Raw genomic sequence first — 113,905 nt, 5'->3', positions numbered from 1 at the left:
ATCACTTTGTCACAATATGACTTTGCCGCACTGATCTTGCACTACTTTCCGGCAACTCGCATGTACCACCCCTGCAAGAAGGATGAACATATCCTCCCCGGCAGTGTGAATGCCGGCTTCGCCGATGACCAGCACATGGCCTCTTATCCCTAGAGCAAAGCGCGTCTAGGTAGAAACGCCGCTTTTCTCTAACTCTTTGTTTTTCGACGCGTCTTTGCGTTTTGCCGATTCCGTCAAAACACAAAACGCTCTAGGTCCGACTATCCTTCATCCGGCGCGCCCTGGACGTGTTTCCGGCGACCATCGGCCAAACGATCCGGAATACCAGCAACACCATCACGATCGCCGCATAGACCAGCGGCTCCGCCAGCCACACCTTCTTGATCATGATGAAGTGCAGCGCACCGAGTGCGACGGCGAGATAAACCAGCTTGTGCAGCTTGGCCCAGGCCTTGCCGCCCATCCTGCGGATCGACCAGTTGTTCGATGTAAGCGCCAGCGGCACGAGGATCGCGAAGGCTGCCATGCCGATGGTGATATAAGGCCTGCGCAGGATGTCGATGAGCACGGCGTGCAGATCGAGGCCGCGATCGAACCAGAGCCACACCCCGAGGTGCAGCATCACATAATAGAATGCGACGAGCCCCAAGGCCCTTCTGTACCGGAGCAGATTGACCCTGAAAATCTGTCGAAGCGGCGTGATGGAGAGCGTGAGAATGAGGAAACGCAGGCCCCAGAGACCGAGGCCCCATTCGAGCTGGGCCACTGGGTCGGCCCCGATCCGATCGGTAAAGGCGAGATAGAACAGCCACGCTGCCGGCAGCATACCGACGACATAGACCATCGACCGGATCAGCGGCTGCCAGGAGATGCGCGTAACCTTGCCGGCCTGGACGGGTGCGCTCATCAGAAGTTCGCCTTCAGGTCCATTCCCGTATACATGGAGGCGACCTGCTCGGCGTAGCCGTTGAACATCAGCGTGGGCTGGCGGCCGGCCAGCAAGCCAGCCCCGATGCGCCGTTCGCTCGCCTGGCTCCAGCGCGGATGGTCGACCTCCGGATTGACGTTGGAATAGAAGCCATACTCGTTGGCGTTCTCCTTGTTCCAGGACGTCGGCGGCTGCTTATCCACAAGGGAGATGCGTACGATCGACTTGATCCCCTTGAAACCGTATTTCCATGGCACCACCAGCCGTATCGGTGCGCCGTTCTGGTTCGGCAACGTCTCGCCATACAGGCCTACGGCGAGGATGGTCAGCGGATTCATCGCTTCGTCCAGCCGAAGGCCTTCGACATAGGGCCACTCCAGCGCCGGAAAATAGGCGGCCTGTCCGGGCATCTCCGAAGGGCGCACGAGCGTCTCGAAGGCGACGTATTTGGCGCCGGACAGGGGCTCGGCCCGCTTGAGTGCGTCGCTGAGCTGAAAGCCCAGCCAGGGAATCACCATGGACCAGGCTTCGACGCAGCGGTGGCGATAGATGCGCTCCTCCAGGCCATGGGGCTTGACGAAATCCTCCAGCGCATAGGTCGCCGGCTTGCTGACGAGGCCGTCGATCTTGATGCTCCAGGGGCTGGTGGTGAGTTTGCCGGCGTAGGCTGCCGGATCGCCCTTGTCCGTGCCGAATTCGTAGAAATTGTTGTAGCCGGTGATGTCTTCGAGGTTCGTCGGCTTATCGATCGTGGAATACTGGCTCTTGGCGCCTGAGAGGGGCGCGGCGTTGGCGACGGCGCCTCCCAGGCCAACCGTGATCGCCCCTCCGGCACTGCCGAGGAGGAAGCTGCGGCGATCCAGATAGGCCTCCCTTGGCGTCACATGCGCTTCAGTGAGGTCGGGAGCGTGGCGGATAAGCATGATGTCCTCTCGCGGCTGGGCCGTGAACCTTCACAACCTTATACGCGCGGCGCACTCGCTCTGTTTCTCACGATCGCGTCAAACTTTGCACGTTCTGCGTGAGGAGCATCGTGATCAGGCACCCTTCAGCGGCTGCACCTCCACTGTGACATGGGACAGGGAAGGAAAGCCAAGAAGCTTGTCGTGATAGTAGCGCGGCTCATGCTGCTTGCGGCTCGATACGGAGAGAATGGCACCGAGATGCCCGGGACCGAGCCTCCAGACATGCAGATCCGAAACCTTGTCGCCGTCGCGCTCGATGGCAGTGCGGATGGCCTCCGCGAGCCGGCTGTCCGGCATCATGTCCATCAAGATGCCGCCGGTATCGCGGATCAGCGTGTAGGACCAGCTGAGGATCACGCCCGCGCCGACGAGGCCCGCCACCGGGTCCATCCAGTTCCAGCCCAGGAAGCGCCCGAACAGAAGGCCGATGATCACCAGCACGGAGACGGCCGCATCGGCAAGCACATGGGCTACCGCAGAGCGCATGTTGTTGTCGCCGTGCGCGCCTGGATGGGCATGCTCGACATAGACGGCACTGCGTTCCTCCTCCCCGATGCGGATATGCACGGTGAAATCATGCGGTTCCGGAATTGCGTCGACCGACTGGAGGTACCCCTCGATGGCCTCCATCTCGAAACGCTGCCTGCCGCCATCGGCACGCTGGGTCTCGATCGTCGCCGTTCGAGGTTCCATCACCCCTCCCCCCTCCGCCTGCAGGCGGAAGCGTGGCGGTACGCCCTCCTCGAAGATGGAGAGCTCGACCATCCCGTTTGCAAGGGCGAGTTGCCTCGTCTCGTCATGATGATGACCATGGCCTTCCTCGTGTCCATGGCCATGATGGTGCCCTCCCCCCAGCAGCCACACGCTGGCGACGTTTACCGCCAGGCCGACGACGGCAATCGCGATCGCCTGCGCGTAGTCGATCGCAACGGGATGCAGCAGCCGCACCGCGGCCTCGTATCCGATGAGAACGGCGATCATGGCTAGGATGATGGCACTGGTATAACCGGCAAGATCGCCGAGTTTGCCGGTCCCGAAGGTGAAACGCCGATCGAAGGCGTGCTTGCGGGCATAGCCGTAGGCGAGCGCCGTCAGCAGCAAGGCTCCGGCGTGAGTAGACATATGCAGGCCGTCAGCCATCAGGGCGATCGAGCCGTAGATCGCCCCGCCGGCGATCTCGACGCCCATCATGACGAGGCAGAGCACGATCACCGCCCAGGTACGGCGTTCATTCCGTTCATGGTCGGCCCCGAGGAAAACATGGCTGTGCCCGTTCGGCGCGCTGACTGGCGATATCATTTGAGATAGCTCCTCACGACGTCGATGAGATGTTCGGCCGCTTCGCGGCTCGCGACCTCGCCCTGTTCGGGAGCGATGATGTGGTCGCGGATGTGATCTTCGATTACCTCGGCCATCATGCCGGCGATGGATCCCCGGACGCCTGCCAGCATGTGCATGACGGGATCACAGCCGAGTTCGCTGTCGAGCGCTCGCTCGATAGCCTCGACCTGCCCCTTTATACGCCGGATGCGTGCCAGGAGCTTGGCCTTTTCCTTGATGGTGTGACTCATGGCGCCTCTCTATAGCATAGGGGGGTAGGGTATCCTCAATATGGACGTCGGGCAAGGCTTCGGGAGCCCTCGCAAGGCAGCCATGTCATACGGTCACGACGTAATGCCGAGTGGCGTCCATCAATGGCCGCCACTCGGCCGCTTTCCTATTGGGGGTTTTCCAGGCTGAAAGTTTCCGACTGCTCGTCATAGGAGAACACCTCGCCGTAACGTCCCCAGGCGATGGCGGCTGCCAGAGTCTCCTCGGCATAGCCCTCGCTCATGTGGTCCTCCAGTTCGTTTCTGAAACGGGCCGCCGGAGCCGCATGGCTGGGGCGTTCGTCAAGCACCCGGCGTACGAGGCCTATCAGGGGCACATAGGTGATGAGGTGTTCGGCAAAGAGCCGCTTTCGAGCATCCGTCTCCAAAGTGGCGAAGCGCTTGCCGGCTTCGGTCAGCACCAGGTCGCCTTCACTCATGGCGGCGAAGCGCAGCAGCTGCAGCGTCTCACCAAGATGAAAGAGCTCGTCGGCTTCGAGCTGCAGGCTTGCTGCGAGATCCGGCAGATCGGCCCGGCCGTCATAGGGCGAGCCCGCGACGGCTTCGAGCAGGCCAGCCATCACGTTGGTGGACACGGGATGCAGGAACATGCCGATGCCTGTACCGGGAATGCCTTCTGCCGCCTGCGCGCGCGGCTCCGCCCGCTGCGTCATGCGGGCGTAGATGTTGTCGACCAATTGCCGGAACATCGGATCGAGCCGATTGCGCGGGTGGGGCAGGTCCACCTTCAATTCCTGCGCCACGCGGCCGGGATTGGAGGAGAATACCAGAATGCGGTCGCACATCAGTACCGCCTCCTCGATGTTGTGGGTGACGATCAGGACCGACTTCATCGGCAGCCGACCTTCCATCCACAGGTCGATCATGTCGGTTCGAAGCGTCTCGGCGGTGAGCACATCGAGAGCCGAGAAGGGTTCGTCCATCAGGAGAAGGTCGGGATGCACCACGAGGGCCCGCGCGAAGCCTACCCGCTGGCGCATGCCACCTGAAAGCTCCTTCGGGAAGGCGTTCTCGAAACCGTCGAGGCCGATGAGGTCGATGGCCGCCAGTGCGCGCTTACGGCGCTCGGCGCGGTCGACATTCTGCGCCTCGAGTCCCAGTTCTACATTCTGCAAGACAGTGAGCCAGGGGAACAGCGCGAAGGACTGGAAGACCATGGCGATGCCGGAGGGCGGCCCTGCGATCGGTTCTCCCCGGCAGGTCGCCTGGCCGGAGGAGGGTTCGATCAGCCCGGCGATGATGCGCAACAGAGTGGACTTGCCGGAACCGGAACGGCCGAGCAGGCCGACGATCTCCCCTTCCCTGATGGTGAGATCGACATTGTCGAGCACCATCACATCGTTGCCGCTGCCCTTCTTGAAGGAGCGCGCGACCTTGCGGATATCGACGAGCGGCGCCGTCGTGATTTCCTGAAGCATGACGATAGTCCTTTCAACGACGCGATGAGATCAGCCGAGACGGAGCCTGCGTTCGCCGAACGTGTAGAGCGGGCGCCAGAGCAGGCGGTTGAACAGGGTGACAAAGATGCACATCACAGCGATGCCGAGCACGACCCGGGGCGTGTCGCCCGCCGTGGTGGCATTGGCGATGTAGGAACCCAGGCCGGTGGCGGTGAGCTGCGTATCGCCCCAGCTCGCCACTTCGGCGACGATGCTGGCATTCCACGAGCCTCCGGACGCCGTGATCGCCCCGGTGACGTAATAGGGAAAGATGCCGGGCAGGATCACCTTCAGCCACCAGCGCCAGCCGCTGATGTGGAAGCTGCGAGCCGCCTCCTTGAGGTCACTGGGAAAGGCGCTCGCGCCGGCGATCACATTGAAGAGGATGTACCACTGCGTTCCCAGGATCATCAGCGGGCTGAGCCAGATATTGGGGCTCAGCCCGAAATGCACGATCAGCACCACGAAGATCGGAAAGGCGATGTTGGCCGGGAAGGCCGCGAGGAACTGCGCCAGCGGCTGGATCTTCTCGGCAAGAGCCGGCCGCAGCCCTATCCAGACCCCGACGGGAACCCAGATCAGCGTGGCGATGGCCATCAGGACGATGACGCGCAGCAAGGTCAGGCAGCCGTCGCCTGCAGCGATGGCGACGTCGCCCCAAGTAAGGCTCTGGGCGAGATAGGCGATGACGACATAGCCGGTGTAGGCGGCAACCAGCACGATCAGGCAGAACCAGGCTGCGTCGATGGTGCGGGAGACCGCCTCGTTGTGCGTGCGCGGAGATCGATTCCGCCGCTCAGGCCAGCGAAGATTCCAGATCAGCCGGGCCACGGCTTCGACGGGCGTAGCGAGCACGCGCGTGACACGGGCGCGCCGGAAAAGGTCGAGCACCCAGGATGTCGGCTCTACCCCGGAGGCCGTGGTTTCGAAGCGGAACTTGTCGGCCCAGGCTACCAGCGGGCGAAAGAGCAATTGATCGTAGAGAATGATCACCACCAGCATCGCGACGACCGCGTAGACCACCGCGGTAATGTCCTGCTGCTTGATCGCCAGCGCGACATAGGAGCCGACGCCCGGCAGTGTCATGGTGGTGTTGCCCACCGTGATCGCCTCCGAGGCCACGACGAAGAACCAGCCCCCCGACATCGACATCATGGCGTTCCACACGAGGCCTGGCATGGCGAAGGGCACGTCGAGCCGCCAGAATCTGTGCCAGCCGTTCAGATGGAAGGAGCGTGTGGCCTCATCCAGGTCCTTCGGCTGGCTTCTGATCGACTGGTACATGCTGAAGGTCATGTTCCAGGCCTGGCTGGTGAAGATGGCGAACACCGAGGCAAGCTCGGCTCCCAGCACGCTGCCCGGAAACAGGTTGAGGAAGAAGGTTACCGTGAAGGTGAGGAAGCCGAGGATCGGCACCGACTGCAGGATGTCGAGTATCGGTATCAGAACCATCTCGGCCCGCCGGCTCTTGGCGGCAAGAGCTGCGTAGACGAAGGTGAAGATCAGCGAGAATACGATCGCCAGAAGCATGCGCAGCATGGTCCTGACCGCGTAGACCGGCAGGTTGGCCGGATCGAGCGAAAGCGGGGTTGCATCGAGCGTCGAAAGCGGCGCTGTGGTAACGCGGGCCCCGTAGGCCATCATCACGATGGCCCCGATGACCAGCAACAGCGCCACGAGGTCCCAGAAGCCGGGAAGCAGGGAACGGCCGACCGCGGGTGGTGCGAATTTCTGCAGGATCATGCCTCAAACTCCAAGCCGGGCGATCGCCTGGGGGAATGAGAGGCTGTAGGTACGTGCCGGTTGCACCGGCGTGTCGAGAAGGCTCTTCATCGCTTGCCATCCTTCACCATTGCGGCGCGGGCAAGCGTGCGGAAGAGCGGCGCTAGGGCGCAGCCAAGCTCCCGTCACGGCGTGCGCCGTGCCTGGTCATGTTCGCGTATGGCTGCTGCAGGCCGGCCTTTGCCGGCGCGCATCTGCCAGAGGTGCTACTGCCCATGGTCCGTTTCATGTGGGTTATGGAGAGGTGCTGCAACGCAACACCGATTACCGCTTTGCTACCCCCGGTGTGGCCTTTTTATGGCAATTGATTGCGGTTGTATTGCTGCCGCCTTGCACGGAAACAAATCGCCGGAGAGGGTGGCAACGAGGCCACACGCCACGGCCGAAAGGATGCGTGATGCTCCCCTGTCCCGACGATCTTCTTCGGCCAGGTCGCGTGTCGGGCGATGCCCTTCAGAGCGCTGGGATATCTCCCCTCGCCCAACCCTCCTTCGTCCCGGCCTTGAAGTCCGCGAAACGGCCTTCCGCGATGGCCGCACGCATGCCCGCCATCAGGTCCTGGTAGTAGGAAAGGTTGATCCAGGTGAGCAGCATCATGCCCAGGATCTCGTTGGCGCGGGTGAGATGATGCAGATAGGCGCGGCTGTAGTCGCGCGCGGCGGGGCATGAAGAAGCCTCGTCGAGCGGGCGATGATCCTGCGCATGACGGGCATTCTTCAGGTTGATCTTTCCAAAACGGGAGTAAGCGAGGCCATGACGCCCCGCCCGCGTCGGCATGACGCAGTCGAACATGTCGATGCCGCGCGACACGCTCTCGATCAGATCGTCCGGCGTCCCGACTCCCATGAGATACCGGGGCCGGTCGGCGGGCAGGCAGGGCGCGACCGTCTCGATCATGGCCAGCATCACCGCTTGCGGCTCGCCGACGGCAAGCCCGCCGACGGCGTAGCCAGGAAAGTCCATCTGCGCCAGCGCATTGGCTGAGGCGATGCGCAGGTCCGGGATATCGCCCCCCTGCACGATCCCGAAGATCGCCTTGCCGGGCTGGGTGCCGAAAGCGCGCTTGGACCGTTCCGCCCAATCGAGCGACAGCCGCATGGCGCGCTCGATGTCGGAGCGCGTCGAAGGCAGGCGCACGCATTCGTCGAGCTGCATGATGATATCTGAATCGAGCAGCGTCTGGATCTCGACGGAACGTTCCGGAGTCAGTCGGTGCGAGGAACCGTCGATGTGGCTCTTGAAGGTCACGCCATCCTTGTCCAGCTTGCGCAGGCCCGACAGCGACATCACCTGAAAGCCACCGGAATCGGTGAGGATCGGTCCCTGCCAGCGCGAGAATTCATGCAGGCCGCCGAGAGCCGCGACCCGTTCGGCGCCCGGCCGGAGCATTAGATGATAGGTGTTGCCGAGAATGATATCGGCGCCGAGTTCCTTCACCTGGTCCACATACATGGCCTTTACGGTACCGGCTGTACCAACCGGCATGAAGGCGGGCGTGCGGACGGACCCACGTCCCAGGTGAAGGGCGCCGGTGCGGGCAGCCCCTTCGGTGGCGTGGATGGAGAATGAAACGGCGGCGGCATCAGTCTGTGTCTTCAGCATGGCGCCCGCCATAGCAGACTGGAATCGCCATAGGAATAGAAACGGTAGCCCTGGGCGATCGCGTAGGCATAGGCCGCCTTTATCACGTCGTAGCCGGCGAAGGCCGAAACCAGCATCATCAGCGTCGAGCGCGGCAGGTGGAAGTTGGTCATCAGGGCATCGGCGGTACGGAAGCGATAGCCGGGCGTTATGAAGATAGACGTCTCGTCGGAGAAGGGAAGGATCGCGCCGTCCCCGTCCGCGGCGCTCTCGAGGAGGCGGAGCGAAGTGGTACCGACCGCGACGATCCGCCCACCGCGTCGGCGCGTCTGGTTGAGGGCTGCGGCGGTGTCGCCCGAGATGACGCCGAATTCAGCATGCATCCTATGTTCGGAAATCTCCTCGCCCTTCACCGGCAGGAAGGTACCGGCACCCACATGCAGCGTGACGAAATGTCGGGTTATCCCGGCCGCATCGAGCGCCTGAAGCAGTTGCGGCGTGAAATGCAGGCCCGCAGTCGGCGCAGCGACCGCACCATCGGACCGGGCATAGACCGTCTGGTAATCCTGCCGGTCTCGCTGGTCCTCGGCACGCTTGGAAGCAATGTAAGGCGGCAACGGAATATGGCCGACGGTCGCAATCGCGATATCGAGGTCCGGGCCCGCCAGGTTGAAGCGGAGCGTCACCTCGCCTCCCTCCCCCTTTTCCTCGACTTCGGCCGAGAGCGCCTCGCCGAACTCTATGGTATCATCCACGGCGAGGCGCTTGCCGGGCCGCGCAAACGCTCTCCAGCGCGCCGGAGCGGTCCGCTGATGCAGCATTGCCTCGATGGCGGCTCCTGTCCCGCCGGGGCGGCGGCGAACACCATCGAGGCGTGCGGGAATGACCCTGGTGTCGTTGAAGACCAGGGCATCGCCCGCCCGCAGCAACCGCGGCAGATCGCGTACGATGTGGTCGGAGAAACGTCCGCCCGCGGCTGGATCGACCATCAGCAGTCGCGCGCTGTCGCGCGGCTCCGCGGGACGCAGCGCGATATTCTCCGACGGCAGATGAAAGTCGAAATCCGATACGCGCATCGGGGCCCCTCAAACGGCATCACCGGCCGAAGCCGGTGATGCGTTGGTTGTTTCCATAGACGAAAGCGTCAGGCGGCGTCGCCGAGGACACGCATGGAGACGATCTTGTCGGGGTTCACCACCGGCTCGCCGCGCTTGATCTTGTCGATGTTCTCCATGCCTTCGACGACCTTGCCCCAGACGGTGTATTGGCGGTCGAGGAAGGTGGCGTTGTCGAACACGATGAAGAACTGCGAGTTGGCGGAATTCGGCATCGAGGACCGGGCCATCGAGCAGATGCCGCGAACATGCGGCTCGTTGTTGAACTCCGCGGGCAGGTTGGGATGCTTGGAGCCGCCCGTGCCGCGGCCGTCGGGGCAGCCGGCCTGTGCCATGAACCCATCGATCACGCGATGGAAAACGATGCCGTCATAGAACTTCTCGCGGGCGAGGAGCTTGATGCGATCGACATGCTGGGGGGCGAGATCGGGACGCAGTTCGATCACCACGCGGCCCTTGGTGGTTTCCATGACGATCGTGTTTTCGGGATCGGCGGCCATAGGCACGCTCCTTTCTGAGTAAGGCAAAATCGAATGATGGGTAGATAGTGTTACTTGCCGGGAGGCGCCAGTTGCATCTTCACGATCTTGTCGGGATTGGTGACCATGCCGTTGTCTGCCTCGTCGCCCTTCTTCAGCTTATCGATGGCTTCCATACCCGAGACCACCTCGCCGACGATCGTATACTGGCCGTCGAGGCTCGACTGGGGCGCATACATGATGAAGAACTGCGAGTTGGCTGAATTCGGATCGGAAGAGCGGGCCATGCCCACGGTGCCGCGAACAAACTTGGCCTTGTTGGTGAATTCCGCCTTGAGATCGGGAAGGTCGGAACCGCCGGTACCCGTACCCGTCGGATCGCCGGTCTGGGCCATGAAGCCGTCGATCACGCGATGAAAGACGATGCCGTTGTAGAATCCGCGCTTCACCAGCGTCTTGATCTGCTCGGCGTGATGCGGGGCGAGGTCCGGCCGCAGCTTGATGACGGCACGGCCATAGGCGGTATCGAGATAGATGGTATTGGAATCGGCTTGCGCAGCCTGCGCGGGCGCGACCGTGAAGAGGCCGATCAATACGGCCAGGGCGGAAAGAAAGCGTATCAAGGAGTTTCTCCCTCGGATATCTGCGGCTCCCCCGGTGGGGAGATGCCGTTACGGGGCCCGTTTGGCAAATCGGGCTTGGAGACGTCGCAAGGCGCCGGCCGGTACGAATCCGGAAACATCGCCGCCCATTGCCGCGATCTGGCGCACAAGCGTGGCGGTGATAGGGCGCACGATCGGCGAGGACGGCAGAAACACGGTTTGCACCGTCGGCGCAAGCGCCGCGTTCATTCCCGCCATCTGCATTTCGTAGTCGAGGTCGGTACCGTCCCGCAGGCCGCGGATCAGCAAGGTGGCCCCGACGCGGCGAGCCGCATCCACTGCAAGATCGTCGAAGGTGACGACTTCCAGGCGGTCCAGCCCGATGACCGGACCGCAGTCCTCGCGGATCATCTCCGCACGGTCCTCAGCCGAGAACAGGGGCGTCTTGCCCGGATGCACCCCGATGGCCACGACAAGGCGATCGGCGATGGCTGCGGCGTGCCGGATCACATCCACATGGCCATTGGTCAGAGGGTCGAAGGAACCGGCGTAGAACGCCGTTCGGGGGCCGTAATTCACTGAGTTCATCACACTCTCGTCTAAAGGCTTAAACCGAACGTATAGGCTCGCAGAAAATCCCATTCTGATACACTTGAAACAACGGTCGGGATTTCTGCCTTCCTGTTTTGTTCGCCGACATGTGGAACCTTTACGCGGGTTGCGCATTTCCTAGCGGAAGAGATTGGGAAACGCATCCGCGAAATCGGAGGCTCCCGGAGCCTGAAACCAGAACTGGACCAGCAGATATGCCCGTCGAACCCCTTCATGGCCGCACCCGACCGATCTCCTCCCACCTTGCCGATGCCGCGGTGTGCGATAACGCACGCCGTGTCACGCTCAAGTTTGGTTAATTAGATCATAAGCAATGTAACGACATTGACCCCCTGAATTTGGAAGGATGCAAGGCAATGACATCCGTTCGCATTCGCCCCGTTCTGGCAATCGGCGCCAGCCTCTTCGCGCTCGCTGCGGCCTCGCTGCTCGACGTAGCCCGCATGCAGCCTCAGCAGATGGCAGCTGCCCGCGGCGACCGGCAGGACATCGCTTCGATCGCCGCCGACTGCACGAAAAATTCGCTGATGGCAGCCTGCGCGAGCGGCTCCCAGGGAGCGATGGACTCTATGCCGCCCGTGACCACGCTGCAGGTCTTCCAGAATTCCGGCAAGACCACGCTCGTCAAGATCAAGGCTCACTGAGATTTTATGATTTTGCCATCGACGTGACCAGCCACCGGGCCGGTACGGCGATAGTATTTCCTCTCCAAGACCCCGGGATTCATGCGCATCGGAAGCATGACCGGAACTCAAAACGCGGCATTCGGTCTGGATGCCGCGTTTTTTTTCGAACGGCGCCTATTCCTCGCCTTCTTCGCTTCCTTCATCGCTGACACGTTCCACCGAGACGACCTTTTCGCCATCGGCCGTGTCGAAGACGATCACCCCCTGCGAGCCGCGTCCGACGATGCGGATGCCGTCCACAGGGCACCGAATGAGTTGGCCGCCATCCGTCACCAGCATGATCTGGTCGGAATGCTCCACCGCATAGGACGAAACGAGCTTGCCGTTGCGCTGGTTGACCGCCATGGCGACGATGCCCTTACCGCCGCGTCCGGTGATGCGATATTCGTAGGACGAACTGCGCTTGCCGTAGCCGTTCTCGGAAATGGTGAGGATGAATTCCTCGCCCGCCGAAAGCTCGGCATAGCGCTCGGTGGAGATCTCGACCGCGCTGTCAGTGGCTTCCTCGGCATCCTCGATGCCGTTGTCGCCATTTTCGATTTCGCCCGCCACGGCGCGCCGCATCTTGAAGTATGCGGCGCGTTCCTCGGGCGATATCTCGCGATGGGCAATGATGTCCATTGCGATCACGGTATCGTCGCCATCGAGCCTGATGCCGCGCACGCCCATGGAGTCGCGCCCCTTGAACACGCGCACGTCCGAGACCGGGAACCGGATGCACTGGCCGAGCGCCGTGGTCAGCAGCACGTCGTCGGCTTCGGTGCAGATGGAAACGTCGCGGATCTGCTCGCCTTCTTCCAGCTTCATCGCGATCTTGCCGGCGCGATTGACCTGGACGAAATCCGAGAGATCGTTGCGGCGCACCGAGCCGGAGGTCGTGGCAAACATGATATGCAGCGTCGCCCACTGGTTCTCGTCTTCGGGCAGGGGCATGATCGAGGTGATGCGTTCGTCGGCCTCGATCGGCAGCAGGTTGATGAACGCCTTGCCTCGCGCCTGCGGCGCCGCGAGCGGGAGCCGCCAGACCTTCTCCTTGTACACACGCCCCTTGGACGAGAAGAAGAGCACGGGCGTATGCGTATTGGCGACGAACAGCGAGGTCACGAAATCCTCGTCCTTCGTCTGCATGCCGGACCGCCCCTTGCCCCCGCGGCGCTGCGCCCGATAGGTCGACAGCGGCACGCGCTTGACGTAGCCGGCATGGGACACCGTCACCACCATGTCCTCGCGCTGGATCAGGTCCTCGTCCTCGAAATCGGCGTCGGAATCGAGGATTTCGGTCAGGCGCGGCGTGGCGTGGGCGGCCTTGATCTCTTCGAGTTCCGTGCGGGCGATCGCCATGATGCGGGCGCGCGAGCGCAGGATATCCAGGTAGTCGCGGATCTGGTCGGCCAGGGTCTGCAACTCCTCGCCGATCTCGTCGCGGCCCAAGGCCGTGAGGCGGGCGAGGCGCAGTTCCAGGATAGCGCGGGCCTGGGCGTCCGAGAGGCGGTAGGTACCGTCCGCGTTCATCGGATGCTTTGGATCGTCGACCAGCAGGATGAGCGGAGCGATGTCGCCAGTCGGCCAGTCGCGGCCCATCAAGGCCTCTCGCGCCGAATTCGGGTCCGGGCTCGTGCGGATGATCCGGATGACTTCGTCGATATTGGCAACGGCAGTGGCGAGACCGCAAAGGATGTGGGCGCGGTCGCGCGCCTTGCCGAGCAGATATTTGGTACGACGGCTGATGACCTCCTCGCGGAAGTCGACGAAGGCCGAGATCATGTCGCGGAGGTTAAGGATCTCCGGCTTGCCGCCGTTCAGCGCCACCATGTTGGCGCCGAAGCTCGTCTGCAGCGAGGTGAAGCGGTAGAGCTGGTTCAGCACCACCTCGCCCACGGCGTCACGCTTCAATTCGATGACCAGTCGCATGCCCTGGCGGTCCGACTCATCGCGAACCTCCGCGATGCCCTCGACCCTCTTCTCGCGCACCAGTTCGGCAATGCGCTCCTGCAGCGTCGCCTTGTTCACCTGGTAGGGAATTGCGGTGACGATGATGGCGTCGCGGTCCTTGCGGATCTCCTCGATCGTGGCGCTAGCGCGCATGATGATCGAGCCGCGGCCGGTGTTATAGGCGGAGCGGATGCCGGAACGCCCGACGATGGTGGCCCCAGTCGGAAAATCCGGCCCGGGAATGAACTCCATCAGGTCGTCCACGGTGACGGCCGGATTGTCGATATAGGCAAGGCACCCGTCGATGACCTCACCGAGATTGTGCGGCGGAATGTTGGTGGCCATGCCGACGGCGATGCCGCCTGCGCCATTGACGAGCAGGTTCGGGAAACGCGCCGGCAGGACCGTAGGCTCTTCCTTGGTGCCGTCGTAGTTCTCCTGGAAGTCGACGGTAGCCTTGTCGATATCGTCGATCATGGCCACGGCGGCCTTCGACATGCGCGACTCGGTGTAACGCATGGCCGCCGGCGGATCGCCGTCGACGGAACCGAAATTGCCCTGGCCGTCCACGAGCATCAGGCGCATCGAGAAAGTCTGCGCCATGCGCACGAGAGCGTCGTAGATCGATTGGTCGCCGTGGGGATGGTACTGACCCATCACCGCGCCGACGATGTTGGCAGACTTGACGTATTTGCGGTCCGGCGTGTGATTGTTCTCATACATCGAATGAACGATGCGCCGGTGCACGGGCTTCAGGCCGTCGCGCACGTCGGGCAGAGCGCGGCTCACGATCACGCTCATGGCGTAATCGAGGTAGCTGCGCTTCATTTCATCGGTGATGGAAGTCGACCGGATGTCGGACGGTTCCCCGTCACCCGGATTCTTGTCGTTTTCGTCAGTCAATGCACGGCCTCAAACCGATTCTGGTGCGTTGTTCTAGCCCATTCCGCGCCGCAACACCACCTTTGCCGCTCTCACGCCAACAGCATTCTTCGATTTATTTTTCAAGGGGTTATTCGAATTTGTCGAGAGTGTGTTCAGAAGCGGGAAGGGCGCGCTCCCGCCGCTCCGTCGATGGGGGAACCGTAGCCGGTGCATCCAAGGCGGGAGTCTCATCGGAAATATGCATTCCGGTACGCCGGCGGTCCGTCATGGCGCGTGACGAGGCCCTGTCATGATGGCTTGATTCCACAGACACCCGTCGCGCAGCCGAAGAAAAACCTGCGATAGTCAACCTGCAACCCTTCGTCCCGCAGCATCTGGGCGAACGCCGAGGCATTGCCGAAATTGGTGCTGTAAGTGCCGATCATCGAGAAGTCCTGGGCGCCCTTCAGCAGCAGCCGCTCGACAAGCGGCAGCACAACCCTGAGATGAAAAAGATAGAGTGGGCGTAGCCACCAGCCTTTGGGATCGGAGGCTTCGATCATGGAGAACGCCCCGCCGGGCTTCAGGCATCGCGCCACGAGGTGTGCAAGCCGGGCGTGCTGTTCTGCATTGAAGGTCTTCAGGCCGAAGGTCGAGATGATGAAATCGGCGCTATCGGCAGGCAGATTGCTTGCCAGCACGTCGTCCTCGACAAAAGCGATCTTGTGTACCCTGTGAACATGCAGGCGCTTCATGGCGCGTCGTGCATGCCCGAGGAGATATCGACCGCGGTGATGGCGGAGACCCCAGGAAAACGCTTCAGGAGGTGAGGCCAGACCTCCCCCGTGCCGGCCATGAGGTCGTAGCCGGTCGGCGCCACCATGCGGAGGGGCGGCAAGGCCTCGACGCATTGCCGCCTCCAGCGTTCGGTAAAGCCCAGGGAGCAGAATGTGCTGAAGGCGATGTATTTCCCGGAACAGCGGTCGAAGACTCCTTTGACGAATGCGGCATCGTAGATGTCTTTATCCGCCTCCGGCTGCTGGGACACGGGAGAGGCCGCCGCGTCCGCTTCACTCACGGCAGCAGAATCGACGAACCAGTCGTCGCCCTGCCTTGGAGTTCCTCATGCGCCTGCCGGGCATCCTTCAAGGCATAGCGCTGATTGACCGGAATCCTGACCTTGCCCGAGGCGACCACGTCGAAGAGGTCGTTTGCCGTGGCCAGCAGGTCGCCGCGCTCGGCCACATAGGTGTTGAGCGTCGGGCGGGTCGCGAAAAGCGAGCCCTTTTGAGCCAGGGTCAGCATCGGAACGGGCTCGACCGGGCCGGAGGCATTGCCGAAGGAGACCCACATGCCGAGCGGGCTGAGGCAATCCAGAGAACCGGGATAGGTGTCCTTGCCGACGCCGTCATAGACCACGGCGCATTTCTTCCCGTCGGTGATCTCCGCCACGCGCTTCACCCAGTCCTCCTTGCGGTAGAGAATGGTGTGATCGGCTCCGTTTGCCCTGGCGAGGTCCGCCTTTTCCTCCGACCCCACCGTCCCGATCACCACGGCACCGAGGGACTTGGCCCACTGACAGAGGATGAGGCCGACACCGCCGGCGGCGGCATGCACCAGCACGGTCTGGCCGGGTCCGACCTTGAACGTCCTGCGCACGAGATATTGCGCCGTCATCCCCTTGAGCATCATGCCAGCGGCCTGCTCGTAGGATATCGCCGCGGGCAGCGGGATCAGGCGGTTTGCCGGATAGGTGCGCTCGACGGCATAGCTGCCGATCGCCCCCGAATAGGCGACCCTGTCCCCGACCTTGACCTCGGACACCCCCTCCCCAACCGCAATCACCTCGCCGGCGCCCTCCGCGCCGAGCGTGAAAGGCATGGTCGGAGCCTTGTAGAGGCCGGCACGGTAGTATGTATCGATATAGTTCACGCCGCTTGCATGATGGCGGATCAGCGCTTCGCCTGGGCCTGCCGCGGCGGTGGGGACGTCTTCATACGTCAGCACTTCAGGGCCGCCGGTTTGGTGAACGCGGATCGCTGCGGGCATGGCACTACCTATCGATAATGGAAATCAGGACGTCTGTGATTGCGACTGGGCCTTGGCCCGGGCGCGCCTCTGCTTGACCAGGACGTTGACGGTTTCCACACCGGCCGCGAACGCCATGGCGAAGTAGATATAGCCGCGCGGAATATGCATGCCGACACCATCGGCGACAAGAGATACGCCAATCAGCATCAAGAATGCGAGAGCCAGCACCTTCGTGGTCGGATGGCGATGGATGAAGCCCCCGATCGGCCCCGACGCCAGGAACATGAAAGCCATGGCCAGGATCACCGCCGCAATCATCACCGGCAGATGCTGGGCCATGCCGATGGCCGTGACGATGGAATCGATCGAAAAGACGATATCGATCAAAGCCACCTGCAGGATGATGCCGGTGAAGGCACCACCTGCCGCGGCCTGCGGGGGGCCGCCGCCATCATGCTCGAATTCATTGTGGATTTCGTGCGTGGCCTTGAACAGCAGGAACAGGCCGCCGGCGATCAGGATGAGATCGCGCCAGGACAGCCCCTTGCCCAAGAGCTCCAGCACGGGTTCGGTCAGCCCGATCAGCCAGCTCAGGCAGAAGAGCAGCACCAGCCTGAACACCAGCGCCATGAGGAGCCCGAGGGAACGCGCGCGGCGCGCCTCCGCCGGCGGCAGCTTGGAGACGAGGACCGAAATGAAGACGATGTTGTCGACACCCAGGATGATTTCCATGGCCGTCAGCGTGACGAGCGCGGCCCAGGCTTGCGGATCACTGAGGAGGTCGATCATGCGTCGGTGCTGTCCGGAAATAGCCGAGAATGAGGAAATAGAGCCCGATGATGCACAGGCCCCAGACCACCCACGGTGCCGGGTCCATGTTCTCCCAGATCGCCGTGATGGCCAGGATCGACCATACCACGAGAAAACTCAGCGTTGGTACTCTTAGCTTCGCTACACGCAGAGGATGTACGAACACGAAGGATGCGAAGGTCAACAGGCCGAGCGCAAGCGTCACGAGGAAGATGATCGCCATCGAAAGCGTGGTGGGTTGCGCGGGGCTCAACAGAAAATAGTAGAAGATGATCAGGTTCCATACCGCCGGAAAGCCCTTGAACCAAGCATCCTCGGTCTTCATCTCGTTATCGGCGAAATACATGGCGCTGCTGAGCAGGATCACCGCCATCGCGATCAGATTGAGCGGATGACCGGCAGATCCCAACATGCCTGAACTGTAGAGGGCGTAGGCCGGAACGATCACATAGGTGAGATAGTCGATGATGAGGTCCAGCGCCGTGCCCGACCAGCGGGGTGCCGCCTCCACCACGTTGATCTTGCGCGCGATCGTGCCGTCGATACCGTCGACGAACAGCGCCAGCGCCAGCCATCCGAACATGGTGCGCCAGTCCTGGTGCGCAGCCGCGATCAACGCCAGGAATCCCCAGAACACGCCGCTGGCGGTAAAGATGTGGACACCGAATGCAAGCCACCGGCGTTCAGGGCTTATCGGTTCACCGGGCGTCTGGGGAGAAGGAGCAGGCAACGCAGATCAGATTCTTTACTGTGGGGCCGTCATCATATCGCCACATAGCGTCGGCGCTAGAACATTTTTGTCCGCTCCCGACTTACACCCATAAAAAGGACATTGCGTAAGGCCGAAAATCGAATGTCCTGCGGGCTATCGGGCCCGCGGATCTGCTTCGGCAAAGGCTGGCTGCCGTGCACTTTCCAGGCCGCACGAGCAAGCTCCCGCCTCTTCGTAACGGGGCATCGTCGGAACGCCCCCACACGCTGGAGCGTTGACACGGTGCCGTCGCGGGACCATCAACTCCGGTGCCTCCTGCCGCTCGGTCAACGGAATTGTCGCGCATGTTCTCCGCCGCCGGCGATATTCTCGGCGCCCCTCTGTGGTTCTGGGCGGTCTTCGCGACTGCCATCGCCGCCGTGCTGATCTTCGATCTCGGTTATCTCAATCGCCGCGTGCGCGTGCTTTCGCTCGGCCAGTCCCTGGCCCTCACGGCGGGCTACAGCCTTCTTTCAGTCCTGTTCGGGCTCGGGGTGTGGGCCTATTTCGGGGCTGACAAGGGCTCCCTCTTCTTCACCGCTTATGTGCTCGAACAGTCGCTGTCGATCGACAACGTCTTCGTGATGTCCGTGATATTCGGCTTCTTCGCCGTGCCGCGGGAATATCAGCACAGGGTGCTTTTCTGGGGCATTGTCGCAGCCATCGTGCTGCGCGCCGTCTTCGTCGGCCTCGGCGCGGCCATCGTCGGCGAATTTGCCTGGCTGCTCTATCTGTTCGGCGTCTTCCTGGTCGTCACGGGCCTGCGCATGCTGCTGAACGGCGAACAGCAGGTGGACCTCGGCCACAACCGTGCGGTGCAATGGCTGATGCATCACCTGCGCATGACGCGCGACTTCGAAAACGAGCGCTTCTTCGTCTATCGCCTTGATCGCCAGAACGGCAGGCTCACCCGGTATGCCACGCCTCTGTTCGCCGCCTTCATGGTGATCAACATCGCCGACATCGTCTTCGCGGTCGACAGCGTGCCGGCCGTGCTGTCGCAGACGCAGGATCCCTTCATCGTCTACACGTCCAACATCTTCGCCATACTGGGCCTGCGTGCGCTCTATTTCGTCATCGACGCCCTGATCGCCAAGTTCCGCTATCTCAAGCCGGCGCTCGCCTTCCTCCTGATCTTCATCGGCTTCGTGATCTTCTACGAGCGGCTGGTGGGTGAGTTCGACAACGTACTTACCATGGTGATCACCTTCGCCGCGTTGGTCATCGCCATTCTCGCCTCGGCCATCATACCGAGGCGGGCATAGGACTGGGTCGCATTCGCCGGGCTGGTTCGGCGTGGATCCCGCCTCGCCTGATGCGTTTCACATTTCGATCGCACCGCGGCGGCGGCGGAGGTGGGAACCGGAATGAAAGTCGCGCGCTTCGATCCGAAGGTGACCCGCGCTTGCACCACCCGGGGCAACATAGCCCTTGCACGGAGAGTGCAATCTGTGTATGGACCCGGCTTCGCTTTGGCCGGAGGCTGAACGGATGGCCGTGCTTGCGCGGCAGGAACTTCCGGGTTCCGTCATCCCGTGTCTTCGCCCTCTGGGACAATCCTCGCCGGCCTGTAGGGTCACGAGGGGCTTCGCGCCGGGCGATATGTTGTAACTTCAAAGGAACAGGCCGAATATGCCGAATTACGAGCATGTCTTCCTGGCCCGCCAGGACGTCACCTCGCAGCAGGTCGACGCGCTGACCGCTCAGTTCAAGAGCGTCATCGAAGCCCATGGCGGCACCGTCAGCAAGACCGAATATTGGGGCGTCAAGTCGCTCCAGTACCGCATCAAGAAGAACCGCAAGGCTCACTTCACGCTGCTCAACATCACCGCTCCGGCCGCTGCGCTGGCAGAGGTGGAGCGCCAGCAGTCGATCTCCGAGGACGTGCTCCGCTTCCTCACCCTCGCTGTCGACGAGTTGGAAGAAGGCCAGTCGGCCATGCTCCGCAAGTCCGACCGCGATGATCGTCGTGACGACGACCGTGGCTTCGGCTTCGGTGGCGGCGGCCGTGGCGGCCCGGGTCGTTTCGGTGGTGGCGGTGGTGGCGGCGATCGTGATCGCGCCCCGCGCCGTGACCGTTTCGAAGGCGCCGCTTCTGAAGAGCAGGGAGAAGAGTAATCATGGCTACCGCACCTGGGCGCCGCCCCTTCTTCCGCCGTCGCAAGACCTGCCCGTTCTCGGGCCCGAATGCGCCGAAGATCGACTACAAGGACGTCAAGCTCCTGCAGCGCTACATTTCCGAGCGCGGCAAGATCGTCCCTTCCCGCATCACGGCCGTCTCGGCCAAGAAGCAGCGTGAGCTGGCCCAGGCCATCAAGCGCGCCCGCTTCCTGGGCCTGCTGCCCTACGTGATCGGCTAAGTACACTTCCGGGCGGGACAGCTAGCTCCCGCCCGTCCTATCAACGACAGTCAGCCGGTTCGCCGGCCATGGCTGGGGCAAATGGATCCCGATCCAAAGCCTCTAACCGCGACAGCGGGACAGCTCGACGATGCAACGCGATATTCTCATTGGCCTTGCTGCCGGTCTGGCAGCCGCCCTCCTCGTCCTCGCCATTCTGAGCGGGTCGATGCTGGGATTCGCGCTTCTCCTTCTCGCACCGCTTCCCGTCACGCTGGCAACGCTGAGCTGGGGCTCTCGCTCCGGACTGGTCGCCGCCGCCACCGCGATAGCAATTCTGGCCGGCCTGGCGGGCATTCGCCTTGGGCTGGCTTTCGGCGTTTCGATGGCGCTCCCCGCCTGGGGGCTGGCCTATCTCGCCCTTGCCGGATTTGCCGCAACGGACAAGGGACAGGGCCGGATCTCGCTCGGCTCGTTGATCGTCGTCGCGGCATTGCTGAGCACCTTCAGCGCGCTCTTCACGATGCTCTCCATGGGTACCTCCTACGAGAACGTCGTCGAATCGACGGAAAAGGCGCTTCAGGAGATGCTGCGTGACGCGCCCGTCCCGGCCGGCACGGACACCACTGCCTTCGTCCACAATTTCAGCCGGTTCATGCTTCCGATGTCGGCAACGCTGACCACGATCATGAGTGCGGGCGGCCTCTGGCTTAGTGGGCGCATCGCGCGGATGTCAGGCCGGCTGCCGCGCCCCTGGCCCGACGTCGCCGCCTTGCGCCTGCCGCACTGGCTGCCGATCCTCTTGGGGGGGCGCGTGCGTCGTGTCGCTGCTGCCTGGGGGGTTCGGCTTCGCCGGCCAGTTGCTGCTGTGCTCCCTGATCGGCGCCTTCATCGTTCAGGGCTTCGCCGTTGCGCATTACGCGACCCGCGGTAACGCCGCGCGCCCCATGATCCTCGGCCTTGTCTATCTGCTCCTCCTTTTCCTGAGCTGGATCGTCCTGGCGCTGGTGGCGCTGCTCGGCCTGATCGACCTCTTCTTCAACATCCGCGGCCTGCCCGGCGGCCGGTCGCAATCCCCGAACACAACGAACTGATATCAAATCTAAGGAGACCAACATGGAAGTCATTCTGCTGGAACGCGTTTCCAAGCTCGGCCAGATGGGCGAGACGGTGAAGGTCAAGGACGGCTACGCCCGTAACTTCCTTCTGCCCAACAACAAGGCCTTGCGCGCCACGAAGGCCAACAAGGAGCGTTTCGAGAAGGAGCGCGTGCAGCTCGAAGCCCGCAATCTGGAGCTGAAGAAGGAAGCCGAAACCGTCGCGACCAAGCTCGACGGCCAGACCTTCACCCTCATCCGCCAGGCTGGTGAAACCGGCCAGCTCTACGGTTCGGTCAGCGCTCGCGACCTCGCCGAAGCGGCAACCGCCGGTGGCTTCACCGTTTCGCGTTCGCAGTTCGTGCTGAACACGCCGATCAAGACCATCGGCCTGCACAAGGTATTCATCCACCTCCATCCGGAAGTTGAAGTCGCGATCAGCGCAAACATCGCCCGCTCGCCTGAAGAAGCCGAGCGCCAGATCCGCGGCGAGGACGTGCTGGCCCAGACCGACGAGGACGAGGTCGCCTACGAGAACCCGGAAGACGTCGAGATCCCCGGCGTTCCCGGCACCGGCGAACAGCCGGAAGTCTGATCCGGTTCACCTTTTCGAAAGTCAAAGCCGGGCGGTCTACCGCCCGGCTTTTATTTTTGCGCGCTGTGGATGGATGTGAATTGGCGCGGTTGCGGCGAGAGGCGGAGTCTTGCGTGATACACTGCCGCCTCATCGAATCACGGTTGTCCGATCGCCATGCCCGCACCTGCCGAAGCCACAGTCCATAAGCTCGAACCCAGCCAAGGCGCGCAGCCATTTCGGCAGGCACCCCACAATGTGGAGGCGGAACAGGCGCTGCTGGGCGCAATTCTCGTCAACAACGAGGCCTTCTACCGTATCTCGGACTTTCTGCTGCCGGAGCATTTCTTCGATCCCTTCCATCGAAAGATCTTCGAGATCACCTCCAGCCTCGTGCGGGCCGGCAAGATGGCGACACCGGTGACGCTGAAGACTTTCGTGGGCTCGGACCAGGATATCGGCGGTGGCCTTACGGTCTCCCAATACCTCGTTCGCCTCGCGACCGAAGCGACGACGGTGATCAACGCCGCCGATTACGGCCAGATCATCTACGACCTCGCGGTGCGCCGATCCCTGATCCAGGTAGGCGAGGAGATGGTCAACACGGCCTATGACGCGCCGGTCGAGATGGCACCGGCAGACCAGATCGAGGAGGCCGAGCGGCGGCTCTTCGCCCTGGCCGAGACCGGGCGCTCCGACGGCGGTTTCTCAAGTTTCGCGGATGCGCTGAAGGATGCCATCGACATGGCGTCCGCCGCGTATCAACGCGACGGGCACCTGTCGGGCCTTGCGACCGGCCTCGATGATCTCGACCGGGTGATGGGTGGCCTCCAGCCGTCCGACCTGATCATCCTCGCAGGCCGTCCAGGCATGGGGAAGACCTCGCTCGCCACCAATATCGCCTACAACATCGCCAAGCACTACAAGGTCGAAGTCCAGCCCGACGGCGCGCGCAAGACCCTCGACGGCGGATCGGTCGGCTTCTTCTCGCTGGAAATGTCGGCAGAGCAGCTCGCCACCCGCGTGGTCGCCGAGCAGGCAAACGTGCCTTCCTACAAGATCCGCCGCGGCGATCTTTCGGAGGAGGAGTTCAGCCGCCTCGTGACGGCCAGCCAGGACATGCAGACGACACCGCTTTACATCGACGACACCGGCGGCATCTCGATCGCACAGCTGGTTGCGCGCGCCCGCCGTCTCAAGCGCCAGCGTGGCCTCGATCTCCTGATCGTGGACTACATTCAGCTCCTGACCGGTTCCGGCAAGAAGGGCAGCGAGAATCGCGTGCAGGAAATCACGGAGATCACCACTGGCCTCAAGGCCCTGGCGAAGGAACTGAACGTGCCCATCATCGGCCTCTCCCAGCTCTCTCGCCAGGTGGAATCACGCGACGACAAGCGTCCTCAGCTCTCCGACCTTCGCGAGTCCGGCTCCATCGAGCAGGACGCCGACGTGGTGATGTTCGTCTTCCGTGAGGAGTACTACGTGAAGAACAAGATGCCGAAGGAAGGCACGGAAGAGTTCTTCAAGTGGCAGGCCGAGATGGAGAGCCTGGCAGGCGTTGCCGAAGTCATCATCGGAAAGCAGCGCCACGGGCCTACCGGCACCGTGAAGGTGCAGTTCGACGCCGATGTCACGCGCTTCGGCAATCTGGCGCGGGCCGACCATCTGCCCATCCAGACGGGAGAATAGCCCGCAGCAGCGGTTCACCCTTCCGTGGAATGGCGGCGGCCACCCCGCCGCTTCGCGGATTGCATGGCGGCGGCGACGCTACCGGGACTTCCGCAGATCGTCGGGGCGCCCTATTGTCGCCTCATGACCGATTCACGCCCCGCTGCCTACGCCCGTCTGACCATCGATACGGATGCGCTCGTCTCAAATTGGCGCCTGTGCGGCCGCCAAAGGCCCCAGGCCGAATGCGGTGGCGTCGTAAAGGCCGACGCCTATGGGCTCGGCATCGAGAATGTCGTGCCGCTATTGAGCCGCGCTGGCTGTCGCACCTATTTCGTCGCCCATATCGAGGAAGGCGATCACGTCCGCCGTCTCGACAGGGAAGCGACGATCTACGTCCTCTGCGGCCTCGTGCCTGGCCGCGCCGACGATTATGCCCGGCACGGCCTGCGCCCCGCCCTCGGCTCGCTGGAGGAACTGCGGGAATGGTCCGCCTTCTGCGCCAACACGGGCTGGCAAGGCGGCGCGGCCCTGCATGTCGATACCGGCATGTCCCGCCTGGGCCTGCGGATGGAGCAGGCGCAGGCCCTCGCAAACGAAGACAACCTGTTCAGGCCGTCGCTTCTCATGAGCCACCTGGCCTGCGCGGATGTTCGAGACCATCCCATGAACGCCCGGCAGTTCACGGCTTTCTCGGCCGCGCATCAGTTCTTTCCGGGCGTGCCCGCTTCCCTTTGCAACTCGTACGGTACCTTCCATCCGGCCGATATCGGCTATGATCTGCTGCGCCCCGGTGTGGCTCTCTACGGCTCCAACCCGGTCCTCGACAGGCCGAACCCCATGAAGCCGGTCGTCACCCTGGAGGCGCAGGTGCTTCAGGTGCGCACAGTCCAGCCGGGAGAACATGTCGGCTATGGCGCCACCTGGACCACCCGCACGCCGGCACGTATCGCCGTGGTCGGCATCGGCTATGCCGACGGCTATCTCCGCTCGGGCTCCTCGTCGGACGATTTCGACAGTGCCATCGCCTATGTCGGCGGCCAATATTGCCTGATAGCCGGACGCATCTCGATGGATATGACCGCGATCGATGTCACTGCGCTGCCCGAGGATACGGTCAAGCGCGGCGACTGGGTGGAACTGATCGGCCCTCACCTGCCCGTCGATGAAGTCGCCAGGCGCGCCGGCACGATCGGCTACGAAATTCTCACCAGTCTCGGCGCTCGCTACGAGCGCCGCATCACCGGGGAAGAGGCAGCCTGATGTTCGACCATATCGGCTTTCCGGTCCGCGACTTCGGCCGTTCCCGCGCATTTTACGACCAGGCGCTTGCCCCGCTCGGCTATTCTGTCCAGATGGAAGTTACCGCTGATGAAACCGGCGGCTCGGCGCATGCCGGCTATGGAGCCGACGGCCATCCGAAGTTCTGGATCGGGAATGGCGACGTCAAGGGAGATCGCTTCCATGTCGCCTTTGCGGCCGACAATCGGGCGACCGTGGACGCCTTCTACAAGGCGGCGATCTCCGCCGGCGGCACCGATAACGGCCCGCCCGGCATTCGCCCGCATTACCATCCGAACTATTACGGTGCCTTCGTGCTCGATCCGGACGGACACAATATCGAGGCCGTCTGCCACCTGGCGGAATAGTTCCTCAGCCTTTCGGCGGCAGCTGGCTTTCGTCCCACCACGCAATGCCTGGAGCAGAGCGCGTTCAGGTTTTTCGACGCGTCTTTGCGTCTTGCCGATTCCTTCAAACCCAAGACGCTCTAGGGACTGCTCTGCTTGGCGGCATTGCGGGCGAGTTCCGCATCGCGCCTCCTGCCGCGCAGCCAGTCGCGATAGACGCTGAACTGCTGGTCGGCGAGCACGCCGATGAGGATGACGGCGCCCATCACCGCGAAATTCAGGGAACTCGGGATACCCAGGAGGTTCACGAGGTTCTGCAGGATCTGCAGCAGGATGGCCCCGAGCACGATGCCGAAAATGGAGCCTTCGCCCCCCCGCAGCGAGCAGCCTCCCAGCACAGCGGCGGCGATGCCGTACAACTCGTAGAAATTGCCGTGCGAAGCCGGCGACACCGAGCGGGTGTACATCACGAAATAGACGGACGAGAGCCCCGCAAGGCCGCTGGCGATGATATACGCCGCCGCGATGACGCGGCCGGTAGGAATGCCGGAGTAGCGCGCCGCCTCTTCGTTCTTGCCGACGGCGCAGAGGTAGCGGCCGAATACCGAGCGATGCAGCACGATACCCATGATGATGGCGACGATGATGAACATCACGAAACTATGCGGCACACCGTAGGTGCGGCCGGTCGTCAGCCATTCAAGGGCCGGGAAACTCTGGCCGAATTCGAAACCGGCCGTGCCGTCTCCCGTGTACCACCGTGCAATGCCGCGATAAAGCAGCAGGCCGCACAGGGTGACGATGAAGGGCTGCACCCGCATGCGCAGGATCAGGAAGGCGTGTATGGCACCGATCGCCATGCCGGCCAGTACCATCAGGATGAGCGCGAGCCCCCAATTGAGCTGGTGATTGCTGAGGAGGTCGATGAAGACCACGCCAAGCAGGGCGAAGAGAGAGCCCACCGACAGATCGATGCCGCCTGTAATGATGACGAAGCCCGCGCCGATCGAGTAAAGACCGAACAAGCCGATCAGATTGGCCGTATTTGATACGTTGATGGGCGAAATGAAGCGTGGATTGAGATAGGCCGTCACGACCCCAATCACGAGGATCAGCACGAACAGACTGATATCTTTCTTCAGCATGACAGACTTTCTCAGTGAACGCTGTGGCCGACGGCAAGTTGCATGATGGTTTCTTCTTTGAAATCCTTGCGAGCCAGGATGCCGGCGATGGCGCCTTCATGCATCACCGCCATGCGATCGCTGACCCCGATGACTTCTTCCAGGTCGCTGGAGATCATGAGGATGGCGACGCCACTGTCCGCCAGCCCGCGCATAAGGTCATAGATCTCGGTCTTGGCGCCTACATCGACACCGCGGGTGGGTTCGTCGAAGATCATCACGCTGGGGCGCATGGAAAGCCACTTCGCCAGGACGACCTTCTGCTGGTTCCCTCCGGACAGAGTGCCCACCTGCCTCGCCACGCTCTCCGCCTTGATGCTCAGCGCTCGACGCTGCTGCTCGGCATTCTTGGTCTCCTTGCGCCGGCTGATCAACGCGAAGCTGGCATAGGACATCAGGTCGGGCAGCGAGATATTGTTGACGATGCTCTGGTCGAGGATCAACCCGGATTGCTTGCGATCCTCGGGCACGAGATAGATGCCGTGTTCGATGGCATCGCGCGGGGTCGATATCCTGACCGCCCTCCCCTCCAGTCGCATGCCGCCGCCGACCAACCTGTCGATGCCGAACATGGCGCGCGCCAACTCCGTCCGCCCGGCGCCGATGAGGCCGGCGAGGCCCAGGATCTCGCCCCTGCGAAGGGACAGGTTGACCGGCTGGCCGGGATAGCTCGAGGTGCGCAGTTCAACGAGTTCGAGTACCGCGTCCCGCGCCTTCGAAAGCGGCGGCGTGTAGAGTTCCTTGAGATCACGGCCGATCATCAGCCGGATCATGGCATCATGCGTGACATGCTCGCGATCCAGCGTTCCGACCATCCGGCCGTCCCGCAGCACCACGACACGATCCACGCACTGCTTCACCTCGTTGAGACGGTGGGAAATGAAGATGACCGCCACTCCGCTCGCCCTGAGATCCCTGATGATGTCGAGCAGGCGGTTCGTTTCGGAGATCGTGAGGCTCGATGTCGGCTCGTCCATGATGACGACGCGCGCGCCCAGGGACAAAGCCTTCGCAATCTCCAGCTGCTGGCGCTGCGCGATGGACAGCTCCGCCACGAGCGTATCCGGCTTGAAGTCACAGCCGACGCGCTCGAGCAGCGGCCCGGTATCCTCGTGGAGCTTGCGCTTGTCGATCAGATGGAGCATGCCGCCGGACCTCGGTTCGCGCCCGATGAACACGTTGGCCGCGACATCGAGATTCTCGAAGAGGTTGAGTTCCTGGTGCACGAAAGCGACGCCGGCCGCGAGCGAGTCCTTGACCGTCAGAGCCGTGTGTTCCTTGCCGTCGAGCCGGATCACGCCGGTGCTCGGCGATACCACACCGCCCAGAACTTTCATCAGGGTCGACTTGCCCGCGCCATTCTCACCGATGAGACCCACCACTTCGCCAGGCGAAATCGAAAGGCTTACCCCGCTGAGAGCCTGGACGCCGGGATAGGCCTTCCCGATGCCGACCAGCTCAAGAAAGGGCTGCACCATTCTCGACCTCCATGCTGCGCATCTCGCGTCTGCTTGGGCCGAGGCAGTCATGGCCCATCACTGCCCTCGGCATTGCATTATTGGAAGACAACGGCGGCAGGTTAACCTGCCGCCGTGTTCATTTGAAGCTAGCCAATTGAAGCAGGCGCCAATTATTTGCCCTGCATTTTCTTCAACTGCGCGGCATAATCGTCGACGTTGTCCTTCAGGATCGTCTTCGTCGGAACGATCATCAGGCCGTCCCCCGGGATGAAGGACTTGTCGCCCTCGAGGATCTTGGCCATCGCCTTCATGCCCTGGTAGCCCCATTCGTAGGGCTGCTGCACGACGGTGCCTGCGACCGTGCCTTCCTTGACGCCGCCCAAGGTGATCGGATCATCGTCGAAGCCGGTAACCGTGATCTTGCCGAGGGCTCCCGCTTCCTTCAGCGCCTGATAGATCTGCGGGATGTTGTAGGAGTAGATGCCCAGCATGCAATCGATGTCGGGATTGGCCGTCAAGGTGTCCTCGACATTGCGCTTGGCGCGAGACTGGTCGATGTCATCGGCGCGCACGTCAACGATCGTGATCTTGGTCCCGGCGATCGCTTCCTTGATGCCCTCGATGCGCTCGCGGGCATTGTCGGCGCCGGGCAGACCGACATAGGCCATGCACTTGGCGCCGTCGGGGCGGGCCTTCTTCAGGATCTCACCGACCTGCTTGCCGGCCAGCACGTTGCTCGAACCGATATAGGCGACGCGTCCGCTCTTGGCAGCGTCGCTGTCCGTGGTCAGCAGCAGCGTATGGGAAGCGACCCTGCTGAGAGCGTCGGTTTCGGTCTTGGGATCCACTGCGGACACCATGATGCCGGCGACACCAGCCGAAACGAGATCGTCCATCAAGCGTTCCTGCACAGCGGCGGCGGACTGCTCGGGATACTTGAATTGCAGGTCGTAGTTCGGCAGTTCCTCCTGCGCCTTCTTCACGCCTGCCTCGGCGGCCTTCCAAAAGTCAGACGCGCCATTGGGTACGAAGACCAGCGTCTTCTTGTCGGCGGCCTGTGCGCCGATGGCGGTCGAAGCGAGAAGGGCGGCAACGGCGCCCGCAACGATGATGTTCTTCATGAACAACCTCCCTAGGATCTTGTTTCTTTGCTGATATTTCGCGGCCGCATGCTCCGGCCGAATCGTCGGCAATCCCGGCTCGCCGTCCTCCTCTGCTATTGCCACCCGGAGCATTCTTGACGCGGCCGAAGTCGGGGCCGCCGTTATTTGTCTTACTATTATCCAGGCATTACGGATTTGCAATCTTTGTTGAGCGGCTCCCGACAGAAAATGCGGAGCGTACCTCAAACACGCGGACCGTGTGTTTCTCGATCATGCAACAATAGCGCGAGCCGCCACCGTGCACCGGGGCTACTTCTTTTCGAGCATCAACTGGCCGCGATGCTGGATCGCGCTCTTTGCCTTCTCGGCGAGGACGGACAGCAGAAGAGGCAGCATGACGCTGACCGTAACCGTGGTCTCCGCAACGTCGATACTGCCGGAAACGGTCTGCTTCAGGGCGGAGATGCGGAAATCCAGCTTGTCGGCCGTCCATGTCTCCTCCAGCACGGTGAACTGGCCGGCATAGGTGGATCGCAGCTGCACGATCCCTTCCTTGATGCGCTTGAGAGCAGACTCACGGCCGAGGTTGTGCGGAATGGTGACGGTGAGCGGTCGTGACATGGTGCCTCTGGTCCGGAAGGAGCATCGATCTTCTGATATAGGAAAACCGGATGGCACTCCGCAAGCTTGGCCGGGGCTGGTCCAGGGTGTCGCGACAATACCATTATATTTCAATCGGTAGAGAATGTTGCATTACAAGCTGGATGAAGTTTGATCAGACTCGTCACAGGCGCTATGAGGGCTCATGGCCAAACGTTCCTCCTATATCTGCCAGAACTGCGGCACCGTCTATCAGCGCTGGCAGGGCAAGTGCGATGCCTGCGGCGAGTGGAATACCATTGCCGAAGAGACGGCTGCAGTCGCTGCCGTCCCGGCCTCGCAGCGATCGAAGGGACGCGGTCGGGTCTTCGCCCTCGAAAGCCTGACAGGAACCACGGACGAGGCACCGCGCCTGGTCTCGGGCATCAATGAACTGGACCGAGTCACCGGTGGAGGATTCGTACGAGGATCGGTCCTGCTGCTCGGTGGAGATCCCGGCATCGGCAAATCCACCCTGCTCATCCAGGCCTGCGCGGCCCTGGCCCTAAGGAATGCCCGCGTCGTCTACATATCCGGCGAAGAAGCCGCCGCGCAGGTGCGACTGCGCGCCGAGCGCCTGGGCCTTGCCGATGCGCCGGTCGAGCTAGCCTCCGAAACCTCCGTCGAGGACATCCTCGCCACCTTGCAGCATGGCCCGTCCCCCCGCCTGGTCATCATCGATTCCATTCAGACCATGTGGACTGACACCGTCGAGTCGGCGCCAGGAACGGTGACGCAGGTGCGAGGCTCCGCCCAGGCGCTGATTCGGCATGCCAAGCGCTCGGGAAGCACCGTGATCCTGGTCGGCCACGTCACCAAGGACGGCCAGATCGCCGGCCCTCGCGTGGTCGAGCACATGGTCGACGCAGTGCTCTCCTTCGAAGGTGACGGGGCGCGGGATTTCCGTGTGTTGCGCGGCGTGAAGAACCGATTTGGCCCGACGGACGAGATCGGCGTGTTCGAGATGACGGGTCTCGGCCTCAGGGAAGTAAGCAATCCCTCCGCCCTTTTCCTGTCCGAAAGGGATCTTGGCTCGCCCGGGACGGCCGTCTTCGGCGGCATGGAAGGCACCCGTCCTCTTCTCGTGGAGATCCAGGCACTTGTCGCGCCGACCAGCCTCGGCACGCCGCGCCGCGCCGTGGTGGGTTGGGATTCGAGCCGCCTTTCCATGGTGCTCGCGGTCCTGGAGGCCCACTGCGGCGTACGGCTCGGCAGCCACGACGTCTATCTCAATGTCGCGGGCGGCCTGCGCATCCAGGAGCCTGCAGCCGACCTTGCGGTCGCGGCTGCCTTGATTTCCTCGCTCACAGGCGCCGCTCTGCCGGCCGATGCCGTCTATTTCGGCGAAGTCTCCCTCTCCGGTTCGGTGCGACCGGTGGCGCATATGGGTGCCCGCCTGAAGGAAGCCGCGAAACTGGGATTCAAGCGCGCGGTGTGCCCGGCGGCGGCCAATGAATCGGGAAATGACAGCGGCCTGCGCATCGATGCGGTTGCCTCACTTGCGACACTTGTTGCGGATATTGCCGCCTCCAGCGAAGGCCAGAAGCGAAAAACCGTGAAAGTCTCGCAATAAAGCGGTGATTTCTCCTCGTTGCGGCGCAGCAAGTGGGTGACGCCGCCTGGAAGCGTCGTTATAGAGGGGCGCGCGTGCCTGAGCGTGTCGACACGCCACAGGGGTTCGTGCCGCCTCGTTCACATCAGGATAGATTGCCAATGCCCGTAACCTTGCTTGATCTGATCGTCATTGGCGTCATGCTGATTTCGGCGCTTCTTGCAATGGTTCGCGGCTTCACCCGCGAAATCCTGGCCATCGCCGCCTGGGCCGCGGCTGCCGTGGCGACGCTCCTGCTGTTCTCCCGCGTCCTGCCCCTCGTCACGCCCTACATCAAGAACGACACCATCGCCCGCATCGCCACCGGCGCCGGGATCTTCGTGATCGTCCTGCTGATCGCATCCTTCATAACCATACGCATATCGGACATGATCCTGGACAGCCGTATCGGTGCGATCGACCGCACTTTCGGTTTCCTGTTCGGTGCGGCGCGCGGGCTGCTCCTCGCCATCGTCGCGTTCATCTTCTTCAGCTACCTCGTGCCGCCGAAGTCCGAACCGATATGGGTGCAGGATGCCAAGTCGCGCCAGCTTCTCATCGCCGGCCGCGACTGGATCCTGTCGCTGCTGCCGAACGACCCCGAGAACGTCATCCTCAAGCAATTGCGCGCCAATGAGGTGATCGGCCCCGACACCACCACTCAGGAGCCGGATCCGGATGCCGCAGGTGCGGCGCCTCCCCAAACCCAGCCTGCCGCTCCGGCACCGGCTGCGCCAGCGCAACCTGCACAATAATGTTTTGCATTAATGCCTGCAGAACCCTCGTCTGCGTGGTAGAAATGCCGATCGGTGATACTATCTAAATGCTATACGGAGCGGCTGGAGATCATTTTCCGGGCCGCTCACCCCTTTTTTGGAGAGCAGCCCAAGTGAACGCAATGTCCCGGGAAAACGCGGTCGCCCCTGAGAATGACGAACTGGACCTCGATGCGGACCGGTTGCGCGAGGAATGCGGGGTATTCGGCATTTTCGGGCACACTGAAGCCGCTGCGATCACGGCCCTGGGCCTGCATGCCCTGCAGCATCGCGGCCAGGAGGCCTGCGGCATCGTGACATTCGACGGCTCCCGCTACAATTCGGAGCGTCGGCTTGGCCTCGTGGGGGACACCTTCTCCAAGCGTGACGTCATCGAGCGCCTCCCTGGCGCCCAGGCCATTGGCCATACGCGGTACTCGACCACGGGCGGAACCATCCTGCGCAACGTCCAGCCGCTTTTTGCGGAGCTGGAAGGCGGCGGCTTCTCGGTGGCGCACAATGGCAACCTAACCAACGGCCTGACCCTGCGCCGCGAGTTGATCTCCAAGGGCTCGATCTTCCAGGCGACATCCGACAGCGAGGTGATCCTCCATCTCGTCGCCCGCTCGACCCGCGAGAAGTTCATCGACCGCTTCATCGACGCTCTCTTCCAGATCGAGGGAGCCTATGCCTTCGTCGGTCTTACCAACCACATGCTGGTCGGCGCGCGCGATCCGCTCGGCATACGCCCGCTCGTTCTCGGCGAGCTCGACGGCTGCTACATCCTCGCTTCGGAGACCTGCGCGCTCGACATCATCGGCGCCCGCTTCTTGCGTGACATCGAGAATGGCGAAGTGGTGGTGATCACCAAGGATGGCGTGGAATCGATCAAGCCTTTTCCCCGTGTTCCCCCGCGCCCCTGCATCTTCGAGTATATCTACTTCGCCCGTCCCGACTCCGTCGTGCACGGACGCAGCGTCTACAGCGTGCGCAAGGCGTTCGGGGCGCAGCTCGCGGCCGAAGCCGGCGTCGAAGCAGACGTCGTGGTGCCGGTTCCAGATTCGGGCGTCCCGGCTGCGATCGGCTACGCCCAGGCCGCCGGCCTGCCCTATGAGCTGGGCATCATCCGCAACCATTATGTCGGCCGTACCTTCATCCAGCCGACCCAGTCCATCCGCGAACTCGGCGTCCGAATGAAGCATAGCGCGAACCGCTCGGTGATCGAGGGCAAGCGCGTGGTGCTGATCGACGATTCGATCGTGCGTGGCACCACTTCGGTGAAGATCGTGCGGATGATGCGGGAGGCCGGCGCCAAGGAAGTGCATTTCCGTATTTCCAGCCCGCCCATCACCCATCCCGACTATTACGGCATCGACACGCCGGACAAGGAGAACCTGCTCGCCGCCCGCATGGATCTCGAAGCCATGCGCGAATATATGGGCGCCGACACGCTGGCATTCCTTTCGGTCGAAGGTGTCTACAAGGGGTGCGGCTACGACCAGCGCGATCCGATCCGGCCGCAGTTCACGGATCATTGCTTCACCGGCGACTATCCGACCTTCCTCACCGACGTGGTCGGCGAAGGCGCCAAGCAGCAATTCGCCCTGCTCGCCGAAGCTAGCTGATGCAAGGCCGGCCGAGGCAGGAATGCCGGCCGGCGATCTCATGGGTTCTCGATGTCTGATCTGTTGAAAGGCCGCCTCGCACTCGTCACCGGTGCATCGCGTGGTATCGGCCGTGCCACCGCACTGGCTCTGGGCGAGGCCGGTGCGCATGTAATCGCGGTCGCGCGGACAGTCGGTGCCCTCGAAGACCTCGACGACGAAATCCGCGCCAAGGGGGGGACGGCCAGCCTCGTGCCGCTCGACATCAAGGATGGCGAGGGCATCGACAGGTTGGGCTACACCCTGTTCGAACGTTATGGCAAGCTCGACATCCTGATCGGCAACGCCGGTGCACTCGGATCGATTTCGCCGCTCGGCCACCTGGAGCCGAAGGACTGGGACAATGTATTCGCCGTGAACGTCACGGCGAACTGGCGCCTGCTCCGCTCCTTCGATCCGCTGCTGCGCAAGTCTGATGCCGGGCGCGCCATCTTCATCACCTCCGGAGCGGCGTGGAAATCCACGGCCTACTGGGGCCTTTACGCCGCCACCAAGGCCGCGCTCAACAGCATCGTCGCCACCTATGCCGCGGAGACGATCAATTCGTCGGTTCGAGCAAACCTGTTCTCCCCCGGCCCCGTCCGTACTCATATGCGCGCCGCCGCAATGCCTGGCGAAGATGCGAACTCGCTCCCGCATCCCACCGAAATTGCCCCTTCGATCCTGCTGCTGGCGAGCCCCGATCTGACCGAGACCGGGGAGATCTACGACATGCGCCAGGGCAAGTTCATTCGCTTCCGGGCGCCGGAATAGCTGGATCCACCTTCGTTCGAGATCGGGGCCGCCCAACCGCGACTTGATCAGAGGCGAACGCCCGCGCTGTCCTGCCGCTGGCGCAAAGCTGCCATGCCCGCTTTGATCTGCCGCTCCATGGCGGTGGCGCTAATCTGTGGCATGGCACAGTCATTCCTCGTCGAGATGTGGAAGGCCGTCGGCGGTGATGCCGCGCTGGCGGATCGCGTCGCCATCGTCGGCGGGGGCCAATTGCCCTCGGCCTTCAAGGTGAGCGACCTTGCCTCCGCGGCGGTTGCCGCTGCGGGGCTGGCCGTCGCCGAATTCGAAGGAAAGATCACTGGGAAGCATGGGACGGTGACGGTCGATCGCCGTCTCGCCTCCTTCTGGTTCCTGTCGTCCCTGCGCCCGATCGGCTGGAGCATGCCGGCCGTCTGGGATTCGATCGCAGGCGACTACGAGGCCAAGGATGGCTGGATCCGCTTGCACACCAACGCTCCGCATCACCGCGCCGTCGCGCAGAAAGTCCTAGGAGATCATGCCGACAAGGGGGCCATGGCGGCGGCCGTCAAGGCGTGGAAAAAACGGGAACTGGAGCAGGCGATCATTGCCGCCGGAGGATGCGCCGCCGAGATGCGTTCTCTGTCCGAGTGGCGGCAGCACGAGCAGGGTCTTGCGGTCGACGCCGAGCCGCTGGCACTGCGCCATACCTGCCTTCACGGGAGCGAACTGGACTGGCGCCCTTCTCTGGGCCGACCATTGAAGGGCCTGCGCGTGCTCGATCTCACGCGCGTGCTGGCTGGCCCGGTCGCAACGCGTTTCCTGGCAGGCTACGGCGCCGAGGTTCTGCGTATCGATCCTCCCGATTGGGACGAACCCGCCGTCGTTCCGGAAGTCACGCTCGGCAAGCATTGCGCTCGGCTCGATCTGATGCGCACCCATGACCGCGGTGTCTTCGAGGAATTGCTGTCCGGAGCCGATATTCTCATTCACGGTTACCGGGCCGATGCACTGGCTGCCCTCGGTTACGACGGAGCACGTCGCCAGGCGCTTTCGCCGGGTCTGATCGACGTCAGCCTCGATGCTTACGGTTGGTCCGGCCCATGGCGAAATCGCAGGGGTTTCGACAGCCTGGTCCAGATGAGCAGCGGCATCGCAGATGCGGGAATGGCGTGGCAGCGCGCCGACAGGCCCGTTCCCCTGCCTGTCCAGGCGCTCGACCATGCAACGGGCTATCTGATGGCCGCAGCCGCCATTCGAAGCCTCACACAACGTCTCACTTCCGGCGAGGTCGTACGCACTCGTCTCTCGCTCGCGAGAACGGCCAAGCTCCTGACCGACGCGGGTCCACAGGATGACCAGTCGCCATTTGCGGCCGAGACCGGGAAAGACCTCGCTATTCCTGTCGAAAGGACTTTCTGGGGCGAGACGCAGCGGCTGAAGTCGCCCGTCGAGATCGACGGGACCGCCATGACTTGGGACGCGCCGGCGACGCCGCTTGGAAGCGCACCGCCAAGATGGGCCTGAGCCCTATTTCCTGTCGAAGGGATTCCTCGGCGAGCGCAGGCTCAGACGGATCGGCACGCCCGGCATGTCGAAGGTCTCGCGCAGGCCGTTGATCAGGTAACGCTGGAAACTGTCCGGCAGCGCGTCGAGCTGGTTGCCGAAGACGGCGAAGTGCGGCGGGCGCGTCTTCACCTGCGTCATGTATCGGATCTTGATCCGGCGCCCCGAGACGGCCGGCGGCGGATGGTGCTCGAGCACGCCGCCCAGCCAGCGATTGAGGCGAGCCGTCGGTACGCGGCGGTTCCAGGTGGCATAGGCCCTGAAGCAAGCTTCCATCAGGCGATCGAGCCCCTGCTCGGAAAGGCCCGACAGGGTCACCACAGGGGCGCCGCGCAGTTGCGGCAGCAGGCGCTCGAACATCTCCCGCGCATCTGCCAGCGCCTTGTGGCGGTTCTCGGCCAGATCCCATTTGTTGAGACCGATGACGATGGCGCGCCCCTCTCGCTCCACGAGATCGGCGATCTGGAGATCCTGCTTCTCAAACGGAGTTCCGCTGTCGAGAAGCAGGACGACGACTTCGGCGAAGCGCACGGCCCTGAGGCCATCCGAGACGGAAAGCTTCTCGAGCTTGTCCTCGATGCGCGCCTTCTTGCGCATGCCGGCCGTGTCGAACAGCTTTATATGCTTGTCGCGCCAGGCCCAATCCACGGAAATCGTATCTCGTGTAATACCCGCCTCTGGACCGGTGAGCATGCGGTCCTGGCCGATCAGCGCATTCACCAGCGTCGACTTCCCGGCGTTGGGACGGCCGATGATCGCCACCCGCAATGGACGGGCGATACCGGCATCGAGCGCGATCGCCTCCTCCTCGCCCTCCTCGCCGCTTACGACGGCATCGGTCTCCGCCACTTCCTGCTCCGGCTCGTAACCGGTGGCAGGAGCGAGATCGACAATGGCCTCGGCGAGATCCGCCATGCCCTCGCCATGCTCGGCGGAGATCGGCACAGGATCGCCCAGGCCGAGGGCGTAGGCCTCATAGGCCCCAGCGAAGCCAGTGCGGCTCTCCGTCTTGTTCGCGACCAGGATCACGGGCTTGCCCGAACGGCGGGCAACTTCCGCGAAATGCTCGTCCGCCGGCGTCACGCCGACACGCGCATCGAACATGAAGAGGATGAGATCACACTCGGCGATCGCCGCCTCGGTCTGCGCACGCATGCGACCGGCGAGCGAGGCATCGTCGGCGACCTCGAGGCCCGCGGTATCGATCACCTTGAAATTGAGGCTGCCCAGCTTGGCATCGCCTTCGCGCCGGTCGCGCGTCACCCCCGGCCGGTCGTCGACGATCGCAAGCTTGCGACCGACGAGCCGGTTGAAGAGCGTGGACTTGCCGACGTTGGGCCGACCGACAATGGCGATGGAGACAGGCATGCGTCAGGAGGCTTTGAAGGGCTGGTCAGCAGCGATGAGCTGCAGCATCATTTCGGCACGCTGGCGAAGGGACGCCGGCACATCCTTGTCGGTGATGATGGCCTGGTACCACTTGGCAGCGTTGGTGAGGTCCTTCGCCTTCCACGCGGACAGGCCGAGAATTTCGCGGGCCGAGTGGCGCCAGGGCTGGTCAGCAGCGGCGAGTGGCTCGATTCTGGCGGCAATGTCCGCATAAGAGGCGCTGTCGACCATCAGATAACCTGCCCTGATCTTGGCAAGACCCTGCAGGAGCGGATCGACGGAGGGATCGGCAGCGAGGGTGTCATAGGCCTTGATGCCGTCCGCGAGCTTGTCGGTCGCAGTTTCCGCGGCAAGGCGGAAGCGTGCCAGCGTCTGGTACCCGGCATTGCCGTCCTTCGCGAGAGCACTGAGCGTCGCGGCAGCGTCCGCCGTCTTCCCCGCCTGGGCAAGCGCCACCGCCGACTGGAAGCGAGCCCCCTGGGCATCGGCCTGCTGCTGCTCGTAACGCTGATAGGCGACAAAGGCGGCCACTCCCAGCACGACGGCGGCAGCTGCACCGATGACGTAGTTGCCGTATTTCGCCCAGAGCTTCTGCGCCCGTTCCCGGCGCATATCCTCGCTGACTTCCTGGAAAATATCGGTCATAGACCCGGCTCGTACCCTTGTGCGCGCTCTACGCGGTTTATCGCCCTCGACCTAGAGGAGAGGGTCTGTCGCGTCAAGCAAACTGACACTTTCGAGGCTCTTGCAGGCATTAAATCGCTGTATACCCGTCGCCTTTGCAGGTCTGAGCCCCTCATGGAAGCTCACGACGGCGCCGCAGGATCGGCAGCCCGCCGGCAAGAATGGCAAGCACCAGAACACCGACGGCCAGCCACATCCAGTTCGCCCGGGCGAAAGCCAGCCCCCGGTCCGCAAGGCCCGGTGAAAGCGGGGCGATCAGGCTGGTAATGCTGCGTTGCGCCACTCCCGGCGCACCGTCGCCATATTGCCGGCCCGCGTCGAGTTGCAGCCCCGCAAGCAAAGCTTCAGCCATCGTCAGATGCGAGGTGATCTCGGCTGCGGGAGAGACCATGGTGAGTTCGAAATAGCCGTCCTTGCCGAGCGCATAAGCGTGCACATTGGCGGTTCCCTCGTCGGGGTCGCCGCCCTTCTCGGCATTCGACGTCGCCCAGATCAGCTTGTGGCCCGCGCTGTCGTAGCTCGGCTTCTCGAGCCAGTCCCGGACCTCGATTTGCGGTTCGCCGCGCTGCCCGCGCCCCTGGTTGCCCGCCTCCGTACTCGTCTTGAGCGCCTGCAGCAAGGCGTCGAGGTTCCAGCCCCGTGCTTCATCATCGACGACGTGCGTACCGGCGTGATAGTTTATGAAAGTGACCCAGTTGTCCTCCGACATCGGTATGGCAATACCTATCAGGTCCGGATTCACGAGGTTGACGTCCTTGTCGTAGCCCACTGCCTTCGCCCACGCACCGGCCTCGGGCTGGCGGACGAACCCGGCCCCGGCGGGCAGATGCAGGATTGCCAGGTCGGAGAGCTTCACATCCGCCGGACCAGGCTGCAGCATCTTCTGCATCGCATCCACGGTGGCCTGGAGTATTTCCGCCTGCTTCTGCCCATCCGTCTCCTGGGCGCGGGTGAGGGTCGCCCCGCCCACCAGGAAGGAGGCGGCCAGCGCGAATGCGAGGATTGGTCGGGCGATCATGGCCGCTCTCCGGGAACAGAAACGCTGAAGAGGTACCCGATAACGCGAAATCCCTAGCAATCCGTGTCGGGCCCGGCGCCAGGCCTCAATATTTCCTTTCCTATGTCGTTGCGATGTCACGAGGGCTGAATTAGAAGGTCGAAAAGGGAGAGCCGCCTCGCGGCTTAGAAACTGAAATGACGACTGAGCCCCGCCGCTTTGACAATGCGAAAGCGGCTGTTGCGGCGATCACGCAGCTTTACGAATCCAACACGACCCGACTGCGAGAAGCCTTCGATGCCTTCACCAGAGGCAAGGATTTCGACCATCGCGTGCGCGCATACTACCCCTTCATCCGCGTCGGCACGGACACCCTGCCGGAGTTGGATGCTCGTACCCCCTTCGGCTTCGTGGCCGATACGGGCACCTACATGACGACGCTCACGCGCCCCGATATCTTCGGCCGCTATCTGGAAGAGCAGATCGCGCTCCTCATCAAGAACACCGGCGTACCGGTGGAAATCGGCGAGAGCACGACGCCTATCCCGATCCATTTCGCGCTCGGCGAGGATTATCACGCCGAAGGAGGGCTTGATTACGGGCGCCTGGCGCTGATGCCGCAGGTCTTCGATGTGCCTGATCTCACCATCATGGACGACCGCATCGCCAATGGGATCGAGGTGCGTTCGGCGGAAGGCGCCAAGCCGCTGGCACTGTTCACGGCGCCGCGCATCGACATCTCGCTGATGCGCCTGAAGCATTATACCGGCACCTCGGCCCGGCATTTCCAGAACTTCGTGATCTTCACGAACTACCAGTTCTATATCGATGAGTTCGTGCGCCTGGCCCACACCATCCTCTCCAAGGGAGACGGCGGTTCGCTTGGCTCCGGCTACACCGCTTTCGTCGAGCCCGGCAACGTGGTTACCGAGGCCGGCGGACAGACATCCGAGCTCGAAGTGACGGGCCGGCACCCGCAGCGCCTGCCCCAGATGCCGGCCTATCACCTCAAGCGCGAGGATGATTCCGGCATTACCATGATCAACATCGGCGTCGGCCCCTCCAACGCCAAGAACATTTCAGATCACATCGCCGTATTGCGCCCGCATGCCTGGCTGATGCTCGGGCACTGCGCCGGCCTGCGAAACTCACAGATGCTGGGCGACTACGTTCTGGCCCATGCCTATCTGCGCCAGGACCAGGTGCTCGATGCCGACCTCCCGCGCGAGGTACCGGTGCCTGCGCTCGCGGAGATCCAAATCGCCATCGAGCGGGCCGTGGGTCGGGTGACCGGTCTCACCGGCTACGACCTCAAGCGGGTCATGCGCACGGGAACCGTCGCCACGGTGGATGACCGCAACTGGGAACTGCGCCCCTCCACGGTGCAGAACCTTCCTTTCATCCAGAGCCGCGCCATCGCACTCGACATGGAGTCCTCCACGATCGCAGCCAACGGCTTTCGCTTCCGCGTTCCTTACGGCACCCTGCTCTGCGTCTCGGACAAGCCGTTGCACGGCCAACTGAAGCTGCCGGGCATGGCGGATTCCTTCTATCGGGAGCGGGTATTCCAGCATCTGGCAATCGGGCTGGAAACGATGGCGCTGCTGCGCGACACCGACAAGCGCCAGCTCCACTCGCGCAAGCTGCGCAGCTTCAACGAGGTGGCGTTCCAGTAGCGCTGCGGCACGCCAAGGAATGAAGGAATGAATGCGGCGATGCGCCCTCGGCGATCGCCTTACTTCTTCCTCATGCCATAGGTGTTATCCGGCCCGGGGAAGCTGCGGTCGCGCACGGCATCGACATATCCCTGTACCGCTCCACGGATATGGTCGCCCAGCGAGCCGAAGCGCTTGACGAATTTCGGCACGCGCTCCGAAAGGCCCAGCATGTCCTCAAGGACGAGAACCTGCCCGTCACAGGCGGGCGAGGCGCCGATGCCGATCGTTGGAATGGGAATGTTGGCCGTGATCTTGGCCGCGAGCGGCTCTGCCACGGCCTCGATGACCACAGCGAAGGCGCCCGCTTCTGATACAAGCTGGGCGTCCCTCTCGATCGGCCCCCAGTCCGCCTCGTCGCGGCCCTGCGCCCTGAAGGAACCCAGTGCCATGATCGACTGCGGCGTCAGCCCGATATGTGCCATTACGGGCACGCCACGGTCTGTAAGGAAACGAATGGTATCGGCCATTCGCTCGCCGCCCTCCAGCTTGACCGCGCCGCAGCCGGTCTCCTTGAGGATCCGCACTGCGTTACGGAAGGCCTGTTCCGGCGACTCCTCATAGGAGCCGAAAGGCAGGTCGACGATCACCAGCGCGTGCTCGGAGCCGCGCATCACCGCCCGCCCCTGCAGGATCATCATGTCGAGCGTCACCGGCAAGGTCGTCTCCATGCCGTGCATGACCATGCCGAGACTGTCGCCCACCAGGATGCAGTCGACATAGGGATCGATGATGCGAGTCGTATGGGTATGATAGGAGGTAAGAGTGACGATCGGCTCACCACCCTTGCGGGCACGGATCTGGGGAGCGGTGATACGCTGCAACTGGTTTTGAACAGACACGGACTTTCCTCCTGAACGCCCCTGACGAGATCAGGGCTTTCGGCCAAGCGTCATCTTGCGTTCTGGCCGAAAGGCGACATACCAATCGTTCAAAAGCGTCATGCGGTAAAGCGGCAAGATAAAAAAACTGCCAGCTCCGGACGCGCATCACGTCTTCGCATCGAGCATAGCTGGCTCAACGCGAACATTCTCCGGAAGTCTTGCCGCCTTCGACGCATTAACCATATTCGTGAACACATGGGGCAAACACTGGCTCCGGTCTCCACAATCGTTAACAAATGATTAAAGAATTTGTTTGCGCAGGCACTCCCCCGGACGTTATTCTCCCGAGCCTTGGGGCTGGGATACCAGTTTTGGCGCGAGGATGGGTGCCCAGGTAGCGTTTGGGTGGGAACGATATGGCTGAACCCCTGAAGAAAGACGAAGCACTCGCGGCGGCAGTTCGCGAGGCCTTTCAGCGGCACATGGAAGCAGCGCGCCAGGCTGCCGAGGCCCTGAAGGAGAAGCAGGCGGTTGCGCCATCGGCATCGCTGCCGCCTCTTTCGGCGCCGCGGGATCCGCGTCTCGCGGTTCCGGCGCCGGCTAATGACGGGCGTGCGGCGCCCGAGGCCGCGAAGCTGGCTGCGTCACCGTCCAAGCCGCCGGCTGAACCCGTCTCACTCAGCCGATTGGTCGCCATCGCCACCTCACCGAAAGTTTCTGAGCCCGCGCCTGCGGAAGTGCTTGCACCCGCTCCTTCGGCTCCAGTCCCTGCAGTCGAACCGGCCCCGCCGGTCGAAGCGGTGGTCGCCGAGGATGCCGCCGTACTTGAAGTGGTCGACGCACCGAAGGCGGAGGCACCGATAGCGGAGGCTGCCGTCGAACCGGTGCAGGGCGACAAGACTCGACCAGGCTCGGACAATATAGGCGTCGATTTCGGGGAAGCGCTTTTCATCGAGATTGCTCCGGCTCTCGACAAGCAGCCTCTCGGCGATCTGCCGAAAATGCCAAGGGCCGCCTCGCTTGAGACATCCGGGCGCGAGACGTTGAGCCAGAGCGCCTCCGATGATCTGGAATTTCGGCAGCCTCCCCTGAGAGAGCGCCCGCGGATGTCGACGGCAAGCGTTTCATCAGGCCCGCCGCAGGATCTGGACCTGCTGGTGAGGAAGCCCGGGAACGACGCAGCTTCGATCGCCGAAGCGAAGCCCTCCAGAGAAGACAAGGTTGGGGACTTGCCGGCTCGCGCGACGAGCACTCGCTTCGGTGTGGCCGCCCCAGCACGGCCCGCCCCTGTGAATGGCAACAAGCGGGCTCGATTTGCCGCACCCGGCAAGTTCAGGATTCCGGGTGCCTTGGTCGCATCCCTCGCGCTGGCTGTCGGGATCGCCGGTGTAGGTGCCTATTTCTGGGCCAACCCCGAAAAGCTGCAGGCGATAGGCGCGCTCGTTGCGCCGCCTTCGCCGCAAGAGGCCAGGGTTGCCGTCGCTCCGCCGCAGTCGAAGCCTGCGCAGGATGCCAAGATCGACACGCCGCTTCCGACGAACCAATCCGCCCCGACCTCCAGTCCGTCGGCGACCTCCATCGCCTCGGTGCCTCCCCCTGCCCCGCCGGCGGCGACCCGTAGCGTCGATACGGTTGCCATTACGCTGGACGAAGTCGACGAGGCGGTGCAATCCGCGCGTGAACTGACGTCGATCGGCGACATCGATGGTGCCCGCCAAGCGCTCGACTCCTACAAGAACGGCAGCGATCCTCGCGCTCTCTTTGCCCTGGCAGAGACCTATGATCCGGCGATCGTGAAGGATCCTGCAAAGGCGAATCCCGCTCAGGCAAAGGCCTTCTACGAAGCGGCTGCCAAGGCAGGCTCGCGAGACAATACAGCCGATCGCATCGCCAGGCTGGCGCTCGCCCACACGAACTGATCGGGCACGGCGCGGCCGCACCCTTCCTCACGGCGTCATAGCCAGTATCACAGTCATATTGTTATCCCGACGCGTTCGCGGCGCGTCATTGGGAGCTAAGTGATCCACGGGTGGACATCATAGTCGCTCGTCTCGAGCGCATCGCTTCGCCCCCAACGACGGGACGGGGAGAGGATCCGGGCGTGGCGTGCTTGCCACCGCCTCATGCCGCCAGTTGCAGAGTTGATCGTGTCAGGCTCTCCATCAGGAATGACACCAGCGCCCTTGCGAGGTGGTCCTTCGCCCTTTCCTCACCAAGGAGCACAATTTCGGTCATCGGCAGTGGTGGCCAGTCTTCCCCGATGGCGAGCACGCGCAGTCCCGGCTGGAGGAAGGATCGGCCGAGGACCGTGACCCCGAGGCCTCCCGCCACGGCCGCCTGCACCCCCATCAGGCTGCTGGCGGTGCAGGAAATCGTGCCGACGCGCCCGACGGTCTCCAGGGCTTCCAGCGCAAGACCACGGTAGGTACAGGGCTGGGGGAGCAACACCAGCGGCACCGGCTGGCCTGCTCTAACTTCGAAGTTCTCCGCGGCGATCCACTCCAGGGGCTCCCGCCAGATGATGCGCCCACGCTGCATGGCTCCGTCCCTCTTGGCGATGGCGAGATCGAGGTCGCCTTTGTCGAGCAAGGCCAGGAGATCGCAACTCATGCCGGTCGTCAGTTCCAGCACGATATCCGGATAGGTACGGGCAAAGCGCGCCAGCAGGCGGGGCAATTGCTGGGGGATGAAATCCTCGGTTACGCCAAGGCGCAACCGTCCGCTCACGACCGGCGAAACGAACTGACGCATGGTTTCGTCGTTGAATTCGATCATGCGCCGCGCTGCTCCGAGCAAGCGCTCGCCGTCAGCGGTCAGGGAGAGCGAACGACTTGAACGTTCAAATACGCGTCTCCCGATAAGCTCTTCCAATCTCAAAATTTTTTGACTGACGGCTGATTGGGTGCGACCCACGATCCCAGCCCCGCCCGTCATGCTGCCGGCCTCGGCGACGGCGACGAAGGCACGCAACAGATCGATCTCGATATCAGGCAATGCCATCTCATCATCCAATCACATCGTTTCTAGCTAATATTAAAACTATTTGCTTTCCTTCTAACGGGCAAGGCAGCACCCTCCGGCCAACTCCACGGCAGGCACTCGAGGAAGGACATCATGAAAGCCATTGGATATTACAAGCCGCAGCCCATCGGGGCCGCCGACGCGCTCGCCGACATCGAGATTCCCGCGCCGGTTCCCGGCCCTCGCGACCTGCTCGTCCGCATCAAGGCTATTTCGGTCAACCCCGTCGATGTGAAGGTGCGTGCAGGCGTCAAGCCGGCCGACGGCCAGGCCCGGATCCTGGGTTGGGATGCCGCAGGCGTGGTCGAAGCCGTCGGCACCGACACGGCCCTCTTCAGGGGTGGGGACGAAGTCTTCTATGCGGGTACCCTGAACCGTCCAGGCACCAATGCCGAGTTGCAGGCCGTGGACGAGCGGCTTGTCGGCCGCAAGCCCACTTCTCTTTCGTTCGAGCAGGCCGCGGCTCTGCCCCTCACGGCAGTCACGGCGTGGGAGTTGCTGTTCGATCGTCTCGGCGTTCCGGCGGAAGACAAGACGCAGGCGGGTACGCTCTTCATCATCAACGGTGCCGGCGGCGTCGGCTCCATTCTCATCCAGATCGCTCGCCAGTTGACGGGGCTGACCGTGATCGCCACCGCGTCCCGGCCCGAGACCGCCGAATGGGTGAAGCAGATGGGTGCCCATCACGTCGTCGATCACCACAAATCCCTTGCGGAGGGCCTGAAAGCGATCGGTCTCTCCGAGGTCGACTATGTTGCCGGTCTCACGGCAACGCAACAGAACCTGCCCGCAATCGTCGACATCCTGCGACCGCAGGGCAAGCTCGCCCTGATCGACGACCCCGAGACGCTCGACATCGCGCCGTTCAAGCGCAAGAGCCTGAGCGTACACTGGGAACTGATGTTCACGCGCTCGATCTACGAGACGCCGGACATGATCGCCCAGCACGACATCCTGAACAGGGTCTCCGAACTGGTTGACCAGGGCGTGCTTCGCACGACGCTCAAGGAGAATTTCGGCCCGATCAATGCAGCCAATCTCAGGGCCGCGCATGCGAGCGTCGAAAGCGGCAAGGCGATCGGCAAGTCGGTGCTGGCAGGTTTTTGAACCGTCTGCCGTTCCTGGGAGCACGGGCTATACGCCTGGATCCCAGGAATGCCACTTCCTGGCGCTCCGTCGGCGCCCGGCTAGCCCCCGACACCGGTGAACGTATCTACCAGCAGTTTGATATCGAGTACCAGGATCACCGTGGCGATCGCCCAGGACAGGAGCGTGAGCCAGGGCGGCGTCGCAAAGACACCCATCTTGCGCCTGTCGGAGACGAAGCGCACCAGCGGGATGATGGCGAAGGGGAGTTGCATCGACAGCACGACCTGGCTCAGAACGAGCAGTTCGTTCGTGCCACGGTCGCCGTAGATCGCCGTCACCGCCACCACGGGCACGATAGCGATGCCGCGGGTGATGAGGCGGCGCGCCCAGTCGGGGATGCGCAGGTGTAGGAAGCCCTCCATGACGATCTGGCCGGCAAGCGTGGCCGTCACCGTCGAATTGACGCCGGAGGCGAGCAAGGCCACCGCGAACAGGGTCGAGGCGATGCCGACCCCGAGCATCGGCGAGAGGAGTTGGTAGGCCTCTTCGATCTCCGCGACATCGGTGCGGCCGTTCTGGTGGAAAACGGACGCCGCCATGATCAGGATGGCCGCATTGACGAACAGGGCCAGCATCAGGGCGATGGTGCTATCGGTCACCGCCCAGCGAATGGCTGCGCGCTTGCCTTCGTCCGTGCGTTCATAGGCCCGGGTCTGAACGATGGAGGAGTGAAGGTAGAGATTGTGCGGCATCACCGTGGCGCCGATGATGCCGATGGCAATGTAGAGAGCCTCGGGATTGGTGACGACGGCGGCCTGCGGCAAAAATCCGCCCAGGACGTCCCTGACGGCGGGAGCCGCCAAGACGATCTGGATGATGAAGCAGGAGAAGATCACCACCAGCAGCGCGATGACAAATGCCTCCAGCGAGCGGAAGCCACGCTGCATCAGCATCAGCACCAGGAACACGTCCACTGCTGTGATGATCGCCCCCCAGATCAGCGGAATGCCGAACAGAAGGTTCAGGGCGATGGCCGTGCCGATCACCTCGGCAAGATCACAGGCAATGATCGCAAGCTCGCAGGCGAGCCAGAGCATGATGTTGACGGGTTTCGAATAGTGGTCGCGGCAGGCCTGCGCGAGATCGCGCCCGGTGACGATGCCGAGCCGGGCTGCCAGCGCCTGCAGCACGATCGCCATCAGGTTGGACAGGAGGATGACGCAAAGCAGGGTGTAGCCGAACTTGGAGCCGCCGGCGATATCCGTCGCCCAGTTGCCCGGATCCATATACCCGACGGAGACCATGTATCCCGGCCCGACGAACGCCAGGAAGCGCCGCAGCCACAGCCCCGTCTTCGGAACGGGCACGCTGCTGTTCATCGACCCGAGGCTCGGCCTCGCCTCGCCTTCCGGTACCACCCGCCAGGCTCTCGCCGCTTGCGCTGCGCCAACCGCATCGCCGCTCATATCATCCTCCAACGCAAGCCCGCCCGCCTTTTAAGTCATCCAGTTTTTATAGCTTATGCTATACTCTAAAGATTAGTCAATGGAGAACCGCTTAGGCTGGGTTGTATCCCTCCCATTGCTAAATCGACCTGGATCGGGCATACCGACAGGGCAATACCGGAAAGACGAGGAGAGCCGGCATGAAACGTTCCGCTGCGCTTTCGATCGGAGAAGCCGGGCTGGTCGACGCCGTCGTGCATGTCGAAAGCTTCCGACAGGCTCGCGAGGCCCGCAGACTTGAACTCGTCGAGGATTATGTCGAACTGATTGCCGACCTCATCAAGGATGGGGGCGAGGCTCGGCAGGTCGACATCGCAGCGCGCCTCGGCGTCGCCCAGCCTACCGTCGCCAAGATGTTGAAGCGGCTGGCCGACGAAGGATTTGTCGCCCAGCGTCCCTATCGCGGCGTGTTCCTGACAGAGGCCGGACAGGCACTGGCCGAAGCCAGCCGCGAGCGGCACCATCTGGTCGAAGCCTTCCTGCTGGCCCTGGGCGTCGACGCGGATACCGCGCGCCGGGACGCCGAGGGCATCGAGCATCACGTCAGCAAGGCGACGCTGGACGCCTTCTCGCGCTTCGTCAAATCGAAACGCTGACGTCGATCGCCGCGCAGAAGCCATCCCTGCCTCGCCGATGCGAAGGCCGGATGGCGACGCACCTTGGCCTGGCTGCGACAGATTACCCTTTGCCAACGACAACGGGCGGCATGGAATTTGCTCGTTTTTACGACATCGCCGGTTTAGGGCGTGTCATCAGTCATGGCCAGGTTCGACAGGAGCGATTTTGGTTGAGGAGATGGAAGGCGAAGCCGTAAGCCTCCTGGCTTGCGATGACCGCCGTGGTCTCGCCCTTGGCGAAGCGCATTCCATCCACCTGCATTGCTTCTCCTGTGGGCTTGCTTTTGCCTCCAGCCCTGTCCATGACCGCCGACGCGTCCCGAGCACGACTTCAAGAAGACCCTGAAAACCGAGAAGAAGAATGGATTCTACATTGCCGGAACATGGCATCGATCGCGCCGCCGAACTCGAAGCGCTCTGCCGGGCCAAGCTCGAAGCCTCACGCGACCGCCTGGTCGACGAGCCTCGGTACAATCCGGTGGCGCAACTCGCCTTCGAACTGTCCAGGGACCTGGAGGCAGGACGCCTCACCCGCGAGGATCTCGACGCGCTTTCGCTTCGGCTCGGCCAGGAAACATTCAAAGCTCGGGCACAGGCTCTTCATGACTATGTCGGTCCCGTCGACATGGCCGCGAACCGCGCCTCCCTGCGCCGCGTCGCCGAGCGCCTTCTCGCCGACGGCCGTCGCGGCATCTCGGGGACCTCTCCCCTCGCCCGGACGCAGCTCGGCATCGTCTTCACCGGCCATCCCACCTTTCTGCTGTCGAGCGTGAACCGCAACAAGCTCGCCCGCATGGCCTGCGGCGAGGATGTGGCGCCGCCCGATATGCTTATGGCACCGGACACCCCGATCACCCTCGCCGTCGAACATGCCGCCGCGCTCTCCGCACTCGACGCGGCAAAAACCGCCATCGGCGAGTTCGCGCGTGCCGCCGCGGAAGTCCTGCGTGACCGGCGCTCGTCGGAGTGGCGTTCCACCACCGTCGGCTATGCGGGCCTCGGCACCTGGATCGGATATGACCTCGATGGCCGCACGGACATACGCTGGATCGATTCCTTCCGCTTCCGGCTTGCCGAAAAGGATCATCAGATCAGCCGCTACCTGGCTGAGGTCACCAGGATCGCGGAGAAGGTTGGAGCGGATACGCCGACCGCACAGCGTCTCGCCGAGCTGACCGCCCGCATCGAGCGGACCCGCGCCTGGAACGCCGGCATCCTCGAAGCCTTTCACAGGGATCCGCTGGACAGGTCCGCCCTCAGGGAAGCGGCCGATGCCCTCACGACGCCGCATCCGGACGCCGCCACCAGCGTGCGTCCGTATATCGCCCTTGTCGATATCGCCATCGCCGACGCGCCGCCCGCGGTCGCGCTCGACCTGGTGGCTCTGCGCAGCGAGATGCTGACGCTCGGTTTCAGCGTCGGCGAGGTGCATATGCGCATCAATGCCACGCAGCTCCACAACGCCATCCGCCAGCACCTCGACATCGATGCCGAGGAGAACATCTCCAGCCGCTCGATGCTGGAGCGCCTGTCGACCTTCATCCGGGAGGCCACACCCGTCTCGGTGAATTTCGGTTCGCTCGATATCGAGCAGAAGACCGCCTTGCGCCAGTTCGTATTGGCTGCGCAGATCCTCAAGCATGTCGATCGCGACTCCACAATCCGCCTGCTGATCGCGGAATGCGAGGCGCCGGCGACAGTGATGGCGGCCGTATATTTCGCGCGCCTGTTCGGCGTAGAGGACAAGCTCGACGTCTCGCCCCTTTTCGAAACGCCGACCGCGCTCGAAAGCGCCTCTCGCTTCTTCGACGTTCTCTTCGGCATAGAGGAGTATCGCCAGGCGGTTCGCCGGCGCGGCAGGCTCGCCATCCAAACGGGATTCTCGGATTCCGGTCGTTTCATGGGCCAGATCACGGCGGCGCTCGCCATCGAACGTCTGCACGGGCAACTCGCGCGCGCCTGCGAGCGAAACAAGCTGACCGATGTCGAGGTACTGATCTTCGACACGCACGGCGAATCCGCGGGGCGCGGCGCGCACCAGGCCTCTTTCGAGGACCGCGCCTTCTACGTGATGAGCCCCTGGGCCCGACGCGAATTCGAAAGCCGGGGCATTGCTCTCAAGCATGAGGTCAGCTTCCAGGGCGGCGACGGTTTCACCTATTTCGAAACGCCGGAGCTCGCACTCGCCTCTGTCACCCGCATGCTGGAGGCGGAGGTGGCGTGGCGGGACCAGACCACCAACGATCCCTTCTACTCCAACACGACGTTCTCCTTCGACTTCTTCCGTCGCCTTGCCGCTTTTCATAGCAAACTGCTCGATGATCACTCATATCACCGGGCACTCGGCTCCTTTGCCCAGGGACTGCTGAACGAAACCGGCTCCCGCAAGTCGCGGCGGCAATTCGATGTTTCCGGCGGTGAGGTGCATCAGGTGCGCCGCATCCGTGCCATCCCCCACAACGCCATCCTTCAGCAGCTCGGCCATCCCTCCACGGTGATCGCCGGCTTCGGCACGGCTCTTCGCGGCGACGAGGATCGTTTCATCGATACCTTCGCCAAGTCGGACCGGTTGCGGCGATTGACCTCGCACGTGGTGCATATGAAGCGCCGCTCTTCGATCAAGGCGCTGGCGGCCTTCTCGACGCTGTTCGACCGTGCCTTCTGGTCGACCCGCCCCTACGCCGGCGCCGAGCCACATCTGGCCGAGCCCAGCCTCTTCATCACGCAACTGCTCGAAGAGGACGATCGTGCCGCAGCGCTCAGCGAACTCGCGGTGAAGCTGCGCCTCGACGCCATCACGCTGCATCGCGTGCTGGATCTTGCCGGCCTGGAACTCGGCAAGTCGCTCTCGGACAATCGAGAGCGACTCGACATGCTGCAGGCCGTGCGTCTGGCGCTGTTGCAGCACATCATCCTGATGGCGGCACGCGTGCCGAAATTCTCGACCCGCAACGACGTCTCGCGAGAAGACATCATGGAACTCATCTTCAGCCTGCGCATTTCCGAGGCTGTCGCCCTCCTGCGGGACGCCTATCCGGTGAATGCCCTCAACATGGAAGGCTATGCCCTAGCGGAATCCTTCTCCTATCCGGGCGACGCACCGTCGAACTATGCCGCGCTGACCCGCAATCTGATCGATCCCATCGAAAAGAGCTACAGGACGATCCTCGCCATCGGCACCGCGATTGCCCTGGAGTGCGGGGCGCACGGCTAGAACGGCGGACACCCAGTCGATATCAGATCCCGGCACGAGTGCCGGGATTACGACTTCACGGGCGTGGGTCAGCGCAACTGACGGCGTTCGAATGCTCGTGGCCCTTAGGCGGACGGCACCCAGATCTCCGCGATCGCTTCAAGCGGGAGATGAAAAGAGCCCTGCGTCGCAAGATCCTGTGACCGAGGCGAGGATGGGGAAGGCATGTACATGACGAACACAATCATCGCCTCGGAAAATACGAGCCTGAGACGGATTTATTCCTCCACAGTGAACCGTCACTGCTTTCGCGAGGACATGATTTCGTTTTAGGAATTGTGGTGAGCTCGATGGGATTCGAACCCATGACCCCATGATTAAAAGAAGTGTGCCGAGCCATAACGCTCAAAAACGAGCTATAACAGATTTTTTGACGAATATGCCTTAACCAATTGTTTTTATAGTAATATTTGAAATTACCTCGTAAATATCCGTAACAATATGAACCGATCGCAACCAACAAACTTGTGTACCTTTGTGTGTACCTTGTAAAGAGTCGCGTGCTCAATGAGAGATTCGTCACGTGCTCAAGACCTCGAAGCCACTTACAGCCGTCGCCATCGCCAACGCTAAACCGGACCCGTCAAAACGGATCGAGATCGCGGATGTTGCGACGCCCGGTCTAGCGCTCGTCGTGCATCCAACCGGCGTCAAGGCTTGGGTGCTGCGGTACCGGGCTTGGGATAAAAAGCCTGTCCGCATGACGCTCGGTCGCGCCGCCGGCGCCGGCGCATTGTCGCTCGCGGAGGCGCGCGAGGCGGCTGGCAATGCGAGAAAGGTTCGATCCGCCGGACAAGATCCTGTTGCAAACCGACAGGCTGACCGCGCGGCCGAGGCCACCAGAATAAAGGCAGCGAAGATCGAGGCGCGCCGTAAAGACGACCTGGTTGAAAACGTCGTGGAGCGCTTTATCGCCAAGCACGTCAGCCAAAACAAATCCGCGACGAACGTATCGGCGATGCTTCGACAGAAACTGAAACCGTGGCACGGGAGAAAGGTCCAGAGCATCACGCGCCAGGACGTCTTGAATCTCATAGGCGCGATCGACGAGCGCGGTCATGGGTCAATGGCGAACAGAACACTAGCCAACACGCGAAAATTTTTCGGTTGGTGCGTGGATCATGGCATCGTCGACACTTCCCCATGCGTGGGGGTCAAGGCTGTTAAGCGCGAGGTCTCCCGCGACCGAGTTTTGAGTGACGACGAGCTTCGCATTCTGTGTGCCGCTGTGGCCGAGATGAAATGGCCGTGGCGGCAATTCCTTTGGGCCGTCTTGCTGACAGGGCAGAGACGCGACGAGGTTGCGGGCATGGAATGGCGAGAGCTCGAGTTCGATGCCGCCTCCCCTGTCTGGATATTGCCAGGCGCCCGAACCAAGAATGGCCGAGAGCACGCCGTTCCTTTGTCGCCAGCAGTTGTCGAAACTCTGGCGTCGGTGCCCAAGGTCGACAAGTCGCCATTCGTATACACAACCACAGGCACAACGTCCGTTTCGGGCTACTCCCGTGCAAAAGCTGGCCTGGATAAGAAAATGCTGGAGATCGCGCGCGAGCAGGCTGCTCGCCGTGGCGAAGATCCTGCCAAGGTCGAGATTGCGCGATGGACTCTGCATGATCTTCGCCGCACGGCCGCTAGCGGAATGGCCCGTCTTGGCGTCCAATTGCCTGTGATCGAGAAAGTGCTCAACCATATAAGCGGATCGTTTGGCGGCATCGTCGGCGTCTACCAAAGGCACACTTTTATCGACGAGAAGCGGCATGCACTCGCCGTGTGGGCCGATCACATAGCCGGGCTGACCAAGCCTCGCGGTGAGAACCAAGCCAAGGCGGTAGCATAATGGCGCGCATAGACTTTGACCCCGTCGACGCGACGCTGAGCTACTGGCTGGCGGTCCTCGAGAACACGGGCAATCCCCTCGCCGCTTGGAAGGCCTATCATGTTGCCCGAGAGGCTGGCAGGCCTATCCCGCCCGCCGTGCTCGCCGAGCTTGACCGCGTCTCCAGTGAGCTCTTCGCCGACACCGGCGCGGCTGAAACAAGGGCGGGTCGGGTCGTCATGCGCGCGGCGCGCGGGCGTGCCGATGCCTGGAGCGAGCTAGAACGGCTTGAGCGCGATGTCGCAATCTATGGCCGTTTCCACCGCTTGCAAGAAGCTGGCATGAGCGATATCGCGGCCTATGCCTCCCTCGCCGGCACACATGAAGCCCGCATGCTCTCTGCGGACGGCGTGCGGAAGGCGGTCGCATGGGTCACAAGGGCGCTCACCAACGCGGCCTGAAATACCGGCATTTAAGTCCTTGGACGGCCTGGGACGAACTGTGCCAAATTCGCGTCATCGTTACACAGATGAGGACGCCATGGGCGAACAATTTATTACCACGGGGGCCGTCCTGAAGAGGTTCGGCGTCTCCAGGATGACTTTGCATCGTTGGTTGACCCGCGAGGATATCGACTTTCCCCAACCGATCGCTATCGGGAATCGCCGCTATTTCGCGCCGAGCGAAATTGACGCTTTCGTTGAGCGTCGGCGGCGCAAGGCAGCGAAAACAGACTTACAGGCCTGATAGCCTGTCAACGGACACTGACGGACGTCGGGGCAAATGCCCCGCTCGATCAAGCCCTTGGCCTCCGTTATCGTCCGTCGATTTCCCTCTATTTCCGTTGTAAAATCAAATACTTGACTCGACCTTGATGCTTCGATAGCAATCGAGCGTCAAGCCTGTCGGAAATTGCCTAAGCCACGAGCTTAGCGCCCCCTCCATCCCCTAACTTTCAACAACGCGCTTCGGCGCGAACGGGAGAATATTGTCATGCCTGCACTTGCATTCGCCCTCGACGCCGCGCCAGCCCGCCGCCCGATAATTATCGAGGCCGGCTGGACCGTTGCCGACCTCCAGACCCTCGCCGACTGCGACGACGCCCTCGCGATCCTGGAAGACCAGGCCGAGCGGATCGAGCGGGATCTCGACGAGCACGCCGAGGAAATTGCTATCGACGAGGCCTGGTACGGTAAAGCTGAAATGGCTCTCGCGCTCAAGAAGGTCGGCATTCGGCAGGTCAAAGCCCTTCGCGATCGCCTGGTCGCCGAAGGTGAATATGCTCGCTTCAAGGCCGCCGTGAAGGGGCTCGATCCCGATGTCTTCCGACGCGCTTCGGCGATCGCCGAAGCCGCCGCTCGATAACGCCTCCCTAGCACAAGACGTTTCGCCGTTACCCGCCGAAGCCCATTTCGGCGATCGCCCCCGCATGTCCAAAAACAGGAGATTGACATGTTAGATGCCCGCTACCTACGCGCCCTCGCCAACGCCCTTGAGGCACCGTCCGATGACGGCCACCATGTCGGCCCGACTGACGCCGATGTCTGCGCGCTCGCTCTTCGCGCTCTCGCCCGCTCCACTGAGATTGCGGTCGAGACGCCAGACATTTCGAACGAGGTGCCGGAACGAATGCGCGCTCTCATCGAAGAGGCATTTTCGCATCAACAATATGCCCCTGGCGATGCCGGAGTTCTGATTCAATATGCCGCTGGAATGCACCACATGGCCCGACTTGCCCGATCTCAAGCACAAACAATCAGGGAGACAATCGCTCTACCAGCCGACACGCGGGCCGTTCTAGCCGACATCTCTCGCGAACTCGACGCCGTCGAGGCGACCAAACCGACCCTGTAGCACGGGAGCACTTGTTCCATATTGAGTTCCGGCCAAACCCGGCCAAATGCGCTTAGGAGAAGTCAAATGCGATCGGCGATGGATATCAATCTGCTGACCGAAGATGAGGTTATCGGTTTCATCGGCAAATCCCGCAAAACGTTGCGCCGCTGGCGCCGGGACGGTGGCGGCCCCGTCTTTACCCGCGTCGGTCGAACCCCATTTTACCACCGCAGGGACGTCGCGGCTTATCTCAACGAGAACCGGCTCGGGCCAGGCGGCCGGGCGCTGCTGCCCCACGAAATGCGGTGAGGGCGCAAAGAAAAAGCGCTCCGCGGCCAACGGAGCGCTTTCCCAATTTTCGACGTCGTAGAGAGATTGTCCTGTGAATACCTCGAAATCGGTGAACGACCAGGGTCGTTCCGGTATCCCCTTTGTTTCGGATGAAGAGTGGTTTCGCACCCATCCGAACCACCCGATTAGGCTTCGCACGTGGCGCCCGGAAGATTGGGATAACAATCGAGCCCTAACTTGGGGAGACGATCGAGAAAAATGGTGGATCGTAATGGCGTTCCGCGATCGGAGCCCCATTGAGGTCTATCACTTTGCAAATCCAACAAATTGTGGCCCCTGGTCCTTGAGGCGCCGCGCGTTTGCATGGGCGTTGGATATTCTCGGACATCGCTACCCAGACAAACCATGCTGGCAGTCGCCCACGGCGGTGGCGCCATGATCAACCCTTCAAGTGTGCTCGATCGGGGCGACGACCTTCTCTATTATGCGCTCCGCTACGCTGAAATCGGGCTATCTGTGCTTCCGGTCTCCCCGGCGGTTGACAATAACGGCCGCGCCGACAAGCGCCCGCTCACTCGGCACGGCGTCGACGACGCGACCCGCGATCCGGCCCTCATTCAAAATTGGTGGGATGTGCAATTCCCGCGCGCCATGATCGGCATCGCCCTTGGCAAAGTGTCCAACGGCTGGATTGTCGTTGATATCGACAACAAGGCCGGCGGCGTCGACGGCTTTGAAACCATCGATCGCCTCAGACGCGAGGGCTTTGCTCTTCCTCCTTCCGAGGCATGCGTTTGGACGCCCGGCAACGGCCTACATATTTGGTATCGCGTCGACAGCGCTATCGCCTTGCCGGCGAAAAAATTGCCCGGCGTCGATATCCTTAGTGATCGGAAATACGTCATTGCGCCACCTAGCCGTTTTGTTGACGGCCGCGCGTATCAGTTTGTTTCATATGCGGGGCCGGCACAATGACGGATCTTGTAAGCGTGCTGTCCTCATATCATCCGGCGCCGCCGGAATGGCTGTGGCGCATTGATGACATGCGCGTCATGCTCGAGGGCGACGATCGGCTTGCTCCGCGCCCCATACCTTCAACGAGCCCGCCGACGCCAGGCTCTGACATTTTTCGCTCGATCAACGAGGACGCACTCGGACGCCTTGACGAGTGGATTCCGTCGCTTGGGCTAAAACGGGCGCGCCGAAAGCCTGGTGGCTGGCACGCCGTCGCCGAATGGCGCCCCTCTGGAACGGGCCGCGCTTTAGGCAAGAGATCGTTGAATCTCTCGTTTACACCTCAAGGGATCGTGGATTTCGGCGACGGCCCTCGGAACTACACAGCCCTGGATGTGGTCATCGCGGCGATGTCTCTCGACATCAACGCGGCCTATGATTGGCTCGCGCGCATCCTCGGATATGTCGAGCAAGCGCCAGAACCCATCATCGATTCAAAGACGGCACGGGCCGAGAAGGCGTCGGCGTCGCCCAAACCCGCCCCTCCCAGCACAGGTTTTATTTCTGCACGCGATCTAGTTCGCAAAGAGTTTGAGCCGATCCGCTGGATCGTGCCTGACTTGCTGCCGGAAGGGCTAACTATTCTCGCCAGCAAATCCAAGGTCGGAAAGTCATGGCTAGCCTTGCTTCTCGGCTTGAGCGTCGGCGGAGGGGACACTTTTTTTGGTCGGACCTGCGAGGCCGGCGACGCCCTCTATCTTGCATTGGAGGACTCTGAGCGGCGTGTAAAGGATCGCCTCCAGAAGATGATTCCGCTATATCGGCAAGACGGCGCAAAGAGAGTGCCCGATCGCCTTATCATCAAGACTGAATGGAGCCGCGTCGACCAAGGCGGCCTAAAGAATCTCGAGACTTGGCTCGATACGGTCTCGAACCCTCGTCTGGTCATCATTGACGTCTGGCGCCGAGTGGCGCCACCGCATAAGGCCGGCGTGAATGCTTACAACCAAGACTACGAGCACTTAGGCCCGTTACAACAATTGGCCTTGAAAAGACGGATCGCGCTTATCCTTGTCATGCATCTCAAGAAGGCACCGGGCGACGGCGGAGACCCATTCGACGAAGTGCTCGGTTCGACAGGACAAGTTGGCACCGCCGACACGACGCTTATCTTAAAGCGAACAGGCGAAGGCGCCAGCTTGTATGGTCGCGGTCGCGACGTTGAAGAGTTCGAACTCGCCGTCAAGTTCGATCCTGAAAATGGGCATTGGGAGTCGCTGGGCGATGCCGAGCAGGTACGCCATGCGAAAGAGTCGAATGTGATCATTCGGGAACTGCGAGAAACCGGTCGGCCTATGACCGTCGCTCAGATTGTTGAGGCAACTGGCCTACCTCGAGAGAGGGTTGACGTCGATCTTGGCCGATTGGTGAAAGCCGGGAAGATCGTGAAGGTTACTCGTGGCGTATATGCAGCATGTCATGAATAGGTGGCGCTGACTTGCACCAGCGCCAGCCACTATGCGAAATGGCGTTACGAGTTGTTTTCGTTGGCGGGTGTCAAGGAAATGAAGAAGGCAGTGCTTCTCTTTGGTGCAGGAGCTTCGGTCGAGTACGGCGCTCCATCCACCGGCAATGTCACGAGCGCCATTCAAAATGCTGTTGCTGCCGACCCCTGGCTCCAAAAAGTCGGCGGAGACGTAGCCCTCCAAACTATAACGACCGGTCTTCAGGGATATCTGAACACCGGCGCTCCTAACTTTGAGCAGATTTACCACTGTGCCCATGAACTGAGATCTCTATTCGAACCTCATAACGGTGCAGTGGATGAATTTCGACCGTTATTAATTCCATTTGTAAATTTTCGATCATCGTTTACACGAGATGCTCTAAACGCTTTATGCGAAAAGATAATAGAAATTCTCTACAATGATTTCTCAAGCGCAAGTGAAAGTCCTACAAGCCCGATCGATACGCTCCGCGAATTTCTTGAAAAATTAAAATCAACTTACTTGACCAAAATTTACACGACGAATTACGATGACTTATTATTGCAAGCCTCCCCTGATATTTATATCGGCTTTACGCCAAATGGCGGTGCACCGGCACCATTCGAGCTAGACAACTACTGGAGCAACGATACGCACGGTCTTTTTTATCTCCATGGCTCTGTTCATCTTGGCTATGCAAGGCCACCCCGAGGTGAGATCGGCGAACTCTTCTGGTATGGCGATTACACTACAGCTAGAAATAATTCGTCATTTTCCGGAAGTCAGCTTAGCAGAATGGATGGCTCATCTTTTATGCGAACGCCGATCGTAACCGGACTGGAGAAACTTTCTCGCCTACAGCAGAAGCCTTTCTCACACTACTACGCGTCCATGGCGCGTGATTTGATGACTGCTGACTTAATATTTGTAGTTGGATCGGGACTTACAGATTTCCATATAAATTCTTGGATATCTCAGGCACGGTCGCGGTCGCCTAAGCCGCCGCTCTTATATGTCGACTACTGGCGAAACGGCTTCGAGGAAGAAACGTTTTTCGAACGCGATTCCAAAACGATCCATCTTTTTCATGATCTCCAAGTCCACATTACCGAGAGCATGCGGGGACAACGGAGCGGGTCCGGCTGGACAATATCTGAGGACGGCAGCGCGGCGGTTTGGGAGAAAGGATTCAAGGCATTCCTCGACGCTCCAGGCGAGTTGCAAAACGTCATTGCGGCGCTTAGCCCTTGATGCACAGAGTGTTAGATTCGTTAGATTGATAGATTCGTTAGATTTGTTAGATTTGTTAGATTGCCTCTCGATCTAACAATCTAACGAATCTAACAGCGAATGTGAGAGGACCGCCAAAAACCGACCTCCCGGTTGCGCTAAGAGACCCTTCGCGCGCAATATCGTCGGCAAAGCCCTTCGGCGGCGGTTCTCAGTCTAACAGATCTAACAAATCTAACGCTGCACAAGCCTCGCGATGTCCCTCACAGCGTCGTTCTTCCACGAAACCGCCAAGCCGACGGCCGAAGAGTTTCTGGCCGACATCGCCGATGTCCGTCGCGGCCGGCTGGCGGCGATCGTGCTCTATCACGTCGCCGATTACTGGCTTACGGAGAACCCGACGACCTATGCAAAGCTCCAGGACGTGCACCTTGAGGTCATTGGCCTGTGTCCTGAGTTCCAGACAATCCGCGACGTCGCGGACGCGAGCAAGCACGCGGAGCTGAAGGCTCAAAAGAAGATACCGCGAACCGTGACGACGGCTCGGCAGGTTCACGCAACCGAGGGATTATTTACGGCGCCATTCGGAACTGGTGGGTTTGCCGAGGCTATGGAAATTTTGGTTGAGCGTGACGACGGCTCGACGGTTTCGCTAGCGATCGCTGTCAATACAGTGCTCGGATATTGGTGGGGGCGGGTCTGAAAACGACGCCTTAGGGGTGGCTGTTCCACGTCTCAAGGCGTCAATGCGGGACCGGGATATATCCGCCATTAAAGCCAATTCTAATGCAAAGCCAAGAATATTTTAGATCTGCGTCGTCCGGAGCGGTAAATTTAAAATTCATTTTCGGCAAATTAATGGTACTATTCGCCTGAAGTGGAACATTCACCGAAACACTTGTGTCTACATTACTGTGGAATGGCGACCAATCCACAAACCAATTTCCGTTGATAAGCTTCCAGTGACATATATTCACGTCAACCTTCTGGAGAGTCTGCCCCGGACCAGGAAGGAAGGTCGCAGAGGTGACTATTTTGGAACTTTCTAGGACGCCCGAAAAGATCTTGCCACGGAGCGCTATTTTGCCTTGGTACGTGTAAATCCACGATGAGGTGTCATCGCTTTGATTAAATAGCTGATCGTTTCCGTCGGAGGGGATGTCCAGAAGGAAAGCATTCATCGGGGGGGCTGGTTTTGGGACGCTCGGCCCTTTTATTGCATCCAAATATATTGAAACTACAGAGAGCATTAGTATTGCTATGAATAAAAATGACGCAGTCGCTAAGACATAAAAAAAATAATTTGGAGATGCTCGTCGCCGTTGAGCAATAGCTTTGACTATAACGAGGCCTATGCCAGTCGCTCCTGTAGCTACACTAGTCCAAAATCCTGAATAAAGACCAGTTACAAAATCCGGGAGTTTCTGAAATACAGGATTGTCCACAAACTGTGTTGCCATCCAGAATACAAAAATATCTAGAGCGGCCGCCAACAGGAGGATCAGGAATACGTCGATGATGTCAGGCTGCGCACTTCGCGCTTGATTGAACGAACGATCTGACACAGGCCGTTCCCTCCATTCTCCTAGCGCACAACATACCAGCCAAGGAGGAGTATCGATAGCCCAACCAAATGGTAGAGCTTTCGGCCTCTTAATTTAGCTTGGGAATGCCTACCTTCGCTTGTCTCTGCCGCCCTCATGAACTTGCACCCGATATTTCGACAGTATAGGCGTACGCCTGCTTATGCCTGCCCTAGCCTCACGAAATGCACTGCCCCGGGGTCGACGAATATACAGTTTGGGTGCACGCCTACTCGCTGGTCAGTTGGATGCCTAACCGGGCCTCAGCATGTGCATTGATCGCATAGGTCGATGGCCTTACGCAGGGGTAGACATGCGCCATGCGCATGTGTTGCAGTTCTGCCACAGTTGACGTTGCGTAACGGAAGGGTCCTCCCGGCGGGGGTGGGGGAGCGATTAACGCGCGACCGTTCCAGATTTCTAGATATGGTTCCATTTTTGGAATTTTCTTTTTTCTTTGCCCGGGAAATAGAGTTAAGTGCCCGTTGCAAAGCCGCATTTTTGACGGATCTTCCTTCTCACAAAACAAACTATTCCATGTTTACTTCGAACTTTGGTGCCTCAAGTTCGATCGCAGTCCAATCTGGGGAGGTACCCAAGTCGATCAAGCGAGCAAGTAATTTACGAAATATAGCGGCAGAGGAACTCAAGGTTTCCAAATGCTTTGCCTGCTGAGATTTCAAGCTTCCGCCGTGGATGCCGATGCTACGCAATTGATACATTGCGCCGAGGGTAGCTCGATTTGCTTGACGCGTTGCAATGTCGCCACCGAGTAGTTGAGCCGAACGTACACCAACCTTCCAGTTTGCAGGGGCATTGTCGCCCTGGCTGCTTACTGCGATCTCGAACGCTAGCGCCAAGTCAAGAGCGCGGTCGAGCAACTGATGCCGACACTGACTAAGAATAAACCGTTCCATACATCTCAAGAGCCGCTCCCGCCAATCGCGCGGAAGGCGCTGGAAATCTATGGCACGATGCTTTGCTGTCTTCGGGTCAATTGTTGCGTTTTTTTTCACCTCTGGGTGCACCTCGGGCAAAACCCACGAAATGAAATTCCAGTTCGCGTTTAAATCTAAGGCCGGATCATCGTATTCAAACCATCCGCCAATCGCCAAAGGCTGTCCGGCTAGGGCTGCTTGAACGAATGTGATCGGAATACGCATTTCCTCTTGTATCTGGCTCAGCGCCATAAAAGATACTTGGGCGCTTCCGACATAAGGGAAATTAGGCGCGTGATGAATCAAGGCAGAGCTCGGTAAGTCATAGTGCCCTTGCGACCACAAATATTCCCCATTCCATACCTTTCCGGCTCGTCGCTGTAGCGTCTTTGTCATTTCGCTTTCTGGCAAAGAATCGAACGGCACCAAGGTGGTATCGTTCATGATCTGCACTTCGCCGGGTGTCGATAGCCCCCATACTGCGGCGATGTAACGACCTGGAGCAAACTTCGTGTGGAGCACCCGAAGAAGCCAGTCAGCCACATCCGGTATCGCTCGGTGTCCAAAGTATAAACGATCGACGATCTCGCCCTTGAGATATTCCGCCTCCAGCGACAACGCTCCGCCGCCACTTAAAATAGAGAGTCCACGGACGGCTTGAAAACCGGCTAGGTGTTCCACTGCATCCGCAATCGGAGACCACAAAGACAAGCGCGTATTGTGCTCGGTGAGAAGTGTTTGGCCCACCTTCCAACTGAGCCACTCTCGATAGCAACTCTCGATCACAGAGATCAGATTTTGGCGCTCACTCGTCATTTCTCTCAATTTTCCTCGAAGTCGCCAGCCAGCAGGATCATGTTTGGGCATAAACCCACTGTTGTATGGCTTAAAGCAGGAGATTCAATCAGTCTCCGCACGAGGGCGCTTTCGCGTCACCATCGCGACATGACCAGACGCCACCCTGCCCCAAGGCCTCGAAAACCCACGCGGATTACGATCCCCGCGGGTGTAGGTTCTCATGTGCGCCTTATATTCTCGGAAATGCGCCGCCAGCGTGTGACTTACGAAGAGCTTTGCTCGCGAGCCGGCGTCCTGGTCGCGACTCTAAAAGCTTGGCGCCACAAAAATTCGCCTTCGTTCCAGAATCTAGCCGCCGCCTATGGCGCACTCGGCTGGGATCTTGTCCCAATTCCCGACAAGAGGGTCGTCGATCCTGAAATCCTTGCTGAGCTCGCCCCTATAGCCGATCGGCTTGGATTGGATCTTCAGGACGCCCTGCAATTCGCGATGGAACTTGCGCTCGGCCGACACGACAATTTCACGAATACAAAGCTTGCGGCATAGCTAAGGGCTGTCTCCACCCTTGGGGGTTATGTCGCATAAGGGCCGGAGATCCGGCGGGGGCCTTCCGGCCCTGAAGGGGTCGCCAGTCCATTTAGCGGCCCCTTTTCTTTGGCGACCAAAGTAACCCATCGCGCGTCGTCGCGACATGCAATCTTGATTTCGCTCAGTCTTCCTCAACTCAGCGGCGCCTTTCGGGGCGCCGTCTCTTTTTGCGCGTCAAGTTGAGGATACCGGATCAGCCTCCCAGCGGGCGCATTAAAGTTTCAAAATCGTCTCAACGATCCGGCAAAAGCCGGGCGTTATGAGGACGAAGAGCATGAAGATTTTTGATCTCGCGACATCCGCGGATTGGGCCATGACCGAAGACGCGACCCGCGTATTGCTTGAGGTCGCTGCCCGCGAGAATACCATTTCACCAGAGGCGCTTGAGGCCTACCGCGCGAAGTCCCTGGATCGCGCCGAACGAGCCAAGATTCGCGACGGCGTCGCGGTCATCAATGCCGACGGTCCAATGTTCAAACGTGGAAGCTTGCTGACCGAAGTGTCAGGCGCGACCTCGTATCAGACCCTTCGCCGCGATCTCCAGGCCGCTCTTGATGATACTGACGTAAAGGCAATCCTCTTGAACATTGACAGTCCCGGCGGGGAGGTTTCTGGCGCCGCGGAACTGGCAAGCGCTATTCGCGATGCTCGCGGTCAAAAACCCATCGTCGCCTACGCAGCCGACCTCGCGGCCAGCGCGGCATACTGGCTTGCCAGTGCGGCGGATCGGATCGTTATCGGCTCGAGCGCCCAATTGGGATCAATTGGCGTTCGCGCGGCATTGACCGACACGTCAGCCCGTGATGCCGCCAAAGGCGTCAAGACGATTGAGTTCGTCTCGAGCCAAAGCCCCTTCAAAGCGGTCGACCTCGAGACGAAGGACGGCCGCCGCCGCGTTCAAGCGCGCGTCGATGCCCTCGCCGATGTGTTTATTGAGGCTGTCGCCGGCAATCGCGGTGTAAGTCGCGAGCGCGTTATCGAGAAATTCGGTAAGGGCGACGTTCTAGTCGGTCAAGCCGTGATTGATGCTGGGATGGCGGACAGTCTCGGCTCTTTTGAGTCCGTATTGGCCGAATTATCCGGCGTGCCCGCTCGGCGCCCTCACCTGGCGCACAATTCCTCATTTTCATCGCTATCGGGCGGCGAGCTTGCTCGTATCGAGGCGGATGCTGTTGCGCGAGTGGCCAGCATTCACGCTGAGACGCCTCCAGGCATGGAGGCCGTTCGCGACAGTGCAATCGCCGCGGGGTTCGATCTCGACGCTTATAGGTCGCTCTTGCGCCAAGTCGGCCGAGCGCAAGAGCTCGAGCACGCCCGAAACATCGCCCTCGACACGGCCGCCAATGCCGGCCTTCGCCCTTCGTCGGATGCTCTTGCTAGTGGGGTGGAAGCTTCGGTTCAATCTTTCCTTCATGCGCACAAGCTCGCCACTGGCGAGTAAGGGGTTCTCATGGACTATTTTTCGACGACGACCCTCAATAGGGTTGTGGAAGAACTGCCGGCAAACCCGGCATTCTTCCTAAATGCCTTTTTTCCGGAAATCGAGACGTCAGACGCGGAGTCGATTGCCTTCGACACCGTCAAAGGTCGACGCTTGATTGCCCCCTTGGTTGCGCCGATCGTCGCCGGCAAGATCATACGTGAGGCTGGCTATAAGACCTCCCTGTTCAGCCCCGCCTATGTGAAGGATCTTCGCGTCTTCAATCCGAATGCGCAGTTCAAGCGCCGGGCGGGCGAAAAGATCGGCGGCTCATTGACCCCAGGCCAGCGCTTGCAAGCCGCCGTCGTGGCCGCGCTATCCGAGCAGCTTGAGATGTGGACTCGCCGCCTCGAGGTCATGGCCGCCGAAGTGCTCCGCACGGGCAAGCTCGTTCTCAAGGGCGACGAGTATCCCGAGCAGCTTATCGACTTCGAGCGAGATCCGGCGCTCTCAATTGTCCTTGCGGGCTCGGCTCGCTGGTCGGACAGCGCGATCGATCCGCTCGACGATATTGAGGATTGGGGGCAACGGATCTTCGATACCTCCGGCCTGGTCGCTCAAGACGTCATCATGGCCTCGGATGTATGGAAGGTCATTCGCGCCAAGATGGCCGGTCCTTCGACCGATCCAGTCGCCGTTGCCCTACGGCTCCAGATCGACACAAAGACCGCCAACCTGTCGGAAGGACTCGCGGCCCTCGGCCCGATCTTGGTGACGCCGGGCGTGCGCCTGGTCGGCGTGTTCGGCGATTATCGCCTGTGGGTCCATGCCGACAAGTATGTCGACCCGCTAGACGGGGTCGAAAAGGACGTCTTGCCTGCCGGTTCGATCGTGATGGCGTCGCGAGAGATCGACGGTGTCCGCCATTTTGGCGCAATCCGCGACCTCAAGGCCAGCATTCAGCCGCGGCCATTCTTCGTGAAGTCCTGGGAAAAGGAAGATCCGAGCATTCGCTATTTGCTCGGCCAGTCCGCTCCCCTAACCGTGCCGTACCGTGTGAACGGCACCCTCGGCGCGAAGGTGCTTTAACTATGGGAATTTTGGACAAGCTTTTTGGAGGCAGGAACCCCACGCCGACCGAGGTCGAGCGCAAGATAAGCGAAACCGCTTCGGCGCGCGCATCTGCCGAGGCGAGCCTTACCCGCTTGGCGGCCGAGCGGCGCGAGGCTCTCGCCGCCCTGGACGAAGACAGGCTTGAGGCGATCGATAACCAGATTGCCGCCGCCCGGCGCAAGATCGAATTGCAGGATTCGGCCCGCTCGCAGTTGGAGGTTGTTCACGCCGAGCGGCTCAAGGAACGGGATGCGTTGCGGGCCGATATCCCGAGGATTGAACAACAGGCCGTCGCCCTTAAGATGCGGATCGAAACCGAATACCCGGCCGCGGCCATGGCGCTGGCTTCGCTCTTGTCGGAATATCAGGATTTCGTCAGCGCCCGTCATCGCCTCTACGCTCGAGCGAAGGAGATCGGCGAGGCCGTGACGATCACCGATCCCGAGGCGTTTCGTCAAAGCCCCCCAACCTGGCGCGTTAGCTATCGCGAGGGCGAAGGCGTCGTCGAGGCCCGAGCCGAGTCGGCGCCCCGAGGCCTTATCAAATGGGTCGACGGGCGGCCCGTCGCCACGCGTGAGGGGGTTGAGGTTTCGCTGCGACCCGGGCCTGCAGTCATGTCCCTCATGAACGTCGTGAAGATCCTCCCCGGCCTGAAACCCGGTGACCCGCCCTTTTTCGCTTCCGCAACGGAGGATTGAGCAATGGCGCGTAACCTCGCTCGCGTCGCCCTCCGCTATCCGGTTCGCTCGGGCAACCGCACGATTTCCGAGCTCAAGGTCCGCCCTGTAACAAGGGCCGACGCCGCGGCGGTTGGCTTCGATCCTGACAGTCCTACGTTCGACGCCTCAATTCGCCTGATCGCGCATCTTGCCGGGGTCCGGCCTCGGGTGATCGGCGAGCTCGATCGCTCTGACTTCGACCAGATTGTCGGGGCGATTCAAATGAATGTCCGCGTCGCCGGCAACGCTTAATCCCTCGTCGCGACGACTGCAGTCGCGACCCCCATTTCCATTTCCCATTGGAGTTTTCTATGTCCGATTTTGATCGCCGTTCCGAAGCCGAGATCAAGCTCGAGTATCCCGTCACGGTCGACGCAGTGAACTATACCGCGCTTACTATGAGGCGTCCAAAGACCAAGGACTCGCTTGCGGCCGCCAAGCACAAGGGCAGCGACGCCGAGCGCGGGATCTTCATGCTCGCAAGGCTCTGTAACGTCTCCCCGAACGTGATCGAGGAGCTAGACTCGATCGACGCCGAAGCCCTCGGCGAGCAGCTTGAGGCTTTTCAGGGGCGCGCCGCCAAGGCGGTCTGACATATTTCCATGACTCCGCTGACGCTTCGCAATAGGAGCCGTCGGCCTGACTCGCAAAGGCGCGCCGACCATGGCGAAATCATTCTCGGTATTCGTCAATATCGGCGGAAGGCTTAATTCCTCGCTTAAGCAGGCCGTAAACCAGGCGCAAGCGCAGGTCGGCCGCCTTCGCAATATTCCCGGCGTGTCGGCGATCGGGCGCGGCATTTCTTCCGTCGGCGCCTCGGTCGCGAATGCAAGAACACGCCTCGCCGTGGCGGCGAAGCTCAATCAAATGCAGCTAGAAACCGCGCGCGGCAATTTCGCCGAGGCGTCTATTGCGGCCTATGGCTTCGCTCGAGCGCTCCAGGCGCCGATTAAGGCCGCGGCCGATTTCGAGAGCTCAATGTCGGACGTCCGCAAGGTCGTCGACTTCCCGACGCCGGCGTCGTTCAAGGCGTTTCAAGACGACGTCATCAACATGTCCAAGCGCTTGCCGATGGCGGCTTCGGATCTTAGCAAGATCGTCGCGGCCGCCGGTCAGTCCGGCATTGCGCGCGACGACTTGTTAAAGTTTACCGAAATGGCGGCAAAGGTCGGCGTCGCGTTCGATATCTCGGCCGACCAGGCGGGCGACTCTCTGGCGAAGCTCAAGACGGGCTTGGACTTGACCGTCCCGCAAGTGGGCTTGCTCGCCGACGCGATGAACAAGCTTTCAAACGAGCAAGCCTCGAGCGCGGCCGACGTCCTGGACGTGGTTCGGCGCGTCGGCGCCGCCGGCACTCAGTTTGGGTTTACCGGCGTCCAGGTCGCGGCCTTTGGCTCGGCCATGCTTTCGGCCGGCGCCGAGAGCGACGTCGCCGCGACTTCATTCCGCAACATGGGCAAGGCGCTCACGAAGGGCGAGGCGGCGACCAAAGGGCAGCGCGCGGCCTTTTCCAAGCTCGGCATGAACGCGAAGCGCGTCGCGAAAAACATGCAAAAGGACGCCGTCGGCACGACCCTAAAGGTCATGGAAGCGCTCGCGAAGCTCCCCAAAGAGCAGCAAGCCGCTTATGCGTCTATGCTCTTCGGCGACGAGGCGCGCGCCCTCCCGACGTTGCTCACGAATCTCAAATTGCTCAAGGACTCCTTGGGCATGGTTGCGAATGAAACGGATTATGCGGGAAGCTCGGCCGCCGAGTATGCCGCGCGCGCCGAGACGTTTTCGAACAACGTCCAGCTTTTCCAGAATCGTCTAACCGCGCTCGGCATTCGGATCGGCAACGCTCTCTTGCCGCCGCTCACGCAAATTATGGACAAGCTCGGGCCGATCGTCGACGCGATCGCCGATTTCGCGCAAGCGAATCCGAAGCTTACCTCGAGCCTGGTCGGCCTAACCGCGGGCTTGATCGGCCTTCGCCTCGCGACGACCGGCCTCCGCTGGCTCGGGCTCTTCGGCAAGGGGTCGCTCATTTCCGTCGCTCGAGGCGCGCTCGCGGCGACGACGGCGCTCGGCCGCCTGTCCGGCCTATTGTTGCGCGGCCTCAACCCGGCGGCCCTCGCTCGAGGTCTATTGACGCTCTTGAATCCGCTGGCATTGGTCCGCGGCGCCTTCGTCGCTTTGCGCCTGGCCGTCGTGTCGACCGGAATCGGCGCGATCCTGGTCGCGATCGCTCTCGCCGGTCTCTGGATTTACAATAATTGGAACGGCCTCAAGGCAATGTTCGAAGGCTTCGCCGACGGCATCAAGAGTGCTTTTCCCGGCCTTCAACCATTTTTCGAAAACCTCAAGTCGTGGATTCAACCCGTTATCGACATCGTGTCGAATTTGACCGGCACGGTCGATATGTCCGAAGCGTCTTGGCGGAAGATGGGCGAGTCAATGGCGACTGCAGTCGCTGACTTCGTGAACAAAATCGCCGAATTGCCGGCGAAGATCCTCGCGTTTTTCCAGGCGTTGCCGGGGCAGATGAAAGGGATCGGCGAGTCGATCATTCAAGGCCTTTGGGATGGCATTAAATCGAAGGCAGATGCCATGATCGCGTACGTGGCAGGCATCGGCGCTCGGATTACTTCCGCGTTGTCAATCGGCGGCTCAACGCCGGCGGCCGCGGCTTCTGCTAAGTCGTTCCTGAATACCCAACAGAACAGCTTTAGTGCGCCCGTGACACCAGGCACGGGAGGCGGCCTACAAGCACGCGCTAAAGGCGGCCCGGTTAGGAGGGGCTTGCCCTACCTTGTCGGCGAGCACGGTCCCGAGATCTTCACGCCAGCCGCTCACGGCCGCATTGAGACGAATGGGGCGTTCCGCTCCCTCACGCGCGCCGGCTCGGTCGCGAGCGCTGGAATGCCGAGCTCGAGCTCGATCGCCTCGGCGTCCGCTTCCGGGCGCCAGCGGGGCGGCGACACGTCTTTTTCGATCACGGTTCACGGCGGCAACGGCAATCCGAATGACATTGCTCTCGCCGTTCGGCGCGAGGTTGAGAGCATCATGCGCCGACTTGAGTCTCAACAGAGGGCGCTCTTGAGTGACTGAGATGTCCATCGACCCTACTTTGATGGCGCTCGGCGGCCGTCGCTTCTCCATCGCGACTGAGGGCCTAACTTTCGTGAGAGCAGATTGTTCGGAACTTCAGTTCTCTCGCTTCGTCATACCGCGCCCCTCTCGAACCGCATCCGTATAGGCCCTAATAAATTTTGGACTCTCGTATGGATTCTCGATGCACGCTTTGAGTGTCTTACTGAACTCCAACTCTAATTTGCCGCACTTGAGAACCGCCTGCGTTTTCCATTGTTGTAGATTTTTAAGGCTATCCAAAAATTGCATCAATTCACGTCGGCCAAGACTGCGAGCGCCGAAGCATAGCTTAAAATATACATAAGCAAGAACGACGATCGCAATTGTCAAGACAAGGATGTTCGGTCTTCCCGGTCCCGTCAGCCACGACACCACGCTAAATCTTCGAGAGCTAAGATTGAGGTTGAGTGGTACCACACCGACGCCCGCAATCGTAAAGTTTACGACCAACCTGACCGCCTCAGCCTCCCTCCGCATTTTTGGCGCAACCCAATAGCAGCCGATCGCATGGCTATACTTTTCCACGACCGTGGCACACTCGTTGAGGTGGCTCAGCCATTCGCGCTGCCTGTCTGCTTGCTCGAAAGGTGCCAGCCGCTTCGATGCGCGCCGAATGACTTCTGAGCACACTCGATCGGCGGAAGTGGAAATATCGGCGGCCGCGACGTTAGACAAAAGGCCGCCTACAACCGCCCCGGCCGACAGGAGCAAATCTGTGATTATGCCCATGAAAGTTCTCCAGGCCCCATCTGGAACTCCGCCAGAACCCTACTGGCCTCGACGTGTCCCGCAGGAGTAAGTTTGTACAGCTTGCGAGCGGGGCGCCCCATTGCAGAAGGATCAATATTCTCCCATGCACCGCGTATCCAGCCAGCGCCCTCGAGACGCTGGAGGAGTGGATACATGGTGCCGGAACCAAGCCGCGTACTCTTGGAGATGTCGGCGCCAGATAGCCCTTCAGCCGAGGCATTGAGCAACGCCTTGAGAACTTGCAAAGTCGGGCCTGACAGCCTCACCTTCTCGATCATATCAATCACCTTACCCATATAACCAAAATCGAAAGTCGACATAGCTATATCGACTTTCAACATAGAGCGCAATGGGCTCTCGTATCAGATGAAGTTGGGGCGCCGCCGCGCTTTCCGCTGGTTCACGCCTCGGCCAGATCGGCCACGTCCGGCGCATTGTAGGCCGGCGAGTTTATCTTCGTGGAGATGGGCCACATATCCATGAGATCGGCGGGGAACGGGACCATGAGGTCGGCCGGGTCCGGCTCGATATTGTCGAGCCGGTGCGAATACTCCTTGGCGTGGAGAATGACCGGCATGTGGTCATGGATGTTGCCGACCAGGTCGTTCGCCGGGCATGTCACGATTGCAAACGTTCTGGTGACGATCGCCAAACAAACGAATTGGAGGACTTTTCACGCCCGACAAAAGGGCGGGGTAGTCACCCGCGGTAAAGGATTTCGTCCAGACGACAGATAGCTCGCCTGATCCAGGTATCTGCGCGAGTGCCCTTCGCTAAACTCCTACTTCCTTTGAGTAATGAAAGAATCGGCGTAGTATCAAACGCATCACTGGCTTTGAGCCCCGACAAGGCCTGCCCGAAGATCATAGCGTGCTTCCAGCTGCCCAGTCTTGGCAGGGTGCCAGTAAGGATTTGCGACAGCATCTTGCCGGATTTTCCAGCCGCAGCGTGGAATGCCGCATCAGGCTTCAGCCACTCAATGTATTGAGCTTTCTTCTGAGCTGTACCACTAGTTGACTCGACAAACTCTTCCAAAGCGGGGGTGGAAAGCCCCGCGAGACGCGCAAAATAGTGAAGCGGAAGACGGCCGCCCTGCCCGACCTCTATTGCCCAGCGAATATATTCCGTCGGACTATCCGGCGTGGCCTGCTCCAAAAACGCTGTGAGGACATCCTCGCGGGTGAGCACGCTGAACACCAGTCTAACGTTGTCTGGTTCGGCAGCCGGTACTACGTCGCCCACAAGCCTCAAAGTTGCGGCGCCCGCCACTTCATCGAACTGACCCTCCTTGATGAAATGGAGTCTCTTGACCAACTCATCATCTATGCGAATGACATGCCGGCCATCTGCTAATTCCCCCTGTTCGAGGTCAGCAATCAATGCCTTACGTGGTCCGAGATGAAGGAGTCGCTCGAGCATCGGCTGCATCTGCTCTCTCGCTTCCGCGTCGCGTTCATCAAGCATCGCACGTAGATCACTATACTTGATGCGGGAAGATTGACCGGGGTAGCGATAAAATATATCCCCTTCCCGTATATCATCTTCACCTTTAGTGGCGATCACTGGGCGACTACGGTGGCGCCTCACGTAGATCACCCCGATCGGGTTCGTATCGATTGAAATAATCCCGAACTCAAAGGATGGTGTAGGGTCAAATGTAGATTTAATTCTTTTGGACAGATCAGCCGGGTCTAAGCCAGCCAAAATCTCATTGCTCATGCCAATCGCGGCGTAGCTAAAGTCCTCTCCCGCAGGCCCTTTAGCGTCCTTGTCATGTACGCCGAAGAAGATGTATCCACCGGCATTGTTCGCCAGGGCTGCAACCGCTCGCAACCAGTCGGCGTTTCTCCATTTGAAATTCGCCTTGCACTCATACCGATCCGTCTCGCCCGCCGAAAGGCGCCCTAGGCCGTCTGGCCCTTTTTGAAACAGCCCCGGAACTTTATCGAGCCATAAGGATTCGTCGTTCTGGTCTGGAGGTGAGGCGGCCGGCGGTCCGCCGGACGTCCTAAATGACGCAAGTGATGCATCCAGTTGATCGTCGGGTATAGCGGCGATTGCCGCCGAGTTGCCGTATGCGCCCTTCCGAATGTTGGTGATGCGGCCGCTATTTACTGGCCTATCGGGGCGGTTGAATATGAACTGAATATCCCGGTTTCGAATGCCCCTCGCTAGCAGCCCCTTAATGAGTGCAATTTCTAAGTCTGTTATGCTTTTTTTAGCCATCGTTCCCAGCGCCTCGCCTTTGAGCGATCTGAGCAAAAATTACTTAAGAGTGGCCTTACTGCCTTGTGAAAATGAGCTCGGTCAGATCCTGGATCTTGTCGCCGCGACTTCCTTGGATCTCTTAAAGCGGCCTCGGGCCGAGCCCACGCTTTAATATCCCGGCGCTGCAAATGCATCGCTCGGTGAAATAGCAGAATTGCTACTAGGCTAGGAGTGGCGGCGCGCGAGGAACGGCGGCTATATTGGTGCGGGCCGGAAGGCTAATAGGTCCAATCGAACCGGCGACGTCGGGAGCCTCAATGACCGCGACCCCAAGACTAACCCCGGCACAATGGCAACGGGTTTGGGCGGCCGTCATGCCGTGGAAGGATGAGCCGGATTCGCCCGACCATCCTACAAGACTCTTGACGTTGATCGCTCGCGCGCTTGTGGAAGGTGAGATAAGACGGCATTTGATGATCGCCGCCCGCGATGCTCTCATAATCATTGCGTGTCACCCTGAGACTGAAGAGTCTAGCGCCGAATGGATGAGGAAATATGCTGAACGTGGCCTTGCGCGTTCCGGCTTAATTTTGAGAGAGGGCAAGACCGGCGGTTGAAGGCCGGCGAGCTCCTCAACGCCACAAGCGCCTTTTTTCTATTCGTCATTCTCTGGCGTAAGGAGTTTTCCGGAGGTCCAGAGATAAGAGGGGCGGCCGCCCCCACCGCCCTTGCGTTCCCGGAGCACGCGATCAACCTCTTTTGTCGTCCCTTTGGGCGACGTACGACGAACCAGCAACTAAATGCTTTATCAGACCCCGCTAATCACTTTAAGGAACAATCGAATCCGTAACGCTTGCCGGCCTCAACCAACTCCCAAGGCGGCCGCGGGGTACCAGATGATGGCGCAGCCCCAGCGGTACCATAGTCAACTTTCGTGAAGCTGGAATTAGGCCGTACAGATATACGCAAACTTGTCGTATCACTGTTTACGTCACCACTACAGATAATGCAATTTGCAATGGGTGGAGTAGAGCACCATTGCGATACCACCCTCCAGCGTAATCCTAGTTCAGGTCCAACTAAAAGGTTATTCAGATTTTTATCAAAGGGCGGGTCTATTGCAACGAGTAAATGAGAGCTGCTAGCGGCTGCTTCGGTCTTCCAATTATCAATTATTGAACCGAGCGGTTGTGGTGACGGGATTCGCTCCATATCTGAGGGAAGTTTCCCGTAGGCGTTAAGAGAGACCTCTACACAGTGTGTAAATGCTTCGAGTGTTTTCGGCTCGACAGCTTGCTCTACTTTACTTCCGGCCTCAATATTCAATGTAAACGACTTTCCATCGGTCGATTGCTTTACCGCCAAATCGCGATTACCGCCAAGTGGCGCATAGCAGTGAACTATACGCTGATCCATGGGCGGCTCTTTGTCTCTTAGTAATAGGTAAATGCCTAGCGCGGCGACAGCTAACACCGCCAATCCAAGTATCAAATTTTGACTATTTTTTCTGTCGTTTGCCATGAAACGTCACTCGCACTGAGGATGCGATGCTGCCGGTGACCAATACGCTTTGTACATGACCCAGATGTCGTATCCCTTCGCCTCGAGACAGCCCGGTGAGAACTTTATTTCAGCATCGCCTTTACCAAAAGTCTTTACTTCGCCGATGGGCGCTGCCCCACCCGTTTTGTTGAATATGAACGCCTTGCGAAGATCGTCCTGATTGGTTTTCAAGGCATCAAAAAGCGAATAAAAGAACTTGTCATTTTTCTGGATAATTTCGTTAGCGTCATTGCGGGAAGAAGTGGCAATTGAAAGGTACACAAAGAGCAATTGAGAAAATCCATCGTTATTGCTGTCTCGGGCCGCCAAATCTAAAACCCCCGCGGACTCCTCATTATTAACAACATCTTGCGTAACAGAGGTTGGCGGAAATCTAAGTTCAAGTTTTAGAGCGTCATTAAGATTTTTAACAGTTGATTCCTCAAGGTTGTCTGGGAATCTATTAAAATCTATAGTACATTGTTTTCCAGTCTCTGATGCTGAGCAGCTTGAATTGCCTTTGCCATCCGCATTAATTGTGGGGCAGTGACATTGTGTATCTGCCAGTGCGGTGGCTCTTGATGCAAGTATAGTTATTACTGAAAGTGCAATAAATAACTTGAGCATCGCCCGTCTCCATCGTGCAATTAAGCTTTTGTACCCGCCAGATTTTCGCGCTGCCTCAGTAATTATTTGCTTTGGCGCGTGATTTTTGCGTGACACGGCAGACGTTCCAAATGCAATGACGAATGTCTGTATACCGCTTACAAAATAAGGCGATCTTTTATATCGGCCATTTAACCTGGTGATTGTATCGCCATTTCAATATGGATGTAGTCTCTTATCCAATGTTGGCCGCTTGGCTTCGAATACGAGTAGAGCTGTCAATTGCTGCTAGGCGCTACGTTCAGTTCCTAACCAGCTACCCGCTCGACTTGCATCCGCGGTAGGTTAGACGTTTTTTTCGCGAGCGTGCTTGGGGCTAAGCTACAGGTATCCAGACAGAATAGAAAATTTGACCAATATGCTATTGCCGCGTGGGCCGACTAGCGTTCGCGTTAGCGCTGAATCCGATGGTGTGGGATCGCGCCCGATCCCCGATCACTTGGCGATAAAAATTTACTAGGGACGGTTGAAAGAGTGCTCGCATAGCGGGCAACTCTCATACCACGAGAGTTCCTCGTCAATTGTGGTCGTTCAAACCTCACTCCTGTCGAACCGGCTAGTTCTGTGTACCTTGGTGTGTACCTCAGGAGGCCCGTTAAAGCGGATTACCTGACGCCGATCATCATCGCCGTCGTAAGCCTCTAATTTTAAAAGAAATTTTTGGTGAGCTCGATGGGATTCGAACCCATGACCCCATGATTAAAAGTCACGTGCTCTACCGACTGAGCTACGAGCTCTCACCAACCGGGCATCGCACCCGCGAGTTCGGTGTCTCTAAGCGCCCGAAGCGGATGGGTCAAGCCAACAATGCGGCTCAGCCATGCAAAAACACAACGTCATAGGCGTGTCATCCTCACGCGCTGTTGAATACATGAGCTTGCGAGTGTCGAAAACGGTGCTAAGCACGTAGCGGATAGTCGGCCGCCGCTGGCGGCAAAAGGGAGACCAGCCAATGCAATTGGGAATCATCGGCCTTGGGCGTATGGGTGGCAACATCGCACGCCGCCTCATGAAGAATGGTCACAGCACGGTCGTCTATGATCGGGCGCCGCAGGCCGTCCAAGCCCTCACCGCCGATGGTTCCGTGGGGGCGTCCGATCTTGCCGATCTCGTCAGCAAGCTGACGCCGCCACGCGCGATCTGGGTCATGCTGCCCGCCGGCGCCGTCACCGAGGGAACGATCAATACGCTCGCTGGATTGATGGCACCCGGCGACGTGATCATCGACGGCGGCAACACCAACTGGAAGGACGACGTGCGTCGCGCCAAGAGCCTGGCGGCCAAGGGGCTCGACTATGTGGATGTCGGCACCTCCGGGGGCGTCTGGGGCCTCGAGCGCGGCTATTGCATGATGATCGGCGGCAAGGTCGAGACCGTGAACCGCCTCGACCCGATCCTCGCCACGCTCGCCCCGGGCATCGGCGACGTGCCTCGCACACCCAACCGAGAAGGCCACGATCCTCGTGCCGAGCAGGGCTATATCCATGCCGGCCCGGCTGGTGCCGGCCACTTCGTGAAGATGATCCACAACGGCATCGAGTATGGCCTGATGCAGGCCTATGCCGAGGGCTTCGACATCCTGCGTTCCGCCAACAGCGAGGGCAGGTCCGAGGGCGAAACCTTCGATTTCAAGCTGGCTGATATCGCCGAAGTCTGGCGGCGCGGCAGCGTGGTGACCTCCTGGCTGCTCGATCTTACCGCCTCCGCCATGGCAGCCGATCCGAATCTCACCGAATATTCCGGCTTCGTCGAAGATTCGGGCGAAGGCCGGTGGACGATCGAAGCTGCGATCGAGCAGGCCGTGCCTGCGGAAGTTCTCACTGCGGCGCTCTACACGCGCTTCCGCTCCCGCCAGGATCATACCTATGCGGAGAAGATTCTCTCCGCCATGCGCAAGGGTTTCGGCGGCCATGTCGAACCCAGGACTGTGGAACCCAAGGCCTAAGAAATGAACGCCCATCAAATCAACAAAGGCGGCGCGGCCGGGCCGTGCTGCTTCGTTGTGTTTGGCGCCAATGGTGACCTGACAAAGCGCCTGCTCGTGCCGGCGCTCTACAATCTGGCTGCAACCGGTCTGCTGCCTGAGAACTTCGCCATCGTCGGCGTGGTCCGTCGACCCATGGAGGACGACCAGTTCCGCCAGATGCTGGTGGATGGGCTCAAGCAGTTCGCCACGCGCCCCGTCGACCAGGCCGTTGCCGACAAGCTGTTCGCATGCGTCAGCTCCGTGGTGGCGCAGGTCGACAATCCCGACAGCTTCCACGACCTGGCCAAACATCTGGAAAAGGTCGAGGCCGGCCGCAATACCGGCGGCAACCGCCTGTTCTACCTGGCGACGCCTCCCAACGGCTTCGCTCCGATCACCCGCCTCCTTCATGAGGCGGGTCTCAGCCAGGAAGAGGAAGGCGGGCCCTGGCGGCGCGTCATCGTCGAAAAGCCCTTCGGCACGGACCTTGCCTCGGCCCAGGCACTCAACCGCCAGTTGCTGAGCGTGCTGACCGAGGACCAGATCTACCGGATGGATCATTATCTGGGCAAGGAAACCGTCCAGAACATCATGATCCTGCGCTTTGCCAACGGCCTGTTCGAGCCGATCTGGAATCGCGATCACATCGACCACGTCCAGATCAGCGTGGCAGAAACAGTGACGGTGGAGCGTCGTGGTGCCTTCTACGACCAGACCGGTGCGCTGCGCGACATGGTTCCGAACCACCTGTGCCAGTTGCTCTCGCTCATCGCCATGGAGCCGCCGGCCCGCTATGCCGCCAACTCCGTCCGCTCGGACAAGGCGGAAGCGCTCGCCGCCATTACCCAGTACACGCCCGAGCAGGCCATCCTGAACTCGGTGCGTGCGCAATACGGGCCCGGCATCGTGAAGGACCAGGCCGTCACGGCCTACCGCGCCTCCCAGGACGTCAATCCCAAGAGCGTGACGCCGACCTATACTGCCATCAAGTTCGCGATCGATAACTGGCGCTGGGCCGGCGTGCCCTTCTATCTGCGCACCGGCAAGGCTCTTGCCCGGCGCAAGACGGAAATTGCCATCCAGTTCAAGGACGCGCCGATCGCGATGTTCCGCGATACCTCGCTGTCCGGCATGGGCCCGAACACGCTGGTGCTCGACATCCAGCCGGATGAAGGCATTACGCTGCATTTCAACGCCAAGGTGCCAGGCCCCAAGATGGACCTCGCCGGCGTCGGCATGGAGTTCAAGTACAAGGACTATTTCGAGGCCGCCGCCAGCACCGGCTACGAGACGCTGATCTATGACTGCATGATCGGCGATGCGATGCTGTTCCAGCGCGCGGATGGAGTGGAGGCAGGCTGGAGCGCGGTGCAGCCTTTCCTCGACGCCTGGGCCGCCGCCGGCGATAAGGGCCTCGCCACTTACGCCGCCGGCTCCGAAGGACCCGCCGCTTCCGACATCATGCTCGCACGCGACGGGCGCAGCTGGCGGCCGATCGCATGAGCACGGAACGCATCCTGGACGTATCACCGGACGCCGATGCCCTGGCCGACCGGGCAGCGGATTGGTTCGTGGCAGAACTCGCCAACCGCTCGGGCCCGCTCGCCGTTGCGCTCTCCGGCGGCTCAACGCCGAAGCGGCTTTACGAGCGGCTGGCGCGCGATCCCTGGCGGTCGGCGCTCGACTTTGGCCGGATCCACTGGTTCTGGGGCGACGAGCGCGTCGTGCCGGCTGACGACCCCAGGCGCAACACGCTTATGGTCGAGACGGCCCTGCTTGCCCACGTTCCGGTACCGGCCGCCAACATTCACATCATCGCGGCTTCCCCAACCACGCCCGTGGATGCAGCGGCGGCCTATGAAGTAGAGCTCAAGCGCTTCTACGGGTCGGATAACCTGGATCCCGAACGTCCGCTCTTCGACATCATGCTGCTCGGGATCGGCTCCGATGGACACACGGCGTCGCTTTTCCCGGGCAAGCCGTCGCTGGCGATCCGCGACAGATGGGTCGTGTCCTCTGAACCCGGCCTCGACCCTTTCGTGCCGCGTGTCACGCTGACCTTCCCGGCGATCGCCTCCAGCCGCGCCGTAGCCTTCCTGGCGGCGGGCGCGGACAAGAAGCCCATACTCGACAAGGTCTTCGCGGGCGCCGACCTGCCCTCCGCCCATGTCACGGCGGCAGGCCCGATTCATTGGTTTCTCGACAAGGCCGCATCGGGTTCGTGAATATCGCCTGATCACACATCCGTGATCAGGCAGGCGCGATCCAGGCGCCCAGCTTGCGCGTAAGATGGCGGAGGAGATCTCGCCATGTTACGCGCATGTGTCGCCGCATTTCTCATGCTTGCTTCAGTGCCGGGCCATGCCATGCCCACGCAGACCAGCGTTGCGGGCGTGGGGACATCTGCACGCCTTGTCGGCGACGACGAAGGCGCAGTCCAGGCCATCATAGCCGATCAGATCCAGGCTTTCCGTAGAGACGACGGCGAGACGGCCTATTCCTTCGCCGCCCCGAGCCTCAAACTCGACTTCCCCTCGCCCGATGCCTTCATGGCCATGGTGCGCAACGGCTATCAGCCGATCTATCGGGCCCGAAGCTTCAGTTTCGGCGAACTCAGGCAGTTGGAAGGGAAGTTGGTGCAATCGGTTGCCATAGTCGGGCCTGACGGTGATAGCTGGCGCGCCATATATACGCTCACACGCCAGGATGACGGCAGCCTGAAAATCACAAGCTGCTATCTGGTGAAGGATGTCAGCGCCTGAGGCTGATCTGCTCCACCGTACGGGCACCTTCGGAATCCCTGCAGCAAAATGCCTTCAGGCAGAGCCGCCAGGCCCGCCTAACATGCAGAAATCATGGGAATTTTGCTATTCATGGCGATTTCGCCTAAAGGCGAAATGCTCTAGATGGGAGTGAGAAGCAATAAGGCTCCCGCACCATGACGTCCTCCCCCCATCTCGTCTCCACCGAATGGCTGTCCGCCCGGCTCGGCGATCCCAATCTCGCAGTCGTGGATGGCTCCTGGCATCTGCCGGCCGCCAATCGCAACGCCTATGAGGAATACAAGGCTGCCCACATACCCGGGGCCGTGTTCTTCGATATCGACAGGATCGCCGATGCTTCGAGCGGTCTTCCGCACATGCTGCCGGGCGAACAGGCATTTGCCGAAGCGGTTGGAGCGCTCGGCATCAGGGAGACGCAGGACATCGTCGTGTACGATGGCGCCGGCCTGTTCTCCGCTCCGCGAGTATGGTGGACCTTCCGGATCTTCGGCGCTTCCAACGTCTTCATTCTCGATGGCGGATTTCCGGCCTGGACTGCAGAGAAGCGCCCCACCGAGAGCGGCATCCCGCAACGAACGTCGACCGTCTTCAACGCCGTCCTCGATCAACGGCAGGTGAAGAGCGCAGCGCAGGTGCAGGCCGCCCTGGCAGGAGGCAGCGCCGAGGTGGTCGATGCCCGCCCCGCCGACCGTTTCCGCGGCGATGCCCCGGAACCGCGTCCCGGCGTGCGTGCCGGCCACATGCCGGGTTCGCGCAACCTGCCCTTCAATCAGGTGGTCGAAAATGGCCGTCTGGCTTCGCCGCAGAAGATACTGGCAGCGCTGGAAGCCGCTCATATCGACTTCAACAAGCCGGTGATCACCAGTTGCGGGTCCGGCGTGTCGGCCGCCATCCTCGCCCTCGCCTTCGAGACGGCGGGCAAGCCGGTGCAAGGTATCTATGACGGGTCTTGGGCCGAATGGGGCGCACGCCACGACCTGCCGCTCGCAACGGGCGAATAGGAGGAGACGACTCCGCAAAGAGGCCTCTGAAACAGGGTCAGTCGAGGTTGTGACGCTTTTCCAGAGCACCTCTTGCCGATGGCGGAGTCTGCGAGTCCCGGCGGTTAGGCCCGAAAGCAAGTCTCATAAAAAAACAAACGCGCACAATGACTTGTGCGCGTTTGTTGATTTCAATTCCGGGTCTTGCCTGTGCTTATTCGCCCATCGAGGCCGTCACGGGCGGCGTTGGAGCCAACGTCGGCACGGGAGCGGGTGCAGGCACAGCGAAAGCAGTGGCCGAGGGTTCGACCGTCAGGGACGGCTGAGCCGGAGGCAGGGGAGCCCTGGCCTTGGCCAGATTGACCTGGCCGACCGAAGCCAGCGCAGGAGGCTGGGTCACCTTGCCCAGGATACCATCTGCGCTACGCGGACGCGTAGGTGGCAGCGGCGTGAATGCCATGTTCAGGCTGGCCACCGCTTCCGGCACCGGGGCGGGAGCCGGTGTCACCACGGCGGGCTCTGCCTGGGCCACCATCGGCGGCACGGAAACCGGCTTGACGATCACTGCAGGCCTGTCGCTGGCAGTCGAGGCCAGTTCCGTCGCAGCCTTGATCGGCGTCGCCGTCGGGCGAACCTGCGGCGTCGCATCGGCGATCATCGTGCTCGGCGCACCACCCGGCAGAGGAGCGGGCGATCCATCCGTGCGCAGCGTGGCCAGCAGCATCTTGGTGTCACCGCCGGTCTCGGGCGCGCGACCGACATACTCGATCTTCACTTTGCCGACACCCGAGCTCTTGAACTGCAGGAGGTCGGCGGCACGGCTCGACAGGTCGATCAGGCGGCCATGTACATAAGGGCCCCGGTCATTGACGCGTACGACGATGGAGGCGCCGTTGGTCATGTTGGTGACGCGGGCATAGCTCGGCAACGGCATGGTCTTGTGGGCGGCCGTCAGGCCCATCATGTCGAATCGCTCGCCGTCGGCCGTCTTGCGGCCGTGGAAGCCGGCACCGTACCAGGAGGCCAGGCCCACAGCGGTATATTTGGAATCACCCGCGGGTACATAGCGCTTCCCGCCCACGACATAGGGCTTGTCGGTGCCGTTCTTGCTGCGAACCGGCGGCAGCGCGACAATGGGGGCACCGGTCGGCGGAGCGACGACGGGAGTAGCAGCATCAACCTCGGGAGCGGTCTTCACGCGCTGCGAATAGGTATTGGAGGCACAGCTTGCGAGGGCAGCGCAGCCGATGAGAGCAAGGGCAAGCTTGGCGGCGGGAACAACCGACCGGGAACTCCGGTCAACGGAACAGGTGTCGGAAATACGCAACTCGACGAGATCTTGAACAGCCGAGAGGTTTTCCGCCATCTCAGATTCCTTCTTATCGAGCAGGGAGGCTACTGGGTCTGCGCGCGGCGATACCGTGGATTCCACGACATGGCGGGGCGCAGGCAATAAGCATCCTGCTGTTTCATTTCGGAGCACACAGCCGTCCTTCACTGCATACCCAGATTCGGAAATCCTTTCGGACTTCTGCCACAAGAACGCCCGGACATTGTGTCCGAATTGGGGCAAAGTTTCCAAACCGTAAACAGGCGATACCGCAACACAGAGCAAATTGGAACCCCCGCCTGCCGCATTTACGGTCGCCTGCCACATTCCGCACCCCTCTCAAGGAATCACCCGACTTCGCTTTTCGCGTTTGAAATCAAAGGGAAGCGTTGAATTAACCAGGAGATCGGCATCCACTTCGATTGCCGGCAAAAATTTTCGCTTAACAAAACTTTACCAACCGGAGCGTGCACCAGAAACACAATTCGATCATAAATGTTAGTGCCAGGTTGACGCCGCAGGACCGCCGAATTTGGTTCCCAAATTGTGAGCGAGCCATCATATCCTTGCCACAACCTTAATGGATATGGCAGGCAGGATTCTTGGGCCGTGTCCTAGCGTCAACCTGCCCTTGCCCTCGCATGAACGCTCTTGCATTCACGCGCGGGCACCGGTTTCTTTCAATAGGGTCGTTGCGACGCCACCCGTACAGAAGGCCCTATCGTGAAGTCAGTTCAGCGGCAGAAGTGCGTATTCCGGTCCGTCGTCAGGTCACTGGCCGTCACGGCGCCCGTGATCGTCGTTCTTGCCGGCTGCGCCCAGGTCAAGCCGCTCGACGTTACCGTTGCCGTGCCGCCGGCCTACCAGCAAGCCTCGAAGGACAAGCCCGCGGCACCGGTTCGCACGGATTGGTGGCGCAGCTTTCGTTCGCCGGAGCTGACCGCGCTTGTCGAGGAAGCCCGCATCGACAATCTCGATATCGCGACCGCCATCGCCAACGTGGAGCAGGCGCAGGCCAATATCACCGCCGCGGGGGCGGCGCTCTTCCCCCAGATCAATGGCGATGCCTCGGCCCAACGCGCTCGCGCCGCCTCGTCCAACGGCCATGTTGGCCAGGGGCGGGCTACCTACGGCCTTTCTGCGAGCGCGAGTTACGAGATCGACTTCTGGGGCAAGAACAGGCAGGCGCTGGAGAGCGCCAAGTCGAATCTGGCTGCCTCGCAATATGATCGCGACACGGTCGAACTCACCACCATCGCCAGCGTCGCCAATGCCTATTTCGGTATTCTCGCCGCCCAGGATCGCCTGAACATCGCGCGGGACAACACCGCGAGCGCCGGCCGGATCCTGACCGTTCTCAACAACCAGCTCAAGGCGGGCACCACGACCTCCCTGGCAGTGGCGCAGCAGCAGAGCCTCGTGGATCAGCAGCGCGCCTCGATTCCTCCCCTGGAACTGAGCATCGTGGAAAACAAGGCGGCGATCGCCCTTCTGTTGGGCAAGCCCCCTGCCCTGGTCGCCATCAAGGGCGGAGGCACCGGCAGCGTGAAAGCGCCGGTCGTGGCGGCTGGCATTCCTTCCCAATTGCTGACCCGCCGGCCGGACATCGCCGCGGCGCAGGCGACCCTGATATCCTCGCACCAGAACGCGCGGTCGGCCTATGCGGCGCAATTTCCCTCCATCTCGCTCACCGGCCAGGGCGGCGTCGAGAGCGCGGCCCTGAAGAGCCTTTTCGACCCGGCCGCGGGCTTCTACTCCGTTGCCGCGGGCGTGACGCAGCCGATCTTCGACGGCGGTACGCTGCGAAGCGCCGTGGAGAGCGCCAATGCCCAGCAGGACGTGGACCTTGCTGCCTATCGCAAGTCGGTCGTGCAGGCGTTCGTGGACGTCGAGAATGCCCTTGCCCAGGTTCGCCAGCTCACGCGTCAGCTTGGCCTGCAGCAGGCCGTGGTGAGAAGTTCCCGCCAAGCCTACGATATTTCCGAGCGGCAACTGCGGGAAGGCACCGTCGACCTCGTGACCGTGCTGCAGACGGAACAGACCCTGTTCAGCGCCGAGGACACACTGGCCCAGGTCAAGCTGCAGCGTCTTCAGGCGCTGGTGAGCCTCCACCAGGCGCTTGGCGGCGGCTGGACCGCGCCCTCCCCACTGACGCCACAAAATTGAGCGTGATGATTTTGAAGGCCGCCGAGGCGGCAGATTTGATTTGATGATTCGACTGGATTGATAATGGCGAAACTCTCGCGGAGCCTCTTCACGGTGGCGGTGCTGCTGGTGGCCGGCGGCGCGGCTGCCTATGTGACGCGGGACAGATGGCGCGCTTCGGTTCCGCAATGGCTGCAGGCCTATGTACCGCCCTCGGCAAGCGCGCCCGGGAGCGGACAGCGGAATACGGATGCCCGTTCGGGAGGCGGCCAGCAGGGTGCGACCGGCGGCGGACGCCGGGGCGGACGTCGCGGCAGTTCCGACAGCGGCCCTGTTCCGGTTCTGACCGCCGACGCGGCGGCGGCCGACGTTCCCGTCACCCTGGATGGCGTGGGCACGGTCAAGGCCTTCAACACGGTAACGATCACGCCTCAGGTGAGCGGCCAGATTGTCGAGCTGCCCTTCAAGGAGGGACAGGATGTCCGTAAGGGCGACGTGATCGCCCGCATCGACGATTCCACCTACAAGGCCGCGCTCGACCAGGCGATTGCGAAGCGGGCGCAGGACCAGGCCTCTCTCGACAACGCCCGCATCGACCTGCAGCGCTACGAGGGCCTCGTCGCCACCAATTCGGTGACCAAGCAGACCGCCGACACCCAGCGTGCGACCGTGGCCCAGGACGAGGCCTTGCTCAAATCGGACGACGCCGCCATTGCAAGCGCCAAGGCGACCCTTGCCTATACGGTCATCATCGCTCCGATCGACGGCCGCACCGGCATACGCAGCGTCGATGCCGGCAATGTCGTGCAGGCGAACAGCAGTACGGGCATCGTCACCATCTCGCAGATGAAGCCGATCTCCGTCCTTTTCAACCTGCCGCAGCAGTCCCTGGCCGACATCATCGCGGCGAGCGCGGGCGGGGCACTGCAGGTGCAGGCCCTGCGGGGCGACAACAAGACGGTGATCGATACCGGTACCCTCGACGTGATCGACAACCAGGTCGATTCGACAACGGGCACCATCAAGCTCAAGGCCAACTTCTCGAATGACTCAGAAGCCTTGTGGCCGGGAGCGTTCGTGAATGCGAGGCTGCAGGTCCGCACGCTGAAGGGCGCCATCGTGGTGCCGACAGCCGCCGTCCAGCGCGGGCCGAGCGGGACTTTCCTCTACGTGTTGAACGAGGGCAAGGCCGAGCTTCGCACGGTCGCCGTCGGCCAGCAGGGCGACCAGCAGACGGTGATCGAAACCGGCCTCAAATTGGGCGAGAAGGTCATCACCACAGGCTTTGCCCGGCTGAGCGACGGCGCGAGCGTGGAAACGGCGGCTCCCGCGGCGGCTGCAGGATCCGCCGCCGACAAGGCCATGGGCACTGACGCCGACGCCAATGCCGCTCCCGTGCAGGCCGGCGCGGAAGGCGCCTCCCAGGCCGAGGGCAACGGCAAGCGCTGGCAGAAGGGCACAGGCGGCCAGCGTCGCCATCAGGATGGCGCCAACGCCTCGGAGGGAGCGCAGCCCGGCGCAGGCACCGGCGGCAATGCCGAGAGCCGGCCAGCGCAATGAACGGCGTTTCCGCCCCTTTCATCCTGAGACCGATTGCGACCTCGCTTCTCGGCGTCGCCGTGCTGCTCGGCGGATTGCTCGGCTATTTTGCCCTGCCGGTGGCACCCCTCCCGCAGGTCGATTTTCCGACGATCCAGATCACGACGCAGTTGCCGGGTGCCGAACCCGAAACCATGGCATCCCTGGTGACCGCGCCGCTTGAACGCAACCTCGGGCAGATTCCGGCCATCTCGACGATGGTATCGTCTTCGGCCTTCGGCATCAGCCAGATCACGCTGCAATTCAATCTAGGGCGGGACATCGACGGCGCCGCGCAGGATGTGCAGGCGGCCATCAACGCGTCCGCGGCAACCCTGCCGACCGGCCTGCCCTACCCTCCCACCTACGCCAAGGTGAATCCCGCCGATACGCCCATCCTGACGCTGGCCCTGCGTTCGAAGTCGCAGACCATCCGCAACCTCTCAGACATGGCCGACACGCTGCTGGCCCAGCGCTTCGCGGAAGTGAGCGGCGTCGGCCATGTCAACGTGCAGGGCGGCGTGCGCCCCGCCCTGCGGGTCCAGGTGAACCTCGCGCGCGCCGCATCCTATGGCCTGGGCCTGGAAGACATCCGCACCGCCATAACTGCCTCCACTGTCGCCGGTGCGAAGGGCTCGCTTGACGGTGCGGCGCAATCCTACACCATCGCGGCAAATGACCAGATCAGTGCCGCTGACGCCTTTGCCGACGTGGTGATCGCCTACAGAAACGAGGCGCCCGTCCGCCTGAAGGACCTCGCCAACGTCGTCGAAGGGCTAGAGAATGCGCGGGTCGGCGCGTATTACGATGGCGAACCAGCCGTGGTCATCGACATCATGCGCCAGCCCGGCGCGAATGTGATCTCCACCGTCAAGAGCGTGCTGGCCGCCTTGCCCGAATTGCGCCGCAGCCTGCCGGCCGATGTGTCCCTCGACATTGTCAACGACCGTACGCAGACCATCCAGGCGTCCATCGACGATGTCGAGATGACGCTGGCGCTCAGCGTGGGCCTCGTGATCCTCGTCGTCTTCGTCTTCCTGCGCACCCTGCGTGCCACCATCATCGCCGGCGTCGCCCTGCCGCTTTCCGTGATCGCGGCCTTCGGCGTGATGTGGTTCTGCGGCTTCAGCCTCGACAATCTCTCGCTCATGGCGCTCACCATCGGCGCCGGCTTCGTGGTGGACGATGCCATCGTGATGATCGAGAACATCGTGCGCCATATCGAAGAAGGACAGAGCCCCTTCGACGCCGCGCTGAAGGGGGCGCAGGAGATCGGCTTCACAATCATCTCGCTGACGGTCTCGCTGATCGCGGTGTTCATCCCGCTCCTGTTCATGACCGGCATCGTCGGGCGCATGTTCCGCGAGTTCGCCCTGACGCTGACCATCGCGGTCGTGGTCTCCGCGGTAATCTCGCTGACCTTGACCCCGATGATGTGCGCGCGCCTGCTCGCCGCGACCCATGGGGATCGCAAGGGTCTCCTCGACTGGATCGACAGGGGCTTCGACAAGGTCATCCATGGCTACCGCGCCAGCCTGGTCTGGACGCTCCGCCATGGCTTCCTGATGCTGCTGCTTACCCTCGGCACCCTCGCGACGACGGTCTGGCTCTACATCGCCATCCCCAAGGGCTTCCTCCCGCAGCAGGATACCGGACTGATCACCGCCGTGATCCAGGCGCAGCCCACAGCCTCGTTCGATGCGATGAAGCGCGTCCAGGTGCAGATTTCCGACATTGCCCGCAAGGATCCCGACGTGGTTTCGGTGGTCTCCGCCATCGGGGTCTCCGGGACCAACCTGACTTCCAACACGGGCACATTGTCGCTGGTGCTCAAGCCGAGAAACCAGCGTAAGGCCGACGCCACCACCATCATCGAACGTCTGCAGGCGCAGACGCGCGGAATTCCAGATGCCGTCGTGACCTACCAGAGCGTGCAGGATATTCGCATCACTGCCCGGGCAGGCCGGGCACCCTACCAGTACACGCTTACCGGCACGGATGCAGCCGAAGTCAACCGCTGGGCGGACGAACTTGCCGCCGAGCTGCGGCATTCCCCCCTGATGCGCGACGTCACCTCCGAAGTTCAGAACGGCGGCTCCAGGCTGTTCGTGAATGTCGATCGCGACACTGCGTCCCGGCTCGGCGTTTCCATGCAGGACATCTCCAATGCCCTGAACAACGCCTTCGGCCAGCGCCAGATCGCCACCATCTATGCGCAGGCCAACCAGTATCGTGTCATCCTGGAGGCGCGGCCGGAAGACCAGGTCGGCCCGAGCGCGCTGAGCCGTATCTACGTGTCGAGCTCGGCAAGCACGTCGGGTCTCGCCACCACCACCAATCCAAACGCCGGAACCGTGGGCGCGAGCGGCACGTCCACCACCATCGCGAGCGCATCGGGCGCCGTGGACAACCAGGTGCCGCTCAGCGCCTTCACCACGGTGGAACATCGGACGGCACCGCTGGTGGTCGAGCATGACGACCAGTTTCCATCGGCGACGGTGAGCTTCGACGTTGCGCACAACGCCTCGCTGAGCGATGCCGTGACCACGATCGAACAGGCTCAGCGCGACATCGGCCTGCCTCCCTCGATCACCACGCGATTCACAGGCGACGCGGCGGAATTCTCTTCCTCGCTCGCCAACCAGCCCTGGCTGATTCTAGCTGCGGTGATCACCATCTACATCGTGCTCGGCGTACTCTACGAGAGCGCCATCCACCCGGTGACCATTCTCTCCACCCTGCCCTCGGCCGGCGTCGGCGCCCTGCTCGCGCTCGAATATACCGGCAAGGAGCTTTCGCTGATCGCCTTGATCGGCATCGTGCTCCTGATGGGCATCGTGAAGAAGAACGCCATCATGATGATCGACTTCGCCATCGAGGCACAGCGCGAAAAGGGGATGGATCCGCACGAGGCGATCGTCACCGCCTCGGCGCTGCGTTTCCGTCCGATCATGATGACGACGCTCGCCGCCCTGTTCGGAGCACTCCCGCTTGCTCTCGGCCATGGCATGGGCTCGGAATTGCGCATCCCGCTTGGCATCACCATCATCGGCGGCCTGCTGGTCAGCCAGTTGTTGACGCTCTATACGACGCCGGTGATCTATCTCGGTTTCGAACGCCTGCGCGAACGCTTTTCCCGCAAACCAGAACCGGCTCCGCAGGCATGACGAAAACGGCGGCCCCGTATGACCTGTCATGCCCGGCGGAGCAGACAGCATGAGCATTTCCGAGCCGTTCATCCGGCGGCCGATCGGCACGGTGCTCCTGTCGATCGGATTGCTGCTCGCCGGCCTGGCGGCCTACCGCCTCCTGCCGGTCGCCAGCCTGCCCGCCATCGACCTGCCGACCATCATGGTCAGCGCGAACCGTCCCGGCGCGGATCCCTCCACCATGGCGAGCAGCGTCGCCGCACCGCTGGAGCGACAGCTCGGCTCGATCGCCGGCGTGACCGAGATTACCTCCCGCTCGCAGCTCGGCTCCACCAACATCATCATTCAGTTCGACCTATCGCGGAATGTCGACAGCGCCGCACAGGACGTGCAGGCCGCCATCAACGCCTCCGTATCGGATCTCCCCTCCGATCTTTCCTCCACGCCTTCGCTGCGCAAGTTCAACCCCAATGCCATTCCCATCCTGATCCTGGCCATGACCTCCGACACGGTGGGCGCCAGCGACATGTTCGATGCCGCCGATACCGTGATCGTCCAGCGCATCTCGCAGGTCGACGGTGTTGGGGACGTCACGGTCAGCGGTGCCGACCAGCCTGCCATCCGAGTGACGCTGCAGCCCGATCGCATTTCTGCCATGGGCCTGTCGATGGAGGCGGTTCGCCAAGCGATCGTCGCGGCCAATGCCATCAGTCCGCTCGGTTCCTTCGACGGGCCGGACATCTTCACGATGATCGATACGGGCGGCCAGCTCACCAAGCCGGAGGAATACGCCAACATCATCATTCACGCCGGCAACGGCACGGCGGTGAAGCTCGGCGACATCGCGCAGGTCGAGGAAGGCGTACGCAACGTTAACTCGAGCGCCACCTACAACGGCAAGCCGGCCATCCTGCTGACGATCACCAAGGAGGCCAACGGCAATGTCATCGACACCGTCGATGCCATCAAGGCAATGCTTCCAACCTTCAAGGGACGCATTCCCTCGGGCATCGACATTGCCGTCCTGACCGACCGCACCACGACCATCCGAGCCAGCGTCGATGACATGCAATGGACGCTCATGGCTTCGGTCGTGCTCGTAATCGTTGTCGTATTCGTATTCCTGCGCCGCTCGACGCCGGTGCTCGCTGCAGGCGTGACCGTACCGCTGTCGCTTGCCGCCACCTTCGGCGCCATGTGGATCGCCGGTTTCTCGATCGACAACCTGTCGCTGATGGCCCTCGTCGTTTCGGTCGGCTTCGTGGTCGACGACGCCATCGTCATGGTTGAGAACGTCTATGCGAAGCGGGAGACCGGCATGCCGCCAGTCGAGGCGGCGATCGAGGGTGCTCGCCAGATCGGCTTCACCGTCATTTCCATCAGCCTGTCCCTGCTGGCGGTATTCCTGCCGCTTTTCTTCGCCGGCGGCGTGACCGGCGAATTCCTGTTCGAATTCGCAATGACGCTGGCCTTCGCCATCATCGCCTCCACGGTGATATCGCTCACGCTCACGCCGATGATCCTGGCCCATCGCGGACATCGGGAAGATCATGAGCGTAACAATCTGGGCGATCGTCTGGTCGAGGGCATCCTCGACGCCATGGTGAAATTCTACGGTTTCACACTGCGCCGCGTGCTTGATCATTGGCCGGCGACGCTGGCGATCATCGTGGTGACGGTCGCCTATACGATCTATCTCTATGGCGCCCTGCCCAAGAGCCTGGTGCCGCAGGACGACAGCGGCTTCATCCAGGGTTTCAGCCAGGCTTCGAGCGACGCCTCCTACCAGGCTGTCGTGGGCTGGCAGCAGCAGGCGGCTGGCATCATCCAGAAAAACCCCTACGTGACGGGTGTCGGCTCCTCCATCGGCTCGAGCCCCTTCGGCGGCACCAATTCGGGACAGTTCAACATCTCCTTGCTACCGCCTGACCAGCGCCCTTCCACGGACATCGTGATCGCCCAGTTGCGCCAGGCGCTGCGCCCGGTAGCCGGCCTCAACATCTTCATGTTCTCGCCCCAGGACGTTCGCGCGGGCGGGCGGCAGTCGCAGTCGCAATACCAGTACACGCTCTGGGGGCCCGATCTCGACGAACTGGTCGACTGGGCACCCAAGGTGATGGACAAGTTCAAGACGCTGCCGGGCATCACGGACGTCAATTCCGACCGGCAGCGCAACGGGCTCCAAGCCAATGTGGTGATCGACCGCGACGCCGCCGCCAGGCTCGGCGTGGCCATCAACGAGATCGATGCCACCCTGAACAACGGCTTCGCCCAGCGCCAGATTTCGACGATCTACACCCAGCGCAACCAGTATCGCGTGGTGATGACCATCCCTCCCTCGCGCAGCGTGGACCCCAGCGACATCGCGCGCCTCTACGTGCCGGGCAGTTCCGGCCTGGTGCCGCTATCCGCGGTCGCCCATATCGAGCGTGGGCTGGCTCCCCTGCAGGTCAATCACCAGGGCCAGTATCCCGCGATCACCATTTCCTACAACCTCCAGCCGAATGTGAAGGTGCAGGAAGCGTCCGACGCCATAGAGGAGGCGGTGGCCGGGATGCACTTGCCCAACGACATCCACGCCGACGCGGCCGGCGACGCCTTGCAGGCGGCGCAATCTGGGGGCAGCTTCGGCATCCTGGTCATCGCTGCGCTGCTCACCGTCTATATCGTGCTGGGCGTTCTCTATGAGAGCCTGGCACATCCGCTCACAATCCTGTCGACCCTGCCTTCCGCTGGACTGGGGGGTCTCATCGCATTGAGCTACGCCAATATGGAGCTCACCATCGTCGCCTTCATCGGGATCATCCTGCTGATCGGCATCGTCAAGAAGAACGGCATCATGATGGTGGACTTCGCACTCGAAGCGGAACGCGACCACGGCGCCTCCCCACGCGATGCCATATTCGAGGCCTGCATGAAACGGTTTCGACCGATTCTGATGACCACCCTCGCCGCCATCCTTGGTGCCCTGCCTCTCATCATCGCCAGCGGCCCGGGCACGGAGCTACGGCGTCCCCTCGGCGTCACCATCGTAGGCGGGCTGCTGGTGAGCCAGATCCTCACACTCTACACGACCCCGGTGATCTACCTGATGCTCTCGCGCCTCCACGGCTACTGGAGCGTCAGGCCACGCGGATCCGGCTCCCAACAACCCCAGTCGACACCCGAGGTCCACCGCGCCTAGGTGAAATTCTGTCAGAACAGATTGCCGTAGAGCGGCATTGCGGCCGCACCAAGAGCCGCGACGAGTTCGCTGGGCGCCTGCGCCTTTTCCAGGGCGATCTGTCTTGGCCTAGCCGTAATCTGGCACACGGCTATGGTACGACGCGTGCGCTCGATCAGGCGATCGAGCACACGTTCCGGCAGCAGGCCGCTGACCAGGATGTTGGAGATGTCGACGATATTGGACACGGTCGTGAGAGCCCTGCCCAGATCGGTGCCGGCCTGTTCGACCCAGCGGCCGAACTCGGGATCGTCGCAGAAGCCGGGAGCGCTGAAGTCGAGATCCTCCACACGCGCCTTGCCGAGAAAGCGCGCCAACCCGCGCAGCGACACCACGGTCTCCAGGCAGCCACGCGCTCCGCAATAGCAGACCTCGCCATCCGGGTAGGCATGGATGTGGCCGATCTCGCCCGCATTGCCGTAACTGCCGCGCACGGCTCGGCGGTTGAAGATCAACGCCCCACCCAGGCCGTAGCCGACAAATGCATAAATGTAGCTTCCCAGATGGCGCCCACCGCCGAACCAATACTCCCCAAGCCCGGCCGCCGATCCGTTGATGGCAATGAACACACGCTGGCCAACCGTCTGGGAAAGGACTTGCTCGAAGGGATAGTTGCGCCAGGCCGGGTACTGGTTCGACAGGCCGACCGCGCCGCGTTCATGATCGACCGGGCCCATGACGGAGACGCCGACACCGAGCAGTCGGTCAGGCCGGGCGGAATGCTCGTTCAGCCGCGAGAACAACGCCGCAAGCAGGCGTGTCGATTGTTCGGGCTCCTCGACACGCAGCGATTCCTTCTCACGGGCAATGATATTGCCCGCCACGTCGACCAGCACGGCCCGCGCGAACTCATGATCGAAATGCAGTCCGATGGTGGCGGCATAGCCGGGAATGATGCGTAGGCCACGGATGGGCTGCCCGAGCCGCTGCGGGCCTTCCGGCTTCGCCACGTCGGCGGCCGCGACTTCCTCGACGAGTCCCTCCTCCATCAGAGCGGCAACGATCTGGGTGATCGCCGAAGGGGTCAGCCCCGTCTCGGCAGATATATGGGTCCGGCCGATACCTGGCTTCTGGCGGATCGCCTCGATCACCAGACCACGGTTGAGATCGCCGACGCGCGAGGCATTGAATCCTCGCTGCCTGCGGGAACCTGTAACCGAGAGGGCCGGCGCTGGCCGTTTCGCTTCATTCATGACCTAACCCGGGCCGGCGAGGCGGCACGGCGTCGCCTCGGCGGAAGAAGGGAGTCTCGCGGATCGCGGCGTAGGTTGTCCGCGGACCGGATAGTCCTCTCCTATGCTGTCTGCGTCAGATCGGACCATTGGGACAAGCTCGCCGACGATAAAAGCGCCAGGTTCCACTGTTTTTCGCATGAACCCGGCACATCGCAAGCTTTCCTCGATCTCGATATCCCTATTCCGCTGAAGGATTATCGTGTCAGATAGCCGCCATCTACCACCAACACTTCGCCCGTGACGTAGCTGGAAGCAGGCGCCGCGAGGAACAATACGCAGGCCGCCACCTCCTCCGCCTTGCCCACGCGCCGCATCGGCGTCATCTCCCGCCAGACCGGAAACCAGTCGGGGTTTTCGATGCCACCACGGGTCATGTCGGTATCGATATAGCCCGGCGCCACGGCGTTGACGCGAATGTTCTCGGCGGCAAACTCGCTCGCCAGGCTCTTGGTCATCATGTGCACGGCGGCCTTGGATGCGTTGTAGGCGACCTGGTTCTGCGGCACGTTGGATATAAATCCGGAAATCGAGCCGACATTGACGATCGTGCCACCACCCTGGCGGCGCATTGGACCGAGGGCGGCCCGGCAGCCCCGGAATACCGCGTCGAGGTTGGTGCCCATGATCTCGCGCCAACGCTCGTCGTCGAAATCCGGCGTGTCGCCATGGCTCGCAATGCCGGCGTTGTTGACGAGGACGTCGAGGCGGCCCTTTCGTCCCACCGTCTCCTCCACGAGCCTGCCGGGCGCAGCGGGATCGGCGATATCGGCGGAAATGAACTCGAAATCATAGCCCGCATCGGCAAGGCTTTTTTCCGATTCCGGCACCTGGGTGCGGCCGGATATCACCAGTTTTGCGCCGGCCTCGCCGAGCGCGTGCGCAATGGCGAGCCCGATACCGCGATTGCCGCCGGTGATGAGAGCTACTTTTCTGTCCAGACGAAATTTCTCGAGCATCGATTTTCCCTGCTGCCGACTACTTCATCACGCCCTTGGGCGCCCGGCCGGCATTGAGACAGACGGCCAGAATGAGGATGAGTCCAAATACGATCTGCTGCGCCAGCGCATTGACGCCCACGAAGGTCATGCCGGTCCGGAAGACGGCAATCAGCATGGTACCGGCAAGCGTGCGGATGACCCCGCCCGAACCGCCGGTGAGCGAGGTGCCCCCGAGCACCACGGCGGCGATGGCCGGCAGCAGGAACTCGTTTGCGATGGTGGGCGTGCCGCTCGAGAGACGCGCGGCGAGCATCACGCCCGACATGGCGGCGAACGCACCGGCCAAGGCGAACACCGCGAGCTTCACTTGGGTGACCTTGATTCCGGATACGGTGGAGGCGGGCTCGCTGCACCCTACCGCCTTCATCATCTTGCCGAAGGGAGTCGCCCGTTCGAGCACGGCAGCCACGATGAGCGCGACGAGGCATACCCAGATCTCGTTGGGCAGGCCCAGCGAGGTACCGATGATCCAGTCGAGCTTGGAGGCACGAATATCTCCGGCAATGCCTATGCCGCGCTGGTTGGAGATCCACAACGCGGCCGTGGCGACGACACCGCCGACGGCGAGCGTCGCCACGAAACTCGGGATGCGGAGCCTGCCATGCACGAAGCCCGAAACCAGGCCGAAGGCTGCTCCCGCCAGCACGGCGGCCGGAATGGCGAGAAGCCCGTAATTGGGGATCAGCAGCGCCAGGATGATCGAGGCCACGGCAGCGACCGACTGCATGGAGAGGTCCACGGAGCCGATATAGATGACGAACGTCATGCCGAGCGCCATCACGAAGAGCGTGGCGTTGTCGGCGAAGAGGCCGATCAAGGTCAGCGGATCGAGAAAGCGGCGATCGAACATGCCAACGACGAGGATGGCGACGACCAAGGCGATCCAGGGCAGATAGGGAGTGAGGAAGCGCAAACGGGCCATCGGTCAAACCATATGCTTGATCAGGTCGAGGGGCTCGGGCCTGTGGGCGCTCGTATTGTCGAAGCGCGCCGTTTCCTTGCCGTCCTTCATCACCACGATGGTGTGGGCGAGGCCCAGTGCCTCCTCCAGCGTGTCGCCGATCAGGATGACGGAGCAGCCATGGGCGCAGAGGTCGCGGATCAGGGCGTAGACGTCCTCCTTCGCGCCGACATCGAGGCCACGCGTGGGATGGTCGAGCAGGAAGACACGCGCGCCTGCATTGTACCACTTGGCCAACACCACCTTCTGCTGGTTGCCGCCGGAGAGATTGGCGCACAGCGTCGCGCCGTCAGGCGTCTTGATGCGCATCTTGCCGATCAGTTCGCTGGTGGCACGGCCGATCTCGCCGAATTTCAGGATACCGAAACGGCTCATGCCGCGCAGGTGAGCGAGACAGATATTCTCCTCCACCGTCATTTCCTCGACGATGCCTTCGATCTTGCGCTCCCGCGGCACATAGCCGAGGCCCAACGAAACGGCCTTGCTGGGCGACGCAAAACGCAGGTTCTCGCCCCTGTACTGAATGCTGCCGAGATGCACCTTTTCGAGGCCGAAGAAGCTGCGGATCAATGCCTCGCTGCCCGCGCCCTCTGTGCCAACGAGCGCCAGCACCTCGCCGACGTGCAGGTCGAGGTCGATGCCCGAAAAGGCGCGCGCCCGCGACAGGCCCTTGGCGGAGAGCGCGACCTCCGGCTGGAAGGGCTTGCGTTCGTCCTCCTTGTAGTAGGAACCGGAAACGGCGCGTCCCACCATGAGATGATGGATGCGCTCGGGCGTAGCCTCCCCCTTCTGCATCTCGCTGACCACGGCGCCATCCTTCAGGACGTAGATCCTGTCGGAGATGTCGATCACCTCGTCGAGGCGGTGCGAGACGAAGATGATGCCAGCCCGCTGCCGGAGCTTGCGGATGACGTCGAAGAGGATGTCGATCTCGGCCTGCTCGAGCACTGAGGTCGGTTCATCGAGCAGGATGCACAGGCTGCCGTCGACCGCTTCCTCGAGGGTCAGGACCTTGGCGAGTTCCACCATCTGGCGATGCATGAAGCTGAGCTCAGCGGTGACGGCGAGTGGATCGATGGCGAGGCCGACCTTGGAAAGCTGCTTGGCGGCGGCCTTGCTCATGGCCTGCCAGTCGATGCGACCGAAACGAATGAACGGCGCCTCGTTGCCCAGGAAGATGTTCTCGGCCACCGACAGATTGGTGATCAGCGACTGTTCCTGGAACACCATGCCGATGCCCCGGGCGGAAGCATCGCGAGGGCCCGAGATGGTCGTCGCCTTGCCATGGATGCGGATCTCGCCGTCATCGGGTTGGTTGATGCCGTTGAGCACCTTCATCAGGGTCGACTTGCCAGCCCCGTTCTCGCCGACCAAGCCGACGACTTCGCCGGCGTTGACGGTGATCGAAACGGATTTGAGCGCTTCGACCCTGCCGAATCTTTTGACGATCTTGTTGAGTTCAAGCATGCCCGCCTCACTTCACGACGACGAAGGAGCGGATGGGCGAGTTGATCAGCACCGCCACGATGATGACGATGCCCAGCACGCCCTGCTGCACGAAAGTCGGCAGACCTATGATGATCATCCCGTTGTTGAGCACCATGACAATGAGCACGCCCACCAGGGTATTGAACACGCCGCCCTTGCCGCCGGTCAGCGCCGTTCCGCCCACGACGACGGCGCTCACCGCCGTGAAGAGTTGTCCGCTGCCGATGAGTGCGCTGCCTGCGCCAAGCCGCGCGCAGGCGAGCACGGCGCCGACCCCGAAGAAGGCACCCGCGATGGTGAACGCGAGAAGGCGAACGCGGCGAATGTTCACGCCGGAAGCCCTGGCGAGATCCTCACCCCCGCCCAGGGCCATGATGTGGCGGCCGATGCGCGTATGGCCCTGGATGAACCAGGCGATGGCGAGCATCAGCAGTGCGACATAGACGGCGACCGGCACGTCGAACCAGCGTCCCAGTGCAAGGGCACGTACGTTCTGGTCGAGGATCTGTACACGCTCACCGCCAAGCAGCACGGTAGCGAGGCCGGTGCCGACGAACCCCATGCCAAGGCTGACCATGAAGGACGGCACTTTCATGGTGACATGAATGGTGCCGACGATGAAGCCGAACAAGGCGGCCGCGACCAGGGCCAGCGGCACCGAGAGGAGGCCAAGCGGAATCCCGTTTCCGGTCGAATTGGAGACGAAGGCACACAAGACTGCCGCAGTGAAGGCCATCGACCCTTCGATGGACAGATCGATCGAACCCATCAGGATGATGAAGGTGACCCCAAGCGCCAGCACGAGCGGCGCAGAGGCGGAGGAGGCCACGCGGATGAGATTGCTCACCGAGAGGAACTGCCCGTCGATCAGGGAAATACCGAGGCACAACCCGGCCAGAACGAGCACGGGCACTGCCTTGACAAGAGTCTGCTTGGAGATCGCCATGGGCTGACTTTTTTTGGCTCGAGGCGCCAGGATCGGGGTATCGCTACACGCCCCTCACCCTAGAAGCCGCCAGGCTTCTTCGCGCGGAGAACGTCGCTTGCGAATAGCTACCCTTGGTTTGGTGCGGCTTTGTCGCTGCCGGGTGACCCGGCAATCCCGCCTCCCGCTGGGAGGAACGTTCGGCTGGACGCCCGGAAATCGGGGCGCGACAAAGCCGCAAAGGAGCTTCGGCCGGCGCTCATCGGGCCGAAGCGCCAGATCAGCCCGGAATGCCGCCCGTCACCTTCCCCCAAAGATCGTTCCAGTCGATCTGCGGGGCGGCATCGATATTGCTCTTCCAGTAGGCGTCCACGTCGGCCTGCGTGATGAGCACGCCGGTACCGTAGAACTCACGGTGCTCCTTCGGCTCCTTGGAGGGCGTGAAGGCACCGGTAGCGGCGTGATAGCCGAGCGACAGGGCGTAGCCGCCGATCCAGTAGGGATTCCAGTCGACGGTGGCGGCCATCTCCTTGTTCTTGATGGCGGTGACTGCATCCTTGGTGCCGTCGACACCGCTCACCAGCACCTTGCCGGCGAGACCTTCAGCCCTGAGAGCCTCCAGCGCACCCATGGCCATGCCGTCATTGGCAGCCCACACGCCCTTGATCTTGTCGCCGAAACGCGTGATCCAGGCCGAAACCACATTGTTTGCCTTGGTGGAATCCCAATCCGCATCCTGGAAGTCGAGCAGTTCCACCTTGCCATTGGCCTTGATGGCGTTCATCAGGCCTTCCTTGCGCTGGATGGCGGGCGCATTCGACGCAATGCCGCCGAGCGCGACGATGCCGCCCTCCCCGCCGAAGCTGTCGAACAGCGCCTTCGCAGTCTGTTCGCCGGCAGGTACGCCGTTGAAGGAGAAATGGGCTACGTAGTTGTCACCGAAATCCCAGGGATGCAGGTCGTCCGGCTTGTTCCAGACGGTGACGACATGACCTCCGGCCTTGGCGACTGCCTCCACAATGGGGCGAGCGTCCGGCACGTCGTTGGGATCGACGCCGAGCACCAGCTTGTCGCCGACCTTGGCGAGAAGCGCCTTCACATCGGCAATGCCCTTCTCGCTGTTTCCTTCGGTGACCAGCGCGCCATAGGTCGCTCCCACCGTGTCGGCATAGGCTTTCGAGCCCTTGTCCCAGGACACGTGAAAGGCATTGGAGAGCGACCGGATCGAACTTGCGAACTGCAGGTCAGTGGCCGCGAAGGCCCGGCGTACACCAGCCGGCAGAACGAGGGAACCTGCTGCGAGAGCCGAACCGATCAGAAATTTGCGGCGTTCCATCATCGCCGCGCGCATGAAATCGAGGCCTGAAGCCATCGTTCGTTTCCTCCTGGATTCTTTCTTGGCCTGAATGAGCCCCCGGCGCGAATGTCCGGTTTCCGTATCAGCGCCTTTAATTAAATTGATGAATTTAATTATGTCAAGAAGCAGGAGCGGCGCGCCGACGTTATCCGCAGCCCGGCGCATCAAGCAGCCGGAGGCATACGCGCTGCAGACGAAAAAGCCCGGCGCGATGGCCGGGCTTGGCGGGCTTCCCCGGGAGGAAAGATCAGAACTTGTAGCTGACGCCGATGGTGGCGGTGGTCTCGTTGAAGTCGGCCTTCACCTTGCCGTAGGGCGTCTGGTAGCTCTTCTTGTTGAAGTCGCTGTAGCGCACTTCCAAGCGGCCGATCCAGTTCTGGGTAAAGGCATACTCGACGCCGCCGCCGATGGTCCAACCGACGTGGGTGTTGCGGTCGCTGAAGCCGTTGACCTTCATCTCCGCGCCCGAGAAGGCGACGCCGCCGGTGGCGTAGATCAGGATATTGTCGATGGCGTAGCCGGCGCGCAGGCGCGCCGAAGCCTGCCAGTCCGTGTTGAACTTCAGCTTGCCACCCGGCGCCGGCGTCGCAAATCGCTGCGAACCGTTGAGGTCGGTGTAGTCGATGTCGCCCTCGACGCCGACTACGAACCGGTTGGCGAACTGGTAGTTGTAGCCGGCATGCGCACCGCCGACGAATCCGCTCAGGCTGAAGTGATCGGCCGTGGGCTGTACCACGGGCCCCACACCGTTCTCGCTCAGATTGTCATGCTCGCGGCCCCAGCCATACCCCGCATGCAGACCGATATAAGGCCCCGTCCAGTCGTACGGCGTCACCACCGGCGCCACGGGATCGACCGATTGGGCAGCCAGGTCGGCAGCGAAGGCACGGTCGCCAGCAGCCAGAGCTCCTGCCAGCACAACCGCGAGTGCTGTCGTCGTCAGAAATGTCTTGATCATGTTACCCCCACGTCGGCACCCGAATCCCGAGTAGCGCTCGTCGCGGCACCGGACATGCGATTGACATAGCGTCCTACTCCTATCGGGTCCAGCGACGTTCAGGGGTTTATTTGACTTTGCTGCTTTTTCCGCGAGCCGTGGCAAGAAAGCCACAAGAACTATACTTGCCATACTAACCCCAGGCTGCATTCATCGTCGACAGCAACGAAAATACGGCCGGCCGAGCCTGGAACCACTTTCGCCAACCGGGTCACTGTGCTCAAAGCTTCGAATCATCCAACGCGGCAGCGCAGATTCTCTCCGGCCAGCAGACAAAGTTGCAGCACCGGGACACATCGGGACAGTGTCCCGGGCTTGAGGCGGAAAGCATGGAACCGACTCGCAATCTCATTCTCGTCCACAGCCATGGCTGGCAGGACATTGCGGACTTCGAGGCTATCCGCGCGTACGTCGAAGACATCGCTCCCGATATCGAGGTCTTCATCGTCTCCAACACCGCTCGCTCCTCCACCACGCGCCGGAAAGCGGCACAGCGCCCTTCCCTGGTTTTCTCGCCACTCAGGCTGCTCGATTTCCGCCCCGAACGCGGCAGGATCTACGAGGGACGAGTAATGTCCAAGTTCGTCGAGATGGACCGCCTGCAGGCCGGCGGCCTACCGGTACCGGCCTATGAAGAAATCCGCCCCGACACTGCGCTTTCACCAGAAACCTACGGCCCCTACGTCATCGTCAAGCCGGCCCACGACCTTGCCTCCTGGGGACAGGGCGTCGAGTTGCAGCGCACCGAGGATGTGCGCTACCGGGCACCGTCCGACTTTCCGGAGAACCATCCGGGCCGAAGCGGCCCGATGATGGCGCAGAAATACATCGATTGCGGCCACGCGATGACCTGCCGCGTCCTGACATTGTTCGGCGTGCCGATCTTCACCTATCTCAGGGAGGCGACCAGGCCGCTGGCGTTGGAAGGCCTGCGCGCGCCCTACGCCCAGGAAGATTTCATGCCGGTGAATGTCGATCTCCGGATCAGTTCGACCCGCGATCCCGACTACCTCGCCCTGGCGGCGGCCGCCTTTGAAGCGATGCCGGACATAGCCCTCCAGGCATGCGACATCCTGCGTGACAAGGAAGGGGGCCTGCATCTGCTGGAAGTCAATCCCGGCGGGGGCACCTGGATGTTCTCAAGCAAATTCGCCCCCGCCTACAGAGAGGCGCTCGGCGTCGAGGATCTGACCACCGAGTTCGACGCATTCGAGACGTGCGCTCGGCTGCTGGTGGAGCGCACGAGAAGCGAAGCGAAATGACGATGGCGCCGCATCGATGTGCAGCCGGGCGGCGTCCCCCGAAAGGAAGGCGATAAACGACCGACTAGTCAGAACCCGAAATATTTCTGCCGCAGCGCGTCCTCATAATCCTTCTTGGTACCAAGGACCTTATTGCGGACTTCGTCCTCCTGCATGTGCGCCTGTTCCCACAGATCGACCTCGGCGACGGAGTGGTTGACGGAGGCGAGTTCCTCCTCGCGGCGGATGGCGGTGATCCACTCCTCCACAGCCGCCTTGTAGGCTTTTTGCAACCGATCGAGTTCCAGATCTTCGTCCTGCATGACCATTCCTCCGTCGCCGGCACTATGGAACGGCGAGATGAAGGAAAGACGACAGGGCTGCCGGAATGAGGCCGTTGCTTACTGCCGTTCGGGTACCCTCCAGAAAGGCGAATATCGTCACGACCATGAGCAGCCCTGCATCGCCGCTCTTTCCTCCCTGCCCACTTGACGAACCGCCCTGCTCTGCTAGACCCCAATTCCAGCAGGAAGGGTGGCCGAGTGGTTTAAGGCAACGGTCTTGAAAACCGTCGTAGGGGCAACTCTACCGTGGGTTCGAATCCCACCCCTTCCGCCACCTCGGCATTTAATATCCGTTGCGTATCTAAAAAAATACCCCACACCCACCGTGCCCCAACGAAGCGATCGGTTGGCCGGCAGACTCGACTTGGCGTCAGTCCCTAATCGTACCGAGTCGCTAGGTCTAACTTCGGCGCGGCTCTTACTTCCTCACCCGGGATATAAAAGTCCAACTTGTCAAGCCAATGCTTGTTTCCGCGAATATACCTCTACCTGGCCGTTAGCGACGGCCGCCATTTCCAGCGGAAATATTCCAACATTTGTTGAGTGTTGCATCAAAGTGACAGACTCCCGAGCAGATTTTCTGCATATTGAAGTGACAACGCTGGAAGTGGGGGACTATTGTGAAGCGCCTTTTGATTTCTGCCTCAGTTTTTGCTGTACTTTCGGCATCTGCCTTTGCCGCCGACTTGGCGCCCCAGGCCGCCGAACCGGTCGCACCCGTATATGTCCCGTATAACTGGACGGGCTTCTATGTCGGCTTGCAGGCTGGCTATCTGTGGGGTGACTCTACCCTTGATGGCGCAGGCTCTCCCGCTGGTGTCCCTTATTTGGGCAGTTCGCTTGATCCCAAGGGCGGCTTTGGCGGCGCGTATGTGGGCTACAACTACCAGTTCAACGGTGGGTTCGTCGTCGGCGCTGAAGCGGACTTCAACGGCTCCGGCGCGAGTTCGGACAACAATCCTTTCGCCCTCTTCCCTATAGCGAGCGGAAAGGGCGACTTGAAGTGGTTTGGCTCCGCGCGCCTGCGTGTCGGTTACGCTTTCGACCGCATTCTGCCGTTCGTGACCGCTGGTGTCGCCTTCAGTAAGTACGAGGCTCAGACGAACATCCCCGTACCAGTCGCCGATCTTCGACAGATGGATCTTAATAAGGCTGGATGGACCGTCGGCGCAGGCGTCGAATATGCATTCACGGACAACCTTATCGGTCGTATCGAATACCGTTACGCCGATTATGGGCACAAGACTCGTTCCGGCACATTTCTCTTCCCGACCCAGCCGGCGCGCCTCGACCTTTCAACCAACGACGTGCGCGTTGGCCTGGCCTATAAGTTCTGAGTTAGGTGTATCGTTGTTGGAGCCCCGCTTCGGCGGGGTTTCTTTTTGCTTGCACTATGCCGCCTGCTTCTTGGTGGCGGTGCCCGCGCAAGCAAAGGGACATGACGACGGCGATCAGTACGGATTGGAGCGACCTGACTGGCACCGTCTGGCCCTACCAGAAATCGAAAACCCTTTCCGAGCGGGCAGCCCGGGATTTCATCGCGCGGGAGGGGGGCTGGGCTTGAACTGACGGCGACCAACCCCACCGCTGTGCTTGGTCCCGTCCTCGGCGCGGACTATTCGCACTTCCATCGGATTGATCAGGAATTTGATGAACGGGCGGCCAGGATGCCCGAAGATCGATTCCGGATTTGTCGATGTGCGGGACGTGGCGGACCTGCACCTCCGTGCCATGACAAATCCCGCAGCCGGAGGGGAGCGCTTCCTGGCGATCTCCGGCGAAAGCATGTGGATGATCGATGTCGCAAGTGTGTTGCGACAGCGCATGGGGTCCGCAGCCAGCAGGGTGCCGACACGCGTATTGCCCAACTGGTTGATCCGTCTCCTCACCGTAAAAAATCCGGTGATGAAGGGCGCCATCCCCCTGCTCGGCCTGAACATGAACGCCACCAGCGCAAAGGTGATACGCCTGCTCGGCTGGACGCCGCGCCCGAGAGAAGAAGCCATCGTGGCGACCGCCGAAAGCCTGATCCGGCTTGGCCTGCTTCACGGCTCCAAAGTGCCGGCATAGGCGGAGCCCCTATGCCGTCATCAAGTTTCTTCCCTTGAAGGCCTTGGCAATCTCCCCGGGTGCACATCGACATAGAGAACTTCTTTACGTTGTACGCCTGTGTGGGGCTGCGCGCCGCCTTGTCACACCGCGACCGCGAGCCAGTTGGCCCATCATGGGCACACGGTGGATAAGCCGGGGGCACTTTTGGTATGCTATGAGCGTGGCGTTCTGGGGGCGGATGCGGATTGATGGATCAAGAAAGAGTTCTGGCCGCAGTCCTCTTGGTCGATGTCGTCGGCAGCACGCCGCTCTATGAACGCATCGGCGACAATGCTGCCCTGCAGCAGGTCTCGACCTGCCTGGACACCATACGCGAGGTCGTCGCCCGGCATGGCGGCGAATTCATTCACTCGAAGGGCGATGACGTGCTCAGCCTGTTCGAGAGACCGGAGGCGGCACTGATGGCCGTCTACCAGATCACCCGCCAACTGACGAAAGGCTCGTTGAATACCCGGATCGGATTGCATTTCGGGCCGGTCATTCGCACGCGGGGGGAGGTATTCGGCGACGTCGTCAATGTCACTGCACGGCTGTCCACCACAGCCAACCCTGGGGAGGCATTGATCAGCCAGGGCTTCTTCGAAGCTCTCCCTGAAGAAAGCCGCAATACCTTGCGGCTCCTCGACAAGATGGCCTTCAAGGGGAAGCAGGAACTCTTCGACGTCTATACCCTCTGGAACGATGATGGTGCCCTCAGCACGCAGATCGTCAGCGGAGCTACCGTCATCAACAGGCGCTCGGCGCCGCCGCGGCACATCAAGCTGGTCATCCGCTATGGAGATCAGGTGCGATCCTGCAGCCAGAACGAATCCGTGACCATCGGCCGGTCCCCGGAATGCGATATCGTCGTCCAGCGCCCCTGGGTCTCGAGGTATCACGCGACCTTCACCATTTCGAACGGCAGGGCCCGCCTTGCCGAGCGAAGCTCGTCGGGCACATTCCTGTCGATGGGTTCCGATCATGAAGTGTTCGTACGGCGCGAGGACGTTCTCCTCTTCAGCTCCGGTACCATCTCGCCTGGGCTGCGGTCCTCGCTTAGCGAGGCCCAGATCCTTCATTACGAAATCATCTCGGGATGATTTTCGACTGGCCGGCGGCATCCGGCGCGAGCGGTGCCGGATGCCGCCCCGTCTCAGCGGTTCGTGGCCCAGGCGACAGCGTCGGCGCCAGCGGGAATGTGAGGGGGGGAGTTTTCGTCGCTCACGGCTCGCCAGACCGCCTCTGCCACGTCGCCGGCCGCCGTGACGGGCCCGGTGTCCTGCTCCCAGCCCGCAAAGACCTGCTGCACGATCCCGGCATAGGGCTCGGGAAATCCCGTAGCCATGCGCGCCCGCGCATTCTCGGCGAAGCTGGTGTCAGGCGCTCGCCCGGGCAGCACGACGTGCATGCGGACCCCGAACTGCTTCAGTTCAAGCGCGGCGCTATCGGTAAAGGCATTCACCGCGGCCTTGCTGGCCGTATAAACCGACAGCAGCGGAAGCGACCTCAGCGTCACGGATGAGGTGACGTTGACGATCACGCCTGCGCGCCGCTCGCGGAATTGTGGCAACACGGCCTGCGTCAAAGCGATCGTGCCCAGCGTGTTCGTCTCGAAGATGTCGCGAACAACGTCCATCGGCGTGCCCTCGACTGCATTCAGGAAGCCGATGCCGGCATTGTTGACGAGCGCGTCGATGGGGCCGGACGCCTCGAGCGCGGCTGCGATGCTGTCGGCAGCCGTCACGTCGAGCGCGACGACCCGCACCCTTTCCGACCGGGGCAGGACATCCTCGCGCGGGGAACGCATGGTGGCAATGACATTCCATCCGCGATCGGCGAAATAGCGGGCAGTTTCCAGGCCGAAGCCCGACGAGCATCCGGTGATCAATATGGTCGACATGTGGTCTCCTGTCGTTGACCCGGAATAAGATGGATTCCCGCAACCATACTTTCTACAATCAAAAGTCCATATCTCGTTAGCAAAAGTCCGGAATTGACCGATCCTCTCGCCCAAGTCGTCGGCCTGCTGCGGCCTGATCTGTCGTACTTCAAGTTCATTGAAGGCACGGGTGCATGGCGCGTGCGCCGCTCGGAACAGGGACGCCCCTTCTTTTGCGCGCTCCTCGAAGGCACGGTTCGTCTCGAAGTTCACGGTCGCGAGTCGCTCAGGGTGGAGAAGGGCGACTTCATCCTCATTCCAGCCGCCTATGACTTCACATCGTCGAGCATCGATCCGACACCGGCCGCCAACGTCGACACCATGCCGGTTGAGGTGCGCCCCAACGTCTTCCGCCTCGGCGATCCGCAGGCCGATCCGGACGTTCGAATGCTCATCGGCTATTGCGCCTTTGGTTCGACCGACGCGGCGCTCCTCGTCACGCTCCTCCCCGCGCTGGTACATGCACGGGGCGAGGACAGGCTGACCACGCTCGTTCAACTCGCTGCCGAGGAGTCTCGTGCCAGCCGGCCAGCACGGGACGTGGTTCTGGCGCGCCTCATGGAGGTATTGTTCATCGAGGCCCTGCGTTCAGCGGGGTCGCACGCGCCGTCCGGCCTGCTCCGTGGCCTGGGAGATGAGCGCGTTGCGATCGCCATAAGGCGCATGCACGAACAGCCGACCGCACCCTGGACAATCGCCAGCCTCGCGAAGGAGGCTGCGATGTCGCGTTCGGCCTTCTTCGTCCGCTTCCGACAGGCCGTCGGCACGGCCCCGATGGACTATCTGCTGCACTGGAGAATGGTGCTTGCGAAGGATCTGCTGCATCGCCGTGAGGGTTCGGTTGCCGAGATCGCCCGCCGCGTCGGATACGGCTCCGCCAGCACCTTCAGCGTCGCTTTCACGCGCCATGTCGGCTTGCCGCCGAGCATCTATGCTCGCGACGAGACGGCAGGCTAGCTCTGGCGGATCCGGACCTGACGGCGTTGCGGGAATGACGGCGGTTCGGGCCGCCCCCAAGGCCACGAATGCAAGACGAGTTGTCGGGGATCATGCCGGTCATTCGTCCTCCGAATGCCCCCGGGAACCGAACGCGTGAACGTGAGGGAGATCGCCGTCTTCATGTCCATCGCTCGCATCCTCGGCATGCAATCAGCAGGAGCCCTCCCATGAAGCCTATTGTCACGGCCTTCGAACGGTCGCCCGATCGCGGCGGAGGGCAGGCACGCGACATGCGTGTTCGTTGGGCCCTCGAAGAAGCGGGCCAGCCCTACGAGGTTCGTCTTCTTTCATTCAAGGCGATGAAGGAGCCTGCCCATCGCGCTCTTCAGCCCTTCGGACAGATTCCGACTTATGAAGAAGGTAATCTTGCCTTGTTCGAATCCGGAGCGATCGTGCTCCATATCGCGGAGCGCCATGGCGGCCTGCTGCCGGATGACACCAACGCCCGTGCGCGTGCGATCGCGTGGATGTTCGCCGCATTGAACACCCTGGAGCCGCCGATCGTCGATCGGGAGGTCGCCAAGCTCGTGGAGCACGGCGAGACCTGGTACAGGAAGCGGCTGCCTATTCTGGAGGATCGCATCCATGGCCGACTGGGTGAACTATCCAGGCGTCTGGGCAATGCCGAGTGGCTCGATGGTGCCTTCAGCGCCGGGGACCTCTTGATGGTGACGGTGCTTCGCAGGTTGAACGGTTCGGGGATGTTGGTCGAATATCCGAACCTGGCCGCCTTTGTCGCCCGCGGCGAGGCGCGTCCTGCCTTCAAGCGCGCATTCGATGCTCAACTGGCGGTATTCAACTCTGCGTCGAACCACCGCTGAGCGCCGGGCCGAGGACACGAGAGCTAGGCCAACGTCCCGGACGCCAGGGCCGGGAACCAATCGGCCTCGCTATCGCAGCCTGGAATCTCATAATGGATCTTGAGATCGAGCGAGCCACGCGGATCGCGCTTCGGGCCGTAGGAAGAAAGGCCGAAAGCATGGTACCTGCCGGGTTCGACATGCCGGTACGACAAGGACGTCATCCGGGCCGATATCGAGGGTTGCGCCGGCGGGACGGCATGCGGCGACGACTGGCGCCACAGGCCGAATTCAACAATCGCCCGAAGTGCCAATTTCGCGCGGCTGAATTTCGGGTATTGGTGTCGGATATCGTGTACAGCCGTCAGCGTGCCGGCGGCCTAGATCGGGGATGGGTTATGCGTGCGGGGGGAAGAACCTACATCGTCGGAGCGTGCCTGTTCAGTCTGGCCTTGCTCGCCGGCTGTGCAAACAGGCCCGAGGCAGGCGCACTGGTGTCCAATGCCACCGTGGTCCAGGGTGCTACCTCGCACGACATCCTCGTGGCGACGACGAGAGCGCGCGACGACCGCCCGGGCACCTTCTTCAATGGCGATCGCACCTCCTCTCTCAACTTTGCCTCCATCGAAGTCAGCGTTCCTCCGTCGCACAAGTCCGGTAACATCGAGTGGCCGTCATCACCACCCGGAAACCCTCAGACGGACTTCGTAACGCGCGGCGGTGAGTTCCTCGATAGCGACAAGCAGTTCATCGCGCAGTTGAATCAGCGCCTCAAGTCTCAACCCCGAGGACATCGCAAGGTCCTGCTCTTCATCCATGGCTACAATACCTTGTTCGCCGAAGGCCTCTATCGGTTCACCCAGGTCGTCCACGATGCTCGTGGACCTGCGGTGCCCGTCTTCTTCAGCTGGGCCTCTCGCGGCAAGACGCTCGACTATGTCTACGACAACAACAGCGCCACCATCGCTCGCGACGGGCTGGAGCGAACCATCCGTCTGCTGGCCGCCAGCGATGCCGACGAAATCAATGTCGTGGCTCACTCCATGGGCACATGGGTTACGGTCGAGGCCTTCCGCCAAATCAAGATCTCGGGCCTGCTTCCTCCCGGCGGCAAGATCGGTACCGTGGTGCTCGCCGCTCCGGACATCGACATCGACGTGTTCAAGTCGGAAATGCAGCGTATCGGCAAGCCCAAGAAGCCGTTCCTGATCATCCTTTCGAAGGACGATCGCGCACTCGGCCTGTCACGCTTCATCGCTGGCGACAAGGATCGCCTGGGCGCCAGCGGCGACGCAGCAGAACTTACGGCGCTCGGCGCGGTGGTTGTCGACCTCTCCGACCTGAAGGCCGACGACTCGACCAATCACAGCAAATTCGCCCAGATCGCCGAGATCGCACCGGACCTGCGAAAAGTGCTGGCGCGAGGCATTCCCAAACCGAGGCAGGATGGGCCCGTCAGCGCAGCGACTACGGTGTTGACGTTACCGGCTGCGGTCCTCACCGCTCCCATCAAGATCCTGACGGCTAATTAGAGCTGACCATCATGCCAGTCGCGCAACCGAAGATCGCGGCGTCCACGATGAAATGAACTCGATCGCAGCTCCTGCGGAGTTCTGGATTGCAGATCGCTCTTCCAATCCCGCGAAGAGTGCGTTCGCACCAACTCGGGCCGCCGCCCTCCGTTCCCTTGCCTGCACCCTGCGCGCGGACTTGCCATTTGAAGACCCGCCTTCAGTCAGGCGAGCCGGGCAAGCGGGCGCTGTTGACATCGTCCCGCGCTTCGAACTCCGCGAACGTGGGCAATTCATCGAATATCGGTTCGAAGCCGAGCTTTTCATAATCGAGCCGAGGCACATCGGCGATATCGTATGGATTATATTCGACCCTGGCGTATTCCACGCCCTCAATGACGTTGCGAAACAGTCCGCGAGCCTTGGACATCGCTTTCCTCCGTTTCTACGGACAAGGCCGTCACACCCTCGCGACGATGCCTCGCCCAAGCGCTCCTCCGTGGAAAATCCCAGCCTGCGCAGGAAGTTCCGCACATGGCTCCCGGAAACTGTCCTCATCGGCAATAAGCAGTGACGCGCCCCGTCCGGCATTGCCGGAAGCATGATCCCTAGCTGGAGTGGTTAGCCGGAGCGATACTACCTCCGTTTTGTGGGTACGACATTTGTCTGACAGTGCAGTCGGCAAGAGAAAGTCCGACACCACCAAGTGTGGATCAGACCCAAACTTATGCGCAGATGTGAGCCTGTCTCATTGCTGCTACAAAGATTGCGTGAGCGTATGCCACATACTGAAAGCACTGCCCGGCTCTGGCGTATCTCTGAGCCGGGCTTTTTCTTGCCTTGGCCATTTCATTCGGCCTTCGTCACTTACGCGACCGCCCACGGGTGCCCCAGACGTAGTGGCCCCTCCCCTCCGGCATTCGCCCCTGTTCCGCGGACATCGTCGCGGGCGTTGGGACCACGTCCAGGAAGCATCGGAACCGGCCAAACCTCCGCCCGCCGCACTAATTGCTACCTAATTCTCGGATCGCATAAGCGTCACGCAAATCCCTGCCGTCCGCAGAGCCAAACCGTGAAACGAACCATGAAGGTGAGACGCCCTTCCCCCTTCGTGCTCTGGTCTCTCATCGGCGCGGCCATTGGGACTACCTTCACCCTGATCGCCGACTGGGACCAGGGTGCGCTTCATTTCTGGGTCATTCTCCTGTCCGCGCTCATCGGTGGTGTTTGGGGCACTTCGCTCGCAAAGCGAGAGGACGACTAGACCGACTTGCGAGACAGGCTGAAGGGATGTGCGGATTCTCCGGCGCGGCCCCAGCCGCAGTCGAGTGACGCGGCCCTATACGGGAGGAGGTCCGGCATGGTCCGCGGGGACGGACGCCGAACCTCCCGCCTCTCTCGAACGGGTGGTGTTATCCTGAGAAGCCAGTTATTTGAGCACGCCTTTCTTAGCGAGGAATTAGGCATGCGGCCGCCCAAAGGAAACCGGATCGTCTACTTTCCATGATGGTGTGTATTTTCTATTTCGCCACCTGGAGTGGTGGGGGCCGCCTGGCTCCTTGGACACTTGCCGATGAGCTTGCCAGGCGGAACGAATGCATTTCCTCGGGCCGTCCTGTAGGCGAGTGGCGTGACGATGACGGAGTTGACAGGCGTGACGGCTTTCACGGCGATATGCCGATGGATGAAGGGCAATACGATACGTTCCTGGCTGCCGATTACCCCAATCTGGCTCAGCGTGCCGCCATCACCCCATCCCAATATGGCGACGGTCGCGTCCATGGGTTTGATCTCCACGCCAATCACGATTGACTGGAGCAGCAGATCGGATGGTATATCGAGGTCATACTCTGCGTCGACGGCAATACGGTCCGGCAATTCGGCCCTCGCTTTTCCATCTAGTGAATTGATTTTCCTAGATTTTTGAAACACGCCATTCGGCGTGACACGGATGTGACTCACCCTACGGAAACCTCGGTCGGCATGATTGGATGTCCCGATCCGAAAGGCATGATGTCGATACCCGCAACGGCAGGCTGACAGCTCTTATCCGCCCGACCTCAAAACGAAATGTCGCGGGATTCCGCGAAGAACCAAGCACCTCTTTCTTGGTATCCAGGTCCACAATTTAGCTAGGAAACACCTACCTTCGGATAGGGAGGAGGGTCTCTTTTCCCTTGCGTCAATCACGATCGCTTGATAGATGCAAAATCCGGGGGCGCTCGCAGGAAGAGCAGTCTTGACTGAAGCAATCCTCTGGGGTGGTACCGGCCACTCCCGTGTGCTCCGCGAATTGATGGCGAGCCTCGGCATTTCGATCCTGGCGATCGTCGACAACAGGGCCGTCAATGCGCCGTTTCCAGGCCCGGCGATGCTGTTGGGGCTGGACGGCCTGAAGGCTTGGATGGGGCATTACCCTAAGCCGACCGAAACACTGTCTTACGCACTCGCTATCGGTGGCGGCTACGGTCGGGATCGCATGGCGATCGCGAGGGAACTGGATGCCCTCGGCCTCCGTCATTTGTCGCTGGTGCATCCGACGGCGATCGTGGCCCCGGACGCCTCACTCGGAAAAGGCTCTCAAGTGCTGCTGGGCGCCACGGTGGCGACCCATGCAAGAATAGGCGCATGCTCGATCGTCAACACGCGCGCGAGCGTCGACCATGACTGCATTGTCGGCGATGGCGTACACATCGGGCCCGGTGCAACCTTGTGCGGCCAAATTGAGATCGGGCACGGGTGCTTTGTCGGAGCCGGCGCCACGATCCTCCCCCACCTGAAGATCGGAGACGACGCGGTGATCGGAGCCGGCGCCGTCGTGACCAAGAATATCGCACCGGGCGAGACAGTGGTGGGAACCCCTGCGAAACTTCATTGCGGTCCTTGAAGGCCAGAGAAGCAATTCGCACCGCTTCCACGCTGCCTGGGCAGGGGCCTTCAGACGGTACTTCGCCCGCTCATCGCTTTCGACAGGTCCTGTCCCTAGAGCAAGGCGCGTTTAGGTAGAAACGCCGCTTTGCTCCATGTCTTTGTTGTTAGACGCGTCTTTGTGTTTTGCCGACTCCGACAAAACACAAGATGCCCTAGCCAAACACGTTCCGAAGATCGGAAGGCGTTTCTCCGTGCCGCGAGTGGATGATGGCGGGCTCGAATTCCCCGGTTTCCGACTCGCCGGTTCGCGACAGGACCGCGGCCCCGACGATAGCATCTCCACCATAGCTGTGACCCACAAGGCTGGTCGCCCGATAGATAGCGGAAGATTTCGAAGCGGTCTCTTCTGCAGAGATGCTAAGTAATTTGCCGTCCCTGTCATGGACAAAGGGAACGATTATATAAAAGGTCATGAGAGGCATATATAAGGGATCCGTGAGTGCAGTTTCGGCACCTTCCTACGCTTTAACTAGCTCCCCCCTTCGTGCTGGCGGACAATGTTTCGAAACCAGCCATTCCCATTTGAGCCAACTCGTATGAACTGGTCATGAACGGGTACGCTGTCACCCCTTTCGGCGGATCGTCTCTGCCGCAGATGGTCCGTGGACCGGCGGAGCGAACCACGGCTATACGTATTGTCCATGGGGTGATGGGATAGTGCCACCTTTTAACCAAGGGCGGCCCGGCCGTTTTATCGGGCGTCCGGCCGGGCCGCTGCCCGATCGGCGTTCCAGCGCACCATCAGGCGAATGCCAGAGCCTCGCAGCCGGTAGGCGGATTGCTCTGACAAAACTTCAACGAGCCCTGTCCCGCCTTGTTCCCGGTGGGAGACGTATTTCTTCGGCTCCCGTGCGGGCCGTTTGGTTCTCTGCCGACGATGGCCTCGGTGGCTCTCGCGTCATAAAAGGCGGATCGAAGGGAACTGTGCGCTGAACCCGCCCCCCAGGCCCCATTTGTGACGGTTGCGCTTGACCACATTCGGGGTCCGGTCCTGAGGAAGTCATCCTGCTCCATGTATTGTCAGGACGTCCTCCTGACCGTTCTTGATGACCGGCGTCAGTCACCTCCCTCATTTGCGCTGCTGGTCGATCCCCTGAGATAGAGAGGCTGAATTCCTCCACCTCGGACCAAAGGACAATCGCAACAATTCCGCCGATGCCTTAAAAAGACAAAATTCAAGGGAACCAACCGTCGAGGAGTGCGTTCCCTCCGTGGCGCCTCCGTGCGGTGGTGTCCTCGCATAAGCCGATGACTGTAGAGCCGAGGCTTGTTTTCGACGACCGCAAGGGTTCTTCCGGTCAGATTCAGCGTGCAGACTGGTGTTTCAAATGACACAGATTTGCCGGAAGAACCTGTTAACCATACCCCGCTCGTCCTCCGGTTAAGGATCTCACAAATGAAGCTCCACATAGCTGCAGCAGCCGTTCTCCTTTCCTCATCAGGTGCATTCGCGGCAGATTTGGCACCTGCCCCGGTGGAGCCGGTGACGCCTGTCGTCACCCCCTACAACTGGACCGGCTTCTATGTGGGCCTCCACGCAGGGACCGACATCGGCCAAGGGAAGGTCGATTCGGCCAAGTTCAGCGGAGCCGGGTTCCTGGGTGGCGTGCATGCCGGCTACAATTACCAATTCGACGGCGGCTTTGTCGTGGGTCTTGAGACGGATATCGACTATTCAAGCTTCAGCGAATCGAAGACCGTGACGAACGGCGTCGATGTATTCCGCGCCAAGTTCAAGAACGAGTGGCAAGGGTCTACCCGAGCCCGCATCGGCTACGCCTTCGACCGCTTCCTGCCCTACATTACGGGCGGCGTCGCCTACGGCGATGAAAAGGTCAGCGGCTTCGGCGTCGGCTCCAACAGCGACACGCGGGTAGGCTGGACCGCGGGCGCCGGCCTCGAATATGCAATCGACGACAACTGGATCGTGCGCGGCGAAGCTCGCTATGTCGATCTCGGCAGCAAGAACCTCAACATTGCCGGTGTACGTCACAAGGTCAGGTTCGACTCGACCAATCTCACGCTCGGCGTGAGCTACAAGTTCTGATCCGTCTCCCGAGGGCATCTCATCAAACCCCGCTTCGGCGGGGTTTGTCGTTGCACTCTACCGGGTGCACGGCCCACACCTGGGCGTGATCGGAGGTCGATGATCAAAACTGCACCGAGAGAAGAAGTGCGCCGGCCCTAAGGTTCGACACCGGATGCCGCACCCTCAACGCGTGCCATTGGGCGATCGGGCTCCTGCCGTATTCGGAGACCAGTGCATCGCTGATGCTGCGCACGGGCGGAACGAATTCAGCCCCCTTTCCGCTGCGCCATCGCGTGTCCATCAGCCTGCACATGGAGACTTTCCCCACTCGCTTGATGGCTATACGCGCATGCACGAAGGGAAGCCTCACGCTTGGCTGAGATCCCTTCACGTCGACCTTTGCGATACGGCCGTCCCTGCTCCAGCCGAAGATGATGACCTCGCCATTGAACGGCACGATATCCACTGCGACCGTGATGGATTCAAGTGCCCCCTGAGCGGGAATGTCCAAATCGTATTCCGTATCAATAAAGTATCTTGCCGACATCGATGA

At 61.5% G+C, this 113,905-nt stretch carries 105 protein-coding genes, 2 tRNA genes and 1 pseudogene; 56 read left to right on the top strand and 52 right to left on the bottom strand.

Translation table 11 applies throughout. The features are described from left to right. Positions 1 to 250: 250 nt before the first annotated feature. The 11 genes from msrQ to coaD form a co-directional block, all read right to left on the bottom strand. Positions 251 to 907, bottom strand: coding sequence for a protein-methionine-sulfoxide reductase heme-binding subunit MsrQ (msrQ, locus tag AC6H34_RS23495; protein WP_497540405.1), 657 nt, complete (start codon positions 905 to 907; stop codon positions 251 to 253). Continuing rightward, entirely contained in the window at positions 907 to 1,851 is a 945-nt protein-coding gene (msrP, locus tag AC6H34_RS23490) for a protein-methionine-sulfoxide reductase catalytic subunit MsrP (protein WP_497540404.1), read from the bottom strand. The genes msrQ and msrP overlap by 1 nt, the downstream gene beginning before the upstream one ends. A 114-nt stretch (positions 1,852 to 1,965) precedes the next feature. Then, positions 1,966 to 3,192 carry a CDF family Co(II)/Ni(II) efflux transporter DmeF gene (gene dmeF / locus AC6H34_RS23485; RefSeq protein ID WP_497540403.1) on the bottom strand — a complete coding sequence of 409 codons (1,227 nt, stop codon included), beginning with the start codon at positions 3,190 to 3,192 and terminating at the stop codon, positions 1,966 to 1,968. Beyond that, on the bottom strand, positions 3,189 to 3,464 hold the full coding sequence (locus tag AC6H34_RS23480) for a metal/formaldehyde-sensitive transcriptional repressor (protein ID WP_448147349.1): 276 nt from the start codon (positions 3,462 to 3,464) through the stop codon (positions 3,189 to 3,191). The genes dmeF and AC6H34_RS23480 overlap by 4 nt, the downstream gene beginning before the upstream one ends. Before the next feature lie 146 nt (positions 3,465 to 3,610). Continuing rightward, the gene (locus AC6H34_RS23475; RefSeq protein ID WP_448147348.1) at positions 3,611 to 4,921 is read right to left on the bottom strand and encodes an ABC transporter ATP-binding protein; all 1,311 of its coding nucleotides are present in this window, start codon (positions 4,919 to 4,921) and stop codon (positions 3,611 to 3,613) included. Positions 4,922 to 4,951: 30 nt separating this feature from the next. Then, positions 4,952 to 6,685, bottom strand: a complete 1,734-nt coding sequence (locus tag AC6H34_RS23470; protein ID WP_497540402.1) for an ABC transporter permease — start codon at positions 6,683 to 6,685, stop codon at positions 4,952 to 4,954. 492 nt (positions 6,686 to 7,177) lie between these two features. Then, positions 7,178 to 8,326 (bottom strand): tRNA guanosine(34) transglycosylase Tgt, encoded by a 1,149-nt coding sequence (tgt, locus tag AC6H34_RS23465; RefSeq protein WP_497540401.1) that lies wholly within the window; start codon positions 8,324 to 8,326, stop codon positions 7,178 to 7,180. After that, the gene (gene queA / locus AC6H34_RS23460; RefSeq protein ID WP_448147345.1) at positions 8,320 to 9,381 is read right to left on the bottom strand and encodes a tRNA preQ1(34) S-adenosylmethionine ribosyltransferase-isomerase QueA; all 1,062 of its coding nucleotides are present in this window, start codon (positions 9,379 to 9,381) and stop codon (positions 8,320 to 8,322) included. Before queA ends, tgt begins: the two co-directional genes overlap by 7 nt. A 68-nt stretch (positions 9,382 to 9,449) precedes the next feature. Next, the gene (locus AC6H34_RS23455; protein ID WP_448147344.1) at positions 9,450 to 9,920 is read right to left on the bottom strand and encodes a peptidylprolyl isomerase; all 471 of its coding nucleotides are present in this window, start codon (positions 9,918 to 9,920) and stop codon (positions 9,450 to 9,452) included. Between the two features lie 50 nt (positions 9,921 to 9,970). Beyond that, entirely contained in the window at positions 9,971 to 10,522 is a 552-nt protein-coding gene (locus AC6H34_RS23450; protein WP_448147343.1) for a peptidylprolyl isomerase, read from the bottom strand. 48 nt (positions 10,523 to 10,570) lie between these two features. Continuing rightward, positions 10,571 to 11,089, bottom strand: coding sequence for a pantetheine-phosphate adenylyltransferase (coaD, locus tag AC6H34_RS23445; RefSeq protein WP_448147338.1), 519 nt, complete (start codon positions 11,087 to 11,089; stop codon positions 10,571 to 10,573). Positions 11,090 to 11,469: 380 nt separating this feature from the next. Here coaD and AC6H34_RS23440 point away from each other — a divergent pair, with 380 nt between their 5' ends. Further along, on the top strand, positions 11,470 to 11,757 hold the full coding sequence (locus AC6H34_RS23440) for a hypothetical protein (RefSeq protein ID WP_448147337.1): 288 nt from the start codon (positions 11,470 to 11,472) through the stop codon (positions 11,755 to 11,757). A gap of 156 nt (positions 11,758 to 11,913) precedes the next feature. Here the strand turns inward: AC6H34_RS23440 and gyrA are convergent, their stop codons facing one another. The 6 genes from gyrA to AC6H34_RS23410 form a co-directional block, all read right to left on the bottom strand. After that, a complete protein-coding gene (gene gyrA, locus AC6H34_RS23435; RefSeq protein ID WP_497541266.1) occupies positions 11,914 to 14,559 on the bottom strand; it encodes a DNA gyrase subunit A in 2,646 nt (881 codons plus the stop codon). 344 nt (positions 14,560 to 14,903) lie between these two features. Further along, positions 14,904 to 15,350 carry a class I SAM-dependent methyltransferase gene (locus AC6H34_RS23430; RefSeq protein WP_497540400.1) on the bottom strand — a complete coding sequence of 149 codons (447 nt, stop codon included), beginning with the start codon at positions 15,348 to 15,350 and terminating at the stop codon, positions 14,904 to 14,906. After that, positions 15,347 to 15,673, bottom strand: a complete 327-nt coding sequence (locus tag AC6H34_RS23425) for a hypothetical protein (RefSeq protein WP_497540399.1) — start codon at positions 15,671 to 15,673, stop codon at positions 15,347 to 15,349. Before AC6H34_RS23425 ends, AC6H34_RS23430 begins: the two co-directional genes overlap by 4 nt. Beyond that, complete coding sequence (locus tag AC6H34_RS23420; protein WP_497540398.1) at positions 15,670 to 16,644, bottom strand: quinone oxidoreductase family protein; 975 nt, start codon at positions 16,642 to 16,644, stop codon at positions 15,670 to 15,672. Before AC6H34_RS23420 ends, AC6H34_RS23425 begins: the two co-directional genes overlap by 4 nt. 24 nt (positions 16,645 to 16,668) lie before the next feature. After that, the gene (locus AC6H34_RS23415) at positions 16,669 to 17,415 is read right to left on the bottom strand and encodes a TerC family protein (protein WP_497540397.1); all 747 of its coding nucleotides are present in this window, start codon (positions 17,413 to 17,415) and stop codon (positions 16,669 to 16,671) included. Then, entirely contained in the window at positions 17,396 to 18,166 is a 771-nt protein-coding gene (locus AC6H34_RS23410; RefSeq protein ID WP_497540396.1) for a CDP-alcohol phosphatidyltransferase family protein, read from the bottom strand. The genes AC6H34_RS23415 and AC6H34_RS23410 overlap by 20 nt, the downstream gene beginning before the upstream one ends. A 326-nt stretch (positions 18,167 to 18,492) precedes the next feature. On the opposite strand from AC6H34_RS23410, the gene AC6H34_RS23405 reads away from it, so the two are divergent. From AC6H34_RS23405 to AC6H34_RS23365, 9 genes are all read left to right on the top strand, one after another. Continuing rightward, positions 18,493 to 19,452 carry a TerC/Alx family metal homeostasis membrane protein gene (locus AC6H34_RS23405; protein ID WP_448147332.1) on the top strand — a complete coding sequence of 320 codons (960 nt, stop codon included), beginning with the start codon at positions 18,493 to 18,495 and terminating at the stop codon, positions 19,450 to 19,452. A 367-nt stretch (positions 19,453 to 19,819) separates the two neighbouring features. Next, the gene (gene rpsF / locus AC6H34_RS23400) at positions 19,820 to 20,305 is read left to right on the top strand and encodes a 30S ribosomal protein S6 (protein ID WP_448147331.1); all 486 of its coding nucleotides are present in this window, start codon (positions 19,820 to 19,822) and stop codon (positions 20,303 to 20,305) included. 2 nt (positions 20,306 to 20,307) lie between these two features. After that, positions 20,308 to 20,547, top strand: a complete 240-nt coding sequence (gene rpsR / locus AC6H34_RS23395) for a 30S ribosomal protein S18 (protein WP_068295067.1) — start codon at positions 20,308 to 20,310, stop codon at positions 20,545 to 20,547. A 130-nt stretch (positions 20,548 to 20,677) separates the two neighbouring features. After that, positions 20,678 to 21,460, top strand: coding sequence for a DUF2232 domain-containing protein (locus tag AC6H34_RS23390; RefSeq protein WP_497540395.1), 783 nt, complete (start codon positions 20,678 to 20,680; stop codon positions 21,458 to 21,460). Positions 21,461 to 21,473: 13 nt separating this feature from the next. After that, positions 21,474 to 21,620, top strand: a complete 147-nt coding sequence (locus AC6H34_RS23385; RefSeq protein WP_497540394.1) for a hypothetical protein — start codon at positions 21,474 to 21,476, stop codon at positions 21,618 to 21,620. Between the two features lie 22 nt (positions 21,621 to 21,642). Continuing rightward, a complete protein-coding gene (gene rplI / locus AC6H34_RS23380; RefSeq protein ID WP_448147329.1) occupies positions 21,643 to 22,218 on the top strand; it encodes a 50S ribosomal protein L9 in 576 nt (191 codons plus the stop codon). Positions 22,219 to 22,368: 150 nt separating this feature from the next. After that, a complete protein-coding gene (locus AC6H34_RS23375) occupies positions 22,369 to 23,886 on the top strand; it encodes a replicative DNA helicase (RefSeq protein WP_497541265.1) in 1,518 nt (505 codons plus the stop codon). Between the two features lie 123 nt (positions 23,887 to 24,009). Then, on the top strand, positions 24,010 to 25,128 hold the full coding sequence (alr, locus tag AC6H34_RS23370) for an alanine racemase (protein WP_497540393.1): 1,119 nt from the start codon (positions 24,010 to 24,012) through the stop codon (positions 25,126 to 25,128). After that, entirely contained in the window at positions 25,128 to 25,514 is a 387-nt protein-coding gene (locus tag AC6H34_RS23365; protein WP_497540392.1) for a VOC family protein, read from the top strand. The genes alr and AC6H34_RS23365 overlap by 1 nt, the downstream gene beginning before the upstream one ends. Before the next feature lie 119 nt (positions 25,515 to 25,633). Here the strand turns inward: AC6H34_RS23365 and AC6H34_RS23360 are convergent, their stop codons facing one another. The 4 genes from AC6H34_RS23360 to AC6H34_RS23345 all read right to left on the bottom strand — a co-directional run bounded on the left by AC6H34_RS23360 (position 25,634) and on the right by AC6H34_RS23345 (position 29,861). Continuing rightward, entirely contained in the window at positions 25,634 to 26,638 is a 1,005-nt protein-coding gene (locus AC6H34_RS23360; RefSeq protein WP_448147325.1) for an ABC transporter permease, read from the bottom strand. Between the two features lie 11 nt (positions 26,639 to 26,649). After that, positions 26,650 to 28,155 (bottom strand): sugar ABC transporter ATP-binding protein, encoded by a 1,506-nt coding sequence (locus AC6H34_RS23355; RefSeq protein ID WP_448147324.1) that lies wholly within the window; start codon positions 28,153 to 28,155, stop codon positions 26,650 to 26,652. A gap of 152 nt (positions 28,156 to 28,307) precedes the next feature. Continuing rightward, positions 28,308 to 29,258, bottom strand: a complete 951-nt coding sequence (locus AC6H34_RS23350) for a sugar-binding protein (RefSeq protein ID WP_448147323.1) — start codon at positions 29,256 to 29,258, stop codon at positions 28,308 to 28,310. Positions 29,259 to 29,549: 291 nt separating this feature from the next. Then, positions 29,550 to 29,861, bottom strand: coding sequence for a polyhydroxyalkanoic acid system family protein (locus AC6H34_RS23345; RefSeq protein WP_497540391.1), 312 nt, complete (start codon positions 29,859 to 29,861; stop codon positions 29,550 to 29,552). A gap of 184 nt (positions 29,862 to 30,045) precedes the next feature. Between AC6H34_RS23345 and radA the strand changes: the two genes are divergently transcribed. From radA to AC6H34_RS23320, 5 genes are all read left to right on the top strand, one after another. Further along, the gene (radA, locus tag AC6H34_RS23340; RefSeq protein WP_497540390.1) at positions 30,046 to 31,452 is read left to right on the top strand and encodes a DNA repair protein RadA; all 1,407 of its coding nucleotides are present in this window, start codon (positions 30,046 to 30,048) and stop codon (positions 31,450 to 31,452) included. A 140-nt stretch (positions 31,453 to 31,592) separates the two neighbouring features. Next, positions 31,593 to 32,225 (top strand): CvpA family protein, encoded by a 633-nt coding sequence (locus AC6H34_RS23335; protein ID WP_448147320.1) that lies wholly within the window; start codon positions 31,593 to 31,595, stop codon positions 32,223 to 32,225. Between the two features lie 143 nt (positions 32,226 to 32,368). Further along, positions 32,369 to 33,850 (top strand): amidophosphoribosyltransferase, encoded by a 1,482-nt coding sequence (purF, locus tag AC6H34_RS23330; RefSeq protein WP_497541264.1) that lies wholly within the window; start codon positions 32,369 to 32,371, stop codon positions 33,848 to 33,850. A 51-nt stretch (positions 33,851 to 33,901) separates the two neighbouring features. Beyond that, positions 33,902 to 34,642 (top strand): SDR family NAD(P)-dependent oxidoreductase, encoded by a 741-nt coding sequence (locus tag AC6H34_RS23325; protein ID WP_448147319.1) that lies wholly within the window; start codon positions 33,902 to 33,904, stop codon positions 34,640 to 34,642. Positions 34,643 to 34,783: 141 nt separating this feature from the next. After that, positions 34,784 to 36,148: a CoA transferase gene (locus AC6H34_RS23320; RefSeq protein ID WP_497540389.1), complete on the top strand. Its 1,365-nt coding sequence runs from the start codon at positions 34,784 to 34,786 to the stop codon at positions 36,146 to 36,148. A 3-nt stretch (positions 36,149 to 36,151) separates the two neighbouring features. On the opposite strand, the gene der is transcribed toward AC6H34_RS23320, so the two are convergent. From der to AC6H34_RS23305, 3 genes are all read right to left on the bottom strand, one after another. Next, the gene (gene der / locus AC6H34_RS23315) at positions 36,152 to 37,555 is read right to left on the bottom strand and encodes a ribosome biogenesis GTPase Der (RefSeq protein WP_497540388.1); all 1,404 of its coding nucleotides are present in this window, start codon (positions 37,553 to 37,555) and stop codon (positions 36,152 to 36,154) included. Between the two features lie 3 nt (positions 37,556 to 37,558). Next, positions 37,559 to 38,221, bottom strand: coding sequence for a tetratricopeptide repeat protein (locus tag AC6H34_RS23310; protein ID WP_448147316.1), 663 nt, complete (start codon positions 38,219 to 38,221; stop codon positions 37,559 to 37,561). 151 nt (positions 38,222 to 38,372) lie between these two features. Beyond that, positions 38,373 to 39,278: a DUF2167 domain-containing protein gene (locus AC6H34_RS23305; protein WP_497540387.1), complete on the bottom strand. Its 906-nt coding sequence runs from the start codon at positions 39,276 to 39,278 to the stop codon at positions 38,373 to 38,375. A gap of 176 nt (positions 39,279 to 39,454) precedes the next feature. On the opposite strand from AC6H34_RS23305, the gene AC6H34_RS23300 reads away from it, so the two are divergent. Beyond that, positions 39,455 to 40,933 carry an AMP nucleosidase gene (locus AC6H34_RS23300; RefSeq protein WP_497540386.1) on the top strand — a complete coding sequence of 493 codons (1,479 nt, stop codon included), beginning with the start codon at positions 39,455 to 39,457 and terminating at the stop codon, positions 40,931 to 40,933. 59 nt (positions 40,934 to 40,992) lie between these two features. Here the strand turns inward: AC6H34_RS23300 and panB are convergent, their stop codons facing one another. Then, the gene (panB, locus tag AC6H34_RS23295) at positions 40,993 to 41,814 is read right to left on the bottom strand and encodes a 3-methyl-2-oxobutanoate hydroxymethyltransferase (RefSeq protein WP_448147313.1); all 822 of its coding nucleotides are present in this window, start codon (positions 41,812 to 41,814) and stop codon (positions 40,993 to 40,995) included. A 398-nt stretch (positions 41,815 to 42,212) separates the two neighbouring features. Between panB and AC6H34_RS23290 the strand changes: the two genes are divergently transcribed. Then, positions 42,213 to 43,715 carry a hypothetical protein gene (locus tag AC6H34_RS23290; RefSeq protein ID WP_497540385.1) on the top strand — a complete coding sequence of 501 codons (1,503 nt, stop codon included), beginning with the start codon at positions 42,213 to 42,215 and terminating at the stop codon, positions 43,713 to 43,715. A gap of 202 nt (positions 43,716 to 43,917) precedes the next feature. On the opposite strand, the gene AC6H34_RS23285 is transcribed toward AC6H34_RS23290, so the two are convergent. Next, positions 43,918 to 44,796, bottom strand: a complete 879-nt coding sequence (locus AC6H34_RS23285; RefSeq protein ID WP_448147311.1) for a LysR substrate-binding domain-containing protein — start codon at positions 44,794 to 44,796, stop codon at positions 43,918 to 43,920. Between the two features lie 114 nt (positions 44,797 to 44,910). On the opposite strand from AC6H34_RS23285, the gene AC6H34_RS23280 reads away from it, so the two are divergent. After that, complete coding sequence (locus tag AC6H34_RS23280; protein WP_497540384.1) at positions 44,911 to 45,924, top strand: zinc-binding alcohol dehydrogenase family protein; 1,014 nt, start codon at positions 44,911 to 44,913, stop codon at positions 45,922 to 45,924. Positions 45,925 to 46,004: 80 nt separating this feature from the next. On the opposite strand, the gene AC6H34_RS23275 is transcribed toward AC6H34_RS23280, so the two are convergent. Continuing rightward, positions 46,005 to 47,372 carry an Nramp family divalent metal transporter gene (locus AC6H34_RS23275; RefSeq protein ID WP_497540383.1) on the bottom strand — a complete coding sequence of 456 codons (1,368 nt, stop codon included), beginning with the start codon at positions 47,370 to 47,372 and terminating at the stop codon, positions 46,005 to 46,007. A 179-nt stretch (positions 47,373 to 47,551) separates the two neighbouring features. Between AC6H34_RS23275 and mntR the strand changes: the two genes are divergently transcribed. Continuing rightward, a complete protein-coding gene (gene mntR, locus AC6H34_RS23270; RefSeq protein ID WP_448147308.1) occupies positions 47,552 to 48,007 on the top strand; it encodes a manganese-binding transcriptional regulator MntR in 456 nt (151 codons plus the stop codon). A gap of 160 nt (positions 48,008 to 48,167) precedes the next feature. Here the strand turns inward: mntR and AC6H34_RS23265 are convergent, their stop codons facing one another. Continuing rightward, a complete protein-coding gene (locus tag AC6H34_RS23265) occupies positions 48,168 to 48,290 on the bottom strand; it encodes a hypothetical protein (RefSeq protein WP_448147307.1) in 123 nt (40 codons plus the stop codon). Positions 48,291 to 48,389: 99 nt separating this feature from the next. Here AC6H34_RS23265 and AC6H34_RS23260 point away from each other — a divergent pair, with 99 nt between their 5' ends. From AC6H34_RS23260 to AC6H34_RS23210, 11 genes are all read left to right on the top strand, one after another. Then, on the top strand, positions 48,390 to 51,242 hold the full coding sequence (locus AC6H34_RS23260; RefSeq protein ID WP_497540382.1) for a phosphoenolpyruvate carboxylase: 2,853 nt from the start codon (positions 48,390 to 48,392) through the stop codon (positions 51,240 to 51,242). Positions 51,243 to 51,804: 562 nt separating this feature from the next. Further along, positions 51,805 to 53,118 carry a tyrosine-type recombinase/integrase gene (locus tag AC6H34_RS23255; protein ID WP_497540381.1) on the top strand — a complete coding sequence of 438 codons (1,314 nt, stop codon included), beginning with the start codon at positions 51,805 to 51,807 and terminating at the stop codon, positions 53,116 to 53,118. Next, entirely contained in the window at positions 53,118 to 53,558 is a 441-nt protein-coding gene (locus AC6H34_RS23250) for a hypothetical protein (RefSeq protein WP_497540380.1), read from the top strand. Before AC6H34_RS23255 ends, AC6H34_RS23250 begins: the two co-directional genes overlap by 1 nt. Positions 53,559 to 53,637: 79 nt before the next feature. After that, on the top strand, positions 53,638 to 53,844 hold the full coding sequence (locus tag AC6H34_RS23245; RefSeq protein WP_497540379.1) for a helix-turn-helix transcriptional regulator: 207 nt from the start codon (positions 53,638 to 53,640) through the stop codon (positions 53,842 to 53,844). A gap of 246 nt (positions 53,845 to 54,090) precedes the next feature. Further along, positions 54,091 to 54,462: a hypothetical protein gene (locus tag AC6H34_RS23240; RefSeq protein WP_497540378.1), complete on the top strand. Its 372-nt coding sequence runs from the start codon at positions 54,091 to 54,093 to the stop codon at positions 54,460 to 54,462. Between the two features lie 87 nt (positions 54,463 to 54,549). Next, complete coding sequence (locus tag AC6H34_RS23235) at positions 54,550 to 54,951, top strand: hypothetical protein (protein WP_497540377.1); 402 nt, start codon at positions 54,550 to 54,552, stop codon at positions 54,949 to 54,951. Positions 54,952 to 55,017: 66 nt separating this feature from the next. Continuing rightward, on the top strand, positions 55,018 to 55,242 hold the full coding sequence (locus AC6H34_RS23230) for a helix-turn-helix transcriptional regulator (protein ID WP_497540376.1): 225 nt from the start codon (positions 55,018 to 55,020) through the stop codon (positions 55,240 to 55,242). Positions 55,243 to 55,629: 387 nt separating this feature from the next. After that, positions 55,630 to 56,199 carry a bifunctional DNA primase/polymerase gene (locus tag AC6H34_RS23225; RefSeq protein ID WP_497540375.1) on the top strand — a complete coding sequence of 190 codons (570 nt, stop codon included), beginning with the start codon at positions 55,630 to 55,632 and terminating at the stop codon, positions 56,197 to 56,199. Further along, entirely contained in the window at positions 56,196 to 57,665 is a 1,470-nt protein-coding gene (locus tag AC6H34_RS23220) for an AAA family ATPase (protein ID WP_497540374.1), read from the top strand. Before AC6H34_RS23225 ends, AC6H34_RS23220 begins: the two co-directional genes overlap by 4 nt. A 78-nt stretch (positions 57,666 to 57,743) precedes the next feature. Next, complete coding sequence (locus AC6H34_RS23215) at positions 57,744 to 58,916, top strand: SIR2 family protein (protein ID WP_497540373.1); 1,173 nt, start codon at positions 57,744 to 57,746, stop codon at positions 58,914 to 58,916. Between the two features lie 235 nt (positions 58,917 to 59,151). Beyond that, the gene (locus AC6H34_RS23210; RefSeq protein ID WP_497540372.1) at positions 59,152 to 59,598 is read left to right on the top strand and encodes a hypothetical protein; all 447 of its coding nucleotides are present in this window, start codon (positions 59,152 to 59,154) and stop codon (positions 59,596 to 59,598) included. A 40-nt stretch (positions 59,599 to 59,638) separates the two neighbouring features. Here AC6H34_RS23210 and AC6H34_RS23205 read toward each other — a convergent pair whose 3' ends face one another. From AC6H34_RS23205 to AC6H34_RS23195, 3 genes are all read right to left on the bottom strand, one after another. Next, positions 59,639 to 60,460, bottom strand: a complete 822-nt coding sequence (locus AC6H34_RS23205) for a hypothetical protein (protein WP_497540371.1) — start codon at positions 60,458 to 60,460, stop codon at positions 59,639 to 59,641. A 548-nt stretch (positions 60,461 to 61,008) separates the two neighbouring features. Beyond that, complete coding sequence (locus tag AC6H34_RS23200; protein WP_497540370.1) at positions 61,009 to 62,232, bottom strand: hypothetical protein; 1,224 nt, start codon at positions 62,230 to 62,232, stop codon at positions 61,009 to 61,011. 330 nt (positions 62,233 to 62,562) lie between these two features. Then, entirely contained in the window at positions 62,563 to 62,727 is a 165-nt protein-coding gene (locus tag AC6H34_RS23195; protein WP_497540369.1) for a hypothetical protein, read from the bottom strand. A gap of 349 nt (positions 62,728 to 63,076) precedes the next feature. Between AC6H34_RS23195 and AC6H34_RS23190 the strand changes: the two genes are divergently transcribed. The 6 genes from AC6H34_RS23190 to AC6H34_RS23165 all read left to right on the top strand — a co-directional run bounded on the left by AC6H34_RS23190 (position 63,077) and on the right by AC6H34_RS23165 (position 69,144). Next, positions 63,077 to 64,243 (top strand): S49 family peptidase, encoded by a 1,167-nt coding sequence (locus tag AC6H34_RS23190; protein ID WP_497540368.1) that lies wholly within the window; start codon positions 63,077 to 63,079, stop codon positions 64,241 to 64,243. A gap of 9 nt (positions 64,244 to 64,252) precedes the next feature. After that, complete coding sequence (locus tag AC6H34_RS23185; RefSeq protein WP_497540367.1) at positions 64,253 to 65,311, top strand: major capsid protein; 1,059 nt, start codon at positions 64,253 to 64,255, stop codon at positions 65,309 to 65,311. A 116-nt stretch (positions 65,312 to 65,427) separates the two neighbouring features. Continuing rightward, on the top strand, positions 65,428 to 66,033 hold the full coding sequence (locus AC6H34_RS23180; protein ID WP_497540366.1) for a hypothetical protein: 606 nt from the start codon (positions 65,428 to 65,430) through the stop codon (positions 66,031 to 66,033). Between the two features lie 3 nt (positions 66,034 to 66,036). Then, entirely contained in the window at positions 66,037 to 66,306 is a 270-nt protein-coding gene (locus AC6H34_RS23175) for a phage tail assembly protein (RefSeq protein ID WP_497540365.1), read from the top strand. A gap of 59 nt (positions 66,307 to 66,365) precedes the next feature. Next, positions 66,366 to 66,647, top strand: a complete 282-nt coding sequence (locus tag AC6H34_RS23170) for a phage tail assembly protein (RefSeq protein WP_497540364.1) — start codon at positions 66,366 to 66,368, stop codon at positions 66,645 to 66,647. A 70-nt stretch (positions 66,648 to 66,717) separates the two neighbouring features. Next, positions 66,718 to 69,144 carry a phage tail tape measure protein gene (locus tag AC6H34_RS23165; protein WP_497540363.1) on the top strand — a complete coding sequence of 809 codons (2,427 nt, stop codon included), beginning with the start codon at positions 66,718 to 66,720 and terminating at the stop codon, positions 69,142 to 69,144. A gap of 96 nt (positions 69,145 to 69,240) precedes the next feature. On the opposite strand, the gene AC6H34_RS23160 is transcribed toward AC6H34_RS23165, so the two are convergent. The 7 genes from AC6H34_RS23160 to AC6H34_RS23130 all read right to left on the bottom strand — a co-directional run bounded on the left by AC6H34_RS23160 (position 69,241) and on the right by AC6H34_RS23130 (position 75,089). Beyond that, a complete protein-coding gene (locus AC6H34_RS23160; RefSeq protein ID WP_497540362.1) occupies positions 69,241 to 69,915 on the bottom strand; it encodes a hypothetical protein in 675 nt (224 codons plus the stop codon). Continuing rightward, positions 69,906 to 70,256 carry a PadR family transcriptional regulator gene (locus AC6H34_RS23155; RefSeq protein WP_497540361.1) on the bottom strand — a complete coding sequence of 117 codons (351 nt, stop codon included), beginning with the start codon at positions 70,254 to 70,256 and terminating at the stop codon, positions 69,906 to 69,908. The genes AC6H34_RS23160 and AC6H34_RS23155 overlap by 10 nt, the downstream gene beginning before the upstream one ends. Positions 70,257 to 70,336: 80 nt before the next feature. Next, positions 70,337 to 70,588 carry an SOS response-associated peptidase family protein gene (locus tag AC6H34_RS23150; RefSeq protein ID WP_497540360.1) on the bottom strand — a complete coding sequence of 84 codons (252 nt, stop codon included), beginning with the start codon at positions 70,586 to 70,588 and terminating at the stop codon, positions 70,337 to 70,339. A 47-nt stretch (positions 70,589 to 70,635) separates the two neighbouring features. Beyond that, positions 70,636 to 72,162, bottom strand: coding sequence for an AlbA family DNA-binding domain-containing protein (locus AC6H34_RS23145; protein WP_497540359.1), 1,527 nt, complete (start codon positions 72,160 to 72,162; stop codon positions 70,636 to 70,638). A gap of 804 nt (positions 72,163 to 72,966) precedes the next feature. Further along, positions 72,967 to 73,665 (bottom strand): hypothetical protein, encoded by a 699-nt coding sequence (locus tag AC6H34_RS23140; protein WP_497540358.1) that lies wholly within the window; start codon positions 73,663 to 73,665, stop codon positions 72,967 to 72,969. 6 nt (positions 73,666 to 73,671) lie between these two features. Continuing rightward, positions 73,672 to 74,313: a hypothetical protein gene (locus AC6H34_RS23135; RefSeq protein WP_497540357.1), complete on the bottom strand. Its 642-nt coding sequence runs from the start codon at positions 74,311 to 74,313 to the stop codon at positions 73,672 to 73,674. A gap of 700 nt (positions 74,314 to 75,013) precedes the next feature. Continuing rightward, positions 75,014 to 75,089: transfer RNA gene (locus tag AC6H34_RS23130), tRNA-Lys, on the bottom strand. Positions 75,090 to 75,304: 215 nt separating this feature from the next. On the opposite strand from AC6H34_RS23130, the gene gnd reads away from it, so the two are divergent. From gnd to sseA, 5 genes are all read left to right on the top strand, one after another. Then, positions 75,305 to 76,297: a phosphogluconate dehydrogenase (NAD(+)-dependent, decarboxylating) gene (gene gnd, locus AC6H34_RS23125; RefSeq protein ID WP_497540356.1), complete on the top strand. Its 993-nt coding sequence runs from the start codon at positions 75,305 to 75,307 to the stop codon at positions 76,295 to 76,297. A gap of 3 nt (positions 76,298 to 76,300) precedes the next feature. Then, positions 76,301 to 77,821, top strand: coding sequence for a glucose-6-phosphate dehydrogenase (zwf, locus tag AC6H34_RS23120; protein WP_448147304.1), 1,521 nt, complete (start codon positions 76,301 to 76,303; stop codon positions 77,819 to 77,821). Then, a complete protein-coding gene (pgl, locus tag AC6H34_RS23115; protein ID WP_497540355.1) occupies positions 77,818 to 78,543 on the top strand; it encodes a 6-phosphogluconolactonase in 726 nt (241 codons plus the stop codon). Before zwf ends, pgl begins: the two co-directional genes overlap by 4 nt. Before the next feature lie 84 nt (positions 78,544 to 78,627). Next, positions 78,628 to 79,080: a DUF4864 domain-containing protein gene (locus AC6H34_RS23110; RefSeq protein WP_497540354.1), complete on the top strand. Its 453-nt coding sequence runs from the start codon at positions 78,628 to 78,630 to the stop codon at positions 79,078 to 79,080. Between the two features lie 176 nt (positions 79,081 to 79,256). After that, the gene (gene sseA, locus AC6H34_RS23105) at positions 79,257 to 80,102 is read left to right on the top strand and encodes a 3-mercaptopyruvate sulfurtransferase (RefSeq protein ID WP_497540353.1); all 846 of its coding nucleotides are present in this window, start codon (positions 79,257 to 79,259) and stop codon (positions 80,100 to 80,102) included. A 193-nt stretch (positions 80,103 to 80,295) separates the two neighbouring features. On the opposite strand, the gene AC6H34_RS23100 is transcribed toward sseA, so the two are convergent. Continuing rightward, positions 80,296 to 81,447: a septal ring lytic transglycosylase RlpA family protein gene (locus tag AC6H34_RS23100; protein WP_497540352.1), complete on the bottom strand. Its 1,152-nt coding sequence runs from the start codon at positions 81,445 to 81,447 to the stop codon at positions 80,296 to 80,298. A gap of 687 nt (positions 81,448 to 82,134) precedes the next feature. On the opposite strand from AC6H34_RS23100, the gene AC6H34_RS23095 reads away from it, so the two are divergent. The 4 genes from AC6H34_RS23095 (at position 82,135) to AC6H34_RS23080 (ending at position 91,467) form a co-directional block, all read left to right on the top strand. Next, a complete protein-coding gene (locus AC6H34_RS23095) occupies positions 82,135 to 83,577 on the top strand; it encodes an efflux transporter outer membrane subunit (RefSeq protein ID WP_497540351.1) in 1,443 nt (480 codons plus the stop codon). 63 nt (positions 83,578 to 83,640) lie between these two features. Continuing rightward, positions 83,641 to 85,116 (top strand): efflux RND transporter periplasmic adaptor subunit, encoded by a 1,476-nt coding sequence (locus AC6H34_RS23090; protein ID WP_497540350.1) that lies wholly within the window; start codon positions 83,641 to 83,643, stop codon positions 85,114 to 85,116. Beyond that, the gene (locus AC6H34_RS23085; protein WP_497540349.1) at positions 85,113 to 88,301 is read left to right on the top strand and encodes an efflux RND transporter permease subunit; all 3,189 of its coding nucleotides are present in this window, start codon (positions 85,113 to 85,115) and stop codon (positions 88,299 to 88,301) included. Before AC6H34_RS23090 ends, AC6H34_RS23085 begins: the two co-directional genes overlap by 4 nt. Before the next feature lie 49 nt (positions 88,302 to 88,350). Further along, entirely contained in the window at positions 88,351 to 91,467 is a 3,117-nt protein-coding gene (locus AC6H34_RS23080; protein ID WP_497540348.1) for an efflux RND transporter permease subunit, read from the top strand. 11 nt (positions 91,468 to 91,478) lie between these two features. Here the strand turns inward: AC6H34_RS23080 and AC6H34_RS23075 are convergent, their stop codons facing one another. The 7 genes from AC6H34_RS23075 to AC6H34_RS23045 form a co-directional block, all read right to left on the bottom strand. Beyond that, the gene (locus tag AC6H34_RS23075) at positions 91,479 to 92,699 is read right to left on the bottom strand and encodes an ROK family transcriptional regulator (RefSeq protein ID WP_497540347.1); all 1,221 of its coding nucleotides are present in this window, start codon (positions 92,697 to 92,699) and stop codon (positions 91,479 to 91,481) included. A gap of 236 nt (positions 92,700 to 92,935) precedes the next feature. Beyond that, a complete protein-coding gene (locus AC6H34_RS23070; protein ID WP_497540346.1) occupies positions 92,936 to 93,697 on the bottom strand; it encodes an SDR family NAD(P)-dependent oxidoreductase in 762 nt (253 codons plus the stop codon). Between the two features lie 19 nt (positions 93,698 to 93,716). Then, complete coding sequence (locus AC6H34_RS23065) at positions 93,717 to 94,661, bottom strand: ABC transporter permease (protein ID WP_497540345.1); 945 nt, start codon at positions 94,659 to 94,661, stop codon at positions 93,717 to 93,719. Between the two features lie 3 nt (positions 94,662 to 94,664). After that, positions 94,665 to 96,167, bottom strand: a complete 1,503-nt coding sequence (locus AC6H34_RS23060; protein WP_497540344.1) for a sugar ABC transporter ATP-binding protein — start codon at positions 96,165 to 96,167, stop codon at positions 94,665 to 94,667. A gap of 7 nt (positions 96,168 to 96,174) precedes the next feature. Further along, the gene (locus AC6H34_RS23055) at positions 96,175 to 97,134 is read right to left on the bottom strand and encodes an ABC transporter permease (protein WP_497540343.1); all 960 of its coding nucleotides are present in this window, start codon (positions 97,132 to 97,134) and stop codon (positions 96,175 to 96,177) included. A gap of 259 nt (positions 97,135 to 97,393) precedes the next feature. After that, a complete protein-coding gene (locus AC6H34_RS23050; protein WP_448147290.1) occupies positions 97,394 to 98,485 on the bottom strand; it encodes a sugar ABC transporter substrate-binding protein in 1,092 nt (363 codons plus the stop codon). A gap of 232 nt (positions 98,486 to 98,717) precedes the next feature. Beyond that, positions 98,718 to 99,428, bottom strand: a complete 711-nt coding sequence (locus AC6H34_RS23045) for an outer membrane protein (protein ID WP_497540342.1) — start codon at positions 99,426 to 99,428, stop codon at positions 98,718 to 98,720. A 368-nt stretch (positions 99,429 to 99,796) separates the two neighbouring features. On the opposite strand from AC6H34_RS23045, the gene AC6H34_RS23040 reads away from it, so the two are divergent. After that, the gene (locus tag AC6H34_RS23040) at positions 99,797 to 100,729 is read left to right on the top strand and encodes an ATP-grasp domain-containing protein (RefSeq protein ID WP_497540341.1); all 933 of its coding nucleotides are present in this window, start codon (positions 99,797 to 99,799) and stop codon (positions 100,727 to 100,729) included. A 68-nt stretch (positions 100,730 to 100,797) separates the two neighbouring features. On the opposite strand, the gene AC6H34_RS23035 is transcribed toward AC6H34_RS23040, so the two are convergent. Next, entirely contained in the window at positions 100,798 to 101,031 is a 234-nt protein-coding gene (locus AC6H34_RS23035) for a hypothetical protein (RefSeq protein WP_448147287.1), read from the bottom strand. A gap of 205 nt (positions 101,032 to 101,236) precedes the next feature. Here AC6H34_RS23035 and AC6H34_RS23030 point away from each other — a divergent pair. The 4 genes and pseudogenes from AC6H34_RS23030 (at position 101,237) to AC6H34_RS23015 (ending at position 104,243) form a co-directional block, all read left to right on the top strand. Further along, a tRNA-Ser gene (locus AC6H34_RS23030) sits at positions 101,237 to 101,326 on the top strand. Positions 101,327 to 101,672: 346 nt separating this feature from the next. After that, the gene (locus AC6H34_RS23025) at positions 101,673 to 102,389 is read left to right on the top strand and encodes an outer membrane protein (protein WP_497540340.1); all 717 of its coding nucleotides are present in this window, start codon (positions 101,673 to 101,675) and stop codon (positions 102,387 to 102,389) included. Between the two features lie 119 nt (positions 102,390 to 102,508). Beyond that, positions 102,509 to 103,122, top strand: a pseudogene (locus AC6H34_RS23020) (NAD-dependent epimerase/dehydratase family protein); the annotation flags it as partial. Between the two features lie 230 nt (positions 103,123 to 103,352). Then, a complete protein-coding gene (locus AC6H34_RS23015; RefSeq protein ID WP_448147285.1) occupies positions 103,353 to 104,243 on the top strand; it encodes an adenylate/guanylate cyclase domain-containing protein in 891 nt (296 codons plus the stop codon). Between the two features lie 53 nt (positions 104,244 to 104,296). Here AC6H34_RS23015 and AC6H34_RS23010 read toward each other — a convergent pair whose 3' ends face one another. Further along, entirely contained in the window at positions 104,297 to 105,043 is a 747-nt protein-coding gene (locus tag AC6H34_RS23010) for an SDR family oxidoreductase (protein WP_448147284.1), read from the bottom strand. Positions 105,044 to 105,136: 93 nt separating this feature from the next. Here AC6H34_RS23010 and AC6H34_RS23005 point away from each other — a divergent pair, with 93 nt between their 5' ends. Together AC6H34_RS23005 and AC6H34_RS23000 are read left to right on the top strand one after the other, a co-directional pair. Further along, complete coding sequence (locus AC6H34_RS23005; RefSeq protein ID WP_497540339.1) at positions 105,137 to 106,039, top strand: AraC family transcriptional regulator; 903 nt, start codon at positions 105,137 to 105,139, stop codon at positions 106,037 to 106,039. 209 nt (positions 106,040 to 106,248) lie between these two features. Further along, positions 106,249 to 106,902 carry a glutathione S-transferase family protein gene (locus AC6H34_RS23000; RefSeq protein ID WP_497540338.1) on the top strand — a complete coding sequence of 218 codons (654 nt, stop codon included), beginning with the start codon at positions 106,249 to 106,251 and terminating at the stop codon, positions 106,900 to 106,902. A 23-nt stretch (positions 106,903 to 106,925) separates the two neighbouring features. Here the strand turns inward: AC6H34_RS23000 and AC6H34_RS22995 are convergent, their stop codons facing one another. Continuing rightward, positions 106,926 to 107,105, bottom strand: coding sequence for a hypothetical protein (locus AC6H34_RS22995; RefSeq protein WP_497540337.1), 180 nt, complete (start codon positions 107,103 to 107,105; stop codon positions 106,926 to 106,928). 174 nt (positions 107,106 to 107,279) lie between these two features. Here AC6H34_RS22995 and AC6H34_RS22990 point away from each other — a divergent pair, with 174 nt between their 5' ends. Then, the gene (locus AC6H34_RS22990) at positions 107,280 to 108,413 is read left to right on the top strand and encodes an alpha/beta hydrolase (RefSeq protein ID WP_497540336.1); all 1,134 of its coding nucleotides are present in this window, start codon (positions 107,280 to 107,282) and stop codon (positions 108,411 to 108,413) included. Between the two features lie 199 nt (positions 108,414 to 108,612). On the opposite strand, the gene AC6H34_RS22985 is transcribed toward AC6H34_RS22990, so the two are convergent. Beyond that, positions 108,613 to 108,822 (bottom strand): hypothetical protein, encoded by a 210-nt coding sequence (locus tag AC6H34_RS22985; protein WP_448147279.1) that lies wholly within the window; start codon positions 108,820 to 108,822, stop codon positions 108,613 to 108,615. 654 nt (positions 108,823 to 109,476) lie between these two features. Here AC6H34_RS22985 and AC6H34_RS22980 point away from each other — a divergent pair. Further along, positions 109,477 to 109,656 carry a hypothetical protein gene (locus tag AC6H34_RS22980; protein WP_448147278.1) on the top strand — a complete coding sequence of 60 codons (180 nt, stop codon included), beginning with the start codon at positions 109,477 to 109,479 and terminating at the stop codon, positions 109,654 to 109,656. Positions 109,657 to 109,886: 230 nt separating this feature from the next. On the opposite strand, the gene AC6H34_RS22975 is transcribed toward AC6H34_RS22980, so the two are convergent. Continuing rightward, positions 109,887 to 110,354, bottom strand: coding sequence for a hypothetical protein (locus AC6H34_RS22975; RefSeq protein ID WP_497540335.1), 468 nt, complete (start codon positions 110,352 to 110,354; stop codon positions 109,887 to 109,889). A 277-nt stretch (positions 110,355 to 110,631) separates the two neighbouring features. On the opposite strand from AC6H34_RS22975, the gene AC6H34_RS22970 reads away from it, so the two are divergent. Together AC6H34_RS22970 and AC6H34_RS22965 are read left to right on the top strand one after the other, a co-directional pair. Continuing rightward, complete coding sequence (locus tag AC6H34_RS22970) at positions 110,632 to 111,279, top strand: acetyltransferase (protein ID WP_448147276.1); 648 nt, start codon at positions 110,632 to 110,634, stop codon at positions 111,277 to 111,279. A 1,440-nt stretch (positions 111,280 to 112,719) separates the two neighbouring features. Next, positions 112,720 to 113,370 (top strand): outer membrane protein, encoded by a 651-nt coding sequence (locus tag AC6H34_RS22965; RefSeq protein ID WP_448147275.1) that lies wholly within the window; start codon positions 112,720 to 112,722, stop codon positions 113,368 to 113,370. Positions 113,371 to 113,473: 103 nt separating this feature from the next. Here the strand turns inward: AC6H34_RS22965 and AC6H34_RS22960 are convergent, their stop codons facing one another. Further along, positions 113,474 to 113,863 (bottom strand): hypothetical protein, encoded by a 390-nt coding sequence (locus AC6H34_RS22960; protein ID WP_497540334.1) that lies wholly within the window; start codon positions 113,861 to 113,863, stop codon positions 113,474 to 113,476. Positions 113,864 to 113,905 lie beyond the last annotated feature (42 nt).

This window comes from Labrys sp. ALF-8, assembly GCF_059699065.1.
Note: the sequence above shows the minus strand (reverse complement) of the source record. Positions and strands in the feature narration are given on the sequence as shown.

Excerpts from the sequence above, each read along its gene's own strand:
- msrQ (WP_497540405.1), bottom strand. The coding sequence starts at position 907 with ATGAGCGCACCCGTCCAGGCCGGCAAGGTTACGCGCATCTCCTGGCAG.
- msrP (WP_497540404.1), bottom strand. The coding sequence starts at position 1,851 with ATGCTTATCCGCCACGCTCCCGACCTCACTGAAGCGCATGTGACGCCA.
- dmeF (WP_497540403.1), bottom strand. The coding sequence starts at position 3,192 with ATGATATCGCCAGTCAGCGCGCCGAACGGGCACAGCCATGTTTTCCTC.
- AC6H34_RS23480 (WP_448147349.1), bottom strand. The coding sequence starts at position 3,464 with ATGAGTCACACCATCAAGGAAAAGGCCAAGCTCCTGGCACGCATCCGG.
- AC6H34_RS23475 (WP_448147348.1), bottom strand. The coding sequence starts at position 4,921 with ATGCTTCAGGAAATCACGACGGCGCCGCTCGTCGATATCCGCAAGGTC.
- AC6H34_RS23470 (WP_497540402.1), bottom strand. The coding sequence starts at position 6,685 with ATGATCCTGCAGAAATTCGCACCACCCGCGGTCGGCCGTTCCCTGCTT.
- tgt (WP_497540401.1), bottom strand. The coding sequence starts at position 8,326 with ATGCTGAAGACACAGACTGATGCCGCCGCCGTTTCATTCTCCATCCAC.
- queA (WP_448147345.1), bottom strand. The coding sequence starts at position 9,381 with ATGCGCGTATCGGATTTCGACTTTCATCTGCCGTCGGAGAATATCGCG.
- AC6H34_RS23455 (WP_448147344.1), bottom strand. The coding sequence starts at position 9,920 with ATGGCCGCCGATCCCGAAAACACGATCGTCATGGAAACCACCAAGGGC.
- coaD (WP_448147338.1), bottom strand. The coding sequence starts at position 11,089 with ATGAACTCAGTGAATTACGGCCCCCGAACGGCGTTCTACGCCGGTTCC.
- AC6H34_RS23440 (WP_448147337.1), top strand. The coding sequence starts at position 11,470 with ATGACATCCGTTCGCATTCGCCCCGTTCTGGCAATCGGCGCCAGCCTC.
- gyrA (WP_497541266.1), bottom strand. The coding sequence starts at position 14,559 with ATGAAGCGCAGCTACCTCGATTACGCCATGAGCGTGATCGTGAGCCGC.
- AC6H34_RS23430 (WP_497540400.1), bottom strand. The coding sequence starts at position 15,350 with ATGAAGCGCCTGCATGTTCACAGGGTACACAAGATCGCTTTTGTCGAG.
- AC6H34_RS23420 (WP_497540398.1), bottom strand. The coding sequence starts at position 16,644 with ATGCCCGCAGCGATCCGCGTTCACCAAACCGGCGGCCCTGAAGTGCTG.
- AC6H34_RS23415 (WP_497540397.1), bottom strand. The coding sequence starts at position 17,415 with ATGATCGACCTCCTCAGTGATCCGCAAGCCTGGGCCGCGCTCGTCACG.
- AC6H34_RS23405 (WP_448147332.1), top strand. The coding sequence starts at position 18,493 with ATGTTCTCCGCCGCCGGCGATATTCTCGGCGCCCCTCTGTGGTTCTGG.
- rpsF (WP_448147331.1), top strand. The coding sequence starts at position 19,820 with ATGCCGAATTACGAGCATGTCTTCCTGGCCCGCCAGGACGTCACCTCG.
- rpsR (WP_068295067.1), top strand. The coding sequence starts at position 20,308 with ATGGCTACCGCACCTGGGCGCCGCCCCTTCTTCCGCCGTCGCAAGACC.
- AC6H34_RS23390 (WP_497540395.1), top strand. The coding sequence starts at position 20,678 with ATGCAACGCGATATTCTCATTGGCCTTGCTGCCGGTCTGGCAGCCGCC.
- AC6H34_RS23385 (WP_497540394.1), top strand. The coding sequence starts at position 21,474 with ATGATCCTCGGCCTTGTCTATCTGCTCCTCCTTTTCCTGAGCTGGATC.
- rplI (WP_448147329.1), top strand. The coding sequence starts at position 21,643 with ATGGAAGTCATTCTGCTGGAACGCGTTTCCAAGCTCGGCCAGATGGGC.
- alr (WP_497540393.1), top strand. The coding sequence starts at position 24,010 with ATGACCGATTCACGCCCCGCTGCCTACGCCCGTCTGACCATCGATACG.
- AC6H34_RS23365 (WP_497540392.1), top strand. The coding sequence starts at position 25,128 with ATGTTCGACCATATCGGCTTTCCGGTCCGCGACTTCGGCCGTTCCCGC.
- AC6H34_RS23360 (WP_448147325.1), bottom strand. The coding sequence starts at position 26,638 with ATGCTGAAGAAAGATATCAGTCTGTTCGTGCTGATCCTCGTGATTGGG.
- AC6H34_RS23355 (WP_448147324.1), bottom strand. The coding sequence starts at position 28,155 with ATGGTGCAGCCCTTTCTTGAGCTGGTCGGCATCGGGAAGGCCTATCCC.
- AC6H34_RS23350 (WP_448147323.1), bottom strand. The coding sequence starts at position 29,258 with ATGAAGAACATCATCGTTGCGGGCGCCGTTGCCGCCCTTCTCGCTTCG.
- AC6H34_RS23345 (WP_497540391.1), bottom strand. The coding sequence starts at position 29,861 with ATGTCACGACCGCTCACCGTCACCATTCCGCACAACCTCGGCCGTGAG.
- radA (WP_497540390.1), top strand. The coding sequence starts at position 30,046 with ATGGCCAAACGTTCCTCCTATATCTGCCAGAACTGCGGCACCGTCTAT.
- AC6H34_RS23335 (WP_448147320.1), top strand. The coding sequence starts at position 31,593 with ATGCCCGTAACCTTGCTTGATCTGATCGTCATTGGCGTCATGCTGATT.
- purF (WP_497541264.1), top strand. The coding sequence starts at position 32,369 with ATGTCCCGGGAAAACGCGGTCGCCCCTGAGAATGACGAACTGGACCTC.
- AC6H34_RS23325 (WP_448147319.1), top strand. The coding sequence starts at position 33,902 with ATGTCTGATCTGTTGAAAGGCCGCCTCGCACTCGTCACCGGTGCATCG.
- AC6H34_RS23320 (WP_497540389.1), top strand. The coding sequence starts at position 34,784 with ATGGCACAGTCATTCCTCGTCGAGATGTGGAAGGCCGTCGGCGGTGAT.
- der (WP_497540388.1), bottom strand. The coding sequence starts at position 37,555 with ATGCCTGTCTCCATCGCCATTGTCGGTCGGCCCAACGTCGGCAAGTCC.
- AC6H34_RS23310 (WP_448147316.1), bottom strand. The coding sequence starts at position 38,221 with ATGACCGATATTTTCCAGGAAGTCAGCGAGGATATGCGCCGGGAACGG.
- AC6H34_RS23305 (WP_497540387.1), bottom strand. The coding sequence starts at position 39,278 with ATGATCGCCCGACCAATCCTCGCATTCGCGCTGGCCGCCTCCTTCCTG.
- AC6H34_RS23300 (WP_497540386.1), top strand. The coding sequence starts at position 39,455 with ATGACGACTGAGCCCCGCCGCTTTGACAATGCGAAAGCGGCTGTTGCG.
- AC6H34_RS23290 (WP_497540385.1), top strand. The coding sequence starts at position 42,213 with ATGGCTGAACCCCTGAAGAAAGACGAAGCACTCGCGGCGGCAGTTCGC.
- AC6H34_RS23285 (WP_448147311.1), bottom strand. The coding sequence starts at position 44,796 with ATGGCATTGCCTGATATCGAGATCGATCTGTTGCGTGCCTTCGTCGCC.
- AC6H34_RS23280 (WP_497540384.1), top strand. The coding sequence starts at position 44,911 with ATGAAAGCCATTGGATATTACAAGCCGCAGCCCATCGGGGCCGCCGAC.
- AC6H34_RS23275 (WP_497540383.1), bottom strand. The coding sequence starts at position 47,372 with ATGAGCGGCGATGCGGTTGGCGCAGCGCAAGCGGCGAGAGCCTGGCGG.
- mntR (WP_448147308.1), top strand. The coding sequence starts at position 47,552 with ATGAAACGTTCCGCTGCGCTTTCGATCGGAGAAGCCGGGCTGGTCGAC.
- AC6H34_RS23265 (WP_448147307.1), bottom strand. The coding sequence starts at position 48,290 with ATGCAGGTGGATGGAATGCGCTTCGCCAAGGGCGAGACCACGGCGGTC.
- AC6H34_RS23260 (WP_497540382.1), top strand. The coding sequence starts at position 48,390 with ATGGATTCTACATTGCCGGAACATGGCATCGATCGCGCCGCCGAACTC.
- AC6H34_RS23250 (WP_497540380.1), top strand. The coding sequence starts at position 53,118 with ATGGCGCGCATAGACTTTGACCCCGTCGACGCGACGCTGAGCTACTGG.
- AC6H34_RS23245 (WP_497540379.1), top strand. The coding sequence starts at position 53,638 with ATGGGCGAACAATTTATTACCACGGGGGCCGTCCTGAAGAGGTTCGGC.
- AC6H34_RS23240 (WP_497540378.1), top strand. The coding sequence starts at position 54,091 with ATGCCTGCACTTGCATTCGCCCTCGACGCCGCGCCAGCCCGCCGCCCG.
- AC6H34_RS23235 (WP_497540377.1), top strand. The coding sequence starts at position 54,550 with ATGTTAGATGCCCGCTACCTACGCGCCCTCGCCAACGCCCTTGAGGCA.
- AC6H34_RS23230 (WP_497540376.1), top strand. The coding sequence starts at position 55,018 with ATGCGATCGGCGATGGATATCAATCTGCTGACCGAAGATGAGGTTATC.
- AC6H34_RS23225 (WP_497540375.1), top strand. The coding sequence starts at position 55,630 with ATGCTGGCAGTCGCCCACGGCGGTGGCGCCATGATCAACCCTTCAAGT.
- AC6H34_RS23220 (WP_497540374.1), top strand. The coding sequence starts at position 56,196 with ATGACGGATCTTGTAAGCGTGCTGTCCTCATATCATCCGGCGCCGCCG.
- AC6H34_RS23215 (WP_497540373.1), top strand. The coding sequence starts at position 57,744 with ATGAAGAAGGCAGTGCTTCTCTTTGGTGCAGGAGCTTCGGTCGAGTAC.
- AC6H34_RS23210 (WP_497540372.1), top strand. The coding sequence starts at position 59,152 with ATGTCCCTCACAGCGTCGTTCTTCCACGAAACCGCCAAGCCGACGGCC.
- AC6H34_RS23200 (WP_497540370.1), bottom strand. The coding sequence starts at position 62,232 with ATGACGAGTGAGCGCCAAAATCTGATCTCTGTGATCGAGAGTTGCTAT.
- AC6H34_RS23190 (WP_497540368.1), top strand. The coding sequence starts at position 63,077 with ATGAAGATTTTTGATCTCGCGACATCCGCGGATTGGGCCATGACCGAA.
- AC6H34_RS23185 (WP_497540367.1), top strand. The coding sequence starts at position 64,253 with ATGGACTATTTTTCGACGACGACCCTCAATAGGGTTGTGGAAGAACTG.
- AC6H34_RS23175 (WP_497540365.1), top strand. The coding sequence starts at position 66,037 with ATGGCGCGTAACCTCGCTCGCGTCGCCCTCCGCTATCCGGTTCGCTCG.
- AC6H34_RS23170 (WP_497540364.1), top strand. The coding sequence starts at position 66,366 with ATGTCCGATTTTGATCGCCGTTCCGAAGCCGAGATCAAGCTCGAGTAT.
- AC6H34_RS23165 (WP_497540363.1), top strand. The coding sequence starts at position 66,718 with ATGGCGAAATCATTCTCGGTATTCGTCAATATCGGCGGAAGGCTTAAT.
- AC6H34_RS23160 (WP_497540362.1), bottom strand. The coding sequence starts at position 69,915 with ATGGGCATAATCACAGATTTGCTCCTGTCGGCCGGGGCGGTTGTAGGC.
- AC6H34_RS23155 (WP_497540361.1), bottom strand. The coding sequence starts at position 70,256 with ATGTCGACTTTCGATTTTGGTTATATGGGTAAGGTGATTGATATGATC.
- AC6H34_RS23145 (WP_497540359.1), bottom strand. The coding sequence starts at position 72,162 with ATGGCTAAAAAAAGCATAACAGACTTAGAAATTGCACTCATTAAGGGG.
- AC6H34_RS23140 (WP_497540358.1), bottom strand. The coding sequence starts at position 73,665 with ATGGCAAACGACAGAAAAAATAGTCAAAATTTGATACTTGGATTGGCG.
- AC6H34_RS23135 (WP_497540357.1), bottom strand. The coding sequence starts at position 74,313 with ATGCTCAAGTTATTTATTGCACTTTCAGTAATAACTATACTTGCATCA.
- gnd (WP_497540356.1), top strand. The coding sequence starts at position 75,305 with ATGCAATTGGGAATCATCGGCCTTGGGCGTATGGGTGGCAACATCGCA.
- zwf (WP_448147304.1), top strand. The coding sequence starts at position 76,301 with ATGAACGCCCATCAAATCAACAAAGGCGGCGCGGCCGGGCCGTGCTGC.
- pgl (WP_497540355.1), top strand. The coding sequence starts at position 77,818 with ATGAGCACGGAACGCATCCTGGACGTATCACCGGACGCCGATGCCCTG.
- AC6H34_RS23110 (WP_497540354.1), top strand. The coding sequence starts at position 78,628 with ATGTTACGCGCATGTGTCGCCGCATTTCTCATGCTTGCTTCAGTGCCG.
- sseA (WP_497540353.1), top strand. The coding sequence starts at position 79,257 with ATGACGTCCTCCCCCCATCTCGTCTCCACCGAATGGCTGTCCGCCCGG.
- AC6H34_RS23100 (WP_497540352.1), bottom strand. The coding sequence starts at position 81,447 with ATGGCGGAAAACCTCTCGGCTGTTCAAGATCTCGTCGAGTTGCGTATT.
- AC6H34_RS23090 (WP_497540350.1), top strand. The coding sequence starts at position 83,641 with ATGGCGAAACTCTCGCGGAGCCTCTTCACGGTGGCGGTGCTGCTGGTG.
- AC6H34_RS23085 (WP_497540349.1), top strand. The coding sequence starts at position 85,113 with ATGAACGGCGTTTCCGCCCCTTTCATCCTGAGACCGATTGCGACCTCG.
- AC6H34_RS23080 (WP_497540348.1), top strand. The coding sequence starts at position 88,351 with ATGAGCATTTCCGAGCCGTTCATCCGGCGGCCGATCGGCACGGTGCTC.
- AC6H34_RS23075 (WP_497540347.1), bottom strand. The coding sequence starts at position 92,699 with ATGAATGAAGCGAAACGGCCAGCGCCGGCCCTCTCGGTTACAGGTTCC.
- AC6H34_RS23070 (WP_497540346.1), bottom strand. The coding sequence starts at position 93,697 with ATGCTCGAGAAATTTCGTCTGGACAGAAAAGTAGCTCTCATCACCGGC.
- AC6H34_RS23065 (WP_497540345.1), bottom strand. The coding sequence starts at position 94,661 with ATGGCCCGTTTGCGCTTCCTCACTCCCTATCTGCCCTGGATCGCCTTG.
- AC6H34_RS23060 (WP_497540344.1), bottom strand. The coding sequence starts at position 96,167 with ATGCTTGAACTCAACAAGATCGTCAAAAGATTCGGCAGGGTCGAAGCG.
- AC6H34_RS23055 (WP_497540343.1), bottom strand. The coding sequence starts at position 97,134 with ATGGCGATCTCCAAGCAGACTCTTGTCAAGGCAGTGCCCGTGCTCGTT.
- AC6H34_RS23050 (WP_448147290.1), bottom strand. The coding sequence starts at position 98,485 with ATGGCTTCAGGCCTCGATTTCATGCGCGCGGCGATGATGGAACGCCGC.
- AC6H34_RS23045 (WP_497540342.1), bottom strand. The coding sequence starts at position 99,428 with ATGATCAAGACATTTCTGACGACGACAGCACTCGCGGTTGTGCTGGCA.
- AC6H34_RS23040 (WP_497540341.1), top strand. The coding sequence starts at position 99,797 with ATGGAACCGACTCGCAATCTCATTCTCGTCCACAGCCATGGCTGGCAG.
- AC6H34_RS23035 (WP_448147287.1), bottom strand. The coding sequence starts at position 101,031 with ATGCAGGACGAAGATCTGGAACTCGATCGGTTGCAAAAAGCCTACAAG.
- AC6H34_RS23015 (WP_448147285.1), top strand. The coding sequence starts at position 103,353 with ATGGATCAAGAAAGAGTTCTGGCCGCAGTCCTCTTGGTCGATGTCGTC.
- AC6H34_RS23010 (WP_448147284.1), bottom strand. The coding sequence starts at position 105,043 with ATGTCGACCATATTGATCACCGGATGCTCGTCGGGCTTCGGCCTGGAA.
- AC6H34_RS23000 (WP_497540338.1), top strand. The coding sequence starts at position 106,249 with ATGAAGCCTATTGTCACGGCCTTCGAACGGTCGCCCGATCGCGGCGGA.
- AC6H34_RS22995 (WP_497540337.1), bottom strand. The coding sequence starts at position 107,105 with ATGACGTCCTTGTCGTACCGGCATGTCGAACCCGGCAGGTACCATGCT.
- AC6H34_RS22990 (WP_497540336.1), top strand. The coding sequence starts at position 107,280 with ATGCGTGCGGGGGGAAGAACCTACATCGTCGGAGCGTGCCTGTTCAGT.
- AC6H34_RS22985 (WP_448147279.1), bottom strand. The coding sequence starts at position 108,822 with ATGTCCAAGGCTCGCGGACTGTTTCGCAACGTCATTGAGGGCGTGGAA.
- AC6H34_RS22980 (WP_448147278.1), top strand. The coding sequence starts at position 109,477 with ATGAAGGTGAGACGCCCTTCCCCCTTCGTGCTCTGGTCTCTCATCGGC.
- AC6H34_RS22965 (WP_448147275.1), top strand. The coding sequence starts at position 112,720 with ATGAAGCTCCACATAGCTGCAGCAGCCGTTCTCCTTTCCTCATCAGGT.